The sequence below is a fragment of the Salipiger bermudensis genome (assembly GCF_017309175.1).
In the GTDB taxonomy this organism is placed as follows: Bacteria; Pseudomonadota; Alphaproteobacteria; order Rhodobacterales; family Rhodobacteraceae; genus Salipiger; species Salipiger bermudensis.
In genome coordinates this window covers 57,672-161,141 of the sequence record NZ_JAEKJV010000011.1, presented here as the reverse complement: position 1 = coordinate 161,141, position 103,470 = coordinate 57,672, and the positions used below count along the sequence as shown (strand labels likewise).

General features: G+C 67.2%; 104 protein-coding genes and 1 riboswitch (1 of these 105 cut by a window edge). Of the genes, 48 read left to right on the top strand and 56 right to left on the bottom strand.

Features of this window, described 5'->3' with window-relative positions:
- Positions 1-577: 577 nt before the first annotated feature.
- Positions 578-1,186, bottom strand: coding sequence for a protein-methionine-sulfoxide reductase heme-binding subunit MsrQ (msrQ, locus tag JF542_RS15940; RefSeq protein WP_207076561.1), 609 nt, complete (start codon positions 1,184-1,186; stop codon positions 578-580).
- Between the two features lie 104 nt (positions 1,187-1,290).
- On the opposite strand from msrQ, the gene JF542_RS15935 reads away from it, so the two are divergent.
- A complete protein-coding gene (locus JF542_RS15935; RefSeq protein WP_207076560.1) occupies positions 1,291-1,938 on the top strand; it encodes a hypothetical protein in 648 nt (215 codons plus the stop codon).
- A 15-nt stretch (positions 1,939-1,953) separates the two neighbouring features.
- Here JF542_RS15935 and msrP read toward each other — a convergent pair whose 3' ends face one another.
- Entirely contained in the window at positions 1,954-2,859 is a 906-nt protein-coding gene (gene msrP, locus JF542_RS15930) for a protein-methionine-sulfoxide reductase catalytic subunit MsrP (RefSeq protein ID WP_207076559.1), read from the bottom strand.
- Between the two features lie 275 nt (positions 2,860-3,134).
- Between msrP and JF542_RS15925 the strand changes: the two genes are divergently transcribed.
- Positions 3,135-3,752 carry a hypothetical protein gene (locus tag JF542_RS15925; RefSeq protein ID WP_007796259.1) on the top strand — a complete coding sequence of 206 codons (618 nt, stop codon included), beginning with the start codon at positions 3,135-3,137 and terminating at the stop codon, positions 3,750-3,752.
- Between the two features lie 93 nt (positions 3,753-3,845).
- Here the strand turns inward: JF542_RS15925 and JF542_RS15920 are convergent, their stop codons facing one another.
- Positions 3,846-5,354, bottom strand: a complete 1,509-nt coding sequence (locus JF542_RS15920) for an FMN-binding glutamate synthase family protein (RefSeq protein WP_207076558.1) — start codon at positions 5,352-5,354, stop codon at positions 3,846-3,848.
- Positions 5,355-5,471: 117 nt separating this feature from the next.
- Here JF542_RS15920 and JF542_RS15915 point away from each other — a divergent pair, with 117 nt between their 5' ends.
- Entirely contained in the window at positions 5,472-5,909 is a 438-nt protein-coding gene (locus JF542_RS15915; RefSeq protein WP_207076557.1) for a DUF302 domain-containing protein, read from the top strand.
- A gap of 113 nt (positions 5,910-6,022) precedes the next feature.
- Here JF542_RS15915 and JF542_RS15910 read toward each other — a convergent pair whose 3' ends face one another.
- From JF542_RS15910 to JF542_RS15885, 6 genes are all read right to left on the bottom strand, one after another.
- Positions 6,023-6,628, bottom strand: a complete 606-nt coding sequence (locus tag JF542_RS15910) for an ABC-type transport auxiliary lipoprotein family protein (RefSeq protein WP_207076556.1) — start codon at positions 6,626-6,628, stop codon at positions 6,023-6,025.
- A 13-nt stretch (positions 6,629-6,641) separates the two neighbouring features.
- Positions 6,642-8,381, bottom strand: coding sequence for an MlaD family protein (locus tag JF542_RS15905; RefSeq protein ID WP_207076555.1), 1,740 nt, complete (start codon positions 8,379-8,381; stop codon positions 6,642-6,644).
- A gap of 3 nt (positions 8,382-8,384) precedes the next feature.
- Entirely contained in the window at positions 8,385-9,176 is a 792-nt protein-coding gene (locus tag JF542_RS15900; protein WP_207076554.1) for an ABC transporter ATP-binding protein, read from the bottom strand.
- Complete coding sequence (locus JF542_RS15895) at positions 9,173-10,306, bottom strand: ABC transporter permease (RefSeq protein ID WP_207076553.1); 1,134 nt, start codon at positions 10,304-10,306, stop codon at positions 9,173-9,175. The genes JF542_RS15900 and JF542_RS15895 overlap by 4 nt, the downstream gene beginning before the upstream one ends.
- Positions 10,307-10,512: 206 nt before the next feature.
- On the bottom strand, positions 10,513-11,337 hold the full coding sequence (locus tag JF542_RS15890; RefSeq protein WP_207076552.1) for a sulfite exporter TauE/SafE family protein: 825 nt from the start codon (positions 11,335-11,337) through the stop codon (positions 10,513-10,515).
- A gap of 38 nt (positions 11,338-11,375) precedes the next feature.
- On the bottom strand, positions 11,376-12,017 hold the full coding sequence (locus JF542_RS15885; protein ID WP_207076551.1) for a GntR family transcriptional regulator: 642 nt from the start codon (positions 12,015-12,017) through the stop codon (positions 11,376-11,378).
- Positions 12,018-12,239: 222 nt separating this feature from the next.
- Here JF542_RS15885 and JF542_RS15880 point away from each other — a divergent pair, with 222 nt between their 5' ends.
- From JF542_RS15880 to JF542_RS15855, 6 genes are read left to right on the top strand one after another with little or no spacing between them, the layout of a single operon-like run.
- Positions 12,240-13,847, top strand: a complete 1,608-nt coding sequence (locus JF542_RS15880; protein ID WP_007796213.1) for an ABC transporter substrate-binding protein — start codon at positions 12,240-12,242, stop codon at positions 13,845-13,847.
- The gene (locus tag JF542_RS15875) at positions 13,847-14,797 is read left to right on the top strand and encodes an ABC transporter permease (RefSeq protein WP_207076550.1); all 951 of its coding nucleotides are present in this window, start codon (positions 13,847-13,849) and stop codon (positions 14,795-14,797) included. Before JF542_RS15880 ends, JF542_RS15875 begins: the two co-directional genes overlap by 1 nt.
- Positions 14,794-15,693, top strand: coding sequence for an ABC transporter permease (locus tag JF542_RS15870; RefSeq protein ID WP_207076549.1), 900 nt, complete (start codon positions 14,794-14,796; stop codon positions 15,691-15,693). The genes JF542_RS15875 and JF542_RS15870 overlap by 4 nt, the downstream gene beginning before the upstream one ends.
- A complete protein-coding gene (locus JF542_RS15865; RefSeq protein WP_207076548.1) occupies positions 15,690-16,664 on the top strand; it encodes an ABC transporter ATP-binding protein in 975 nt (324 codons plus the stop codon). The genes JF542_RS15870 and JF542_RS15865 overlap by 4 nt, the downstream gene beginning before the upstream one ends.
- A gap of 2 nt (positions 16,665-16,666) precedes the next feature.
- A complete protein-coding gene (locus tag JF542_RS15860) occupies positions 16,667-17,701 on the top strand; it encodes an ABC transporter ATP-binding protein (protein WP_242533786.1) in 1,035 nt (344 codons plus the stop codon).
- A 53-nt stretch (positions 17,702-17,754) separates the two neighbouring features.
- Complete coding sequence (locus JF542_RS15855; RefSeq protein WP_207076546.1) at positions 17,755-19,344, top strand: gamma-glutamyltransferase family protein; 1,590 nt, start codon at positions 17,755-17,757, stop codon at positions 19,342-19,344.
- A 117-nt stretch (positions 19,345-19,461) separates the two neighbouring features.
- Here the strand turns inward: JF542_RS15855 and JF542_RS15850 are convergent, their stop codons facing one another.
- The 6 genes from JF542_RS15850 to JF542_RS15825 all read right to left on the bottom strand — a co-directional run bounded on the left by JF542_RS15850 (position 19,462) and on the right by JF542_RS15825 (position 23,209).
- Positions 19,462-19,896, bottom strand: coding sequence for a c-type cytochrome (locus tag JF542_RS15850; RefSeq protein ID WP_007796197.1), 435 nt, complete (start codon positions 19,894-19,896; stop codon positions 19,462-19,464).
- 33 nt (positions 19,897-19,929) lie between these two features.
- Complete coding sequence (locus JF542_RS15845; protein ID WP_207076545.1) at positions 19,930-21,303, bottom strand: multicopper oxidase family protein; 1,374 nt, start codon at positions 21,301-21,303, stop codon at positions 19,930-19,932.
- A gap of 16 nt (positions 21,304-21,319) precedes the next feature.
- Positions 21,320-21,748, bottom strand: coding sequence for a c-type cytochrome (locus JF542_RS15840; RefSeq protein ID WP_207076544.1), 429 nt, complete (start codon positions 21,746-21,748; stop codon positions 21,320-21,322).
- Between the two features lie 94 nt (positions 21,749-21,842).
- Positions 21,843-22,175 carry a hypothetical protein gene (locus JF542_RS15835; RefSeq protein WP_207076543.1) on the bottom strand — a complete coding sequence of 111 codons (333 nt, stop codon included), beginning with the start codon at positions 22,173-22,175 and terminating at the stop codon, positions 21,843-21,845.
- Positions 22,176-22,244: 69 nt separating this feature from the next.
- Positions 22,245-23,006 carry a MauE/DoxX family redox-associated membrane protein gene (locus JF542_RS15830; RefSeq protein ID WP_007796189.1) on the bottom strand — a complete coding sequence of 254 codons (762 nt, stop codon included), beginning with the start codon at positions 23,004-23,006 and terminating at the stop codon, positions 22,245-22,247.
- Positions 23,007-23,008: 2 nt separating this feature from the next.
- Complete coding sequence (locus tag JF542_RS15825; RefSeq protein ID WP_207076542.1) at positions 23,009-23,209, bottom strand: hypothetical protein; 201 nt, start codon at positions 23,207-23,209, stop codon at positions 23,009-23,011.
- 429 nt (positions 23,210-23,638) lie between these two features.
- Here JF542_RS15825 and JF542_RS15820 point away from each other — a divergent pair, with 429 nt between their 5' ends.
- The 6 genes from JF542_RS15820 to JF542_RS15795 all read left to right on the top strand — a co-directional run bounded on the left by JF542_RS15820 (position 23,639) and on the right by JF542_RS15795 (position 31,301).
- Entirely contained in the window at positions 23,639-25,051 is a 1,413-nt protein-coding gene (locus JF542_RS15820) for a fused MFS/spermidine synthase (RefSeq protein WP_207076541.1), read from the top strand.
- A 307-nt stretch (positions 25,052-25,358) separates the two neighbouring features.
- Positions 25,359-26,660, top strand: coding sequence for a ComEC/Rec2 family competence protein (locus tag JF542_RS15815; RefSeq protein WP_207076540.1), 1,302 nt, complete (start codon positions 25,359-25,361; stop codon positions 26,658-26,660).
- A gap of 18 nt (positions 26,661-26,678) precedes the next feature.
- A complete protein-coding gene (locus JF542_RS15810; protein WP_207076539.1) occupies positions 26,679-27,989 on the top strand; it encodes an esterase/lipase family protein in 1,311 nt (436 codons plus the stop codon).
- Positions 27,990-27,992: 3 nt separating this feature from the next.
- Entirely contained in the window at positions 27,993-29,669 is a 1,677-nt protein-coding gene (locus JF542_RS15805; protein WP_207076538.1) for a gluzincin family metallopeptidase, read from the top strand.
- Complete coding sequence (locus JF542_RS15800; protein ID WP_207076537.1) at positions 29,666-30,868, top strand: ComEC/Rec2 family competence protein; 1,203 nt, start codon at positions 29,666-29,668, stop codon at positions 30,866-30,868. The genes JF542_RS15805 and JF542_RS15800 overlap by 4 nt, the downstream gene beginning before the upstream one ends.
- A 91-nt stretch (positions 30,869-30,959) precedes the next feature.
- Entirely contained in the window at positions 30,960-31,301 is a 342-nt protein-coding gene (locus JF542_RS15795; RefSeq protein WP_040545223.1) for a DUF2794 domain-containing protein, read from the top strand.
- A gap of 10 nt (positions 31,302-31,311) precedes the next feature.
- On the opposite strand, the gene JF542_RS15790 is transcribed toward JF542_RS15795, so the two are convergent.
- A complete protein-coding gene (locus tag JF542_RS15790) occupies positions 31,312-32,013 on the bottom strand; it encodes a DUF599 domain-containing protein (RefSeq protein ID WP_040545221.1) in 702 nt (233 codons plus the stop codon).
- Positions 32,014-32,016: 3 nt separating this feature from the next.
- Positions 32,017-32,427 carry a CopD family protein gene (locus tag JF542_RS15785; RefSeq protein WP_207076536.1) on the bottom strand — a complete coding sequence of 137 codons (411 nt, stop codon included), beginning with the start codon at positions 32,425-32,427 and terminating at the stop codon, positions 32,017-32,019.
- Between the two features lie 134 nt (positions 32,428-32,561).
- Here JF542_RS15785 and JF542_RS15780 point away from each other — a divergent pair, with 134 nt between their 5' ends.
- From JF542_RS15780 to JF542_RS15750, 7 genes are all read left to right on the top strand, one after another.
- Positions 32,562-34,004 (top strand): FAD-linked oxidase C-terminal domain-containing protein, encoded by a 1,443-nt coding sequence (locus JF542_RS15780; RefSeq protein ID WP_007796169.1) that lies wholly within the window; start codon positions 32,562-32,564, stop codon positions 34,002-34,004.
- Positions 34,005-34,072: 68 nt separating this feature from the next.
- Positions 34,073-35,185, top strand: a complete 1,113-nt coding sequence (locus tag JF542_RS15775) for an FAD-binding protein (RefSeq protein ID WP_207076535.1) — start codon at positions 34,073-34,075, stop codon at positions 35,183-35,185.
- A complete protein-coding gene (locus JF542_RS15770) occupies positions 35,182-35,523 on the top strand; it encodes a hypothetical protein (RefSeq protein ID WP_207076534.1) in 342 nt (113 codons plus the stop codon). The genes JF542_RS15775 and JF542_RS15770 overlap by 4 nt, the downstream gene beginning before the upstream one ends.
- A gap of 7 nt (positions 35,524-35,530) precedes the next feature.
- Positions 35,531-36,889, top strand: coding sequence for a glycolate oxidase subunit GlcF (gene glcF, locus JF542_RS15765; RefSeq protein WP_207076533.1), 1,359 nt, complete (start codon positions 35,531-35,533; stop codon positions 36,887-36,889).
- A 159-nt stretch (positions 36,890-37,048) separates the two neighbouring features.
- Positions 37,049-37,756 carry a trypsin-like serine peptidase gene (locus JF542_RS15760; RefSeq protein ID WP_207076532.1) on the top strand — a complete coding sequence of 236 codons (708 nt, stop codon included), beginning with the start codon at positions 37,049-37,051 and terminating at the stop codon, positions 37,754-37,756.
- Positions 37,757-37,824: 68 nt separating this feature from the next.
- The gene (locus JF542_RS15755; RefSeq protein ID WP_207076531.1) at positions 37,825-38,577 is read left to right on the top strand and encodes a trypsin-like peptidase domain-containing protein; all 753 of its coding nucleotides are present in this window, start codon (positions 37,825-37,827) and stop codon (positions 38,575-38,577) included.
- A gap of 143 nt (positions 38,578-38,720) precedes the next feature.
- Complete coding sequence (locus tag JF542_RS15750; RefSeq protein WP_007796153.1) at positions 38,721-39,197, top strand: Hsp20 family protein; 477 nt, start codon at positions 38,721-38,723, stop codon at positions 39,195-39,197.
- A 73-nt stretch (positions 39,198-39,270) separates the two neighbouring features.
- On the opposite strand, the gene JF542_RS15745 is transcribed toward JF542_RS15750, so the two are convergent.
- Positions 39,271-39,882: a peptide-binding protein gene (locus JF542_RS15745; RefSeq protein ID WP_207076530.1), complete on the bottom strand. Its 612-nt coding sequence runs from the start codon at positions 39,880-39,882 to the stop codon at positions 39,271-39,273.
- A gap of 57 nt (positions 39,883-39,939) precedes the next feature.
- Entirely contained in the window at positions 39,940-40,770 is an 831-nt protein-coding gene (locus tag JF542_RS15740) for an ABC transporter permease (RefSeq protein ID WP_207076529.1), read from the bottom strand.
- Positions 40,771-40,893: 123 nt separating this feature from the next.
- On the opposite strand from JF542_RS15740, the gene cysQ reads away from it, so the two are divergent.
- From cysQ to JF542_RS15700, 8 genes are all read left to right on the top strand, one after another.
- Positions 40,894-41,691, top strand: a complete 798-nt coding sequence (gene cysQ / locus JF542_RS15735; protein WP_207076528.1) for a 3'(2'),5'-bisphosphate nucleotidase CysQ — start codon at positions 40,894-40,896, stop codon at positions 41,689-41,691.
- Positions 41,692-41,698: 7 nt separating this feature from the next.
- The gene (locus JF542_RS15730; RefSeq protein WP_207076527.1) at positions 41,699-42,940 is read left to right on the top strand and encodes a glycosyltransferase family 2 protein; all 1,242 of its coding nucleotides are present in this window, start codon (positions 41,699-41,701) and stop codon (positions 42,938-42,940) included.
- 139 nt (positions 42,941-43,079) lie between these two features.
- Positions 43,080-43,973, top strand: coding sequence for a UTP--glucose-1-phosphate uridylyltransferase GalU (galU, locus tag JF542_RS15725; RefSeq protein ID WP_007796139.1), 894 nt, complete (start codon positions 43,080-43,082; stop codon positions 43,971-43,973).
- A gap of 18 nt (positions 43,974-43,991) precedes the next feature.
- Positions 43,992-44,975 (top strand): UDP-glucose 4-epimerase GalE, encoded by a 984-nt coding sequence (galE, locus tag JF542_RS15720; protein ID WP_207076526.1) that lies wholly within the window; start codon positions 43,992-43,994, stop codon positions 44,973-44,975.
- The gene (locus tag JF542_RS15715) at positions 44,956-46,158 is read left to right on the top strand and encodes a glycosyltransferase family 4 protein (RefSeq protein WP_207076525.1); all 1,203 of its coding nucleotides are present in this window, start codon (positions 44,956-44,958) and stop codon (positions 46,156-46,158) included. The genes galE and JF542_RS15715 overlap by 20 nt, the downstream gene beginning before the upstream one ends.
- Positions 46,159-46,207: 49 nt before the next feature.
- Positions 46,208-47,218, top strand: a complete 1,011-nt coding sequence (locus tag JF542_RS15710) for a glycosyltransferase family 2 protein (RefSeq protein ID WP_340689162.1) — start codon at positions 46,208-46,210, stop codon at positions 47,216-47,218.
- On the top strand, positions 47,215-48,915 hold the full coding sequence (locus tag JF542_RS15705; RefSeq protein WP_207076524.1) for a DUF5927 domain-containing protein: 1,701 nt from the start codon (positions 47,215-47,217) through the stop codon (positions 48,913-48,915). The genes JF542_RS15710 and JF542_RS15705 overlap by 4 nt, the downstream gene beginning before the upstream one ends.
- Positions 48,916-48,922: 7 nt before the next feature.
- On the top strand, positions 48,923-50,350 hold the full coding sequence (locus JF542_RS15700; protein WP_207076523.1) for a nodulation protein NodH: 1,428 nt from the start codon (positions 48,923-48,925) through the stop codon (positions 50,348-50,350).
- 118 nt (positions 50,351-50,468) lie between these two features.
- Here the strand turns inward: JF542_RS15700 and JF542_RS15695 are convergent, their stop codons facing one another.
- From JF542_RS15695 to JF542_RS15670, 6 genes are all read right to left on the bottom strand, one after another.
- Positions 50,469-50,933: a PTS sugar transporter subunit IIA gene (locus tag JF542_RS15695; protein WP_007796119.1), complete on the bottom strand. Its 465-nt coding sequence runs from the start codon at positions 50,931-50,933 to the stop codon at positions 50,469-50,471.
- Between the two features lie 56 nt (positions 50,934-50,989).
- Positions 50,990-51,553: a ribosome hibernation-promoting factor, HPF/YfiA family gene (gene hpf, locus JF542_RS15690; protein ID WP_007796116.1), complete on the bottom strand. Its 564-nt coding sequence runs from the start codon at positions 51,551-51,553 to the stop codon at positions 50,990-50,992.
- A 251-nt stretch (positions 51,554-51,804) separates the two neighbouring features.
- The gene (gene lptB / locus JF542_RS15685) at positions 51,805-52,563 is read right to left on the bottom strand and encodes an LPS export ABC transporter ATP-binding protein (RefSeq protein ID WP_007796114.1); all 759 of its coding nucleotides are present in this window, start codon (positions 52,561-52,563) and stop codon (positions 51,805-51,807) included.
- A 25-nt stretch (positions 52,564-52,588) separates the two neighbouring features.
- A complete protein-coding gene (locus tag JF542_RS15680; RefSeq protein ID WP_007796111.1) occupies positions 52,589-53,086 on the bottom strand; it encodes an LptA/OstA family protein in 498 nt (165 codons plus the stop codon).
- 10 nt (positions 53,087-53,096) lie between these two features.
- Positions 53,097-53,705 (bottom strand): LPS export ABC transporter periplasmic protein LptC, encoded by a 609-nt coding sequence (gene lptC, locus JF542_RS15675; protein WP_207076522.1) that lies wholly within the window; start codon positions 53,703-53,705, stop codon positions 53,097-53,099.
- Between the two features lie 4 nt (positions 53,706-53,709).
- Positions 53,710-54,324 carry a ribonuclease D gene (locus tag JF542_RS15670; protein WP_207076521.1) on the bottom strand — a complete coding sequence of 205 codons (615 nt, stop codon included), beginning with the start codon at positions 54,322-54,324 and terminating at the stop codon, positions 53,710-53,712.
- 974 nt (positions 54,325-55,298) lie between these two features.
- Here JF542_RS15670 and JF542_RS15665 point away from each other — a divergent pair.
- A complete protein-coding gene (locus JF542_RS15665; protein WP_007796101.1) occupies positions 55,299-55,988 on the top strand; it encodes a sugar transferase in 690 nt (229 codons plus the stop codon).
- Positions 55,989-56,051: 63 nt separating this feature from the next.
- Here JF542_RS15665 and JF542_RS15660 read toward each other — a convergent pair whose 3' ends face one another.
- Positions 56,052-56,849: an HTD2 family dehydratase gene (locus JF542_RS15660; protein ID WP_207076520.1), complete on the bottom strand. Its 798-nt coding sequence runs from the start codon at positions 56,847-56,849 to the stop codon at positions 56,052-56,054.
- A gap of 34 nt (positions 56,850-56,883) precedes the next feature.
- On the opposite strand from JF542_RS15660, the gene JF542_RS15655 reads away from it, so the two are divergent.
- Complete coding sequence (locus JF542_RS15655; protein ID WP_207076519.1) at positions 56,884-57,282, top strand: VOC family protein; 399 nt, start codon at positions 56,884-56,886, stop codon at positions 57,280-57,282.
- Positions 57,283-57,342: 60 nt separating this feature from the next.
- Here JF542_RS15655 and JF542_RS15650 read toward each other — a convergent pair whose 3' ends face one another.
- The 3 genes from JF542_RS15650 to JF542_RS15640 form a co-directional block, all read right to left on the bottom strand.
- Positions 57,343-58,008, bottom strand: a complete 666-nt coding sequence (locus JF542_RS15650) for a YiaD family glycine zipper/OmpA-like lipoprotein (RefSeq protein WP_207076518.1) — start codon at positions 58,006-58,008, stop codon at positions 57,343-57,345.
- A gap of 151 nt (positions 58,009-58,159) precedes the next feature.
- Positions 58,160-58,996: a methylated-DNA--[protein]-cysteine S-methyltransferase gene (locus tag JF542_RS15645; RefSeq protein ID WP_207076517.1), complete on the bottom strand. Its 837-nt coding sequence runs from the start codon at positions 58,994-58,996 to the stop codon at positions 58,160-58,162.
- 120 nt (positions 58,997-59,116) lie between these two features.
- Positions 59,117-60,232 (bottom strand): heme-binding protein, encoded by a 1,116-nt coding sequence (locus JF542_RS15640; protein ID WP_207076516.1) that lies wholly within the window; start codon positions 60,230-60,232, stop codon positions 59,117-59,119.
- A 240-nt stretch (positions 60,233-60,472) separates the two neighbouring features.
- Between JF542_RS15640 and nth the strand changes: the two genes are divergently transcribed.
- The 3 genes from nth to JF542_RS15625 all read left to right on the top strand — a co-directional run bounded on the left by nth (position 60,473) and on the right by JF542_RS15625 (position 63,454).
- Positions 60,473-61,117: an endonuclease III gene (gene nth, locus JF542_RS15635; protein ID WP_207076515.1), complete on the top strand. Its 645-nt coding sequence runs from the start codon at positions 60,473-60,475 to the stop codon at positions 61,115-61,117.
- Positions 61,114-62,127 (top strand): adenosine kinase, encoded by a 1,014-nt coding sequence (locus JF542_RS15630; RefSeq protein WP_207076514.1) that lies wholly within the window; start codon positions 61,114-61,116, stop codon positions 62,125-62,127. The genes nth and JF542_RS15630 overlap by 4 nt, the downstream gene beginning before the upstream one ends.
- A 100-nt stretch (positions 62,128-62,227) precedes the next feature.
- The gene (locus JF542_RS15625) at positions 62,228-63,454 is read left to right on the top strand and encodes a S8 family peptidase (protein ID WP_207076513.1); all 1,227 of its coding nucleotides are present in this window, start codon (positions 62,228-62,230) and stop codon (positions 63,452-63,454) included.
- 19 nt (positions 63,455-63,473) lie between these two features.
- Here JF542_RS15625 and polA read toward each other — a convergent pair whose 3' ends face one another.
- Positions 63,474-66,281: a DNA polymerase I gene (polA, locus tag JF542_RS15620; protein ID WP_207076512.1), complete on the bottom strand. Its 2,808-nt coding sequence runs from the start codon at positions 66,279-66,281 to the stop codon at positions 63,474-63,476.
- Positions 66,282-66,601: 320 nt separating this feature from the next.
- Positions 66,602-67,576: an iron exporter MbfA gene (mbfA, locus tag JF542_RS15615; protein WP_207076511.1), complete on the bottom strand. Its 975-nt coding sequence runs from the start codon at positions 67,574-67,576 to the stop codon at positions 66,602-66,604.
- Positions 67,577-67,764: 188 nt separating this feature from the next.
- Between mbfA and JF542_RS15610 the strand changes: the two genes are divergently transcribed.
- Positions 67,765-68,394 (top strand): TetR/AcrR family transcriptional regulator, encoded by a 630-nt coding sequence (locus JF542_RS15610; protein WP_207076510.1) that lies wholly within the window; start codon positions 67,765-67,767, stop codon positions 68,392-68,394.
- A gap of 67 nt (positions 68,395-68,461) precedes the next feature.
- On the opposite strand, the gene JF542_RS15605 is transcribed toward JF542_RS15610, so the two are convergent.
- From JF542_RS15605 to argH, 8 genes are all read right to left on the bottom strand, one after another.
- Entirely contained in the window at positions 68,462-69,172 is a 711-nt protein-coding gene (locus JF542_RS15605; RefSeq protein ID WP_007796061.1) for an NYN domain-containing protein, read from the bottom strand.
- Positions 69,173-69,189: 17 nt separating this feature from the next.
- Positions 69,190-69,690, bottom strand: a complete 501-nt coding sequence (locus tag JF542_RS15600) for a GNAT family N-acetyltransferase (RefSeq protein WP_207076509.1) — start codon at positions 69,688-69,690, stop codon at positions 69,190-69,192.
- Entirely contained in the window at positions 69,690-70,463 is a 774-nt protein-coding gene (locus tag JF542_RS15595; protein ID WP_007796054.1) for a potassium channel family protein, read from the bottom strand. The genes JF542_RS15600 and JF542_RS15595 overlap by 1 nt, the downstream gene beginning before the upstream one ends.
- A 120-nt stretch (positions 70,464-70,583) precedes the next feature.
- Positions 70,584-73,187 (bottom strand): TIGR02302 family protein, encoded by a 2,604-nt coding sequence (locus JF542_RS15590; protein WP_207076508.1) that lies wholly within the window; start codon positions 73,185-73,187, stop codon positions 70,584-70,586.
- 37 nt (positions 73,188-73,224) lie between these two features.
- On the bottom strand, positions 73,225-74,490 hold the full coding sequence (gene lysA / locus JF542_RS15585) for a diaminopimelate decarboxylase (protein WP_207076507.1): 1,266 nt from the start codon (positions 74,488-74,490) through the stop codon (positions 73,225-73,227).
- Positions 74,491-74,745: 255 nt separating this feature from the next.
- A complete protein-coding gene (locus JF542_RS15580; protein ID WP_207076506.1) occupies positions 74,746-75,063 on the bottom strand; it encodes a DUF2834 domain-containing protein in 318 nt (105 codons plus the stop codon).
- Positions 75,060-75,212, bottom strand: coding sequence for an argininosuccinate lyase (locus JF542_RS15575; RefSeq protein WP_207076505.1), 153 nt, complete (start codon positions 75,210-75,212; stop codon positions 75,060-75,062). Before JF542_RS15575 ends, JF542_RS15580 begins: the two co-directional genes overlap by 4 nt.
- Positions 75,209-76,600 (bottom strand): argininosuccinate lyase, encoded by a 1,392-nt coding sequence (gene argH / locus JF542_RS15570; RefSeq protein ID WP_207076504.1) that lies wholly within the window; start codon positions 76,598-76,600, stop codon positions 75,209-75,211. The genes JF542_RS15575 and argH overlap by 4 nt, the downstream gene beginning before the upstream one ends.
- Before the next feature lie 21 nt (positions 76,601-76,621).
- Between argH and JF542_RS15565 the strand changes: the two genes are divergently transcribed.
- Positions 76,622-77,182, top strand: coding sequence for a TlpA family protein disulfide reductase (locus JF542_RS15565; RefSeq protein WP_007796036.1), 561 nt, complete (start codon positions 76,622-76,624; stop codon positions 77,180-77,182).
- A 103-nt stretch (positions 77,183-77,285) separates the two neighbouring features.
- Here the strand turns inward: JF542_RS15565 and JF542_RS15560 are convergent, their stop codons facing one another.
- The 6 genes from JF542_RS15560 to pncA all read right to left on the bottom strand — a co-directional run bounded on the left by JF542_RS15560 (position 77,286) and on the right by pncA (position 83,177).
- Positions 77,286-77,828 (bottom strand): hypothetical protein, encoded by a 543-nt coding sequence (locus tag JF542_RS15560; protein ID WP_207076503.1) that lies wholly within the window; start codon positions 77,826-77,828, stop codon positions 77,286-77,288.
- A gap of 278 nt (positions 77,829-78,106) precedes the next feature.
- The gene (locus JF542_RS15555) at positions 78,107-79,036 is read right to left on the bottom strand and encodes an extensin-like domain-containing protein (RefSeq protein ID WP_207076502.1); all 930 of its coding nucleotides are present in this window, start codon (positions 79,034-79,036) and stop codon (positions 78,107-78,109) included.
- A gap of 2 nt (positions 79,037-79,038) precedes the next feature.
- A complete protein-coding gene (locus JF542_RS15550; protein ID WP_207076501.1) occupies positions 79,039-79,947 on the bottom strand; it encodes a prephenate/arogenate dehydrogenase family protein in 909 nt (302 codons plus the stop codon).
- Positions 79,944-81,029 carry a histidinol-phosphate transaminase gene (gene hisC, locus JF542_RS15545; protein WP_242533785.1) on the bottom strand — a complete coding sequence of 362 codons (1,086 nt, stop codon included), beginning with the start codon at positions 81,027-81,029 and terminating at the stop codon, positions 79,944-79,946. The genes JF542_RS15550 and hisC overlap by 4 nt, the downstream gene beginning before the upstream one ends.
- 163 nt (positions 81,030-81,192) lie before the next feature.
- The gene (gene pncB, locus JF542_RS15540; RefSeq protein WP_207076500.1) at positions 81,193-82,482 is read right to left on the bottom strand and encodes a nicotinate phosphoribosyltransferase; all 1,290 of its coding nucleotides are present in this window, start codon (positions 82,480-82,482) and stop codon (positions 81,193-81,195) included.
- A 101-nt stretch (positions 82,483-82,583) separates the two neighbouring features.
- Positions 82,584-83,177 (bottom strand): bifunctional nicotinamidase/pyrazinamidase, encoded by a 594-nt coding sequence (pncA, locus tag JF542_RS15535; protein ID WP_207076499.1) that lies wholly within the window; start codon positions 83,175-83,177, stop codon positions 82,584-82,586.
- 334 nt (positions 83,178-83,511) lie between these two features.
- On the opposite strand from pncA, the gene trhO reads away from it, so the two are divergent.
- Positions 83,512-84,441, top strand: coding sequence for an oxygen-dependent tRNA uridine(34) hydroxylase TrhO (gene trhO, locus JF542_RS15530; protein ID WP_207076498.1), 930 nt, complete (start codon positions 83,512-83,514; stop codon positions 84,439-84,441).
- A 22-nt stretch (positions 84,442-84,463) separates the two neighbouring features.
- Here trhO and fliP read toward each other — a convergent pair whose 3' ends face one another.
- From fliP to fliF, 4 genes are read right to left on the bottom strand one after another with little or no spacing between them, the layout of a single operon-like run.
- Positions 84,464-85,189: a flagellar type III secretion system pore protein FliP gene (gene fliP / locus JF542_RS15525; RefSeq protein ID WP_207076497.1), complete on the bottom strand. Its 726-nt coding sequence runs from the start codon at positions 85,187-85,189 to the stop codon at positions 84,464-84,466.
- A gap of 3 nt (positions 85,190-85,192) precedes the next feature.
- Complete coding sequence (locus JF542_RS15520) at positions 85,193-85,480, bottom strand: FliM/FliN family flagellar motor switch protein (protein ID WP_007796007.1); 288 nt, start codon at positions 85,478-85,480, stop codon at positions 85,193-85,195.
- On the bottom strand, positions 85,473-86,078 hold the full coding sequence (locus JF542_RS15515; protein WP_207076496.1) for a FliH/SctL family protein: 606 nt from the start codon (positions 86,076-86,078) through the stop codon (positions 85,473-85,475). Before JF542_RS15515 ends, JF542_RS15520 begins: the two co-directional genes overlap by 8 nt.
- A complete protein-coding gene (fliF, locus tag JF542_RS15510; RefSeq protein ID WP_242533784.1) occupies positions 86,075-87,715 on the bottom strand; it encodes a flagellar basal-body MS-ring/collar protein FliF in 1,641 nt (546 codons plus the stop codon). The genes JF542_RS15515 and fliF overlap by 4 nt, the downstream gene beginning before the upstream one ends.
- Before the next feature lie 110 nt (positions 87,716-87,825).
- Here fliF and JF542_RS15505 point away from each other — a divergent pair, with 110 nt between their 5' ends.
- From JF542_RS15505 to JF542_RS15495, 3 genes are read left to right on the top strand one after another with little or no spacing between them, the layout of a single operon-like run.
- Entirely contained in the window at positions 87,826-88,374 is a 549-nt protein-coding gene (locus JF542_RS15505) for a flagellar basal body-associated FliL family protein (RefSeq protein ID WP_207076494.1), read from the top strand.
- A 12-nt stretch (positions 88,375-88,386) separates the two neighbouring features.
- Positions 88,387-88,740, top strand: a complete 354-nt coding sequence (locus tag JF542_RS15500; RefSeq protein WP_207076493.1) for a hypothetical protein — start codon at positions 88,387-88,389, stop codon at positions 88,738-88,740.
- Positions 88,737-89,402 (top strand): MotE family protein, encoded by a 666-nt coding sequence (locus JF542_RS15495; protein ID WP_207076492.1) that lies wholly within the window; start codon positions 88,737-88,739, stop codon positions 89,400-89,402. Before JF542_RS15500 ends, JF542_RS15495 begins: the two co-directional genes overlap by 4 nt.
- A gap of 8 nt (positions 89,403-89,410) precedes the next feature.
- Here the strand turns inward: JF542_RS15495 and trxC are convergent, their stop codons facing one another.
- Positions 89,411-89,836 (bottom strand): thioredoxin TrxC, encoded by a 426-nt coding sequence (gene trxC, locus JF542_RS15490; protein ID WP_040545210.1) that lies wholly within the window; start codon positions 89,834-89,836, stop codon positions 89,411-89,413.
- Between the two features lie 143 nt (positions 89,837-89,979).
- Here trxC and JF542_RS15485 point away from each other — a divergent pair, with 143 nt between their 5' ends.
- Positions 89,980-90,540, top strand: a complete 561-nt coding sequence (locus JF542_RS15485; protein ID WP_007795989.1) for a L,D-transpeptidase — start codon at positions 89,980-89,982, stop codon at positions 90,538-90,540.
- Positions 90,541-90,737: 197 nt separating this feature from the next.
- Positions 90,738-90,941, top strand: a complete 204-nt coding sequence (locus JF542_RS15480) for a hypothetical protein (RefSeq protein WP_110740003.1) — start codon at positions 90,738-90,740, stop codon at positions 90,939-90,941.
- A 31-nt stretch (positions 90,942-90,972) separates the two neighbouring features.
- Here the strand turns inward: JF542_RS15480 and JF542_RS15475 are convergent, their stop codons facing one another.
- Positions 90,973-91,659, bottom strand: coding sequence for an arylesterase (locus JF542_RS15475; RefSeq protein WP_207076491.1), 687 nt, complete (start codon positions 91,657-91,659; stop codon positions 90,973-90,975).
- An 18-nt stretch (positions 91,660-91,677) separates the two neighbouring features.
- On the opposite strand from JF542_RS15475, the gene JF542_RS15470 reads away from it, so the two are divergent.
- The 3 genes from JF542_RS15470 (at position 91,678) to JF542_RS15460 (ending at position 95,838) form a co-directional block, all read left to right on the top strand.
- Positions 91,678-92,370: an ABC transporter ATP-binding protein gene (locus tag JF542_RS15470; RefSeq protein WP_207076490.1), complete on the top strand. Its 693-nt coding sequence runs from the start codon at positions 91,678-91,680 to the stop codon at positions 92,368-92,370.
- A complete protein-coding gene (locus JF542_RS15465; RefSeq protein ID WP_207076489.1) occupies positions 92,367-94,892 on the top strand; it encodes an ABC transporter permease in 2,526 nt (841 codons plus the stop codon). The genes JF542_RS15470 and JF542_RS15465 overlap by 4 nt, the downstream gene beginning before the upstream one ends.
- Positions 94,893-94,962: 70 nt before the next feature.
- A complete protein-coding gene (locus JF542_RS15460) occupies positions 94,963-95,838 on the top strand; it encodes an inositol monophosphatase family protein (protein ID WP_207076488.1) in 876 nt (291 codons plus the stop codon).
- Positions 95,839-96,060: 222 nt separating this feature from the next.
- On the opposite strand, the gene gcvP is transcribed toward JF542_RS15460, so the two are convergent.
- The 4 genes from gcvP to JF542_RS15440 form a co-directional block, all read right to left on the bottom strand.
- Positions 96,061-98,907, bottom strand: coding sequence for an aminomethyl-transferring glycine dehydrogenase (gcvP, locus tag JF542_RS15455; protein WP_207076487.1), 2,847 nt, complete (start codon positions 98,905-98,907; stop codon positions 96,061-96,063).
- A 167-nt stretch (positions 98,908-99,074) separates the two neighbouring features.
- Entirely contained in the window at positions 99,075-99,434 is a 360-nt protein-coding gene (gcvH, locus tag JF542_RS15450; protein WP_007795965.1) for a glycine cleavage system protein GcvH, read from the bottom strand.
- Between the two features lie 18 nt (positions 99,435-99,452).
- On the bottom strand, positions 99,453-100,580 hold the full coding sequence (gene gcvT / locus JF542_RS15445) for a glycine cleavage system aminomethyltransferase GcvT (RefSeq protein WP_207076486.1): 1,128 nt from the start codon (positions 100,578-100,580) through the stop codon (positions 99,453-99,455).
- Between the two features lie 160 nt (positions 100,581-100,740).
- Positions 100,741-100,826: riboswitch (glycine riboswitch) on the bottom strand.
- Between the two features lie 19 nt (positions 100,827-100,845).
- Positions 100,846-101,325, bottom strand: coding sequence for an RrF2 family transcriptional regulator (locus tag JF542_RS15440; protein ID WP_040544477.1), 480 nt, complete (start codon positions 101,323-101,325; stop codon positions 100,846-100,848).
- Between the two features lie 93 nt (positions 101,326-101,418).
- Between JF542_RS15440 and JF542_RS15435 the strand changes: the two genes are divergently transcribed.
- Positions 101,419-101,985: a gamma-glutamylcyclotransferase gene (locus JF542_RS15435; RefSeq protein ID WP_207076485.1), complete on the top strand. Its 567-nt coding sequence runs from the start codon at positions 101,419-101,421 to the stop codon at positions 101,983-101,985.
- Positions 101,982-103,211 (top strand): DUF2254 domain-containing protein, encoded by a 1,230-nt coding sequence (locus JF542_RS15430; RefSeq protein ID WP_242533783.1) that lies wholly within the window; start codon positions 101,982-101,984, stop codon positions 103,209-103,211. Before JF542_RS15435 ends, JF542_RS15430 begins: the two co-directional genes overlap by 4 nt.
- 3 nt (positions 103,212-103,214) lie before the next feature.
- Here the strand turns inward: JF542_RS15430 and gltX are convergent, their stop codons facing one another.
- Positions 103,215-103,470 carry the final stretch of a glutamate--tRNA ligase gene (gltX, locus tag JF542_RS15425; protein WP_207076484.1) on the bottom strand. The gene runs 1,082 nt beyond the window's last position, so 256 of the gene's 1,338 nt are visible here — the last part of the coding sequence; its start codon lies beyond the right edge, outside the window — the gene reads right to left on this strand; its stop codon occupies positions 103,215-103,217.

Below are 103,470 nucleotides of genomic sequence, written 5' to 3'. Positions count from 1 at the left end.
CCTAGAAGCGCGATATACAGACGTTTGATCCATCGAATGAACCAAGGTCGCCCACATATCTCTTCAGATACTAGCGATGTCAAACAGCGTGAGAGACAAAACCAGACCAGTGCGCCCTAGCTTCCGGCGCGCCCGCCCGTCATACCTCTCGAATGTCTTGCCGCCTCGTCTGCGTCAGCTCCGCGTCTCCGCCTCGCCGCCGCCCCGTCTGGCGCCCCGTCGTGCGCCTCAGCGCCGCCGGTGAAGGGGCTTTTACGGATAGCCCCCGACACCCGCAACCCCTTTTTTAGGAAAACGTCATGTTCTTCCAAAAGAACATCACAAATCACATGATATCAATGACTTGATGGGCAAACTTTCTCGCCCAACACCACAACGAAACACCCTGACCCAACGGCAACACCAACAGCTTCAAGCGAGTCACCGCACTAGGGGACGGGCTGCCCACAGACCTATCCACAGATCCATCCAGAATCCGGCCGAGTCAGCCCCGGACTCACCCGAGTCCCCCCCTGAATCGCAAGCGCCCCCGACTCGGACGAGTCGGGGGCGCCAAGATGAGCCGGACGGGAGACCCTCAGCTGCGCAGGGCCACGCGGCGCTGCAGAGCCGGGAGCCGCAGCGCCACCAGGACGACCGTCGCCCCCAGATAGAGGAGTGGCTCGATCTGGAAGCCTTTCGCCAGCATCACGAAGTGCAGCCCGCCTAGCAGCGCCGCCGCGTAGACCAGCCGGTGCAGCTGCCGCCAGCGCTTGCCAAGGCGCCGGATCGCCCCATTGGTCGATGTCAGCGCCAAAGGCAGCAACAGCAGGAAGCCTGCCATGCCCACGGTGATATAGGGGCGCTTGACGATATCGGCCCAGATCCGGGCCGGGTCCTGAATGTCGAGCAGCAGCCAGACCAGGAGGTGCAGCGCCACGTAGAAGAAGGCCATCAGCCCCACGGCGCGGCGGAACTTCAGCAGGTTCACCCCGGCATGACGGCGCAGCGGCGTGATGCAGAGCCCCGCGATCAGCAGTTGCAGCGCCAACTCGCCTAGTTCGTGCTCGAGCGCCTTGATCGGCTCGACGCCGAGGCCGCCTGTGGCGCCACTATAGAAGAGCCACGGCGCGGGCAGCGCCAAGAGCAGGTAGACGAGCCAGCTCGGCACCCGCCGCGCCCCCTTGTTGATCCGATCCACCAGCATGGTGCGGCCACTCCTTTGCATTGTCTTCAACTTACCCGAATTCCGCGCCACCTGGTCCATATTCCCCTGCGATCCCGGAGGCGGATCAATTGAGGATCGACCACATGATTGATGACACGCTCTTGCTTGCGGTTTGCGGCATCGGGGCCTCCGTGCTTCTGACCATCGCCTTCCGGCTCTGGAAAAAATCCAAGGGCGAGACCTCTGTCTTCGCGCAGGATGACAGCCTCGAGGATGTCGGGCTCTCGGTGCTCTCTGCCGCCTTCCCCTCGCGCGCGACGACCGAGGACTTTCGCACCGTGCTGCGCCCGCCCTGGGGGCTGCGCATCGGCGGACCGATCCTTGCGGCGCTGATGCTTATATATGTGGACCTCACGCCCCTGACGGAGTCGGTGGGCTGGGCGCTTCCGGAAGGCGCGCGAATCCTCAAGCTGGTGATCGGGGCGGGGCTGGCCTATTCGACGGCCATGCTGCTCTTCGTGCAGCGCGTCGCCTATGACCGGCGCGAGATCCGCAGCTACGGCGTCGACCCGCGCCCCCAGACCCGGCAGCTTTCGGGACTGACCGGGATCGAGATGCACCCGAACCGGCCGGCGCTGGTCTTGAGCTTTGCCGATCAGCCGCATCTCTACATCCCCAAGTACCTGAGTGGCCGCGAAACCTTCATCGCCGAGATGCGGGCCATCGCCGCGCAGAACGCCCATGCCGCGCCGGATCATCACCGGAGCCTGCGCTATCGCATGGGGCTCTGACACGAGCACTGCGCCTCAGAAGTTCCGGGCGAGGTCCATGCCTTCGTAAAGCGAAGCCACCTCGTCGGCATAGCCGTTGAACATCAGCGTGGGCTTGCGGGGCGAAAACAGCCCGCCGCCGATCTCGCGCTCGGTCGCCTGCGACCAGCGTGGGTGACTGACCTCGGGGTTCACGTTGGAATAGAAGCCGTACTCGCGCGCGTTGGCCTTGTTCCACGCGGTCGGCGGCTCGCTGTCGGTCAGGGTGATGCGCACCACCGACTTGATCGATTTGAAGCCGTATTTCCACGGCACCACCAGCCGCAGCGGCGCCCCGTTCTGTTTCGGGATGTCGCGCCCGTAGATGCCGGTGGCCATGATGGTGAGGGGATGCACCGCCTCGTCGAGCCGCAGTCCCTCGACATAGGGCCAATCGAGCACCTTGTAGGCGGTGCCGGGCATCTCGTCCGGGCGCAGCACGGTCTCGAAGGCGACATACTTCGCCGAAGGCTGCACCCCGGCCAGATCCAGAAGGTCGGCGAGCTCGAAGCCGTTCCACGGCACCACCATCGACCAGGCCTCGACACAGCGGAAGCGGTAGATGCGCTCCTCGATGGTCATCTGGGACATGATGTCGTCGAAGGCATAGTCGCCGGGCCGGTCGACCAGACCGTCGATGCGCACCGTCCAGGGGTCGATGGTGAGCTGGTCGGCATGGCGGGCGGGATCTTCCTTGCCGGTGCCGAACTCGTAGTAATTGTTGTAGCTGGTGATCTCTTCCCAGTCGTTGGGCTCGAGATCGCCCGGCGCTGCGCCCGCCCTGCCGGCGAGACCGGCCAGACCGAGCCCGGCGGCACCGGCCATCAGCTGGCGGCGGTTGAGCCAGGCGTGCTCGGGGGTGACGTCGGATGCGGTCAGCGGACTCTTGTAGCGGCCGGCCATGGGAAAACTCCTTTGCTTGCTTGGACAAAAGGTATGCGAGCGATGCGCATCTGCCAAAGCAAAGCGTCTCACGTTCACGTTCGGGCGCTGAAACATTGCCCCGCCCGATGCCTCTGCCCAATTCCGCTGCCCGCGCCGCTGCCCAGCGATGAACCTTTTCGGCGCGAGCCCGCACTTACCCGGCACAACACCGCGGCCAAGGGCAGATCATCGGCCCGCAACCGCCTCCCTCCCCTCCCGGCCCGGCTCGTGGCCGCTTATGAAAGGAAGCCCCAATGCCCTATAAAGCTGGCCTCGTGACCTACCCGACCACCATCGCCGGTATCAAGCGCGACACCGAACTGGTCCGCGCCTTCAACGAATTCCTGCGCGGCAACAAGGAATACGACGCCTATTTCAAATACGTCACCGCCGACGCGCGCCCTGCGGTGCGCTACCAGATGTTCTTTGCCAAGAACGCCAGCCACAAGATCCAGATGTCGCCGAAGATGCAGCAGATCGCCGATCTCGCCTTCGGCATCGAGGAATGGGACAACCCCGACTACAAGAAGGTGATCGATTTCATGGAGCAGCATTGCAGCAAGCTGCTCGAGGGCAAGGCGGTGCCGGCCTTCTTCAAGAGCAAGATTTTCGTCGATCATCACTGCGCGCGCCTCACCGGCTACAAGGACCCCAACAAGGCCGCGACCGAGGCCGCGAAGAAGCTGAACCTCAAGGACAAGAAGCATGTCAGCGTGGTGAAGCAGATCTTCCTCGAGGCGCTGTTCGGGCGCGAAGCCAAGATCGCCCGGCTCAACAAGGAGCTCGAGGAAACCCGCGCGAAAGGCAGCAAGGGCAAAGGCAAACGCGACGTCTTTGCCGAGATGAAAGCCGGGCGGATGATCCACGCCTGATGATCTTGGCCTGATGATCTTGGCCTGATGATCTTGGCCTGATCCCGTTGCCCTGCCGCGCTTTTCGCGGCGGGGCAACACCCGCCGCCCGGCTCAGGCGCCGTGTTGAGGCGGCGCGGTTTCGGCCTGGTAGCTCGGCCGGATCTTGTTGAACGGGATCGAGCTGCCATCGGCCTGCACGATACGCACGTGCCGCCTCCGCATCTGGCGCGGCTCCGAGACACCCACCGAGTGCGCGATGGTCTCAACCTCCTTGATGACGCCCTTGGCGTAGTTCGCCACCTTCTTGTACTTGTTCTGCACCACCAGCCCCTGCTGAAGATGCGGGTCATGGGTGGTGATGCCGGTCGGGCAGGTGTTGCGGTTGCATTTCAGCGCCTGGATGCAGCCAAGCGAGAACATGAAGCCGCGCGCCGAGGTGACGAAATCCGCGCCGAGGCAGATCGCCCAGGCCACGTCGGCCGGGTTCACCAGTTTGCCGGAGGCGATGATGCGGATGCGGTCCTTGAGACCGTAGCGGTCGCGCAGGTCGACGATGCGCGGCAGCGCCTCGCGGATCGGCATGCCAACGAGGTCGATCAGCGGCATCGGCGCCGCGCCGGTGCCGCCCTCGCCGCCGTCGATGCAGATGAAGTCGGGCGCGCTCTCGCTGCCGCGCTCATTGATCAGCTTGAAGAGATCCTCCCACGCATCCGACGAGCCGATCACCGTCTTGAAGCCCACGGGCTTGCCCGAGACCTCGCGGATATGGCCGATCATGTCGAGCAGATCGTCGAAATCGTCGATCTCGGGGTGACGGTTGGGCGAGATCCCCGCCTGCCCGACCTTGAGACCGCGGATCGCCGCGACCTCCTCGTTGACCTTCTCGCCCGGCAGAATGCCGCCCTTGCCGGGCTTGGCCCCCTGCGCCAGCTTCAGCTCGAACATCTTGACCTGCGGGTTGGCAGCCACGGCGCGCAGCTTGTCGTCGTCGACGCGGCCCTGCTCGTCGCGCAGCCCGAACTTGGCGGTGCCGATCTGGAACACCAGATCGCAAGACGCCGCCTCGTGATAAGGCGAGAGCCCGCCCTCACCGGTGTTGAGCCAGATCCCCGCCTCGCAGGCGCCCTTGCTCAGCGCCTCGACCGCAGGCTTCGAGATCGCGCCATAGCTCATGCCCGAGATGTTGTAGATCGACCGGGCCAGGTAGGGCACCCGCGCGTGCGGGCCGATCACCATCGGGTCGGTGGTGGCGAACTGGTCGTCGAGCGGCGGGAACACCGCGTTGACGAAGATCGGCGTGCCGGGGATGTTGAGGTTGCGGGTCGAGCCGAAGGCGACGGTGTTATCCTTGCCCTTCGTGGCATGATAGACCCAGTCGCGCTGCGCCCGGTTGAACGGCATCTCCTCGCGGTCCATGGCAAAGAAATACTGGCGGAAGAATTCGCCCAGCTTGGTGAACAGGCCGCGGAAGCGGCCAATCACAGGGTAGTTGCGGCGGATCGCGTCGTTCGACTGCACCGAGTCGATGACATAGAGCGCCAGCGCCACGAAGACGCCGATCCCCACCACCGCGACAAAGACCAGTGCCAGCACCTGAAGCGCATACATTGCCGCACCCATGGTCACATCCTCACGTATTCATTCATTTGCATGATAGCCGCCTCCCGCATACCCTGCGAGTCCTGACGCCACAGTGACAACGCTTGCCGGGGACGGCAACCGAAAGGGAGGAGAGAGATGATGAAATGGATGGCAGCGCTCGTGTTGAGCACCGCGCCGGCACTGGCCGCCGATGTCGTTTCCTATGACACCGACCAGAGCTTCGACGACGTGACCTTCGGGCTCGAGAACGCGATCATCGACGCTGGCCTCGTGGTCGACCATGTCAGCCACGTGGGCGAGATGCTCGAGCGCACGCGCGAGGACGTCGGCTCGGACGTGGTTCTCTACGATCAGGCGGATGTCTACAGCTTCTGCTCGGCGCAACTCTCGCGACAGGTGATGGAGGCGGATCCGATGAACATCATGTTCTGCCCCTACGACATCTTCGTCATGGTGCGCCACGACGCGCCCGAGACCACAACCATCGGCTTCCGCGCCTTCCCCGAGGGCGAGATGCAGACCATCCACGAGTTGCTCGACGGGCTGGCGCGGGCGGCAATCGGGATAGAGTAAGGCCCGTCCACCGCCGCCACAGGCAACGCCCCCGGGGCCCGGCCTCGTACCACGCCTCGGCGATCGCGCGCGGTCGAAGATTAAGGTCTCGGGGCAGTGCGCCCGCGGGCCTCTCAGCGGGCCTGCGAGACGATCCACGCCACCGCCTCGGGCAGCAGCCGCGAGGTGGCGCTGTCGAAGGCGGCAACAATGCTGTCGGGATCGGTCGCGGCGGCAAGCTCGGTGGCCTCGAAGCTTCGGGTCGCCACGACACGGGCATCGCCCTCGCGCACCACGCGAAGCACGAAACGTACCCGCACCAGCCCGGTCTCGGCCCCCTGCATCGCTTCGCCCTGAAAATCGGTCAGCTCGCCCAGCACCGCGTAATCGGCGCGCGGGCCGACGGGCCGGCGGCTGACCGAGCCCAGCGCGCCGGTCTCGCTCAGGCTGCGCACCAGCATCGTTTGGAGCATCGCCGGCGCCGGATCGGCCCAGCGCACGCCGGGCAGGTACTGCGCCTGTAGCGGCGAGGGGCGGATCATGATGCGCTCGGTCGCGAGCGAGCCACTGGCGAGCGGCTCCTCGACGATCACCTCCACGCCGCGCCGCGCACCGCTTTGCACCACCTCCGGGGTGCGCAGTTCGTAGACCTCGAGTGGGGTCGACGCCTCTTCGAGCGCGGTGAGCGCGCCACAGCCGGTGAGGGCGGCAGCGAACAAGATCGGGATCAGGCGCAGCATGGGGGTCATCTCCTTATCGCCCGTATTCCGGGGCGCGCTGGTCGAGCAGGAAGCGGCCGGGATCGCGCCCGAGCCGCTCGACCAGGTCATCGAGGTTGTTGATCAGGGTCCGCGTCTCGGCAGCCAGCCGCCCGAACTGCGGCAACGCATCGGTGGCGAAGGCGCTGACCGCCGGGGCACTCTGGCCCACCGCCGTCTCGATCTCGGCAAAGGCGGCCTGTGCCGAGCGGCTGGCGGCGCGCAGCTCCTCGGTGACGCCGGGCACTTCGCCCGCGACCTCGGCCACCGCGGTCTCGAGCTGCGCCAGCGTCGCGCGCAAGCTCTCGGCGATGCCCGCCACCTCTTCGTTCACCACCCGGTCGGCGCCCTGAAAGGCCTGTTCGGCTGCCCGCAAGGCGCGGTCGCCGGTCTCGAGCGCCACGTTGATGGCAGAGAGCGTGTCGTTGGCATTGGTAAATGTCACGCGCACACTGTCGAGCGTTTCGCCCGCGTTGCGTGCCAGATCGTCGAGTTGCCCCGAGGCCGAGGACAGGTCCTCGCCCACGCGCGACACCACGCCCGAGGCGGTGTCGGTCGCACTGCGGATATCGGCGATGATCGCGGGCAGGTCAGTCTCGGCCACCGCGCCGACCTCTTCGATGACGCGCGTCGCCTGCGCGGTGGCTTCGCGCAGCTCCGCCACCAACGCCGTTCCGTCGCCCACGATCAGCGTGTCGACGCTCTGCGCCGCGCCATCGACGCTCTCCATCGTGGCCCCGATGCTGGCGATCATCTCGTTGGTGGCCGTCAGTGTCTCGCGCGCCTCGGTCAGGCGCTGCGTCGCTGTCTCCCCGGTCTCGGTGAAGGTCTCGACCAGCCCGCCCGCGCTGTCGCTGAGCGCGGCGAAGCGGGTCTCGATATCGGCCACCGAGCGCTGCAGCTGTTCGGTCGCCGGGCCAAGCTGGTCGGTAACGTAGCGCTCGGCGGACCCGATGGCGCTGTCGGCGCGCTCCAGCGTGCCGCCGCCCTGCTCAAGCACCTCGCGCGCCTCCTCGGAGAGATCGCGCACCGAGACCACCGCCTCGCGCACATCCGCCAGCGTTGCCGAGGCGTCGCGGCTGACCGAGTCGAGCGTGTTGTTGAAGCGGTCGATCTGATCCGCGAAGGTCGCGACCGAGCCACCGACCGCCGAGAAATCATCCAGCGCCTGCGCGAAGGCAACCGATGAGTCCTCTATATTGTCGAGGATGCTCTGCACCTTGGCCTGGTTCTCGTCACCGAAGAGCTGGCGCACGTCCTGCACGGCGCGCAAGGTTTCGGAGACCAGCAGCGGCGCGTCCTCGGTAAGCGATTGCAGCACCGATTGACCGGCCTCGATATTGGGCACGTCGTCGTCCGAGACCTCGGCCAGCAGCGGCGCCTCGGGCGTGCCGGCGGAAATGCCGACATAGGACACCCCCGTCACGCCCTGCGCCTCGATGGTGGCGACGCTGTCGGCGCGCACCGGGGTGTCGGCGCCGATCTCGATCCGCACCCGCACCGTTCCGTCGCGCTCGGGCGACAGGCGCACATCGACCACCTGCCCCACCGGCAGACCGGAAAAGCGCACGTCAGAGGCATCGGACAGGCCGGAGACGGTCGGGAAGTCGATGTCGTAATAGGCGAACTGGCGGTCGAGCTGGATATTGGCGAACCACATGAAGGCCGCCAGCATCGCGAGAAAGCCCGCCAGCGTGAACGCCCCGATCAGCACATAGTTGGCGCGGGTTTCCATGCCTCAGTCCTCCGTGCCTGTCGCGGTGTCCGCAAACGCCGCCCGGGCGCGCGGTCCGTGAAAATACTCGCGCACCCACGGGTCGTCGACCTCGAGCATGTCCGCGAGGCTGCCGGTCACAAGGACGCGGCGCTCCGAGAGCACGGCGATCCGGTCGCAGATCGCGTAGAGCGTGTCGAGGTCATGTGTCACGAGAAAGACCGTGAGTCCAAGGGACTGGCTGAGGTTTCGGATCAGCGTATCGAAAGCCGCCGCGCCGATGGGGTCAAGCCCCGCCGTGGGCTCATCGAGGAAAACGATCTCGGGATCGAGCGCCAGCGCCCGCGCAAGCCCCGCCCGCTTGCGCATCCCGCCCGAGAGCTCGGACGGATAGAGGTCGCCGGCGAGATAGGGCAGCCCGACCATCGAGATCTTCAGATCCGCCAGCTCGCGCCGAATGTCGGGGGCCAGCCCCGGCACCGCCTTCATCGGCACCTCGATATTCTCGCGCACCGTGAGCGACGAGAACAGCGCGCCATCCTGGAACATCACCCCCCAGCGGTCGTCGAGGCTGTCGCGCCCGGCGCCCCGCCCCAGCACGTCGACGCCGAACACGTCGATCTCGCCCGCCGCCGGGGTCTGCAGACCGGTGATGGTGCGCAGCAGCACCGACTTCCCGGTGCCCGAGCCGCCGACCACGCCGAGGATCTCGCCGCGATAGACGTCGAGGTCGAGATGCTCGTGCACCACGTGGCTGCCAAACTGTGTCTTCAGCCCGCGCACCCGGATCACCGCGTCTCGCTCTGCCTTGCTCATATGCCCACCTTCGCGAAGAACACCGAGAACAGCGCGTCGGCAAGGATCACCGCGAAGATCGCCGCGACCACCGCGCCCGAGGTCATCCGCCCCAGCGACTCGGCGTTGCCCTTGACCTGCATCCCCGCGTGGCAGCCCACCACGCCGATGATCAGCGCAAAGGCCGGGGCCTTGACCAGCCCCACGAGAAGATGCCCGACGCCGGTGCCCTCGATCAGCCGCGTGACGAACATCGAGGGCGAGATGCCAAGCTCGAGCCACGCCATCAGCGCGCCGCCGAAGAGCCCCATGAAATCGGCGATCAGCCCGAGGATCGGCAGCATCAGCAGCAGCGCAAGAATACGCGGTACGAACAGCATCACCCCGGGATCGAGCCCGAGCGTGCGCATCGCGTCGATCTCCTCGCGCATCTTCATCGAGCCGATGGCAGCGGTGAAGGCCGAGGCTGTCCGGCCCGCCACGATGATCGCGGTGAGCAGGATGCCCAGCTCGCGCAGCACCGAGATGGCGATCAGGTCGACCACGAAGACCTCGGCGCCGAACTGGCGTAGCTGCTCGGAGCCCTGAAAGGCCAGCACCACGCCGATCAGGAACGACATCAGCGCCACGATCGGCACGGCGCGCAGACCCACATCCTCGCAATGCGCCACCAGCGCGGTGAGGCGGAACTGTGAGGGATGGCGCAGCACCCGCCCGAGCCGCGCGAGGAACAGGCCGAGAAACCCGGTCAGGTCGGCAAAGTAGCGCAGGCCGCCCACCACCGCGCGGCCGATCTGCTCGAGCAGCGCCTGAATGCCGCGCGCCGCAGCCGGACGGTCTTCACGCTCGGGACGGGCCTGGCGGACATTGTCGAGCAGCAAGGCGGTGGTGTCGCTCACGTTGCGCAGCCCGAAGCTGCCGCCGGCGGCCTGCGCCCGCGCCTCGAGATCGACCAGCAGCCACGCCCCGGCGGTGTCGATGCGCGCGACCCCGGCAAGATCGACGACCAGCGGCCGCTCGAAGCGTTGCTCGGCAAGACGCCGGCGCAATCCGCTCACGGTGCGGATCGACAGCGCACCCGAGAGACTCAGCACCGCCTCCGCGCCTGTCTCAGAAAGACCGAACTCGATCCGTTCCTGTCGCGCCGCCATCTGCCCTGCCTCTGCTCCGGCTCCACCGGGCGGCCCCTCGCGGATCGCGCGGCGGCATCACGCCGGGGTCGCTCTGCTCAGATCTGATGCCCGGCAAACCGGGCCGCACCCTCCGGGATACGGTATCCACTCTGAGGCCCGCAGCAACCGCTGTTTGCACGGCAGGGCCATGCGGCAACTCGAAGCATCGGCAGCGGCGGCGGTGCTCAGCCCATGTACGCCTTGCGCAGCATGTTGAGCGCCACGAGGATCAGGAAGGCGCCGAAGAGCTTCTTGAGCGGCGCCGGGTCCATGGCATGGGCGAGCTTGACGCCCAGGGGCGCGGTCAGCAGGGTCATGGCGATCACCACCAGAAAGCCCGGCAGGTTCACCGCGCCGATGGTGAAGGGCGGGCGAGAGCCCGGCTCGATGGTCAGCAGCAGGAAGCCCACCGCCGAGGGCACCGCGATCAGCACACCAAAGCCGGCGGCGGTCGCCACGGCGCGGTGAATCGGCACGTTGTGCAGGCTCATGAGCGGCACGCCGAAGCTGCCGCCGCCGATGCCCATCAGCACCGACAGGAAGCCCACCGCCGGGGAATAGATGTATTGCTTGCCGCCGCTCGGCATCGCCTCGGCCAGACGCCAGCTGCGCTTGCCGAAGGTCATGTAGGCACCGATCACCAGCGCCAGCACCCCGAAGATCACCTGCAGGCTGGTGGATTTCAGCGCCGAGGCGGCGAGCACGCCGATGATGGCGCCGATCACGATGCCCGGCGCCCAACCCTTGAGGATGTCCCAGTCGACCGCGCCCTTGCGGTTGTGGCTGACCACCGAACGCAGCGAGGTGACGATGATCGTCGCCAGCGAGGTGGCAAGGCAGACCTGCATGGTCTGCGGCCCGTCATAGCCCAGCGCCTGGAAGGTGAAGAAGAAAGCGGGCACCAGAACGATGCCCCCGCCGACGCCAAGAAGCCCCGCGAGCACACCCGCAAACCCTCCGATCACCACCATGAAAAGCAGCAGTTCCAGCGTCAGTGTCAGATCGGGCATTTAGGTCTCCAGAATGGCTAGGGCGGCAACGGCGCGGATCACTCCGCCCGACGGGCAAGGATGTCGGTCAATACGATGCAGGACGAGGCCACGTGGCTGCGCATCAGCCGTCGCGTGGTCTCGGCGTCCTGCGCGAGAATGGCCTCGGTGATGCCGCGATGTTCGGCCCGCGAGGTCTCGAGCCGGGAGGCATCTTCGTGGAAATTGGCGGCACGCCACGCCAGCGTGCGCAGGTTCAGCTCGTCGAGCGTGGCGGCGAGGATGGCGTTGCGCGCGCCACTCTTGATGGTGTCGTGGAAGCGGGCGTTGATCGCGCCATAGGCCTCGGGATCGTCGCAGGCGTCGCCCTCGGCGAGGATCGCCTCGAGCTTGCGGCGCTCGATCTCGCTCATGCGGTTGGCCGCCAGAGCCGCCAGCCCGCTCTCGACCTCGCCCGCCGCCTCGAACAGCTCGGCCAGATCGTCTGGCGCCATCTGGCGCACGAAAAAGGCCCGCCGCGCACCGCGCTCGGCAAGGCGCGCCTGCTCCAGCCGGTGCAATGCCTCGCGCACCGGGGTGCGGGACACGCCGAACTGCTCGGCCAGCGCCTTTTCGACCAGCGGCTCACCCGGAGGCATCCGCCCGGCAACAATGCCGTCGACCAGCGTCTCGAAAATGTTTTCTGCCGTGCGAATAGACATCTGTCGTCCGCCTTCCGCGTTTGGAACACTTTTATCTTGCATATGTATACATGTCCCAGCAAGTTGAATTCATAACAACGTCGCATGATTAGGGAGACATCGACAAAAACGCCTCGAAACCAGACCGAGGCGGGCGAGATCCGGAGCCAACCGGGCCGCGACAAAGGCACTGGCCTCTATGGAGAAAAAGGGAGGAGACCATGCCAACAGGAGAGACAAAGAATGAAGAAGGTAGATCACAAGAAGGTTCTGGCCGAGCGCCTCTCGGCGCGATTCGGTCGCCGGGCCGTGCTCAAGGGGATGGGCGCAGGCCTTCTGACCGCAGCCGCCTCGACCGGCGCGCCGGGCATCGCCCGCGCCCAGCAGAGCGGTCACCTCAGGATCGCGTCGATCAAGGTCATCGACACGCTCGACCCGCATTTCACCGGCTTCCTGTCGGCGATCCAGATCATCAACAACATCCATAACGGTCTCCTCAAGATCGCCTATGATGGCACCAACGTGACCTTCGAGCCCGATCTCGCCGAGACCTGGGACCTCGAGGACGAGAAGACCCACGTCTTCAAGCTGCGCGACGGCGTGATGTTCCATGATGGGACACCGTGTAACGCCGAAGCTGTGAAGTTCTCGCTTCTGCGCGTCAAGGAAGGCGAGCCCAAGTCGCCGCACGCCTGGAAGCTGGCGCTTCTCGACGAGGTCGAGATCGTCGACGACCTGACCTTCAAGCTGCACTTCTCGCAGCCCTACGCGTTCCTGCCCGTGGCGCTGAACGGCTCCACCGGCCGTGCCGGCACAATCGTCAGCCCCGCCGCCGTGCAGAAATACGGTGCGGACTATGGCCGCAACCCGGTCGGGACCGGCCCGTTCAAGTTCGTCTCCTGGCGCGAGAACGATGCCATCGAGCTGGAAGCCAACACCGAGTATTTCGAAGAAGGCATGCCGAAGCTCGAGCGCGTCACGTTCGTTCTGATGAACGAGGCCTCTACCGCGCTTGCCGCCCTGATGGCCGGCCAGATCGACGGCATGACCGACTGCCCGATGCAGCTGGTGGACCAGGTCGACGCCTTCCCGAACGCCACGCTCTACGGCGAGATCGAAGGCAACTACACCTATGTCGGCATGAACTGCGCCCGCGCCCCGTTCGACGACATCAACCTGCGCCGCGCCGTGGCCTGGGCCCTGGATCGCGAGACCCTCGTAAAGCAGGCCTATTTCGGTCGCGCCCAGCAGGCCTACACGCCCATCTCCCCGCCGATGACCGACTTCTTCGATCCCGACATCGCGACCTCGGGCCGCGGCCAGTGGTTCGATCTCGAGAAGGCCAAGGAATTCCGCGCCAAGGCTGCGAACCAGGGCGAGGTCGAGGTGACCTACATGATGGCCGAGCGTGGTCCGGTCGGCACCCGCGTCGCCCAGACCGTGGCGCCGATGCTGGCCCAGATCGGCATCAAGGCGAACCTCGAGCTGATCGAGCCCGCCGCCTGGGTGAAACGCCGCAACGAGGGCGATTTCGACCTCTATGATTTCGAATGGGTGGCCGACCTCGACCCCGACGAAACGCTCTACCCCGAGTTCCGCTCGGACGGCGCGTGGAACTTCGGCAAGTGGGTCAACACCGATTTCGACGACCTCTGCGCGCAGGCGCAGGTCGTGCTCGAACCGGAAGCCCGCAAGGAGCTCTACTACAAGGCAGAAGATCTGCTCATGGATGAGGCGGCGATCGCCATCATGGCGCATATGCCGATCTACAAGGTGTTCTCGAACAAGGTGCAGGGCTTCGAATACATCCCCGCCGACCTCGTGAACCTGCACACGGTGAGCCTCGCCTGATGTGGGGACAGGCACTGGGAAAGATCGCGCAGACGCTTGTCGTCCTGTTCGTCGTCTCGGTGGCCAGCTTCGGACTTCTGAAGCTGGCGCCGGGCGACCCGATCCAGATCATGCTGGGATCGGAATTCTCGCAGGAGGCGTATGACTCGCTCACCGCCGAGCTGGGGCTGGATCAGCCCTTCCTCGCGCAATATGCCGACTGGGCGGTGAGGTTCGTGCAGGGAGATTGGGGCACATCCTATGTCGCCCGGACGGATATCTTTACCTATGCCTTCAAGGAGGCGCTGCCCGTCACGCTGACGCTCGCCTCCTTCTCTCTCGCCTTCGCGATCCTGATCGGCGTGCCGCTGGGCGTGCTGTCGGCGGTCAAGAAGGATACCGCGTTCGACGCGGGCGCCGCGGTGCTGGCCCTGACCGGCACCGCCTTTCCCTCCTTCCTGCTCGGCATCCTGCTGATCTGGTTCTTCGCGGTGAAGATGCAGATCTTCCCGGTGATGGGCTACGTCTCGCCGTGGCAGGACTTCTGGGGCGGCATCTATCACATGATCCTGCCCGGGCTGACGCTGTCCACCTATTTCATCGCCATGATCACGCGCCTGACCCGCGCCACCCTCATCGAGGTGATGGAGCAGCCCTACATCGCCGCCGCCCGCGCCCGCGGCGAGCCCTCGTGGCGGGTGATCTGGGTGCATGGCGTGCGCAACATCGCCATGCCGCTGGTCACCATCCTCGGGCTTCAGCTCGGCGTGCTGCTGCAGGGCACGGTGCTGACCGAGACGGTCTTCAACCTGCCGGGCATCGGCCAGATGCTGACCTCCGCCGTGCTGGGCCGCGAATACATGGTCGTGCAGGCCGGCGTGATGATGACCGCCACCCTCTTCATCGGAGTGAACCTCCTCGTGGACCTCTCCTATCCCTTCCTCGACCCGCGGCTTAGGGCACGGAAATGAGCATCCAGACTCCCGAAGCCCCGACCACCCTGCCGCCCGCCGAGCCGCCGAAAAAGGCCAAGACCGGCCGGCGCTCGATCTTCCTGCGGCGCCCGTTCTTCACCATCGCCCTGATCGTCGCGGCCGGCTACGTCCTAGCGGCAATCTTCGCCCCCTACGTGGCGCCCTATGATCCGGTGATGCAGGACATCAACGCGATGATGCAGGCGCCGAGCGTGGCGCATCTGCTGGGCACCGACAGCTACGGCCAGGACATCCTGAGCCGGGTGATCTACGGCGCCCGCTACGCGCTGATCATCGGCATCTTCTCGGTGCTGATCGGCGCCGCCGGCGGGCTCGTCATCGGCCTTGCCGCCGGTCTCTCGGGCGGCTGGCTGGAATGGGCGCTGATGCGGCTCATCGACTCGATCCTCGCGCTTCCGTCGCTGATCCTCGCCGTGGCCTTCATCGCCATCCTCGGACAGGGCGTCGACAAGGTCGTCGTCGCCGTGGGCCTGTCGATGATCGGCCCCTTCGCCCGCACCGTGCGCGCCGACGTGATGCAGGTGCGCGTGCAACTCTTCGTCGAGGCGGCAACGCTGATGTCGATCCCCTATCTCAAGGTGATCTGGCGCCACGTGCTGCCCAACGTGATCTTTCCGCTGGCGGTGCAGGTCACCATCCGCATCTCCGAGGCGATCCTCGTCTCCTCGTCGCTCTCCTTCCTCGGCATCGGCGTCACGCCCCCCACCCCCGACTGGGGCCTGATGATCGCCGAAGGCCGCGCCTTCGTGAGCTTTGCCGCGTGGATGTCGGCGATGCCCGGCTTCGCGCTCGCCCTGCTGCTGATCGCGCTGTCGATCGTCGGCGACGGCATCCGTGAAGAATTCGACCCCAAGCTCCGGAGGGGCGCATGAAGGACATGGTCACCCAACCGATCCTCAGCCTCCGGGATCTCAGCGTGCATCGTGGCGCGGCCAAGATCCTCGATCGTGTCACGCTGTCGCTGGCCGAGGGCGAGACCCTCGCGCTCGTCGGCGAGAGCGGCGCCGGCAAGTCGACCATCGCCACGGCGCTGATGCGCCTGCTGGATGGCGCCAAGGTCGAGGGCTCGGCCGAGATGACGGGCGCCGGCGACCTGCTGGCGCTGTCTGAGCGCCAGATGGTCAAGCTGCGCGGCCGCCGGCTGTCGATGATCTTTCAGGATGCGGGCTCGGCCCTGAACCCGTCCTATACCGTGGGCCGGCAGCTGATCACCGTGCTGCGACGCAATCTCGGGCTGTCGAAGGCCGAGGCGCGCAGCCGCGCCATCGAGCTTTTCACCTCGGTCGGCATCAACGACCCCGAGGGCCGGATGAGCGCCTATCCGCACCAGCTCTCGGGCGGCATGCAGCAGCGCGTGATGGTGGCCATCGCGCTGGCCTGCAATCCCGACCTGCTGCTGGCGGACGAGCCGACCTCGGCGCTCGACGTGACCATCCAGGCGCAGATCGTGCGGCTGATCCTCGCGCAGACCAAGTCGCGCGGCGCGAGCTGCATTTTCGTGCTGCACGATCTGGCGCTGGCCAGCCAGTCCTGCGACCGCATCGTGGTGCTCTATGCCGGTCAGGTGGTCGAGGCGGGCCCGGCCCGCGACATCCTCGAACGCCACCGCCACCCCTATACCAAGCAGCTGAAGTCCTGCGTGCTCGAGATCGGCACCAAGGACATCACCGCCCCCGAGGGCACGGTGCCGCCGCATAGCGAGATGCCCGTGGGCTGCCGCTTCGCCACCCGCTGCCCGCGCGCCCTGCCGCGCTGCGCCGGGGAGGCCCCTCCGCTGCAGCCGGCGCGCGCCGGGGCCGATGGCCCGCTCGATCACCAATTTGCCTGCTGGAACCCGGAATGATCATGTCGCAGACCCAGACCAAGCGCCCCTCCACGGCGCCCACTCCGCCGGTCTTCGAGCTGATCGAGGTCGAGCAGGAATTCTCCGTGCCGAAACCGGGACGCAGTCTCTTCAGCCGCGACACCGTGGGGCTCAAGGCGCTCGACGGGGTGCGGCTGAGCATCGCGCAGGGCGCCTCGCTGGCGCTCGTGGGCGAGAGCGGCTCGGGCAAGTCGACGCTGCTGCGGGTGCTGCTGGGGCTCGACGCGCCCAGCGGTGGGCGCGCGCTCTATCGCGGCAAGCCGATCCGCGAGGCGCGCGCCCGCGGCACCGGCTTCGCCCGCGACGTGGCGATGGTCTATCAGGACGCGCGCGGCTCGCTCGACCCGCGCATGACCGTGGGCCAGCTCATCGCAGAGCCGCTGCGGCACTTCAACATCGTGAGGAAGGGCGAGGAAGCCGCCCGCGTGGCGCAGCTCATCGACCGGGTGGGCCTGCCCACCGACGCCGCCAGCCGCTACCCTTCGGGCCTGTCCGGCGGGCAGGTACGGCGCGTCGCCATCGCCCGCGCGCTGGCCTCGGAGCCCTCGGTTCTGGTGGCCGACGAGGCGGTCTCGGGGCTTGACGTCTCGACCCAGGCGCAGCTGCTGACGCTGCTGCGCAGCCTGCAGCGCGACATGGGGCTGACGCTGGTCTTCATCACCCACGACCTTGGCGTGGCGAGCTATCTCTGCGAAGAGATTGCCATCATGTATCTGGGCCGGATCGTCGAGACCGGCCCCACGGATGCGGTTCTGGACACGCCAGCGCATCCCTATTCCTCAGCCCTTCGGGCGGCGGCTCCACGGTTCTTCGAACCGATCCCCGAGCCGCTCCCGGGCGAGATCCCGAGCCCTCTGGATCTGCCCAAGGGCTGTCGTTTCTCCTCGCGCTGCCCGGCAGCGCAGGAAGATTGCCGGCTGCGTGACCCGCAGCTCGGTCAGCAAGGCGCCGGGCGGGCCGTCGCATGTCTTCACCCGCTCACTTCGACGGAAGCGCAAGCCTCCGAAACTCGCTAAGGTCCACACATCACTCACGGAACCGAAGCATCAAAAGCAGGACACAAAGACCCATGTTCGACTTCTTCTCCGCCCGGCGTCCCAGCACTCTGGCCTCAGATGCCATGATCGCCACGTCGCACCCGCTGTCGACGGCGGCCGGGCTCGAGATCCTCTCTGCCGGCGGCAATGCCGTCGACGCCGCGATCTGCGCCGTTGCGGTGCAATGCGTCGTCGACCCGCTGATGACCGGCATCGGCGGTGACTGTTTCGCGCTCTACGCCCCCAAGGGCGGCGCGGTGAAGGCGCTCAACGGCTCGGGCCGCGCCGCCAAGGCCGCCACCGTCGAGGCGCTGAAGGCCGCGGGCCTCACCGACGAGATCCCGCAGACCAGCCCGCACGCCGTGACCATCCCCGGTGCGATCTCGGCCTGGTGCCGCCTGCACGAAGATCACGGCTCCATGCCGCTCGAGCGGCTCTTCGCCCGCGCCATCCACTACGCCGAGAACGGCTATGTCGTGACCCCGCGCGTGGCGATGGACTGGGCCGAGCACGCGGCGCAGGTGGGTGCGGACGAACACGCCGCCAAGGTCTTCCTGCCGAATGGCGCCGCGCCCAAGGTCGGCGAGATGCACGCCCAGCCGCTGATCGGCGCGCGCCTGCGCGAAATTGCCGAGAAGGGGGCCGCCGGCTTCTACGAGGGCGAGACCGCCGCGAAGATGGCCGCGCATCTGCAATCGCTCGGCGGCCTTCAGACCGAGGAGGATTTCCATGCCGGCAAGGATGCCGCGATCTGGGTCGACCCGATCTCGGCCGAGTTCGGCGGCCATGACATCTACGAGTGCCCGCCCAACGGCCAGGGCCTCGCGGCGCTGCTGATCCTGCGCATCCTGTCCAAGTTCGACATGGGTCCGGACCTGTCCGAGGCCGACCGCATCCACATCCATGCGGAGGCCGCCAAGCTCGCCTATCATCACCGCGACGCGCTGATCGGCGATCCGGCCACCTGCGAGGGCGTGGTCGAGACCCTGCTCTCGGACGAGGTGGTCGACACGCTCGCCGCCCGCATCGACATGAGCAAGGCGGGCGCACCGGCGCTCTGGGACGAGCCCGAGCACAAGGACACGATCTATCTCTGCGTGGTGGATGGCGACGGCAACGCGCTGTCCTTCATCAACTCGATCTTCCACGGCTTCGGCTCGACCCGGCTCGACCCCGAAACCGGCGTGCTGTTCCACTCGCGCGGCGCCTCGTTCCGCCTGATTGAGGGCCATCCCAACGCCATCGCGCCGATGAAGCGCCCGATGCACACCATCATCCCCGGCATGGTCTGCAAGGATGGCGAGGCGGTGATGCCCTTCGGCGTGATGGGCGGCCAGTACCAGGCGGCGGGCCACGGCCAGTTCCTGTCCAACATGTTCGATCTTGGCATGGACCCGCAGGCGGCGATGGACGCGCCGCGCAGTTTCGGCTTCGGCGGCGAGTTGCAGCTTGAACCGGGCGTCTCGGCCGAGGCCCGCGCCGAGCTCGAGGCGCGCGGCCACAAGCTCGCCATCCAGACCAGCCCGATCGGCGGCAGCCAGGCGATCATGATCGACCGCAAGGCCGGCACGCTCACCGGCGGCAGCGACACCCGCAAGGACGGCATGGCGCTGGGGTTCTGATCCCCGACTGACCGCCATCCCGCGGTCATTTCCCGGGCGTCACCCCTCATGGGGTGGCGCCTTTTTCCTGCCCGCAGGCGGTGAGCGCGCATCGAGCACACGCCACCTTCGGGGGGCTTACTCTCGGTAAGTCGCGTGGCAGGCCTTGCAGGTCGCCCCGAGTTGCCCGAGCACCGGGCCGAGATCGGACGGGTCCGAGACGCTGCCGGCGAGCCGCTCGGCCACGGTCTCTGCCTCGCGCGCGTCTTCGGTGAAACGGTCCCATTGCTCCCAGATCACTGGCAGCGCTTCGGATTTCGGGTCCGTTGCCGGGGTTTCGAACATCGCGGGCACCTGCGCCGATTGCGCTGCGATCTCGATCAGCGCCGCGTTTACGGCGTCCGCGTCGAAATCCGCCTCCCCCTTGGCCATGCTGCCGATCACCTTCATCTGCTGGCCGATCGCGCTCATCACCTCCATGCGGGCCAGCACGTCCCTGTTCTTGACGCCGCCATGCGCAAGCGCCGCGCTGCCGGTCGCGATGATCGACAGGACAATTGCCGTCTTCTTCATTGCTGTTGGTCCTTCTTCTGCTGTTTGATCCGGTCAGGCGACCTCGATCCACGTGGTCATGCCGGAGGCCGCATGGGCGAGCATGTGGCAGTGAAACAGCCATTTCCCGGGGTTATCCGCCACGAAGGCGATCTCGAGCGGTTCCTGCGGCAGGCTCAGGATGGTGTCGCGCAGCGGGCCGAGGCTGCCATCGCCGCGAAGCTCGCGGAAATGCATCCCGTGCAGGTGCATGGCGTGGGGAAAGACCGTGTCGTTGCTCAGGCGCAGCCGCACCGTCTCACCCCGCGAGAGGCTGGCGAAGGGCGTGTCGCTGCGGCCCACCTGACCGGCCAGCGCCCAGAACTGTCCGCGCGACACGAGCTCGCGGAAGCCCAGACGTTCGCCCTCGAACAGCGCGCTCTCCATGCCGGCCATGGCGCCGCCCTCCATCGCCATCTCGAACTGCCGCGCCTGCGCGAGATCGGGCAGGTCGGTGCGCGGATTGGGCGGAAGCGCCGCCGGCTCGGGGCGTGCGACCCGGGCCCTGCTGCCGGAGACGGTCATGTCGGCCAGCGCCACCCAGCTGTCGTCGTCCTGCGCCATCAAGAGCCCGGCGGGGCTGCCCTCTTCGGCGGTGACATCAACGATCAGATCGACCCGCTGCGCCGGGGCGAGGACGATCTCTCCCTCGACGGCCTCCGGCGCGGGAAGAGGCATCCCGTCGAGCGCCACCGTCCAGCCGGCCATGCCCTGCAGCCGCAGCACGAAGATCCGGGCGTTGGCTGCATTGATCAGCCGCAGGCGCAGGCGCTCGTGCCTCTGGGCGGTCAGCGCGAAATCGAAGCGACCGTTCACGCCAACGAGGTTCCCGGTGCGTCCGCCATGGCTCATCATCATCGGGTGAGCGAAGGGCTCCATGAAGCCACCGGTCTCGGGATCGATCAGCCAGTCGTCCAGCATCAGCACCTCGTCGCGGTCGACATCCGGCGCCTCGGCCTCGTCGACGATCAGCGCCCCCGAGAGGCCGCGTGCCACCTGCTCCATCGAGTTGGTGTGGGCGTGATACCAGTAGGTTCCGGCATCCGGCAGCGTGAAGTCGTAGTCGAAGCTGGCCCCCGGCGCGACAGGCGACTGCGTGAGCCCCGCGACCCCATCCATGGCGTTGTCGATGCGGATGCCGTGCCAGTGCACCGAGGTCGATACGTCGAGCGCGTTCACCAGCCTGCGCTGCAGGCGGGCGCCTTGGGGCGCGCGGATCATCGGGCCGGGGATGGACCCGTCATAGCTCCAGACCTCGGTGGCCGGGTAGCCCTCGGGCGCGAGCTGGACCGAGGCCTTGCGAGCGGTCAGCTCGGTCGCGGACTTCGCGAAAGCCGGTCGGACGACTGCGGCTGCGGCGAGGCCGGCGCAGACCGCACGGCGTGTCATGGTCAATCCAGTCATCTCAGTCGATCCCGTTGGCACGCTGCAATTCACGCACATAAGTGATGATCCCGGCAACATCGGCGCGCGTCAGCCCCTGCTGCGGCGGCATGTTCCCGAACGACCAGTGATGCGCCTGCACGCCGCGCTCGACCGCCATGAAGAAGGCCATGTCCGCATGATGCGAGGGCTCGTAGATCTTGTGAACCAGCGGCGGGCCCGAGCCGTCGACGCCCGCGCCGTTGTCGCCGTGGCAGGCGGCGCAGACCGCGTCGAAGGCGCGCTCTCCGATCTGCGCCTCGGCCGAGAGGCTGTCGGGGACAGTGACCTCGGCAAGGGCGGTTCCGCCTGTCTCCGGCGGGGTTGCGGGGGCGGTCGGGTTCGATCCGACATAGGCCCAGACAGCAGCAAGGCCGAGGCCGATCGCCCCGGAGATGATGTAGGTGTTCATAATGGCTTGGATCCTCTCCGCGCACACGGGCAACAGCCCGGTGCGAAACGGTTTACAGGTGCATAGCAGTGCTCCTGTGGTGACGCTGGAAAGGTCAGCCGCGCGGAGGCGGCAAGTCTGTCGGCATCGGCGTCCCGACGATCCGCCAAGAGCCGGGCAAGCGATAGCGCGGTTGTGGCGCGCGCCTCAGCGGCAGCACGACCGCCGTTTCCATGAGCACCATCGCCGCGCAGCCGGTCAGGTGCGGGCAATCCTGCCGAGCGCCGCTTGCGGGACCGTCCGCTGCCTCGGAAACATCGGGGCACTCCGGGCATCCGGCCATGTGCACCATCTCGGCCTCGCCCGTCGCGCCATGCGCCATGGCCGCCCCTGGCAGGGCGAGCACGGCAAGACAGCCGGTCAAGAGAAGAAGGAAGAACAGACGCACGGGTTCTCCGAAGATGAGACCCCTGCAATCTGTCCCATCCGCTGCGAAGAGGTCAAGCGCACAACCCTGTCAGCCGATGAACGCCCGCGCGCCCATCCACAGGGCCATGACGACCATCATCACGTTCTCGGTCAGCGACACGAAGCCCAGCGGTACGTTCGACGACCCGCCCACGCAGGCGCATTTCAGCTCGCGCTTGTCGATATAGACCGCCTTGAACACGCTGACCGCGCCGATTGTCCCGATCACCAGCGCCACCGGCACCGAGATCCAGGTCAGAGCTCCGGCGGTCATCAGGATGCCCGCCAGTGCCTCGCCGAACGGGTAGATCTTGCCGTAGGGCACCCAGCGCCGGGCCAGCAGGTCGTAGTTGAGAAACATGGTCGAGAAGCTCTCGATGTCCTGCAGCTTCTGGATGGCGAGGATCGCCATCGACAGCGAGATGAACCACTCCACCGCGCGGAGGGTGAAGATCGTGCCGTACTGATGCCATGACAGCCCCAGCGCCAGCAGCGCCGCCACAGAGAAGATCGCGATCACCGGCTGGTAGCTGGTCTCGCTCTGCTCCTCCTTGGGCGGATCGAGCTCGAAATGCACGCGCAGATCGTCATAGCCGCCGATGCGCGCGCCATCGATGAAGGTCTGCGGCGTGGTCTTCACGTCATGTTCACGCTTGAAGGCCTCGGTCTCGTCCTTGGTGGTCAGATGATGGTCTTCAACATGATAGCCCTGACGCTCGAGCAGATCCTTGGACTTGAGGCCAAAGGGACAAAGATGGTCGGGCATGACCATGCGGTATAGGATGGCGGTCTTGGCGGTGTCCTTGGGCATTCTCAATCTCCTTCGCAGGTGTAGGGGCCACGGAAGGCGGCGGAGTAGCCCGGGCCGTCGGGGACGCTGCCCTCGCCGTGGCGTTCCAACTGAACCTGATCGCCGCCGATCTCAGTCGCGGCGGCATCGCGTCCGGCACTGACGACAGCCGGGCCGGTCTCGGCAAAGGCAAAGCGGTCGCTCGCGCCCATCAGGATGCCCATGCAGATGGGCTTTTCCGAAGAGAACTTGGCATCGGGCAGCTCCGTCGGCTTGGCCGTTTCATGCTCAACGACCTTCCACCGCTGGAGGGTTCCCGGAAAATCCGACGCGTGGTCCCCGCCCCCGGAGAGCCCCCAATCACGACGGCTGCCGGACGAGGCGCTGAGACGTCCTGCGGCGTGCGACCCCGGTTCGGGCGCGCCCCTTGAGCTTGCCTGCCCGACCGTCGGCAGCCCCGTGCGACCGGTTTCGCGGTCACAAAGCTGCGACCTCGGTGGCTGGGCGCCCGGATCGCTCTTGCAGCGTTTGAAAGAGGCGGGTTTCTGGACAATACCGCGACAGGCATTGCCGAACGGGGTCGCAGCCGACGCCCCCATATCGTTTCACAGGAGCCCGCCATTCGTTTTCCGCTTACCATCGCGCTCATTCTGGTGCTGTCCGCCGTCGGGCTCACCTACGAGATCGCCGCCGGCCGGGTGCTTGCGCCATTTTTCGGAACCTCACTTCTGACCTGGACCACCGTGATCGCGACGGTGCTTGGCGGCTTCTCTCTTGGCAGCGCCCTTGGCGGCATCGTCGCAGAACGACCGCGCGACGCCGCCCTGCGCGCCACGCGCGGCGCGCTCGTGGGAACGGCGGTGCTGATGGCCGCCTCTCCGACCCTGCTCGGCCTGCTGCACAACTGGGGCGCGCGCGGCACGCAGGGGATGATGCTCAGCGTCTTCCTCGTGTTCTTCCCGGCCTCGGTGCTGGTCACCCTGCCGTCGCCCCTGCTGGCCAAGCTCGCCATGGAGGCGCGACCGGGGCGCGAGGGCTCGTCGCTGGGCTTTGTACTTGCCGCCGGCTCGGTCGGCGCCATCGTGGGCGCGATCCTCGCGGGGTTCGTGACGCTGCCGCTGATCGGATCGACGGCGACCTTTGCCACCTGCGGCGTGCTCACGCTGCTCTGCCTGCCGTTCCTGCGCGGCGGCCCGCCCGACAATCGCGTCGTCACCCTCGCCGCGGCTGGGTTCGTTGGCTTTGCCGGTCTCGCCGGAACGCCGGCCTGCGAGTTTGAATCGGGCCTGTCCTGCCTCGACATCGCCCGCAAGGGGCCGGAGATCTTCCTGGTGTCGGACGGCACCGTGCAGGCGGCAGAGCGCAGCGCACCGCAGGAGCTCGGGCATGGCTCGGTCCCGCTCGCCCTCGGCTATACCGACTGGCTCTGGTCGCGGATGGCGCACGACCTCGGGCCGGCGCCCTCGGTGCTGTTCATCGGCGGCGGTGGCTACACGCTGCCGACAAAACTGCTTGCCGCACGGCCCGACGCGCGGGCCGTCGCGGTCGAAATCGATCCGCTGGTGACCGATGTCGTGCGCAGTCACATGCCGCGCGCCTCCGCGATGATCGATGCCGCCGGCTACGATGCCTCTGACAGCGGCAGCGCTGCCGGGCGGCTTGGCATCGTACATGACGATGGCAGGGTCTACCTGAACGAGACGGAGACGCGCTTTGACGCCGTGGTCATGGATGCGTTCTCTTCCGGGTCCGTGCCGGCGCATCTGGTCACGCGCGAGACCTTCGTGCGGCTGCGCGACATCGTCGAAGGCCCCGTCTACGTGAACCTGCTCGATGCCCCCGACGGCCCGCTGGCAAGGGGTGTTCATGCGATCCTGACCGAGCTCTACCCACATGTCGTGGTGGCGCAGGGGCCGGTGAGCGAACGGAACAGGGCCAACGTGCTTTTCGCCGCCGCGGCCCGGCCGCTCGACGCCCCGGTGGACCAGCCCGAGGGCTACGGCCCGGTCCGGATCAGCGACGCCCGGGCCTTCACCGATGATCGTGGCTGGGTCGGGCACCGCTAGCTCCGAAGCCTCGCACCGCGAAACCGGCTCACGCCCTCTCTTCATGGCCCCGCGCCCCTCCCGCAAGCCTGCCGGAGGGGGGGCGTTGCGGGTCGTCCTGGCAGGATCTGTGCCACGCAGGGCGCCTGCCCGCCGCCCCTCCCAAAGGCCCCTGCAGCGACCAGAAGACGGCGTCGCGCCCGCGGCACTGCGCTCAAACGCATCTTGGGGCCTCACCCTCTCGCAGCCGAGGCTTTGAGATCGCCCAAAGGTGTAGTACGCTGACGGCATTTCAATCTTAGAAATTCCTCTTTCTAGATCCACCGATATGCCCAACCGCTTCTTTGGACCGTCATTCGACTCTGAAACACCGTCGCGGCTCTATGCCCTGTCGATCGGCTTTTCTCCCGACACGCGCGAGCTTTTCGATGCGGTGGACGCCGATGCCCTCGACGGCGCGACCGCGCTCGGCTTCCCGGACGCCATCCGTGGCTACGGAGCCTTGGTCGAGCATCTGCCGGTCTACGCACTCGAGATCGATGCCGCGCAGTTTCCCGAGGACACGCGTCCGGCGCGCGAAGCACGGCACTGGCTGGCGACGCGGGAGGCGCGCGGCGACTGGGTCGAATTGAGGCTCCGCGCCGACCCCGACGGGGCCGGCCTGCTCTATGAGAGCATCGAGAGCGAGGGGCGACCGGTAACGATGCAGGCAGAGCCGCTGGCCGCCCCGACGCGCGACCGCCTGACCCGCGCCACGCGGCTGAACGAACACCTGGCCCAGCGCCGCACGCTTCGGTCGGTGCTGCCATCCGTTCCGATCGAAGGCGTCGTGGTTCTCGACGTCGGACAGGGCAGCGCCGCGGCGCTTGTCGATGGCAGCGGCGATGTGTGCGCCTATGTCGACCTCGGCGCGGGCGTGCTGCGCCATGCCGGAACCTACCCTTCGGCAATGCAGGATTTCTGCCTTGTGCATGGCCCGGCGGTGATCCTCAGCCACTGGCATTACGATCATTTTCACGGCGCCAACAAGACGCCGCAGGCACAGCAGCTGGTCTGGATCGCGCCGAACCAGAAGCTTGGACCGGGACCGCAGAGCGCCATGGCGCAGGCCATCCTGAGCAACGGAACGCTGCTGGTCTGGAACGGGCGCCGACCGCTGCGGCACGGCGCCCTCACGCTCGAGCGTTGCACCGGCAGCGGCCAGAACCGCTCGGGCATCGCGGTCTGGGTCGAAGGGCCGGGAGGGGCAGATGCCATCCTTCTGCCCGGCGACGCAGGCTATGCCGACATCCCTTCGCTCAATCGCGGCCGCCCGCGCCGGGTGCGCTCGCTTGTGGTCGCGCATCACGGCGGGGCCGCGCCCGGCACCCCGCCGCCCGATCCGCACCACGCCGACAGCCGCGCGGTGATCTCCTGCGGTCTCCCCAACCGCTATGGCCATCCGCTGACCCGCGCGCTGAGCGACCTTGGCGGACAGGGCTGGAGCATCGGCGCCCCCACATCCGAGATCGACGACCGCATGACCTACATGCGCAACGGCATTCTGGGCCATACCGGCCTGACATGGGGGGCACCATTGCCGCCCCAGGCCTGCAGCTGCGGCTGCACCATCCAAGCAACGAAGTCCTGACCGAAGGGAGATCGGCTGATGAAGTGCGTCGTACTGGTACCGGGAGTTCAGGGCTCCGTTCTCGAGACACCGGGAGGCGACCAGGTCTGGCCGCCGAAACCCTCCGAGGTGGTGCTTGGCTACAAGCGGCTCTCCGAGCTCATGCGCGAGGACCTGGTGTCGACCGACATCATCCGCAAGGTCAGCTGCCTCGATGTCTACAAGCCGCTGATCGATCAGCTCAACGGCATCGGCTTCACCGAGGGCAGCGCCACGCAACGGCTCGAGATCTTCCACTATGACTGGCGGCTGGATCTGGAAATCACCGCCCGGGCGCTGGCGCACCGCCTAGGTGCGCTGGCCGCAGCAGGAGCGACCGAGATCGCCATCGTGGCACATTCGATGGGCGGTCTGGTGGCGCGGCTGGTGCTCGAACCCGATACCTTCCGCGCCGAGCCGTGGTTCGACCTCGTCGATACGCTCTTCACCCTCGGCACCCCGCATCTGGGCGCGCCGATGGCGCTGGTGCGCATCCTCGGGCTCGAGGGCGATCTCGGTATCTCGGCGGCGGATTTCCGGACCTATGCCGCCGATCACCGATACCCCTCGGCCTATCAACTGCTGCCGGCGCCCGGCGAGGATGCCTGCTGGAACCTCACCGACAGCACGCTCGGGCCGCTCAATATCTACGATCTGGGCGATGCGCAGGCGGTGGGGCTCGACCCCGCGCTGGTGGCGCGCGTGGCCTGGGTGCACCAGAGCTTCGCAGAGGGCAGCCAGCCACCGGGCGTGCGATACCTGTTCTTCGGCGGCGCCGGGCACCGCACCTGCACCCGGATCAACGTGGCGCCGGGACAGGTCATCCCGACCCTGACCGACGACGCGGGCGACGGCACGGTGCCGATGTGGAGCGCCTTCGGCAAGGCCACGCAGAAGCAACTGGTGCGCGGCGAACACAGCAAGTTCTTCCGCCGCGAAGAGTTCTCGGCGGTGCTCTACCGGCTGTTCGGCCAGCGCTTCCCGACCCCGCCGGTCGCGGCGGCCGCAATGCTCGACCTGTCGGTGCAGGCGCTGGTGCTGCGCCCGGACGAGGAGGTCGAACTCCTGATCCTTGCCCCCGCCCCCACCAGCGCGATCAGCGGCGAGGTGGTTGTCGAGTTCACTGCCGACGAGACCGCCCCCTTCGCGCCGCTGGGAGAGCCGGTGGCGATCAGCTACGAAGGCGCCCCGGTGAGCCAGCTGCGGGTGCTGCTGCCGCCGCGCCCAACCCCCGGCCATTACCGGCTGAGCTTTGCTGGCACCCCGAGCTCGGGCGCCCCTGTCCTGTTCTCGGTCGTTCCGGGAGGCTGAGCCATGGCGATCCCGGTCAAGGTCGAATTCCTCGCCGCCGACCCGGCCATGTCCCTGTTGTCGCGCCCGAGGTCGGGGCTGATGCAGGGTCGGCACTTCACGCTCGAGGAAACCCTGCGCGACGGGCCGATCTCTACCCGGGTGGCGGTGCTCGACCTCGATCCGGACGACGGCACGCTCCTGCCCGGCGCGCCCTTCCTGCCGCCCGGACGCGGCCGGACACGCGGGCTGTGGCAGGTCGCCGACCGCAACGACATGGCGGCGCGGGATTTCCAGCAGGTTTCGGTGTTCGGCGCGATCCGCACCACGATGGCGATGTTCGAGGAGGAAGACGTGCTGGGCCGCCCGCTGGTCTGGGCCTTTGACGGGCCGCAGCTTCTGGTCGTGCCACGCGCCGGGCGCATGGCCAACGCCTTCTACCACCGCGCGTCGCGCAGCCTGCAGTTCTTCTATTTCGACGGTGTCATCGCCGATGAAGAGACCACGGTCTACACCTGCCTGTCGCCCGACATCGTGGCACACGAGACCGCCCATGCCATTCTCGACGGCATCGCGCCGGATCTCTACGACGCCACCTCGCCGCAATCGCTGGCGCTGCACGAGGCCATCGCCGACATCACCGCGATGCTCTTCGCGGCACAATCGAGCCGGCTGGCGACGCTGGTGCTCGAGGACAATGGCGGCGACCTGCGCAAGCCCGGCGCCTTCAACGCCATCGCCGAGCAATTCGGACGTGCCCGCAGCGGCCGTATCCAGCCGCTGCGCGACCTGATGAACGACCGCACCATGACCAGCGTGCCCAGCGCCACGCCGCACGCGCTGAGCGAGGTGCTGACCGGAACGCTCTACGCGCTGATGCTCTGGGTCTTCGACACCGAGATGGCCGAGGAACTCGCGGAGGTGCCCGAGGCAGAGCAGGCCGACGAGCGCTTCAGCCGCTCCGGCAGGGTGCTGTTCCGCGCCGCCAGCCGGCTGCGCCGCATCGCCTTCCGGGCGCTCGACTACCTGCCGCCGGGCGAGATCTCCTTTGCCGACTACGCCCGCGCGCTGATCGCCGCCGACACCGCCTCGAACCCGCAAAGCCCCGAAGAGCGCGCCGCCTTCACCGCCGAATGCCTGACCCGGCAGATCGTGGCGCAGGCCGCCGATCTCGCCCCGGTGGCACCGCGCCTGACGCTCGAACCGGGCGACGATCTCGAGGCGCTGCTCTCCGACGATGCCGCGGCGCTGGTCTTTGCCGAACGGCACCGCGCGGCGCTCTACGTGCCCGCAGGTGCCAGCCTCACCCTGCGGCCCCGGCTTGACGTGACCAAGGCCACGTGGCGCAAGGGCGGCGGCCGGGTCGACACCCGCGAGCTGATCCTCAAGGTGGCTTGGCAAGAGGACGAGTTCGTGCTGGACCGGGCCGGCATTCCCGAGCCCCTCAACGTCACCTTCGGCACCACCCTCGCCATCGGCTGGGAGAGCCGCGAGATCCGCGCCGTGGTCACCAACAGCCGCCTCGGCCCGCATGGCGGCGCGCGCGACCGGCAGGTCAGCGACCGGATGCGCCGCGGCTTCCTGAAGGCCTGCATCGCCGATGGCACCATAGACCTCGCGCGGGACGCCACCGCGCTGCCGGATGGCAGCCTACGCCTGTGCGGCCTTGGTCAGCAGCTTCACATGGCGGGCCGGTCATGACCGGGCTGACGCTGCGCCTCTACAATGTCGGTTTCGGCGACGCGGTTGTCCTGAGCCTGCCCGACACCGACGCGACCGGCGCCGATGTCACCCGTACGGTGCTGATCGACGCCGGCAACGCGCTGACCGGCACACATGGCGATGACGACACCCTGCGCGCCGTCCTGCGCGACATCCACGCCCGGCTCGCAGGGGCGCCGCTCGACCTCTACATCATGACGCACGAGCATCTCGACCATATCCAGGGACCGCTGATGGCCGCCCGAAAGGACGGGCTCGAGCTGCGCGCCCGCAGCGTCTGGATGACCGCCTCGAGCGAACCGAGCTATTACGGCGCCCATCCAGAGGCCCGCAGGAAACGGCGGCTGGCGCTCGACGCATTCGAGGACATCGCCGAGGCGGCACGCGGCATGTCCGGTGCGCTGCCCTTCGGCATGGACATCCTGCTCGGCATCAACAACCCGCGCGCCAGCGCCGATTGCGTGGACTACATCCGCGACATGAGCGCGCCCGCCGCGCCGCACTACGTCTCGCGCCAAAGCGCGCCCACGCTGCCGCAGCCGTTCCGGGACGCCTCTCTCCGCGTGCTGGCGCCCGAGCAGGATTGTTCGGTCTATTACGGCCGCCTGAAGCCCCGCGCTCTCGGCCTGCGGCTGGCCGATGGCGATGCAGGCGCCCCTGCCAGCGCCACGCTGACCGCGCCAGAGGGCGTGCGCGACAGCGACTTCGCCGATCTGCTGTCCTTCCGCGCGGCATCGAGCTTTGCCAATCTCTTCCACATCGACCGGGCAGCCAACGATTCCAGCATCGTGTTCGAGTTCGAATGGCGCGGCTGGCGGCTGCTCTTTCCCGGCGACGCCGAGGAGCGCAGCTGGGCGTTCATGGAGGCGCAACAGGCGCTGCGCCCGGCGCATTTCCTCAAGGTGAGCCATCACGGCAGCCACAACGGCACCCCCGATGCGGTTCTCTCCGAAGTGTTGCCCGAGATCCCAGCGGACGCCCGCGACCGGGTGGTCGCGGTCTCGACCGCCGACGGCGCCTATCGCGGCGTGCCGCATGACGAGACGCTGACCGCGTTGCGCCGGCGGGCGCGGTTGCTCGACACCCGGAGCCTCGCGAAGGGCGGCTGGTTCGAACTGACTTTCCCGGCAGATGGCGGCCCCATCACGGTCTCGGAGGGGGCTCCGCCGACCGGCTGAGCGGCAATTTCCGTGGCACCGCAGGCGAGATGACCGGCATTTGAGCAGCGAGACTCTTGATTTGCGCCGATATCAGGCGCAGCTTTAGGTCATGAACAGCCTTACGCCTTTTCCGGGCCCCGGCCACGCGCAGGACGTCGTGGCCTTTCACCGGACCGAGTTGAACGTCATCCTCTCGCTCTACGGGCGCATGGTCGCAGCCGGCGAATGGCGAGATTACGGCATCTCGAGCCTGCGCGACGTCGCGATCTTCTCGGTCTTTCGCCGCACCGCCGAACACCCGCTCTACCGCATCGAGAAACGCCCCAAGCTGCGCAGCAAGCAGGGGCAATACGCGGTGATCAGCATGGAAGGACAGGTGCTCAAGCGTGGCCACGACCTGCGCACCGTGCTCCGCGTCCTCGAACGCAAGCTGATCCGCGCCGTCGACTAGACGCGCCTGCTCAGCCCTCGGGTTCGCTCTGGAGCAGCACTTCGCGCGATTGCGAGGCAAACTCGCGGCGCAGGATCATCACCAGCGTGACGATGGTGGCGACAAGCAGCGCCTCCGGGCCGATCAGCCAGCCGGTCGAGGCGATGCCGAAATAGACCGCGCGCAGGCCGCGATTGTAGCTCTTGGCGGCGAAGATGTTGATCTCGGCCGCCTTGGCGGCGCGGGCATAGGCCAGATCGCTGGGCTCGTTCGGCACCGAGCCCATCATTACCGAGCAATAGCCGAAGAGCCGGTTCGACCAGACGAATTTCAGGAACGCATTGGCGGCGAATAGCAGCGGCAGCAGCAGCTTCACCTCCCAGACGAAGACCGGCGCCACGCCGTCGGTCAGGTCACCGGCCACGCCGCGCAGCTGCTCGGTATTGCCCAGGAGCGCGAAGATACCGCCGATGGCGATCATCGAGGCCGAGGCGAAGAAGGCGGTACTCTGACGCAGCGAGGCGACGATCTGCGAATCGAAGATACGCGGCTGCCGGGTGACGAACTGCACCATCCAGACGCGCCGGTAATTGGCCATCAGCCGTGACACCGAGGGCCGCCAGCTCGGCGGATGTTCGACGAACCACGAGCACAGCAGCCAGCCCGTCACCAGCAGCACAGTCCCGGCAAGGTCGAGCAGGCTGAAATAGCCAAGCTGGTCGAGCCACCCCATCGATCAGAACGGCTTGACCACGACGACCCAGAGCACGGCGATCACGCCGACCACGCTGATCTCGTTGAAGATGCGCAGAAACAGGTCGGATTCGCGGAACTCGCCGCGCTTGGCACGGATCACCAGCCTGCCGGTCCAGACGTAATGCCCGGCAAGCAGCGCCACCAGCGTCAGTTTGAGGTGGATCCACGGCGCCCAGGCCCAGAGCTGCGCCAGCACCAGCCCGGTGATCAGCGCGATCACACCCAACCCTGCCGAGAAGCGGTAGAGCCGGATGGTCAGGTCGCCCAAGGGGCCGAACTCGCCCAGCTTGGCATATTCGCGCTTCCAGTAGATCAGCGCGCGCGGCACCGCGAAGATGGAGGTCATCCAGCCCATCACGCAGAGAAGATGTATGATCTTTACCCAGTCCATGGCCCAGTAGTGCTACCGTTTCCCCGCCGATGGCAAGACGCTGCCGCGTCGCAGCAGCGCGGGCCGGAAAATGTCTGGCGCGGGCGCGGCAAATTGGTTATATCACTTTACCAATTCCAAGGGAGGACCCTCAGATGCAGATGCCCGAGCCCGACGCCAGGGTGTTGACCCGCAAGGCCGAGATCGTTGCGCGCCTGCGCGAGGTGCTGCCCGCAGACGCGGTGATCGACGACGAGGCCGAGACCCGCGCCTACGAGTGCGACGCGCTGACCGCCTATCGCTGCCCGCCGCTCTGCGCGGTGTTGCCCGCCACCACCGAAGAGGTCTCGGCGGTTCTGACCATCTGCCACGAGGAGGGCGTGCCGGTGGTGCCGCGCGGCTCCGGCACCTCGCTGGCCGGGGGCGCGCTGCCGACGGCGGACTCGGTCATCCTTGGCGTGGCGCGGATGAACGAGGTGCTCGAGACCGATTACGACAACCGCTTCATCCGGGTGCAGACCGGACGCACCAATCTCAGCGTCACCGGCGCCGTCGAGGAAGAGGATTTCTTCTACGCCCCCGACCCCTCGTCGCAGCTGGCCTGCGCCATCGCCGGCAATATCGCGATGAACTCGGGCGGGGCGCATTGCCTGAAATACGGCGTCACCACCAACAACCTGCTGGGCGTCACCATGGTGCTGATGGACGGCACGGTGATCGAACTTGGCGGCGCGCATCTCGATCCTGGCGGGCTCGACCTGCTGGGGCTCGTCTGCGGCTCGGAGGGGCAGCTTGGCGTGGTGACGGAAGCCACCCTGCGCATCCTGCGCAAGCCCGAGGGGGCGCGCCCGGTGCTAATCGCGTTCAACTCGAACGAGGTGGCGGGCGAATGCGTGTCGGACATCATCAAGGCGGGCGTGCTGCCGGTGGCGATCGAGTTCATGGACCGGCCCTGCATCGTGGCTTGCGAGGCCTTTGCCAAGGCGGGCTATCCCGATTGCGAGGCGCTTCTGATCGTCGAGGTCGAGGGCTCGGAGGCGGAGATCGCCGAGCAGCTCGGGCTGATCACCCAGATTGCCCGCCGCCACGATCCGGTGGAGCTGCGCGAGGCGCAGGACGCCGACGAGGCCGGTCGCATCTGGCTTGGCCGCAAGAGCGCCTTCGGCGCCATGGGGCAGATCAACGACTACATGTGCCTCGATGGCACGATCCCGGTCTCGGCCCTGCCGCAGGTGCTGCGCCGCATCGGTGAGCTGTCGCGCGAGGTCGGGCTCGAGGTGGCCAACGTGTTCCATGCCGGCGATGGCAACATGCACCCGCTGATCCTGTTCAACGCCAACCAGCCCGGCGAACTCGAGAAATGCGAAGCGCTGGGGGCGGAAATCCTGAAGCTCTGCGTCGAGGTCGGCGGCTGCCTGACCGGCGAGCACGGCGTGGGCATCGAGAAGCGCGACCTGATGACGGTGCAATATGCGCCCGCGGATCTCGAGGCGCAGATGGCGGTGAAGGATGTTTTCGATCCGGGCTGGCTGCTGAACCCCGCCAAGGTATTCCCGCTCGCGGTGTCCGAAGCGCGGCGCGCGGTGGCAGCCGAATAGCCGGGGGCGCTGCCCCCGTCCGCGCGCGGCGCGGACTCTCCCGAGGTATTTTTGAACCAGAGAAGACCATGAGACCTGAGACAGAGACCGAGCTGGCCGAGATGATCCGGGACGCAAGTGGCCCGCTGAGGGTGCGCGGCGGCGGCACCCGCGCGGTCGGGAGGAGCGCCGGCGAGCTGCTGGAGACCGGGGCGATGTCGGGCATCGTGCTGCACGAGCCGGGCGCGCTGACGCTGGTCGCCAAGGCCGGCACACCGCTGGCCGAGATCGAGGCTGCGCTCGAGAGCGAGGGCCAGCGGCTGGCCTTCGAGCCGATGGACCATCGCGGGTTGCTGGGCACCGAAGGCGCGCCAACCATCGGCGGCGTGGCGGCGGCGAACGTCTCGGGGCCGCGCCGGGTGCAGGCCGGGGCCTGCCGCGACTTCATGCTGGGCGTGCGCTTCGTCGACGGCGCGGGCCGCGTGGTGAGCAATGGCGGCCGGGTGATGAAGAACGTCACCGGCTATGACCTCGTCAAGCTGATGGCGGGCAGCTGGGGCACGCTGGGCGTGATGACCGAGATCTCCTTCAAGGTGCTGCCCAAACCGGCCGCCACCGCGACGCTGGTGCTGGCCGGGCTGAGCCCGGAGGAGGCGGTGCCGGTTCTGTCGCAGGCGCTTGGCTCGCCGTTTGATGTGAGCGGCGCGGCGCATCTGCCCGAGGGGCCGGAGGGCTCTCCGCTGACGCTGGTGCGGATCGAGGGCTTTGCCGAGTCGGTGGCCTATCGCGGCGGGCGGCTTTCCGAGCTCTTCGCCCGGCACCAGCCGCTGGTGGAGACTGACGAGGCGCGCGGGGCGGCGCTCTGGAAAGCGGTCCGCGACGTCGAGGCGTTCCACGGCCGGCCGGGCGATGTCTGGCGGATCTCCTGCACGCCGTCCGAGGCGCCGGCTTTGGCGGCGACGCTGGGTGCCGATGCGCTGGTCTTCGACTGGGGCGGCGGGCTGATCTGGGCGCTGCTGCCCGAGGGCACCGACGCGCGCGACAGGCTTGGCGCGGGGTTCCGCGGCCATGCCACGGCGGTGCGCGCCAGCGGCGATGTGCCGACCTTCCAGCCCGAGCCCGCGCCGGTGGCAGCGCTGAGCGCAGGTCTGCGGGCGCGTTTCGACCCCAAGGGCCTGCTCAATCCCGGACTGATGGCATGAGTTCCGCCGCCTTCATCGCCTTCGCGCTGTGCTTCGTGGCCGGTCCGCTGGCCTACGCGCTGCTGCTGCGGCTGGTCTCTGGCCTGACGGCGCGGCTTGCGCTGGCGCTGGCGGTGGTGGCGAGCGCGCTGCTGGCGCTGGTGCTGCAGCCCTCGGCGCCGGCGTCTTCGCTGGCGCTGATGTGGTTTGCCTGGGTGCTTGCAGTTGCGATGATGGCACTGACCCTGCGGCGCCACGTGACCGCCCCTGCCCCGCGCCGCGCCATCGCGATCCTCGGCCTCTGCGCCACTCCCCTTCCCTGGTTCGGGCTCGCAACCGCCCGGATGATGACCTCCTGAGAGTTCCATGCAGACCCATTTCACCGACCAGCAGCTTCAAGACCCCGGCACCGAGCGCGCCAACGAGATCCTGCGCGCCTGCGTGCATTGCGGCTTCTGCACCGCCACCTGCCCGACCTACCAGGTGCTGGGCGACGAGCTCGACAGCCCGCGGGGGCGGATCTACCTGATCAAGGACATGCTCGAGAACGAACGCGTGCCCGACGCCAAGACCGTCAAGCATATCGATCGCTGCCTGAGCTGCCTCGCCTGCATGACCACCTGCCCCTCGGGGGTGCATTACATGCACCTTGTCGACCACGCCCGCGCCTATATCGAACAGAACTACCAGCGCCCGTGGAGCGACCGCGCGCTGCGCTGGCTGCTGGCGCGCATCATCCCGCACCCGATGCGGTTCCGCGCGGCGCTGGCCGGGGCCAAGCTCGGCCGCCCCTTCGCCCGCCTGCTGCCCGATCCGCGCCTGCGCGCCATGCTCGAGATGGCCCCGAAAACCATCCCGCCGGTGAGCCGCAACGACGACCCTCAGAGCTTTGCGCCGGAGGCCCCGCGCCGCAAACGGGTGGCGCTGATGACCGGCTGCGCGCAGAAGGCGCTCAACACCGATATCAACGACGCCACCATCCGGCTGCTGACCCGGCTGGGCTGCGAGGTGGTGGTGGCCAAGGGCGCCGGCTGCTGCGGCGCGCTCACCCATCACATGGGGCGCGAGGACGAGAGCCACGGCTCGGCGGCGCGCAACATCCGCGCGTGGTGCGCCGAGATCGACGGCGACGGGCTGGATGCCATCGTCATCAACACCTCGGGCTGCGGCACCACGGTCAAGGATTACGGCCACATGTTCCGCACCGACGCGGCGCTGGCCGGCGATGCGGCGCGTGTCTCCGAGCTGGCCTGCGACATCTCCGAGCTGCTGGCCGAGCTGATGCCCGAGGCCGACGTCACGGCGCGCAACCTCGCCAAGGCCGAGATCGCCGGCACCGACATGGCCGAGCCCACCGGCGCGGAGGGCAGCGGGCCGATCCGGGTGGCCTATCACGCCGCCTGCTCGCTGCAACACGGTCAGAAGATCAAGACCCATCCCAAGGCGCTTCTGAAAGGCGCGGGCTTCGAGGTCGTGGAACCCGCCGACAGCCATCTGTGCTGCGGCAGCGCCGGCACCTACAACCTGCTGCAGCCCGAGATCTCGGGCCAGCTCAAGGCGCGCAAGGTGCGCACGCTCGAGGCCAAGCAGCCCGACATCATCGCCGCCGGCAATATCGGCTGCATGATGCAGATCGGCTCGGGCACCGGGGTGCCGGTCGTGCATACGGTCGAACTGCTCGATTGGGCCACCGGCGGACCAAAACCGCGGGCCTTGGCGGAGTAACGCCGGGGCTCCTGCCCGGCGCGGTTGCGCCCAATTTTTGACAAACACCGCCGGTACCCCTGAAGGGCGTGAGAAGGGGAAGTCTCGGTGCGTCTATTTCTGGCAGTCCTTTTGATCTGCCTGTCTGGTCCCGCATGGGCGGATGGCAGTCTGTTTTCGATGCAGAGCCGCGAAGACGGCCGCCCGTGGGAGGCCGTGGGCCGGCTCGAGTTGGCGGGAAAGGCGTTCTGCACCGGGGCGCTGATCGCCCCGGATCTGGTGCTGACCGCCGCGCATTGCCTGTTTGATGCCGAGACCGGCGCGCGCATCCCGGCCGAGAAGATCCAGTTCCTTGCCGGCTGGCGCAATGGCCGCGCCGCCGCCTATCGCCGGGTGCGCCGGGCGGTTGCGCATCCCTCCTATGATTTCACCGCGCCGAAGGACGGCCACCGCGTCAGCAGCGACGTTGCGCTGATCGAGCTGCAGCTGCCGATCCGCAACACCACCATCCGGCCCTTCGCCACCGGGCCGCACCCGGCGGTCGGCAGCGAGGTGAGCGTGGTCTCCTACGCACATGACCGCTCCGAGGCACCCTCGCGGCAGGGGCTCTGCGGTGTGCTCGACCTGCAGAGCCGCATGATGGTGCTGTCCTGCGAGGTCGATTTCGGCGCCTCCGGCTCTCCGGTTTTCTCGGGCCCCGAGGACGCGCCGGTCATCGTTTCGGTGATCTCGGCCAAGGCCGAGGCCGATGGCCTCCCGGTGGCTCTTGGCGCCGAGATCGAGGGCGCGCTGGCGCCACTGCGCGCCGCGCTGGACACCGACGCGGTCCGCCAGACACTCGACGCCGGAATGCGGCGGGAAACGGGGGCAAAATTCATAACGCCGTAAGATATCTCGCCGCTGCCGGCATCGCGCTCGCCAGCCTGTCCGCGGCTGCGTACGCGCAGAGCCGCGCCGTGTTCGACGTGATGGAAAGCCGTGGCGACATGCTCGGCTGGGAGGCGGTGGGCCGGCTCGACATGCCCCAAGGCTTCTGCACCGGCGCCCTGATCGGCCGCGATCTCGTGCTCACCGCTGCGCATTGCGTCTACGACACCGCCACGCGCCAGCCCTACCCGGCCCGTGGCATGACCTTCCGTGCCGGCTATCACCACGGCAGCGCCATCACCGAACGCCGGGTGGAGCGCTGGGCCGTGCCCGAGCGCTACGCCGCCGAGCTGGCCGCTGGCGGGTCGATGACCTCCGGCACGGCGGTCGCGACCGATGTCGCGCTGCTCAAGCTGGAACAGCCGGTCTCGAGCGCCGAGGCCGATCCCTTCCGCATCCACGAGACCCCCTCGCCGGGAACCGGCGTGAGCGTGGTCTCATACGGACGCGGCCGCGAGGAGGTGCTCTCGCGCCAGCCGGACTGCGAACTCACCGAGCGCTACCGCGATGACATCCTCGGGTTCGACTGCGACGTGACCTTCGGATCGTCGGGGGCGCCAGTCTTCGTGCGCGAGAACGCACGGCTGCGCATCCTGTCGGTGATCTCCTCGGGCAACGCTGGCGGCGAGGCCTTCGGCCCGAGCCTGCCGGCCCTGGTTTCCGAGCTGCGGCAGCGCCTCAACCGCGAGGACGCGCGCCCCAAGGTGACCTCCGGCGCACGCCGGATCACCGTCGGCGGCAGCAACCGCGACGGCATCGGCGCGCGCTTCGTGAAGCCCTGAGCCGAAGGTCTTGAAAGCCACAAATCGCCTCCCCAACTAAGAGATATCCGGAGTGCCTGAGACAGGGCTCCGGAGCGTTCAAGCCGCCTGTCCCATGCCGGGAAGGCGCATCACATATGGTATCGCTCAATGGAGGATGACCCATGCGTCACTTTGATTTCGCACCGCTTTATCGCGCAACCGTCGGCTTCGACCAGATCGCCGACCTGATGGACCGGGCGCTGACCAGCGACGTCGCCCAGCCGACCTACCCGCCCTACAACATCGAGAAGACCGCCGCCGATGCCTACCGCATCTCGATCGCCGTGGCAGGCTTCGCAGATGATGACCTGTCGGTCGAACTGAAAGAGCATCAGCTCGTAGTGTCGGCCCGCAAGGCCGAGGAAGACGAGGCCCGCAGCTACCTGCACCGCGGCATCGCCACCCGCGCCTTCGAGCGCCGCTTCACCCTCGCCGACCACGTGCGCGTGACCGGTGCGGTGCACGAGAACGGGATGCTGCACATCGACCTCAAGCGCGAGATCCCCGAGGCCCTGAAGCCGCGCCGGATCGAAATCGCCCGCGCCTCCGGCACTCCGGCGCTGGAAAAGGACGTGGTCGACAGCAAGTCGGTGAACTGATCGCGACCTGAAACCCGCCTGCAAGGCCCCGGCACCCGCCGGGGCCTTTTCGCATGGATCCGTTGGGATGTTCTCAGTTCGAGGTCAGCATACAGCAGCCGGTGACCGCGCGGCTGACCTTGCCGGTCAGCACCAGCGTGGCCCCCAGCCCATAGAGCCGGTCGGACATGCCATCGCTGCAGGCGAATTTCGGGGTCATTACGAGGATGGCCTGAAGGTCAGGCGCAGCCGCCACCGACACGAACGGGTGCAGCCCGGCATCGACGCGCCGGGTGTCGCCCGCCAGCAGGGTCACCGGATCCTCTCCCAGCTCGGACCAGCTCGCGATGCTGTCCGGGTCGACCCGGTAGCTCCAGAACGGCTCGGTGCCGAAGCAGCCCACCTCGGCGGCATCAGGCATGGCGCTGCCCGGCTGCATCTCGAGGAACGAGAGCGACGCCCAGCCGCTGCTCTCGCCGGTATTGAGCCGGCCCCAGGTTCCCTCCTCGTTGATGGCCGTGATCTCGATATTGGTGGCGTCGGGCGCGAGCGTGCCGATCTGCGCGGCCCCGGCCTCGGGCTCGGCGCGGATGTTGAGGTGATCGTCGCTCGCCACGCCGGTAACATCGTAGAGCGCGGGTGCCTCCTGCGCGGCGCTCGCGCCGGCGAGGCAGATCGCCAGGCAGAACAGTACGGATCTGAACATCGGATACCCTCCTTTGAGACTTTCGAACTCGCGGGCCGGCCCCGTGGCAGGCGGGCCTTACCGCCGCGCGCTCCAGCTCGCCGAGGCGTGCTTGCGCGTGTAGAATTCTCCCATGAGACCGATCATGATGAGAACCAGCGACAGGTAAAGCGCATATTCCCAATCGGAGTTGCGCGGGTTGTAGTCGACGAAGGCATAGCCGCGCGATTGGTCGATGGTGTGAAACAGCGGGTTCCAGTCGAACATCACCAGCATGTAGCTGGGCAGCGTGTTTGCCACGAACATCTTGCCCGAGGCGATCATGTTGGCGCGCTGATAAACCGTCGAGAGGATCTGCACCGGGGTCGGGAACCACGGCTTGGCGGCAAGGAACACCATGCCGATCGCCGCGCCCGAGAACCACGACAGCAGGATCATCGCCATGCAGCCGATGGGATCGTGGATTTCCTGCATGACGAAGGGATTGAAGGCCACATCGTAGATGAAGAGGATGAACACGAGGCTGAGGATCTGAATGTAGAGCGTGCTCAGCATCGCCGAGGCGATGGCGATGGCGGTGTTCATCGGAGCGTGCTGCATCATCGGGCTGGCCGGCCCCTCCGAGCCCACCACCGCGCTCAGCGTCTTGGTATGGGTCATGTAGAGGAACACGCCGGTCATGATGTAGATCATGAAATCGCCGCGGATCGCGGTGCTGCGCATGCCGAGGATCTGGAACATGAAGTAGAAGGCCAGCACAAAGATGATGGTCTGCAGCATGTTCATGAAGATCGCCATGAAGGCGTTGCCATGGGTCCGGCGGACAGCGCGTACCGAATTGTGGTAGATCAACTCGGAGATGTAGAGCGCGGAACCCAGCCGCGAGCGCGGCTTCGTGGTCTGAAACATGGCAAAACTGCTCCGGTGCCGGCGAGTGCGACGGGTCTTTCTTGCCCATCTTGGTTGAGGAAAGCATAAGGATTCGTGGCTGCCAACGCAAACATTGCGCCGCCGCGGTAAAGGAGAACCACTTTGAATTACGAAACTCTTGTTCGGGTCATGCGCCGCCTCGCCTTGGAAGCCGGCGACAAGATCATGGAGATTTACGAAAGCGACGATTTCGAGGTGAAGTCGAAATCCGACGCCAGCCCGGTCACCGAGGCCGACGAGGCCGCCGACGCGCTGATCTCCGCCGGCCTGCGCGAAGCCTTTCCCGACGTCGCTCTGGTCACCGAGGAACAGGCCGACAGCCACACCCAGGAGGTGATGACCTTCCTGATCGTCGATCCGCTCGACGGCACCAAGGAGTTCGTGAAGCGCCGCGGCGATTTCACCGTGAACATCGCGCTCGTCGAAGAAGGCGTGCCGACCCGCGGCGTGGTCTATGCCCCCGCCAAGGGCCGCATGTTCTACACCACCGCCACCGGCGCCTCGGTCGAAGAGACCGGCCCCTTCGACAAGGAGACGGTGGGTGAGACCAAGCCGATGAAGGTCTCGGACGCGGACAACAGCGCGCTGATGGTGGTGGCCTCCAAGTCGCACCGCGACGAGGCCACCGACGACTACATCAACAAGTATCAGGTCAGCGATTCCAAGAGCGCCGGCTCGTCGCTGAAGTTCTGCCTCGTGGCCACCGGCGAGGCGGATCTCTACCCGCGCCTCGGCCGCACCATGGAGTGGGACACCGCCGCAGGCCACGCCGTGCTCAGCGGTGCAGGCGGTCGCGTGGTGCGCTTCGACGACCACACCCCGCTGGCCTACGGCAAGCCGGAATTCGCCAACCCGTTCTTCATCGCCTACGCCCCGGGCGTGGAGCTGAAGGAAGGCTGACGCGTCGATGGGCGCGCTCCCGGTCAGCGTTGTGATCGTGAGCCGGGGCCGCCCCGGCGCATTGTCGCTTTGCCTGACCGGCGTGGCCCAGCTCGATTATCCGGCCTACGAGGTGATCGTGGTGGCCTGCCCGGAGGGCGTTGCCACGGTTGCCGCCCGCCCCGATGCGGACCGGATCAAGCGTGTCGCATTCGACGAGCCCAACATCTCGGCGGCGCGCAATCTCGGCATCGCCGAGGCCGCCGGCGAGGTGATCGCCTTCCTCGACGACGACGCGGTGCCCGAGCCGACATGGCTCGCGCATCTCTGCGCCCCCTTCGCCGATCCACAGGTGACGGCGGCGGGCGGCTATGTGCGTGGGCGCAACGGCATCGAGTACCAGTGGCGGGCGCAGGGCGTCACGGCCCGCGCGCAGGAGCGCGACCTGCCCATCGAAGGCACGGAACCGCGCATCCTGCATGGCCGCCCCGGTGTCGCGATAAAGCTGCAGGGCACCAACATGGCGCATCGGCGCAGCGTGCTGGCCGAGATGGGCGGCTTCGACCCGGCCTTCCGCTTCTTCCTAGACGAGACAGATCTCGACATGCGCCACGCCGCCGCGGGTCATGCCGTGGCCGTGGTGCCGCTGGCCGAGGTGCATCACGGCTATGCCGAGAGCCCGCGCCGCGCCGCCGACCGCAGCCCGCGCGACCTCACCGAGATCGGTGCCTCGCTCGCCGTCTTCCTCGCCAAGCACTGCCCCGAAGCCGAGCGTCGCATGGCGTGGCTGGCCCTGCGCGATGCACAGCGCCACCGGTTGCTGCGCTCTCTGCAGCGTGGCCCGCTCGGCCCGGACGACGTCGTGCGCCTGATGCGCAGCCTCGACCGTGGCTGGACCGAAGGGCTCGCAAGGCCGTTCGGCAACCTGCCGCCGATCCCCGAGGCGCGCCTGCCGTTTCTCGCCTATCCCGGCCGCGCCGGCGCGCCTCGCCGCGTGCTCTCCGGACGGGTCTGGAACCGTGCGGCCATGCGCCGAGACGCCGCCCGCTACGCCGCGGATGGTGAGATCGTCAGCGCCTACCGGTTCTCTCACACGGCCCTCTTTCACACGCTCAGGTTTCATGCGGACGGATATTGGGAGCAGATCGGCGGGCTCTGGGGCCGCAGCGAGCGCGTCGGTCCAGTGATCCAACTGCACAGTTTCGAGGATCGTCTGCGGTCGGAAGATGCCCGTGTTGCGCCCGTCCGCGACAACAAAGACCAAATATAAGGCACCGCAATCACTCAATCTACGAGGGAGTTGTCGCGAATTTGCCTAGTTTGCGCTCTAGGCCTTACATGGTACAGAATCAGACGAAGACCAGCGCGAGCGTGTCAACGTCGCGTCACGATTTTAGGAGCAGGATATTATGAGCAACAAGGTCACCAAGGCGATCTTCCCGGTGGCGGGTCTCGGAACACGTTTTCTTCCGGCCACGAAGTCGGTGCCGAAGGAGATCATGACCCTCGTCGACCGACCGCTGGTGCAATACGCCATCGACGAGGCCCGCGCCGCCGGCATCAAGGAATTCATCTTTGTCACCTCGCGCGGAAAAAGCGCGCTCGAGGACTATTTCGACCACGCACCGCAGCTCGAGCAGGAGCTTGAAGCCAAGGGCAAGGACAAGCTGCTTGGCGTTCTCAAGGACACCTACATGGACTCGGGCGAGATCGCCTATATCCGCCAGCACAAGGCGCTGGGTCTCGGCCACGCGGTGTGGTGCGCCCGCCGCCTGATCGGCGACGAGCCCTTCGCGGTGATGCTGCCCGATGACGTCATCGCAGCCGACAAGCCCTGCCTTCAGCAGATGGTCGAAGCCTATCAGGAAACCGGCGGCAACATGGTCGCTGCGATGGAAGTGCCTGCCGACAAGGCCTCGGCCTACGGCATCCTCGACGTGCAGGAAGACATGGGCTCGATGGTCTCGGTCAAGGGCATGGTCGAGAAGCCCAAGGCAGGCGAGGCACCGTCGAACCTCGCGGTGATCGGCCGCTACATCCTGTCGCCGAAGATCCTCGAGAACCTCGACGCCAAGACCACCGGCGCCGGCGGCGAGATCCAGCTCACCGATGCCATCGCCAAGGAGATCAATGGCGACGAAGGCGTCTATGGCTACCGCTTCAACGGCCAGCGCTACGATTGCGGCTCCAAGGCGGGCTTCCTGCAGGCCACCGTCGCCTTCGGCCTGTCGCGCGACGATCTGCGCGACGATCTCGAAGCCTACCTCCACGAGGTGGTTTCGGCCCGCAAGGCCGCGCAATAAGCGGGCAAAGACCGAAACATGTCCAATGTACTGGTAACCGGGGGTGCGGGCTATATCGGCTCGCACGCCTGCAAGGCGCTGAAGGCCGCCGGCTTCACGCCGGTGACCTATGACAACCTCGTCACCGGCTGGAAGGACGCCGTAAAGTTCGGCCCGTTCGAGCAGGGCGAGCTGTCGGACCGCTCCCGCCTCGACGCGGTGTTCGCGCAGTACCAACCGGTGGCGGTGATGCATTTCGCCGCCCTCAGCCAGGTCGGCGAGGCGATGTCCGAGCCGGGCCGCTACTGGCGCAACAACGTCGAGGGCTCGCTGACGCTGATCGAGGCCGCCACCGCGGCGGGCTGCCTGAGCTTCGTATTCTCCTCGACCTGCGCCACCTATGGCGAGCATGACAACGTGGTGCTCGACGAGGGCACGCCGCAGGAGCCGCTCAATGCCTATGGCGCCTCCAAGCGTGCGGTCGAAGACATCCTGCGCGATTTCGGTGCCGCCTACGGCCTGAAATCGGTGATCTTCCGCTACTTCAACGTGGCCGGTGCCGATCCCGAGGGCGAGGTGGGCGAGCATCACCGCCCCGAGACCCACCTGATCCCGGTGATGCTCGAGGCGATCGACGGCAAGCGCCCCGCACTGACCATCAACGGCACCGATTACGACACGCCCGACGGCACCTGCATCCGCGACTACGTCCACGTGATGGACCTCGTCGATGCGCATGTGCTGGGCCTGAAGTGGCTGCAGGACGGCAAGGAGAGCCGTGTGTTCAACCTTGGCACCGGCAAGGGCTTCTCGGTGCGCGAGGTGATCGACGCCTCGGGCGCGGTGACCAACCGCGAGGTGCCCTATTCCGAGGGCCCGCGCCGAGCCGGTGACGCCACCAAGCTGGTCTCGGGCTCGACCCGCGCCGCCGCCGAGCTCGGCTGGACGCCGGATCGCTCGACCATGCCGCAGATGATCGCCGACGCATGGCGCTGGCACCAGAATGGACATTACGAGGGCTGATCCGCCCCCGCGCCTTCTGGATCTGACGCGCCTCGTCTCGCGCGCCGGGCGGCCCTTCACGGGGATCGACCGGGTTGAATACGCCTATCTGAGGCAACTGCTGCGCACCGGCCCGCTCTTTGGGCTGGTGCGCAGTTCTCTGGGCTACCTGCTGCTGGACCAGCGTGGCTGCGCCGAACTGAAGCGCCGCATCGATGGCGGCGACTGGCCCGCCCCCGATCTTCTGGCACGGCTGCGCAAGCTCGATCCCGGGCGTGCCGGGGCCGAACGCGCGCTGCGCTCGGTGGCCGTGGGCCGCTGCCTGCCGCGCGAGCTCGGCGCGATGCTCCGCACGCACCTGCCCGCCGACACCCATTACCTCAACACCGGCCACACCAACCTGACCGACCGCACCGTTGCCGCGCTTCGCGACGTCCACGGCTGCCGCATCGCCGTCCTGCTGCACGACACGCTGCCGCTGGATGTGCCTGAGCACCAGCGCCCCGGCATTCCCGAGCGTTTCGCGGGCTTCCTCTCGCGGGTCGGGCGCCATGCGGATCTGGTGATCTGCAACTCGAAGCAAACCGAGCGCGACCTACGCCGACACCTGCCCGACAGCGCGGCACAAAGCGTCATCGCGCATCTCGGCGTCGACCTGCCTGTGCCGACCAGCCCCCCCGACGGGCCGTGGACCGGTCGGCCCTATTTCGTCGCGCTCGGCACCATCGAGCCGCGCAAGAACCACGCGCTTCTGCTCGACATCTGGGAGCAGGAGCAACCGGCCGCCGATCTGCTGATCTGCGGCAGCCGCGGCTGGAACAACGACGCCATCTTCGCCCGGCTCGATGCCGGCATCGCCGGCGTGCACGAACTGCCGGGCCTCGATGACGGGCAGGTCGCGGCGCTGCTGAAGGGCAGCGCCGGGCTGCTGTTCCCGAGCCTCGCCGAAGGCTACGGTCTGCCCCCGCTGGAGGCCGCAGGACTGGGGGTGCCGGTGCTTGCGAGCAACCTTTCGGTGCTGCGCGAAGGGCTTGGGGATATTCCCGTTTACGCTCCTGTGACGGAGCGGTATCTTTGGACCCAGTTGATAAGAACGATGGCCGAGGATCACCGGGCAGGACGGGGCGTGGCACCAAACGCTGCGGCGGCATTCGCCCCGCCAAGCTGGGATGCGCACTTCAAGACCGTCTTAACCCTGATCTGATAGCCGCGGGGGAACGGGGCCGGACCGTCCGGCCTGACGAGGGCGCACAGTGGGTGCATGGCAGTCATACCGGCTGAGGCTTCAGCGCAAGCGCTGGCGCATTCGCGCCCTGCGCAAGAGCCGCGAACTCATGCCGGTCACCAACCGAACCGACAAGCTCCGCTCGAGCGACCTGCTGGTGTTCTGCACCCAGCGCAACGAGGGCATCCGCCTGCCCTATTTCCTCGAATATTACCGGGACATGGGGGTGAACCACTTCTTCTTCGTCGACAATGACAGCACCGACGGCTCGCTCGACTACCTCTCCCGGCAGGAGGATGTCTCGGTCTGGAGCAGTCGGGGCAGCTACAAGCGCTCGCGCTTCGGCATGGACTGGATCAACTTCCTGCTGCGCAAGTATGCCCATGGCCACTGGGCGCTGACCGTCGATCCCGACGAGTTCTTTCTCTATCCGTTCTGCGACACCCGGCCCCTGCGCGCCCTGACCGACTGGCTCGATGCCTCGTCGATCAAGAGCTTCTCGGCCATGTTGCTCGACATGTACCCCAAGGGCCGGATCGACGCGCAGCCATACGAGCGCGGCCAGAACCCGCTCGAGATCGCGTCGTGGTTCGATGCCGGCAACTACACGATCAGCCGCAACAAGCGCTTCGGCAACCTGTGGATCCAGGGCGGGCCCCGGGCGCGGGTGTTCTTTCCCGACCGCCCAGAGCGGGCGCCGGCGCTGAACAAGATCCCGCTGGTGAAATGGGACCGACGCTACACCTATGTCAGCTCGACCCACATGCTGCTGCCGCGCGGGCTCAACGCCGTCTATGACGAGTGGGGCGGCGAGAAGGCCAGCGGCCTGCTGCTGCACACCAAGTTCCTCGACACGTTCGGCGCCAAGGCCGAGGAAGAGCTGAACCGGCGCGAGCATTACGCCGGCTCGACCGAGTATCTCGCCTACGCCGCCGGCATCCGCGACAACCCCGAGCTCTGGTGCAAGTGGTCCGAGAAATACATCAACTGGCGCCAGCTCGAGATCCTCGGCCTGATGTCCAAGGGGAACTGGGCATGAGCGTCGGCATCGTGATGCTGGTGCACACCGCGCTCGGCCGCGCCGAACAGGTCGCCCGGCACTGGACCCGTGCCGGCTGCCCGGTGGTGATCCATGTCGACAGCATGGTGCCCCGGAGGGTCTATGACGGCTTCGTGCGCAGCCTCGCCGATGAGCCCAACGTGCGGTTTTCCAAGCGTCATCGCTGCGAATGGGGCACCTGGGGGCTGGTGGCGGCGAGCCAGGATGCCTCGGAGCTGATGCTCGAGAGCTATCCGGGCGTGCGCCATGTCTACCTGACCTCCGGCTCCTGCCTGCCGCTGCGCCCGATCGAGGAGCTGATCGAGTATCTCGATGAGCGCCCGCGCACCGATTTCATCGAAAGCGCCACCACCGCCGATGTCCCCTGGACGGTCGGTGGGCTCGACCACGAGCGCTTCACCCTGTTCTTCCCGTTCTCGTGGCGCAAGAACCGCTATCTTTTCGACCGCTACGTCGAGCTGCAGCGCCGGATCGGCTTTCGCCGCCGCATTCCCAAGGGCGTCGTGCCGCATATGGGCAGCCAGTGGTGGTGCCTCACCCGGCAGACCCTCTCGGCGATCCTGCAGGACCCTGAGCGGCGCAAGTTCGACCGCTACTTCAAGCGCGTCTGGATCCCGGACGAGAGCTATTTCCAGACCCTCGCGCGGCTCTACTCCACCAGCATCGAGAGCCGCTCTCTGACGCTGTCGAAGTTCGACTTCCAGGGCAAGCCGCACATCTTCTACGACGATCACCTGCAGCTGCTCCGCCGCTCGGACTGCTTCGTGGCGCGCAAGATCTGGCCCCATGCAGAGCGGCTCTACGACGCGTTCCTGGACCACCCAGAAGCGGCGCAGAACCGGCAGGAGCCCAACCCCGGCAAGATCGACCGCATCTTCGCCAAGGCCGTGGACCGCCGGACCCGGGGCCGCACCGGGCTCTACATGCAGTCGCGCTTTCCCAATTACGGCTGGGAAAACGGGCTGACCGCGGGCAAGTATTCCGTCTTTCAGGGTTTCTCGGACCTGTTCAAGGAGTTCGAAAGCTGGCTCGCCCGCGCCACCGGCGCGCAGGTCCACGGCCATCTCTTCGGCCCCGAGCGGGCCGAGTTCGCCGGCGGGCAATGCGTTCTGAACGGCGCGCTGTCGGACAATGCCGCGCTGCGAGATGCTAATCCCAAGGCGTTTCTCACCAACCTGCTGTGGAACACGCGCGGCGAGCGGCAGTGCTTTCAATACGGGCCCCATGACAACCCCAAGATCATCTGGGACATGGCCCGCGATCCCAATGCCCAGATCAACGTGATCTCGGGCGCCTGGGCGGTGCCGCTGTTCAAGTCGAACGCCAATTTCGCCGACCTGCGCGCCGAGGCCGCGCTGCTGCAGAAGGTCGAGCACAAGATGCTCGACCAGCTGCGCTCGCCCGAGGCCAAGGCGCGGATCCGGATCTGGACCATGGCCGAGTTCATCGAGGCCCCGATGGAGCCGCTGCAGATCGTCATCGACGAGATCGGCCAGAAGCCGCATCGCCGCCTTGCCGAGGCGCCGGTGATGGAGGATCTCAGCGGCTTCGGCCGGTTCCTGCAGAACCTCAAGAACCAGGGGATGCACCCCTACCTGATGGGTGATTTCCCTGTGGAACACGCCCCGCGCAATTCGCGCCGCGCCGCGCGCAAACCGTATCTCGTGAAGAAATAGGCCCGCCATGTCCGACCGTTTCGATAGTTTCGTGGTCTTCGCCGAGATGCGGACCGGCTCGAATTTCCTCGAGGCCAACCTCAATGCCTTCGACGGGTTGAGCTGCCTTGGCGAGGTCTTCAATCCGCATTTCATCGGCTACCCGAATTCCCAGGACGTGCTCGGCATCACCCAGGCTGAACGCGACCGCGACCCCGCGAGGCTCCTGAAAGAGATTCGCAGCCACGAGGACGGGCTCGCCGGGTTCCGCTTCTTCCACGATCACGACCCGCGCATCCTGCCCCCGATCCTCGAGGACGAGCGCTGCGCCAAGATCATTCTCACCCGCAACCCTGTCGACAGCTATGTCAGCTGGAAGATCGCGCAGGCCACGGGGCAGTGGAAGCTGACCAACGTCAAGAAGCGCAAGGATGCCAAGGCGCAGTTCGACGCCGCCGAGTTCGAGGCTCATCTCGAAGCGTTGCAGGCATTTCAGGTGACGCTGATGAACGCGCTTCAGACCACGGGGCAAACGGCATTCTACGTCGCCTACGAAGACCTGCAGGACGTCGCGGTGATGAACGGGCTGGCCCGCTGGCTGGGCGCGACCTCGCGGCTCGACAGCCTCAACACCGCCCTGAAGCGGCAGAACCCCGAGCCGATCTCGCAGAAGGTCGAGAACTTTGCCGAGATGGAGCAGGCTCTGGCGCGGCTCGACCGGTTCAACCTGACGCGGACCCCGAACTTCGAGCCCCGGCGCGGGCCGGCGGTGCCGGGCTACGTGGGCGGGGCACGGACGCCGCTGCTCTACATGCCGCTCAAGTCCGGCCCCGAGGCGACGGTGCTCAACTGGATGTGCGCGCTCGACGGGGTTCCGGAGGAGGCTCTGGTGCGCGACTTCAACCAGCAGAGCCTGCGGCAATGGAAACGCGAGCGCCCGGCCCACCGCAGCTTCACCGTGCTGCGCCACCCGCTGGCGCGCGCGCATGATTCCTTCTGCTCGAAGATCCTGAGCACCGGCAAGGGCAGCTACAAGGGCATTCGCAAGACCCTGCGCCGTGCCCACAATCTGCCGATCCCCGAAGGCGAGCCCGGCAGCGACTACACGCTCGAGGCACATCGCGAGGCTTTCACCGCCTTCCTGCACTTCCTCAAGGCCAACCTCGCCGGACAGACCGCGGTGCGGATCGACGGCCACTGGGCCAGCCAGACGCAGGCGCTCCAGGGTATGGCCGAGCTGACCCTACCCGACATGCTGGTGCGCGAGGACGAAATGACAAGCTACCTGCCGGCGCTGGCCATGCAGGTCGGCCATGCCGCGCCGCCGGATCCGGTCGCCGTGCCGACGCAGGCGCCCTACGCGCTGGCGCAGATCTACGACGACCAGCTCGAAAGCGCGGCGCGCGAGGCCTATCAGCGCGACTACCTTATGTTCGGCTTCGGCGACTGGGGCTGAACGCTCCGGGCACCGACAGCACCAAAGGCGCGGCGACCCCCGGTCGTGCCGCGCGCAGGGCTGACGATGTCGAAGAGGAGGTCATACTGACCGGGCGCACCCGGTCGATGACCGGAGCTCAGGCCGCCTGCGACGAGCGATCCTCGGTGAGGATGGCGTGCAGGGTGGCGGCGTCGGGGTTGGCGCGCAGCTTGTTGCACAGCGCCGCGTCGCGCAGCGTGCGCGAGACCAGCGCCAGCGCCTTGAGATGCTCGACCCCGGCATCGGCGGGGGCGAAGAGCGACAGCACCACGTCGACCGGCTGACGATCGACGGATTCGAACTCCACCGGTTTCTCGAGAAGAATGAAGACGCCCTTCACTTCATCGAGCCCGTGCAGGCGAGCGTGGGGAAGGGCGACGCCATGGCCCACACCGGTGGGGCCAAGGCTTTCGCGTTCCATCAGCGCCTCGACGACGGAGGGGGCCGAGAGCGCGTAAGCGCTTTCGGCCAGATCCGCGATGTCATGCATCAGGCGCTTCTTGCTGCTGGCCGCAGCAACGACCTTCACCGCTTGCGGTTTCAGAAGTTCCAAGAAGGTCATAGACCGCCTTTCACTGTCTGCTCTGGGGCGTTTCAGGCCGCGACATGGACGATCTCTTACGGATCGATCCAGCCGATGTTGCCGTCGTCGCGGCGATACACGACGTTCACCCCATCCTTTTTCTCATTGCGGAAGACCAGGACGGGGGCCCCGGCCAGCTCCATCTGCATAACGGCTTCGCCAACCGTCAGCGATGGAATCTGGGTCTCCATCTCAGCGACAATGATCGGCTGCAGCGAGTCCGGTTCGTCGTCATGCGACTCGGCTTCGCCGGCGAGGATATACGAGGCTGCTCCGAAGAGTTCAACGGGCTCGGCGCGATCCTTGTGGTGGTCTTTCAGGCGGCGCTTGTAGCGACGCAGTTGCTTGTCCACCTTCTCGGATACACCGTCGAAGGCTGCGTAGATCTCGGTTGCCTTGTCCTTGGCCGAAGAGGTCAGGCCGGTGGACAGGTGTACCGTGACTTCGCAGATATACTCATGTGCGCTCTTGGAAAAGGTGATGGTCGCGTCCGTGGGCCGGAAGGCGTATTTCTCCAGGACGGTGCCCAACTCGTTCTTGACGTGAGTCTGAAGGGCTTCGCCGATATCGATCTGCTTTCCCGTGATCTGATAGCGCATGTCTGTTTCCTTCTCTTCTTTGGACCCGACTACAGTTCCCGCCTTACTGGCAGGTTAGATCTGGTGTCGGATCATGGGAGACGCAAGGCAACTGCAGCAAAGACCCCTTCTTCCCTCTCCTCGGGGCGCTTCGTTCAGGCATGCAAAACTGCGCTGCGTCATGGGTATATTTGACGTGAAACGGGGTCGTTCTGTCAATGATCTGTCGCAAACCCTCGTCAAATCGCGCAGCCATCTGGGAACAATCCGATTTATCCGATCCGGAAGTTCTCACCGAGGTAGACCCGGCGGACATTCTCGTTCTGCACCACCTCGGCGGGGGTGCCGGACATCAGCACCTTGCCATCATGCAGGATATAGGCCCGGTCGACGATCTCCAGCGTCTCGCGCACGTTGTGGTCGGTGATCAGCACGCCGATGCCGCGCGTCTTGAGGTCCGAGACCAGCATGCGGATATCGTTGACGCTGATCGGGTCGACCCCGGCGAATGGCTCGTCGAGCAGCAGGTACTTGGGGCTGGCCGCAAGGCAGCGGGCGATCTCGACGCGCCGCCGCTCGCCGCCCGAAAGCGCCAACGCCGGGGCGCGGCGAAGGTGTTCGATCGAGAACTCGCCCAGCAACTCCTCGAGCCGCTCGCGGCGGCGGTGCCGGTCGCTCTCGGCGATGTCGAGCACGGCGGTGATGTTGTCCTCGACCGAGAGGCCACGGAAGATCGACATCTCCTGCGGCAGGTAGCCGATGCCGAGACGCGCGCGGCGATACATCGGCATCCACGTGGCATCCCGCCCGTCGATGGTGACCTTGCCGCCCTCGGGGTTCACCAGACCGGCCACCGCGTAGAAGGTCGTGGTCTTGCCCGAGCCGTTGGGCCCGAGCAGCGCCACCACCTCGCCCCGGTCGAGATCGAGGGTGACGTCGCGGATCACGACACGCTTCTTGTAGCTCTTGCGCAGGTTCCGCACGCGAAGGCCGCTGTCACCTTCGGTCACGGTCAGATCAGGACGGGCCATCGAAATGTCGTTACTCTTCTGGAAATTACTGTTGTTGCTCGTCCGCACCCTGCGAGATCACCGTGCGCACGCGCCCCGTCATCTGCGCGGTGCCGCCCTCGAGATTCACGACCATGCGCTCCGAGGTCAGGGCGTTCGGCCCCTGCGTGAGCAGCACATTGCCCGTCATCACGACGGTGCCTTCGTCGATATCGTAATCGGCGCGCTCGGACTCGGCGGCTTCCTCGCCGCTGACCAGCGTGACCCCGCCGGTCGCCTCGAGCCGCGCGATGCGGTTGCCGGCCTCGTCGAACACCACAAGGACCCGCGGCGCCGCGAGCCGCATCTCGCCCTGCCCGATCACCACGTTGCCGGTGTAGAGCGCGGTGCCGTCCGACTGGTTGACCTGAAGCTGGTCGGCGCTGACCTCGACCGGCGCACTGGTATCCTGCTGCATGCCCCCGAAGGCGACCTGGGCGCCCTGTGCCAGAGCCGGCCCCGAGAGGGCGAAGAGCATGGCGGCAATGGTCAGAAATCGGAACATACTGGAACCCCTATGGATCTTTCGGATCATATATCAGGTTTACGCCTTGCGTGAAAAGCAGTTGCACGTCCTCGCCGGTTTCGGTCGGCGCGATGGTCAGCTTTCCGGCCGTGAACGTGCCGGCAGGCCCCTCTCCCGAGACCGGTGCGAGGGTTTCGGCCTCGATCCGGTCCATCGCCGCGCGCAGACGCTCGGTGTCGATCCGGTAGCCCGTGCTGGTCTCGATCCGCACCGCCCCCTCAAGATCGGCGCTCTGCTCGCCTTCGCTGACCACCGCGCGGTCGGAGCGCAGGGTGATGCGGCTGCCGTCGGACATGTCGATGCTGGCATCAAGCTGATGCGCAAGAACCTCGTCCATGCCGTCGGCCAAAGGCTCGGCACTGTCAGCGGTGAGGATCAGCTGATCGCCGCGTGCGGTCAGCCCGGCATAGCGCGGCGCCACGATCTGCTGCCGCGCAGGTCCGTCCGAGCCTTCGGGATCGGCGAAGGGAATGTTCACAGTCGGCTCGCTGCTACGCCCGACGAGGAAGAGGGTCGAGAGCAGCGCAAGCGCCACCAGCGGCAGCAGGATCTTCAGCCAGCCGATCACATAGGAATAGGTGTCCCCCCGACGCGCCATCGGATCAGGAATGCGCGAAGATATCGGTGCCCGGCCAGCCCTCGAGATCGAGGAGCGCCCGGGTCGGCAGGAAGTCGAAGCAGCTCTGCGCCAGCGCGCTGCGGCCCTCGCGGGCGAGCATGCCGTCGAGCGCCTCGCGCAGCTTGTGCAGGTGCAGGACGTCCGAGGCGGCATAGTCGCGCTGCGCCTCGGTCAGGGTCTCGGCCCCCCAGTCGCTCGATTGCTGCTGCTTCGAGATATCGACCGACAGCAACTCCTGGGTCAGCGTCTTGAGCCCGTGCCGGTCGGTGTAGGTGCGCACCATGCGGCTGGCGATCTTGGTGCAATAGACCGGCGCCGCCAGCGCCCCGAAGGCATTGTACATGGCGGCGATGTCGAAGCGGCCGTAGTGGAACAGCTTGAGCACGCTCTCGTCGCGCAGCAGGCGGCAGAGGTTCGGCGCCTCGGTCTGGCCCTTCGCCACCTGCACGAGATGGGCGTTGCCGTCCCCGCCCGAGAGCTGCACCACGCAGAGCCGGTCGCGATGCGGCTCGAGCCCCATGGTCTCGCAGTCGATCGCCACGACCGGGCCAAGATCAAGCCCGTCGGGGAGATCGCCTTTGTAGAGGTGGTTCGCCATGACGGGCCCTTTCCGATACAGATACCGACCGGCCCGAAATAGGCCTGCGCCCCTTGGCTTGCAACTGAAGCTTGAGGGTCGCGCTCGCCTCATTTCGCCGAATGTGGCTGAGAATGTGGCGCGATTCGGACCAAGTTTGACGATTTGAGGGCCGCAAACCGCCGCGATTCGGGCCGCCGCTCACCTGAAAAGCGGCATTTGTAACATTCCGTGAATATCGACACTCCCCCTTAGCGTGTTGCTCTCTGCCCTCCTCGGAAAGCCTCTCCGCGCCGGCAAGCGAGTGAGCCCCGCGTCGCACTCCCGGCGCCGCAGTGGCGATCGAGAGACGAAAACCCGCAGCACCTCCCCACAATCATTGTTTCCGAATGCGACCCAGAAGACAGCCGCAGAGACAGGGCGCGAATTACCCCAACCCTTCGCAGCGAGTTTCACGCGACGATGCATTCATTTTCGAGCATTTGTTTACATTTTCGAAACCGGCTCGCCGAAAACGGGGATTGAACTGTTTCCGAGGGTGCTGTTGCCGCAGCTGCTCCCTCTCCTCCCTCGCACGGCCACTGCCAAAGCTCGCATAGCGGCGCCGCCACCGGCATTCTCCGGTCTGCCGGACGCCCGAATTTGTGGCCAATGCGCCGGTTCGAGAGCAGGTCATCTAAAGGTTGGCTCAACTTTTAATTGTGGCAAAAACATGGAGTTGACCGCACTTAAGGCGCAATGCATAACCATTTGTGTCGAGAGTAAGAACATAGTTTCGTCACACTACGGCACTTGGGGGTTGGTGCTTCCACTTGGGAGTTATGGTGAGTTTGCTTCGGTCTTGTTAGGACCAGAAAATCTTCTGAAAGCCTGATGCGCCTCGAGCGTTCCCAGCCTTCGCATGATCGCGAAGGACCGGATCGCTGCGGCTTGCGACCGGCCGAAAGCACATCCTTGCCTGCGTTTCCGTCAATACATGCCTCGAGGAGGTCAAATTGACTATTCACATTCGCCAGCCGCTGCCGAGCCCCGGTATAGAAACCCTGATCGACGATGCCCTCTTTGCGGCACCGACCGGCGCCTCCTATGACCGCCTTGCCAAGCGCATTCTGGACATCACCATCGTCCTGCTGGGCGCGCTGCCGGTGCTGCTCGTGACGATGGTCCTCGCCGCGATCATCGCGCTGGACGGCAAGTCGCCCTTCTATCTCCAGAAGCGCGTTGGCCGGAATGGCCGCGTCTTCTACATGTACAAGCTGCGCTCGATGGTGGTCGATGCCGACTCCCGCCTCGAGGCCTATCTCGCCAGCAATCCCGAGGCCCGCGCCGAGTGGAACCACGCCCAGAAGCTGCGCCGCGATCCGCGCATCACTGCGGTCGGCCGGCTGATCCGCAAGACCTCGCTCGACGAGCTGCCGCAGCTGCTCAACGTGCTGCGCGGGGACATGTCGCTGGTCGGTCCGCGCCCAATGATGGTCGAACAGCAGGACCTCTATCCCGGCACTGCCTATTACGCGCTGCGCCCGGGCATCACCGGCTTCTGGCAGACCTCGGTGCGCAACGAGTCGAGCTTCGCCGAGCGGGCCGGGTTCGACACCGACTACCTGCGCCAGCTGTCCTTCGGCACCGATCTCAAGATCCTCGCCCGCACCGTGCGCGTCGTTCTGAACGGCACCGGCTGCTAAGCCCGGAGCAAAACACTTCTTGAAAAGGCCCTCGCCATCGGCGGGGGCTTTTTCGTTCCGGGCTCAGAAGCCAAGCTTGGCGGCCATGCACTGTCGCCCGTCCGCACCCCGCACCCAAGCGCTTTCGGTGTCGCGACAAAGCGTGACCTCCTCGCCCAGCGTCACCGGCGCGGTGGCGCGGAAGCGGAAGTCCTTCAGCGGCGCCTGCTCCTCGGCCATCAGGATCAGAAGCTGCGCCAGCAGCGGTCCGTGGACCACAAGATCGGCATAACCCTCGACCTCGCGGGCATAGTCGACATCGTAGTGGATGCGGTGTCCGTTGAAGGTCAGCGCCGAGTACCGGAACAACAGCGTGCTGTCGAAGCAAGCGACCCGCGCCTCGGTCTCGTCGCGGCGCGCCTCCGGCGGCACCGGGCGCGGCGCGTCGGGAGAAGGATCTTCGCGATAGACGAGATCCTGCCGTTCCTCGACGCACAGCGCCCCGCCCTGCCGGATCTCGTGGCGCAGGGTGACGAAGGCCAACGGCCCGGTGCGGCCGGTCTTCTGCACCACCTTTTCCCGCACGCTGCGCTTCTCGGCCTCCTGCCCGACCCTCAGAGGCGCAAGGAAGCGCAGCGCGCCACCGGCCCACATCCGGCGCGGCAGGCCGAGATCGGGGATCAGACCGCCGGTGCGCGGGTGGCCGTCCCGGCCCAGGGCCTCGGGGGGCTGCGCCTCCCAGAAATGGATCTGGTGGAAGAACGGCGGCAGCGCATCGCCTTCGGCAAGCCGTTCGGGGCGGCCCAGCGCGGCCAGAAGCGCGTTGGCCCGGGCCGGATCGAGCCTGTCGGTCTGCCGTGTCTCGGCTGTAAGGTCAGTCATAAGCACCTCCCTGCGGAAAGGATCTAGACCACCCATGACGCCCACCGTCCAGTCTCTCGACCATCTGGTCCTCACTGTCGCCGATCTCAACGTCACGCTGGCGTTCTACACCGAGGTGCTCGGCATGCGGGCCGAGCGCTTCACCCCGGCCGACGGCTCGCGACGCTGGGCGCTGCGCTTCGGCAGCCAGAAGATCAACCTCCACCAAGCCGGGGCCGAGTTCCTGCCCAAGGCCGCACGCCCGACAACGGGCTCGGCCGATCTCTGCTTTCTCAGCGACACCCCCTTGGCCGACTGGCAAGCGCACCTCGATGCATTGAAGATCAGCCCCGAGGAAGGCCCGGTGCGACGCAGCGGCGCCGAGGGGCCGATCCTGTCGCTCTATCTCCGCGACCCGGACGGCACCCTGATCGAGCTCTCGAACCGGCTCTGAAACGAAAAACGCGCCGCGGGAGACCCCGCGACGCGCCGATGTCAGCCAAAGCGTGCCGGATCAGGCGTTCGGCAGGATGACGATTTCCACCCGGCGGTTCTGCGCCTTGCCCTCGGGCGTCAGGTTCGACGCGACGGGAGCCGCTTCGCCCCGACCGATGACCGAAATGCGGCTCGAGGGCACACCGCTCGAGACCAGCACGTTCGCGACGGACTGCGCGCGACGCTGCGACAGGCCCTGGTTGTAGCCGGCATCGCCGTCGCTATCGGTGTGGCCGACGACCTGAACGCTGGTGTTCGGGTACTGGAGCAGCGAACTGCCCACGGTGCGGATGTCGGCCTGCAGGTCGGTGCGCAGCGTGTCGCTGTCGAAGCCGAACAGGATGTCCTGCGGCATGGTCACGATCAGTCGATCGCCGGTGTTGCGAATGCCGACATCGTTGCCGAGCTGCTGGCGCAGTTCCGCTTCCTGCTTGTCGAGCTGGTTGCCGATGACGCCGCCGGCGATGGCGCCCGCTGCAGCACCGGCCAGGGTGTTCTTGACGGCATCGTCGTTGTTGCCACCGATCAGGCGACCTGCCGCAGCGCCGCCAAGCGCGCCGAGAATGACGCCCTGGTTGGTGTTCCGGTTGGGGTTGTTCTCGTCGAACATCTGGCCGTCGGAACAGGCGCTCAGCCCCATCACTGCGGCAAGGGAAAGAAGAATGGACGTCTTGGCCCGGATCATGGTGTGCCTCTTGATCGTTATGGCCCCCGCATCGCGGGGGCGCTCCTCCTGAATTATAGATCGACCATGCAACGGACCAACAGCGCTGTCACGGGGGTGTCGGCGGGTCTTTGCCCATTCCGCGCCTCACTTCACGGTGATGCAACCTGGCTCAGGCCTCGAGACGCGCCGCCTCCCAGGCGAGGATGGCGCGCTTGACCGGCAGGCCCCAGTGATACCCGCCGAGCCCCCCGGACTTGCGCAGAGCCCGGTGACAGGGGATCAGCAGCGAGATCGGGTTGCGCCCGACCGCCGTGCCCACGGCGCGCACCGCCTTGGGACTGCCCACCGCCTGCGCGATCTCGGAATAGGTGGTGACATGGCCCGAGGGCACCCGCATCAGCGCCTCCCAGACCTTGATCTGGAACGGCGCACCGATCAGCAGCAGCGGCACCTCGCCGCCCGCCTGCCCGAACGCCGCCTGCGCCCAGCCTTCCAGCGCCTCCCGGTCCTCGACATACTCGGCCCCGGGCCAGCGGCTGCGCAGGTCCGCCATGGTGGCATCGTCCCCGGCCTCGGAGGCAAACCCGATGCCGCAGATCCCGGTCTCGGTCCCCATCACCAGCGCGCGGCCGAAGGGGCTGTCGAACCAGCCCCAGCGGATCGTCAGCCCCTCGCCGCCGCGCCCGTAAGCGCCGGGGCTCATCGCCTCCCAGCGCAGGAACAGGTCGTGCAGCCGCCCGCCGCCCGAAAGCCCGGTGGCATGCGCGGTCTCGAGCGTGGTGAAACGCTCGGAGAGCAGCGCCTTGGCGTGGCCGAGCGTCAGGTATTGCTGGAAGCGCTTCGGAGACACCCCGGCCCAACGCGAAAACAGGCGCTGGAAATGCGCCGGGCTCATGCCCATGCCCGCGGCCAGTTCCTCGAGCGTGGCCTGCGGCCCGGCGGCGTCGACCATCTCGATGGCGCGGCGCATGACCTCGTAGTGATACCCTTGCGACGTCTCAGGCATGGTCCGGCTCCCGTGTTTCCGGCCCAGACTATGCGGCGTGACGAGCGCGTGCGACCCGGTTCCTGCGCTTTCAGGGCACCGGGCCGCGACCGGGCCGGATGGCCCCGGTCTGCTCGCGTGTCAGTACTCGTCGGAGGTCAGTACCTCGGCGTCATCGCCGACATTGGCCACCTTCTCGAGCGTGTTGATCGAGACATGCGGCCAGCCAATGAGGCCGGGGATGCCGTCGCGGCGCGGAAAGAAGTCGAGCATCACCACCTGAAGATACTGCATCACCAGCTTCGGCTCGTCGCCGACGCCCGGCTCATCGAGCTCCATGATCCAGAAGGTCGACTTCATCGAGGTGGCGTTGGCATGCTTGACGATGAACGGGATGTTCAGGATCCCCGCCGCCTCCGTGGCGCTGGTCGTCATGTCGAGCCGGGTGGTCTTCTTCACCTTCTCTGGCGCCGGCTGCGCACCGCGCAGCAGCTCCTCGGGGTGCACCGGGTTGAAGCCGGGAAAGCCCGGCGTCCCTGCGGGGACGGTGCCAAAGAACGGGTTGTCGTGGAAATGCTTGTAGGGCCCCATGTAAAGGCTCTCGAGCGGCTTCAGCAGGTCGTCAGGCCCTCCGGCGGTATCGTCGCGCGGGACGAGGACCCCCTCGGGAAAGCCATTCACGGCAGGAATATCGGGCGGACCGTCGAAGATGTCGGCCGCGGCGTCGAAACGCCCCATCGCCAGCAGCGAGTCGCCATGCGGCACGGTCCCGAGCCGGGCGATGTTGATGCCGTCGGTGGTGTGGTTGGTCATGAACAGGAACAGACCGGGCTCGTGGTGAATCGCCGCGCCGGGATCGGCCAGCTTATCCGTGGCAAGGTCCGGGCCGCTCTTGGGAAACTCGTCGACCGCCACCTGCTCCACGAGCTGCTGGTAGTCCAGCGCCACGACGAACTGGTCGAGATCGCTCGGACCGCCGGCGCCGCGCTCGATGCCACGGTTGGGCGCCCCCTTGTCAGCGGTGAAGAACTGCAGGGTCTCCCGGTAGTGGTTGACCATCAGCCGGTAGTTGAACCCGGCGGGCGGCGGATCGGTGACAAAGGGAAGGGCGATGCAGTTCCAGCCGAACGGAACATCGGCATTGGTGTTCTTCCAGATCCCCGGCAAGAGTTTCAGTGGTCCGAGTTCATCGTCAAAGGGCTTGGCGATCTCGATATGGCGAGTCTTGGCACGGCTCACGGCCTCTGCGTTCAACATGGCTTCGATCCTCAAATGAATTGCAACGTCGGAAATAAGCGGCAGGCGGAGAGAAAACCGGCACCGCCGCCATGCATGTTCGTATCACAAAAATACAATTTTAGATAGATATCGCTAAACTTTGAAGTGTGTCAGGCCGCCTCCTTCGCGTCGAACCTCGTCGCGCAGGCCATCCCCATCGCAGCGTCCGAGAGCGCAAACGGGTTGCCGCAGCGGGAAAAGCGTTTCATATCCGGGGGCATGGCCAAGCAGCTCGACTATCATACCCTGCGCGAGATCTTCACTCGCTTCCACGAGGCCGAGCCCGAGCCCAAGGGCGAGCTCGACCACGTCAACGCCTATACGCTGGTGGTGGCCGTCGCGCTCTCGGCGCAGGCCACCGATGCCGGCGTCAACAAGGCAACGCGCGAGCTGTTCAAGATCGCAGACACGCCCGAGAAGATGCTCGCGCTCGGCGAAGAGGGCGTGATCGAGCACATCAAGACCATCGGCCTCTACCGCAACAAGGCCAAGAACGTCATCAAGCTGTCGAAGATCCTGCACGAGCAGTATGGCGGCGAAGTGCCGTGCTCACGGGCCGCTCTCGAGAGCCTGCCCGGCGTCGGGCGCAAGACCGCCAACGTGGTGTTGAACATGTGGTGGCATTACCCGGCGCAGGCGGTGGACACCCACATCTTCCGCGTCGGCAACCGCTCGGGCATCTGCCCCGGCAAGGACGTGGTCGCCACCGAGCGTGCCATCGAAGACAACATTCCCGTGGATTTCCAGCAGCACGCGCATCACTGGCTGATCCTGCACGGGCGTTACACCTGTGTCGCGCGCAAGCCCAAGTGCCAGGCCTGCCTGATCCGCGACCTCTGCCAGTTCGAGGACAAGACCGTATGACCCTGACCCCGCAGCATCCGACCAAGAAGTACCAGGTTCTTGGCATCGGCAACGCCATCGTCGACGTGCTGACCCGCTCCGATGACAGTTTCCTCGAGATGATGGGGATCGAGAAGGGCATCATGCAGCTGGTCGAGCGCGAGCGCGCCGAGCAGCTCTACGGCGCCATGGAGAACCGCGTTCAGGCGGCCGGCGGCTCGGTGGCCAACACGCTGGCGGGGCTTGGCAATCTCGGACTGCGCACGGGCTTTTTCGGGCGCGTGCGCGACGATGCTCTGGGGAGGTTCTACGCGGATGCGATGGAGAAGGGCGGCACCGATTTCGTCAACCCGCCGGTCACGGGCGGTGAGCTGCCGACCTCGCGCTCGATGATCTTCGTCTCGCCGGACGGCGAGCGCTCGATGAACACCTATCTCGGCATCTCGGCCGAGCTTGGCCCCGAGGACGTGGCCGAAGAGATCGCCGGACAGGCCGACATCATCTTCCTCGAGGGCTATCTTTACGACAAGCTCAAGGGCAAGGAGGCGTTCCTGCGCGCCGCCCGCACCTGCCGCAAGGCCGGCGGCCTTGCCGGGATCGCGATCTCGGACCCGTTCTGCGTCGAACGCCACCGCGACGACTTCCTGCGCCTGATCGCCAACGAGATGGATTACGTCATCGGCAACGAGGCCGAGATCCGCTCGCTCTACCAGGACGACCATCTCGACAAGGATCTGGCGCGGGTCGCAGAGGTCTGCCCGCTGGTGGTCTGTACCCGCTCGGGCGACGGGGTAAGCATCATCAAGGATGGCGTGCGCACCGACGTCCCGGTGACGAAGGTGGTCCCGGTCGACGCCACCGGCGCGGGCGACCAGTTCGCCGCCGGTTTCCTCTACGGTCTCGCCACCGGCGCCGACATGGAAACCGCCGGCCGCATGGGCACCGTGGCCGCCTCCGAGGTCATCAGCCACATGGGACCGCGCCCGGAGGCCGATCTCAAGGCCCTGTTTCGCAAGAACAATCTGATCTGAGGAGCGATTTCACGACGGGTTCACGCTGAGATCCTTCGCTGAATCAACCTCTGGGTGTATCATCGCGCTATTGGAAAAACCCTTTAGAGCGAGATTTGCCATGTTCGTAATTCTGCGCGACGAGAACGCCCCGCTTCGCAACCGTGCCCCGCGCCCCGCGGCACCGCCGGGCGCGCCCGGCTTCGGGACCGGCAGCTTCGATGCGCCGATGGCGAACCCGATCCCTCCGGCACCCAAGCTCGAATCCGCCGAGCTGAGCGCCAAGGACCTCCGCGACGTGACCCGCGACCCGGCGGTGACCGCGGTGGCGCGCGAGATGCCGACCCGTCTGATCGAGCCGCAGCCGCTCGACGAGGTGCGCACAGAGGATGCCGAGCCTGCATGGGGCATCGCGGCGGTTGGCGCCGACACCTCCGCCTTCACCGGCGCCGGGGTGCGCGTGGCGGTGCTCGACACCGGCATCGACACCAATCACCCGGCCTTTGCAGGTGTCGCGCTCAACACCCGCGACTTTGCCGGCTCGGGCATCGAGGATGCCAATGGCCACGGCACCCATTGCGCCGGCACGGTGTTCGGACGCGATGTCGACGGCAGCCGCATCGGCGTGGCGCGTGGCGTCACCGACGCGCTGATCGGCAAGGTGCTGGGCGACGATGGCAGCGGTTCGTCGGACATGCTGTTCCGGGCGATCAAGTGGGCCTCCGATGAACAGGCGCAGGTGATCTCCATGTCGCTCGGCTTCGACTTTCCGGGCCTCGTCGAGAGCCTCGTAGATCAGGGCTGGCCGACGCTGCTGGCGGGCTCCGCCGCGCTCGAGGCCTATCGCCAGAACCTGCGCATGTTCGACGCGCTGATGGACATGCTGCGCGCGCAGGCGGCGTTCTCGGGCGGGACGGTGGTCTGCGCCGCCGCGGGCAACGAGAGCCGCCGCAACATCGACCCGACGTTCGAGGTCTCGGCGTCGCTGCCGGCTGCCGCCTTCGGCGTGGTCTCGGTGGGGGCGCTGGGACAGGGGCCGGGCGGGCTCAATATCGCCTCGTTTTCGAACACCAACCCGACCGTGTCGGGCCCCGGGGTCAACGTGATCTCGGCGGCAACCGGCGGGGGGCTGCGGCCGCTCAACGGCACCTCGATGGCCTGCCCGCACGTGGCGGGCATCGCGGCGCTCTGGTGGGAGGCGCAGCGCGCCTCTGGCAGCCCGGCCTTCGCCGGTGCGGTGCAGGCGCGGCTGATGGCCACCTGCACCAGCGCGCCGATCGACCCGGCGACCGACGCGCTGGATCGCGGACAGGGGCTGGTGCAGGCCCCCGCCATGGCCATCGGCTAAGAGCGGGACCGCCGGCGCCTCAGTGCGCCTCGGCCCAGCTTTTGCCCTGACCGGCATCGACCACCAGCGGCACGTCGAGCTTCACCACCGGCTCGGCGGCGCCCTCCATGACCGTGCGGGCAGCAGAGATGAGATCCTCCTCGGCGCCCTGCTCGACCTCGAAGATCAGTTCGTCATGCACCTGCAGAAGCATGGTGGCCGGCAGTTTCTCGATGGCGTCGGGCATGCGGATCATCGCGCGCCGAATGATATCGGCCGCGGTGCCCTGGATCGGTGCGTTGATCGCGGCGCGCTTGGCAAAGCCCGCGCGCGGCCCCTTGGCGGCGATCTCGGGTGTGTGGATCACCCGGCCAAACAGCGTCTCGACGCGCTTGTGTTCCTTGGCGAAGGCCACCGTATCGTCCATGTAGGTGCGGATGCCCGGGAAGCGCTCGAAATAGCGGTCGATGAAGCCCTGCGCCTCGCTGCGCGGGATGCGCAGGTTGCGGGCGAGGCCGAAGCCCGAGATGCCGTAGATGACGCCGAAGTTGATCGCCTTGGCCTGCCGGCGGATCTCGGAGGTCATCTCCTCCATCGGCACGTTGAACATCTCGGACGCGGTCATGGCGTGGATGTCCTGCCCGTCGCGGAAGGCCTGCTTGAGGGCGTCGATCTCGGCCATGTGGGCGAGGATGCGCAGCTCGATCTGCGAGTAGTCGAGCGCCACGATGGTCTTGCCCTCGGGCGCGACGAAGGCCTCGCGGATGCGCCGCCCCTCTTCCGAGCGCACCGGGATGTTCTGCAGGTTCGGGTCGGTCGAGGACAGCCGGCCGGTGTTGGCCCCGGAGATCACGTAGGAGGTGTGAACCCGGCCCGTCTCCTTGTTGATGTGCTCCTGCAGCGCGTCGGTATAGGTCGACTTGAGCTTCGAGAGCTGGCGCCAGTCGAGCACCCGCGCCGGCAACTCGTGCTCGGTCGCGAGATCCTCGAGCACGTCGGCGCCGGTGGCATAGGCGCCGGTCTTGCCCTTCTTGCCGCCCTCGAGCCCCATCTTGTCGAACAGGATCTCGCCAAGCTGCTTGGGCGAGCCCACGTTGAAGCTCTCGCCCGCCAGCTCGTGGATCTCGGCCTCGAGCGCCGCCATCTTCTGGCTGAAGGCGTTCGACATGCGCGAGAGCGTGTCGCGATCGACCTGCACGCCGGCCATCTCCATCTCGGCCAGCACCGGCACCAGCGGGCGCTCCATGGTCTCGTAGACCCGGGTGACGTGGTTGCGGTGCAACTGCGGCTTCAGCAGGGTCCAGAGCCGCAGGGTGATGTCGGCATCCTCGGCGGCGTATTTCACCGCGTCTTCGATCGGCACCTGGTCGAAGGTCTTCATCTTCTTGCCGGAGCCCAGCAGCTCCTTGATCGGGATCGGCGTGTGCGACAGGTAGCGCTCGGACAATGCGTCCATGCCATGGCCATGCAGACCGGCATTCATCGCGTAGGACATCAGCATGGTGTCATCGATCGGCGCGATCCGCACGCCGTAGCGGGCAAAGATCTTGGCGTCGTATTTCATGTTCTGCCCGATCTTCATCACCGCCGGATCCTCGAGCAGCGGCTTCAGCAGGTCGAGCGCCTCCTGCATCGGCATCTGCCCCTCGGCCAGATCGCCATCCCCGAACAGGCCGCCATCGCTGTCGGCGCGGTGCGCCAGCGGGATGTAGCAGGCCGCGCCCGGCTCGATGCAGAGCGAGATCCCGACGAGGTCGCAGGCCATCTCGTTGAGCCCGGTGGTCTCGGTGTCGACCGCGACCCAGCCGCGCTGGTGGGCGGCGTCGATGAACGGTGCGAGATCCTCGGCGGTCTTCACCCAGATGTACGTGTCCGGCTCGATCGCCGGCATCTCGGGCGTGCCCTCTTCCGGAGGATTGGCCCCTTCGGGGGTGGTGTCGGGGATCACCGGCGCCTCGGCATCGAGCTGATCGGCAATGCGCTTGGTCAGGCTGCGGAACTCCATCTCGGCGAGGAAGCCCAGCAGCACCTCGGGATCGGGATCCCTGACCTCGAGATCGTCGAGGCCGAACTCCAGCGGCGTCTCCTCGTCGAGCTGCACCAGCCGCTTCGACAGTTCGATCTGCTCGCGCTTCTCGATCAGGGTCTGGCGGCGCTTGGGCTGCTTGATCTCCTCGGCCCGGTCGAGCAGATCCTCGAGCGAGCCGTACTCGTTGATCAGCAGCGCGGCAGTCTTGATGCCGATGCCCGGGGCGCCCGGCACGTTGTCGACCGAGTCGCCGGCCAGCGCCTGCACGTCGACCACGCGGTCGGGAAAGACGCCGAACTTCTCGAACACGCCGTCGCGGTCGATGCGACGGTTCTTCATGGCGTCGAGCATCTCGACCCCGTCGCCCACCAGCTGCATCAGGTCCTTGTCGGAGCTGATGATCGTCACCCGCCCGCCGGCCTCGCGCGCCTGCCGCGCCAGCGTGGCGATGATGTCGTCGGCCTCATAGCCCTCGAGCTCCTTGCAGGCGATGTTGAATGCCTCGGTGGCGCGCCGGGTAAGCGGGATCTGCGGCCGCAGATCCTCGGGCATCGCCTCGCGGTTGGCCTTGTAGAGATCGTAGAGATCGTTGCGGAAGGTGTGGCTGCCCTTGTCGAAGATCACCGCAACATGGGTCGGCGCGTCGGGGCCGGCGTTGTCCTCGACATATTTCTGCAGCATGTTGCAGAAGCCCGAGACCGCGCCGATGGGCAGCCCGTCGGATTTGCGCGTGAGCGGCGGCAGGGCATGATAGGCCCGGAAGATGAAAGCCGATCCGTCGATCAGATGCAGGTGGCAGCCCTTGCCGAACTGGGTCATGGTCGCGTCTCCCTTGGCCGTGCGCCCGCTTGGTTTGCCACGGGCGCGGCCCGGCTTCCAGCGATTATGCGGCTTAGCGAGGGGGTGAGGGGCGAGGGGATGACGGCGCAGCCCCTGTCTCATCTGAGATGCACTGTCCGGAGAGCGGGAGGGGGCCAGCCCCCTCTTGGCGCTGTGCGCCAATTCACCCCCGAGGTATTTTTGAACCAAAGAAGCCAGGAGCGCTGCGCCCCCGGCTTCTCTTCGTCAAAAATACTCCCGCCGGAGGCTTGCCGACACGATCCGCCAGCGCTCCCTGGGGCAAGAGCGCGGCACCAGCGTCAGCCGCTGCCAATCAGCACGCCGGCCGCCAGCACCAGCGCGCCGCCGAGGACCACCTGCATCGAGGCGCGCAGAAACGGCGTCTCCATATACCTGTTCTGGATCCAAGCGATCGCCCAGAGTTCGATGAAGACGATGATCCAGGCGATGCTCGTGGCGGTCCAGAAATGCGGGATCAGGTAGGGCAGCGCGTGGCCCAGCCCGCCCACCGTGGTCATCACGCCCGATGCGATGCCACGTTTCATCGGCGAGCCGCGCCCGGACAGCTCGCCATCGTCCGACGCTGCCTCGGTGAACCCCATCGAGATCCCCGCCCCCACCGAGGCCGCGAGCCCGACGAGAAACGTCGTCCAGGTGTCCTGCGTGGCAAAGGCCGTCGCGAAGATCGGCGCAAGCGTCGAGACCGAGCCATCCATCAGCCCGGCCAGCCCCGGCTGCACCCAGGTCAGCACGAATTGCCGATGCGCCAGCCGGTCCTCGTCGCTGCGGCTGTCGGGATCGAGATGCTCTGCCGTCAGCTCTGCGGCGCGGGTCTCGTGGCCCGCCTCGGCAGCGGCGAGATCGCCCAGCAGCTTGCGCGTCCCGGCATCGGTGCTGCGCTTCGCGGCCTCGAGATAGAACCGGCCCGCGTCACGCTCCATGATCTCGGCCTCCTCGCGGATGCGCTCGAGACCGAGGTTCTGCATCAGCCAGACCGGGCGGCGCGCGTAGAACCCCGCCACGTGCTCGCGCCGGATCAGCGGAATCACCTCGCCAAAGCGCATCCGGTGCGCCGAGATCAGCGCCTGACGGTGGCCGTCCTCCTCGAGGGCCATGCCGTCGAACACCTGCGCGGTGTCAGGGTAATCGGCGCGCAGCATCTCGGCATAGCTACGGTAGATCCGCGCGTCGTCCTCTTCCGAGGAAATTGCCAGCGCGAGCACTTCCTGCTCGCTGAGATCCTTGAACTGGCGGCGCTGGGTAAAGAAACGCATGGGGAAGCCTCACTTTGGAATCATTCTAAACTACTGCAAAGGAGGCCGGATGCAACGCCCTTCGGCCTGCCCGCCGCCGCGCCAATTGCCGCAGCGTCGCGACAGGGGCGGGCCCGCGGCAGATCGCGCCACGCTTGCCGGAACTGAACCGCCCGGTCTATGATCCAGATCACCAGAGGAGACAGTGAATGCCGGGCAATACGGCAAGCGTCCGGCGCGGGCGGAAATACGACCAGGTCCTGAAGGGCGCGCGCGAGATCTTCCTGCGCGACGGTTTCGAGGGGGCCAGCGTCGACGAAATCGCCAGAACCGCCGGGGTGTCGAAGGCCACGCTCTACAGCTACTTTCCCGACAAGCGCCTGCTGTTCATGGAGATGGCGACCGCACAGTGCCAGGCGCAAGCAGACGAGGTTCTGGTCGCCCTCGACAAGAGCAAGCCGCCGCGGGTCGTGCTGCCCTATATCGGCCGCAGCGTTCTCGACTTCCTGCTGTCGGACATGGGCCAGAGGGTGTTCCGCATCTGCGTCGCCGAAGCCGACCGCTTCCCGGAGCTCGGCGCGCAGTTCTACGAGTGCGGCCCAGTGCTCGTCCGCAGCGAACTGCAATCCTACCTCGCCGCCGCGATGGCGCGGGGCGACGTCGAGATCGACAATCTCGGCCTTGCCGCCGACCAGTTCATCGAGCTCTGCAAGGCCGACCTGTGGATCAAGCGGCTGTTCGGCATCCACGACGTCTTCTCCGAAGACGACATCACCCGCGTGATCGACGCCGCGGTCGAGACCTTCATGGCGCGGTTCGGGCCATCCTCCTCAGCCTGAACGGCCCTGAGGCCGGCCCATTCCGCGAACTGTCGCGACGATCCGGATCAGCGCCGCAGATGCGGGATCAGTCGAGCCGACGCACCAGAAGCTGGTTGCCCGGCCCGCGTTTGGTTTCGAAGACCTTCAGTTCGGAAACGAGATCAGAAAGCTTGCGCTTGCCATAGCTGCGGGTGTCGAAATCCGGGTTCGCCGCGGTGATGAACTGGCCGAGCTGGCCCAGCGTGTACCAGTCATCCTCCTGCTCGATGGCGTCCATCGCGGTGAAGATGAGGTTGCGCGCCTCCTCGAGCTTGCCGGTGGCGCGCGGCGCGCGGTCGCCGGTCTTCTGCTCCGGTGCGCCATCCAGGTTCTCGAGGAAGATGAACCGCTTGCACGCCTTGCGGAAGGCATCCGGCGTCTTCTGCATGCCCATGCCGTAGACGTCGAGCCCCTGCTCGCGGATGCGGCTGGCGAGCCGGGTGAAATCGCTGTCGGAGCTGACCACCACGAAGCCGTCGAAGCGACCGGTGTGCATCAGGTCCATGGCGTCGATCACCAGCGAGATGTCGGAGGAATTCTTGCCCACGGTGTTGGCCGGCGAGTGGTGCGGGACCAGACCGAACTCGGCCGAGATCTTCGACCAGCCCGAGATCTGCTGGCTGGCGAAATCGCCGTAGACGCGCCGCACGCTGGCCTCGCCCAGCGAGGCGATCTCGTCGAAGATCGCCTTGGCGTATTTCGGAGAGGTGTTGTCGGCGTCGATCAGGACGGCGAGGAGGCGGGTGTCTTCGGCCACGGGAATTGCTCCTGAAATCAGTCCGTTTCGAGGGCCTTATACATGACCAGCGCGTCGACATAACCCTTTTCGGGGTGATGAAAGGCATCGGGCAGCCGACCGACGATATCGAACCCAGCGCGCTCCCAGATCGCCACTGCGCGGGTGTTGGAGGACACCACGAAGTTGAACTGCATGGCACGGAAGCCGAGGCTGCGGGCGGTGTCGAGCGCATGGGCCAGCATGGCCCGGGCCACGCCCTTGCCGGTCTGGCCTGGGTCGGTGGCGAAGCCGCAGTTACAGACATGGCTGCCGCCGCCCTTCTGGTTGCGCACGATGTAGTAGCTGCCCGCCACCACGCCATCGGCCAGCGCCGAGAACACGCGGCGTTCGGGGCCGCACCAGTAGGCCAGTGCGTCGTCTCGCGAAATGTCGCTGTCGATGGCATAGGTCTCGCCGGCCCGGAACACCGGCTCGAGAATGCGCCAAAGCGCCGCGTCGTCCCCGGGGAGATGCGGGCGGATCGCCACGTCGGTCATCAGTAGTCGCCTTCGGTCTCGATATGGATGGTCGCGCCGCAATGCTTGCAATGCACCGCGTCGGCATCGTGCAGCGACAGGCCGCATTTGCGGCAGGTCTCGCGCACCTTGACGGGCCGGAACAGCACCTGCGCCAGCCGCAGGAACAGGGTCACGCCGCAGATCATCACCACCACCGAGATCATCCGCCCCAGCGACCCGGTCAGGGTGATGTCCCCGAAGCCGGTGGTGGTCAGCGCGGTCACGGTGAAATAGAGCGCGTCGGCATAGTTCTCGATTTGCGGGTTGGTGCGGTACTGGGTGGCATAGACCAGCCCGGTCATCACGAAGATGAACACCAGCAGGTTCAGCGTCGCGCTGAACACGTCCTGATAGCGACGGAAGAACGGGAAGTCCTCGCGCAGCCGCCGGAACAGCTGGTAGGTGTGCAGGAAGCGCAGCGTCCGCACCACGCGCAGGAAACCAAGGCCCTCGCCGGCAAGCGGCGCGAGGAACGAGACAATCGACACGATGTCGGCCAGCGTGACCGGGCGGATCAGGAAGCGCAGCTTCTGCGGCTCGATCGAGAGCCTCGCGAGGAAATCCGCGAGAAAGACCACGCCGAAGAGCATGTCGAGCATCTCGACCACGCGACCATGATTGCTGAAGGACGTGGCGACCACGTAGAGGATCGTGCCGACGTCGAACGCCAGAAGCCCGTAGCGAAAGCGGTGCGCCCGGTCGCTGTTGCCCTCGTAGAGCTCTCGCAATGTGTCGAGCGCCGCCTTGGCCATGCCGTTCAGATCCCTACCGCCTTTCTCCGCTATACCCATGCGAGCAGGCGCGGGGCAAGGCGCGTAATGGGAGATCGCGACCCGCGCGCATCACGCGCGGGCGGCATGTCTGTCGGGCGGTCAGAACCGTTCGAGCAGGCGCTCGAGGTAGTCGAGCTCTTCCTGCGGGCGCTCGCCCTCGCCGGAGCGGCGGCGAATCTCGTCGAGCAGCTCGCGGGCGCGGCGGTAGACATCTTCGTCCTGCACCATGTTCTCGTCGGTGCCGATATTGCCGTTGGCCCCGGCATTGCGGCCCAGCGGGTCGCGCTGCTGGCCGGGCTCTCCGCCCTGCTGCTGGCCCTGCTGGCCCGGGTTCTGCTGCTGTTGCTGCGCCATCGCCTCGCCAAGGCTGCGCATGCCCTCGCGCAGCGCCTCCATCGCCTGGCTCTGCTGGTCGATGGCCCCGGCAAGATCATCTCCGCGCAACGCCTCTTCGGCCCCGTCCATGGCCTCCTCGGCCCGGCGCAGCGCATCGCGTGCGGCCTCGCCCGGCTCGGTTCCGGCGCCGGGCAGGTTCTGGCGCTGGCGGTTCAGCTCGTCGCGCAGCTGCTGCTGGCGGTTGGCGAGGCTGTCCTCGAGCGACTGCTCGCCGCCCTGCCCCTGCTGACCTTGCTGAGAGCCCTGGCCCTGGCCTTGCATCTGGCCCTGACCGTCACGGCCTTCCTCGCCCTGGCGCCCCTGACCCTGCTGTCCCTGCTGCTGGCCCTGTTGACCCTGCTGGCCACGCTGCCCTTCAGGCCCCTGCTGACCGGGGTTGAACTGCTCCTGCAGCTCGCGGAAGGCCTCGTCCGACAGGCCCTGCTGTTCGCGCAGCGTCTCGCCCAGACCTTCCATCGCCTGCTCGCCCGGCGACTGGCCCTGCTGGCCCTGGGTCACCTGCATGTTCTCCATCAGCTCCTGAAGCTGACGCAGCGCTTCCTGCGCCTCGGCCATGCGGCCCTCTTCCATCAGCTCCTGGATCCGGTCCATCATGCGCTGCAGGTCGTTCTGGCTCATCTCCATGCTGTCCTGGGACTGCGCCATCTCGGGGTTCTGCTCGGCCTGCTGCTGCGCCTGCCGCGACAGCTGCCGGAGGTAATCATCCGTCGCCTCGCGCAGCTCTTGCATCAACTCGGCGATCTCCTGCTCCGAGGCACCGTTCTTCATCGCCTCCGAGAGCCGCTCCTGCGCGCGCTGAAGTCGCTCCAGAGCGGAGGCCAGATCGCCCTCCTCGAGGATGATCGCGAGATCCCACATCGCCTTGGCGATCTCGGCCTGCTGGTCGTCGCCCATCGACGGCCCCGCGGCCTCGAGCTGGCGCAGGATGGTGCGCAGCCGCAGGTAGGGCACCGCCGAGCGGAAGACGTCGTCGGGCAGGTGGCTGACGGCGCGGATGATGCGGCTGATCTCGGGGATGTTGTCGCGGGTCCAGAGCAGCGCCCGGCGTTGCTCTATCACCGTCGCGGCCATCGGGTCGAAGAAGCGCCGGCCCGGCAGGGTAATGGTCTCGACCTCGGCCTGCCCGGTCTGGCCGGCCTCGTCCTCGACGCTGATCGTCAGGCTGACCGGCAGGTTGGCCCAGGGATGCTCCGAGAAGTTCTCGACCAGCGTCTCGGTGAACTCGGCCCGGTCGCCGGCGATGGGCATCGGCAGAGGCACCTCGATGGCAGGGCGCGATTCAGGCTCGGCGGCGAGCAGGTAGTCGCGCTCGACCGCGTCCAGCGCCAGCTCGATCCGCGCGCGACCCGCGACCACGCCGTAATCATCGCTGGCGGCGAAGGGGATCTGTGCATCGCCCTCGTAGCTCGATTCGATCTCGCCCTCGCGGCGCACGCTGGGGGCGGCGTCGGCGGTGACGCTCACGTCCCAGGCCCGGCCCCCGGGGCCGTCGATGGCCAGCCGGCCCGATTGCAGCACCGCGAAATCCTGTGCGGTCTCCTGCGCCGCCTCGGGCGACACGGCACGGCCCGAGACGCTTTCATCGACCGACAGCGCGCCCACCTCGCCATACATGCGCAGGGTGATCTGCGCGCCCTCGGGCACGCTGAGCCCCGGCGCAGTGATGTCGTTGAGATAGACCGAGGGCAGACGGGTGTAGCCCGGCGGCTCCATCCACCCCTCCCACGCGGGCCCCGCGGCGAGATCGACGCCGCTCGGCCCCATCGCCGTCACCGACGACACCCGCAGGAAGGAGCCGAAGACCAGCGCCGCGGCGAAGGCCAGAAGCGCCACGTAGCGCAGTGCGAAGGGGTCGGCCTTGGCGACCCGCAGGTCGGGCTCCACCGCCTTGGCCTCGGCCAACCGTGCGCGCATCCGCGCCTGGTGCGCCTGCCAGACCGCCTGCGAGCCCATGTCCGCCGCCCCGATCGCCTGGTCGTCAAGCGCCGCCTGGATCGGGTTGCCGCGCAACGTGCCGTCGAGCCGCGCCATTGCCTCGATGCGCGTCGGCCAGACCAGCATCCGCGCCCCGCGCCAGATCGCCCAGCCCAGCGCCGCCACGAAGACCGCGCCCGCGATCCAGACCCATTCCACCGACACGAGGTCCTGCACGCCCAGCATCAACAGCCCCAACGCCGCGATCAGCAGCGACCAGAGCGGCCAGAAAGCACGCGTGATGCGCTCCGCGGTCATGCCCCAGAGGGTCAGACGCAGCGGCCACTTGATGGGTTTCAGGATGTCCGGCGGCGGTGTTCCCGTCTCGGGCATGAAGGTCTCCTGCGGTCCCGGCCGCAGGAGGAATGCCCTACAGCCACTCGGGAAGGCTATCGCGGTTTATGATTTCCTCAAAGCTCGGTCTCCGGCGGATGACAGCGAATTGATCGCCCATCACCAGAACTTCGGGGATCAGTGCCCGCGTATTGTACTCGGAAGACATCACCGCGCCGTAAGCGCCGGCAGAGCGGAAGGCGACGAGATCGCCCGCCCCCAGCGCCGGCATCATCCGGCCCTTGGCAAAGGTGTCGCCGGATTCGCAGACCGGCCCCACGATGTCGAACGGGCTCTGCTCGAGTCCCGCTTCCGGTTCGATGACCGGCACGATGTCGTGATGCGCCTCGTACATGGCCGGGCGGATCAGGTCGTTCATCGCGGCGTCGAGAATCAGGAAGTTCCGCCCCTCGCCCTCCTTGAGGTAAATCACCTCCGAGACCAGGATGCCGGCATTGCCGGCGATCAGCCGGCCCGGCTCGATCTCGATCTCGCAGCCCAGATGGCCGAGCTCGCGCTCGATCATGGCGCCGTATTCCACCGGCAGGGGCGGTGCCTCGTTGCTGCGGGTGTAGGGGATGCCCAGCCCGCCGCCAAGGTCCAGTCGGGTGATCTCGTGCCCGTCGCCGCGCAGCGCCTCGGTCAGCTCCGCGACCTTGCGATAGGCCATGGCGAAGGGCTCGAGTTCGGTGAGCTGCGAGCCGATATGCACGTCGATGCCCACGACCTTGAGCCCCGGCAGCGCCGCCGCCTCGGCATAGACCTCGCGCGCCCGGGCGATCGGGATGCCGAACTTGTTCTCGCTCTTGCCGGTGGCGATCTTGGCATGGGTCTTGGCGTCCACGTCCGGGTTGACCCGCACGGTGACCGGCGCCACCACGCCCAGCTCCGAGGCCACCTCCGAGATCGCCCGCATCTCGGGCTCGCTCTCGATGTTGAACTGGCGGATGCCACCCTCGAGCGCGGTGCGGATCTCCTCGCGGGTCTTGCCGACGCCGGAGAACACGATGCGCTCGCCCGGCACGCCGGCGGCCTTGGCCCGGGCGTACTCGCCGCCCGAGACCACGTCCATCCCGGCACCGGCCTCGGCCAGCGTCTTCAGGATGGCCTGGTTCGAGGCCGCCTTCATGGCATAGCAGACAAGGTGCGGCCCCCAGGCCAGCGCCTCGTCGAAGAGCCGGAAATGCCGCAACAGCGTGGCGGTGGAATAGACATAGACCGGCGTGCCGACCGCGGCGGCGATCTCGGCCACCGGCACGTCCTCGGCATAAAGCTGCCCGTCACGATAGAGAAAATGGTCCATACCGGCCTCCTGCGCTACAGGCGCCGCCATAGCGCAGCCCGCCCGCTTTCACCAGCCCCAGCCAACCCTCGCGCGCGGTCTCCGGCCCCGCGCCGCGCCCCTGGCTTCTCTACGTTCCAAATACTCCAAATCCCACCGCCACCGCGAGGCCCCGCCCAAGGCAGAGGCGTCACGCCGACCACGGCCTCCGCGCCGGTGGCCGAAGGCCGCCGGCAAGACGACCAGCGCGCGCCCCGCAGGGCGCGCTCCGCTTCGTCAGACAGGCCGGGAGCGGAGCCAGAGATAGAGCGGCAACCCGCAGCTCACGCCGATCAGGAACGTTGCGGGAACAGCCCACAGCGCCTCCCAGTTGCGCCGCACCGCGACCTCGGCCAGCACCCAGAGCGTCAGCGCCACGGCGCTGATCATCAGGTCCCAGGTCAGACCGGTGGTGGCCGCGTTGGCGAACCAGGCGTCGATCAAGCTGCCAAGGGACCAGCCGTTCCGCGCCAGCCAGCCCACGAAATACACCATCGGGTGCACTGCGCCCCAGAGCGCCAGCGCCAGCCAGAGATGGCGCAGCCGCAGGCTCACCGGCTGGAAATGCCGACCGAAGCCGTGCCCGAGATCGACAGGCCCGGCGGCGGGGTCTCCGGTTCGGGCTCGGGCGCGACCGGCGCGCCGTCGGCGCCGCAGGCGGCAAGCAGGGCGACCAGACCGAGGCTCAGGACGACACGGATCATGCGAGGATCTCCTTCCAGCGGGCCACCTGCTCGCGCACGCGGGCAGGCGCGGTGCCGCCGTGACTCAGGCGGCTCGCCACCGAGTTATGCACACCCAGCACATCATAGATACCCTCGGTGATCGCACCGCTCACCGATTGCATCTCCTCGAGCGACAGGTCCGGCAGGTCGCAGCCCTTGCCCTCGGCCATCGCCACCAGCGATCCGGTGACGTGATGCGCGTCGCGGAACGGCAGACCGGTCTCGCGCACCAGCCAGTCGGCGAGGTCGGTCGCGGTCGAAAAGCCGGCCGAGGCCGCGGCCTCGAGGTTGTCGACATTGGCCGACATGTCCTTGACCATGCCTTCCATGGCGGCCAGTGCCAGCATCAGGTTGTCGGCGGCGTCGAAGACCTGTTCCTTGTCTTCCTGCATGTCCTTGGAATAGGCCAGCGGCAGCCCCTTCATCACCGTCATCAGCGCCACGTTGGCGCCGAAGATGCGGCCGATCTTGGCGCGGATCAGCTCGGCGGCATCGGGGTTCTTCTTCTGCGGCATGATCGAGGAGCCGGTGGAGAACCGGTCCGACAGCGCCACGAAGCGGAACTGGGCCGAGGACCAGATCACCAGTTCCTCGGCGAAGCGCGACAGGTGCATGGCGCAGATGCTGGCGGTGCTCAGGAACTCGAGCGCGAAATCGCGGTCCGAGACCGCGTCGAGCGAATTCTCGGTGGGACGGTCGAAGCCCAGCGCCTCTGCGGTCATGTGGCGGTCGATGGCAAAGCCGGTGCCGGCCAGCGCCGCCGAGCCCAGCGGGCATTCGTTCATCCGCTTGCGCGCGTCGCGGACCCGGCTCAGGTCGCGGGCGAACATCTCGACATAGGCCAGCATGTGGTGGCCCCAGGTCACCGGCTGCGCGGTCTGCAGGTGGGTGAAGCCCGGCATCACCCACGCGGCGCCCGCCTCGGCCTGGTCGACCAGCGCCCGGATCAGCGCCAGCAGGCCCTGCTCGAAGGCGTCGAACTGGTCGCGGGTCCAGAGTTTGAAATCGGTCGCGACCTGGTCGTTGCGCGAGCGCGCCGTGTGCAGGCGGCCCGCCGGCTCGCCGACGATCTCCTTGAGACGGGCTTCCACGTTCATGTGGATATCCTCGAGCGCGGTGGAGAATTCGAACCGGCCCTCCTCGATCTCTGACAGTACCGTGAGCAGACCTTCCCGAATGGTCTCGGCATCGCTATCACTGATGATGCCCGTGGCGGCCAGCATGGCGGCATGGGCACGAGATCCGGCGATATCCTGCGCCGCGAGCCGCTTGTCGAACCCGATCGAGGCGTTGATCGCCTCCATGATCGCGTCTGGACCAGCGGCAAAGCGGCCGCCCCACATCTGGTTCGAGGACTTGTCGGACATGGCATCACTCCGGGAGGGATCATGAGAAAACTGGCGCTTGCGCTCCTCTATACCGCCACCGCGGCGCTTGCAAATCCGGCGCTCGCCGATACCGGCGCCGCCGAGGCGCTGCGCGACGGCGACATGAAGAAGCTGAACTTCCATTCCGAGGCCAAGCCCGCCGGGACCGCAGCCTTCGAGACCTTCGAGGGCGAGCCGCTGGCGCTCTCGGACTGGCAGGGCAAATGGGTGCTGGTGAACTTCTGGGCCACCTGGTGCGCGCCCTGCCGCAAGGAAATGCCGGCGCTGGCGGCGCTGCAGGACGCGCTCGGCGGCGACAGTTTCGAGGTCGTCACCATTGCCACCGGGCGCAACCCGCCGCCGGCCATGCAGGAGTTCTTCGAGGAGATCGGCGTCGACAGCCTGCCGCTGCACCGCGATCCCGGTTCGGTGCTGGCGCGCGAGATGGGCGTGCTCGGCCTGCCGATCACGGTGATCCTGAACCCCGAGGGCGAGGAGGTCGCGCGGTTGCGCGGCGACGCGGAATGGGATTCTGAGAGCGCCCGTGCCGTGATTGGCGCACTGATCGGCCCTGAAAGCTGATCACCCACGCGGACATTGCGGGGCAGGCCCTTGCCCGCCCCGCACCTCTCGATACCTGGACGCCCCCTCGCGGGGACGTCCGGACTGTCACGGCGCCACGCGTCTAGCGCAGCGTCATCAGGATCCGTCGCGACAACGTGCTGCGGCCGCTCCGGTGATCCCTCTGCCATCCCGTCCTGGCGACGCCGAGCCCATCGAGCTCGAGCGCGCCGCTGGAGACCAGCCCGTCGAGCCCCCATTCCGTCCAGGCCAGGCCCAGAACCGTCTCGCGGGTCACCCGTCTGCGGGTTTCCCGAAAGCCGTCGGAATGGAGGATCACGAAGCTGCATGTCCCCAGCGTGCGGGCACAGCGGTGCGGTTCGTACTCGGTGACCTGCCCTTCGACTGTCACGCTGCGCACCACCTCGCCCCGGTCATTGGTGTAGTAGCTGCCATGATAGACCGGCGCGGTGCCCTTGCCCTCGTAGGTATCGAACCGGAACAGCCCGCCATCTCGGCCCTGCGCCACATGGGACAGGACCGGCCCACCCTGCTCTGCCATCACCATCACCGACCCCGGCGCCATGCGCCCGGTCTGCCAGGCGATATCCCCCGACAGCGGTGTGGCGGCCAGTACGACCGCGATGGACAGGACGAAGGCTCGCATTGGCCGTACGACTCCGGTTCAGCGGCCCCCACCGCAGCTCCGAGAATTTGACGAAAATCAGGCTCTTGGCAAGTGAGTGCCACTTTTTCGCCTCAAATTATCAACTTGCCGGAACAATCCCCGCCCCGCCCGCAGCATCGTTTCTGAGCCGCCGGAAATCTCTCGCGGTGAGGGAGCCCGGAGGGCCTGCGACGGAGCGGTTCGTCATCTCGTGCAGCTCGACGATCGTACCGTTCGGGTCCGGCCTGTGCGCGGACTTGAGGGAAGGCCAAGCCGCGTCAGCGGCAGTAGGAGCCGCTGCGGTGGCGCGCGGTGTCGAAATGCAGGTGGTCGCGGTGATAACCGTCCGAGCCCGGCCCGAGCACCGTGCCGAAGGGCCCGCAGGCGGTGCGATGCATCTGCCGCAGCGCGCGCCCCTTGGCGCCACCGCCCCAGTCGCGCAGCACGCTGATCTCGGATCCATCGCGCAACATCACGCCCGAGATGTCGATGGCGCGGCCCTTGCCGTGCTCGCTGATCTTGCCGCCGGGGCGATTGTTGCGGGTCCGGCAGGCGTAATGCGCGGCCACCCGGAGCCCCGCGACGCCGCCCCCCTGGCTGCCGACGGCGGGCTTCAGACCCTGCTCGATCCAGCGTTTCAGGGTCTTGGCGGTGGTGCAGTCCATCAGCGCCTGCTGGCTCAACGTGACCCCTGCCACCGAGCGCAGCTTTACCGCCTTCTCGATGCCGCAGGCAGGAATGCGCCCCGGCACGAACCCCACCTGCTGCCCCTGGATCGCAAGGTCGCCGCAGACCGCGCCGCGGGCGCGCTGCTGGCGCCGCGCCATGGCCTTCTCGACCATCGCCTTCGGTCGCAGCAGCGGCCGCAGCGACAGCGCGATGGCCTGCGGCGAGCGCGCGGCAAAGGCCTTGGCCCGGGCGATTCCGGCAGCGGCCTCCTCGGGCACGAAACCCGGCACACCCGCGGCGCGCAGATCCTGCGCCAACGCGTCGCGGAACACGTCGGCCATTTCGGAGGGGCGCGCCTCGGGCCGGCGGCGCGACAGCGTACCGTCGGGAGCAGCGCCGACGATGACGGCGGGCTGTGGCGCCGGGACCGCCTGAGCGACGGCCTCGCGTGCCAGCGGGCGCAGCGAGCGGTCGGGAGCGGAGGCAGGGGCCTGCGACGCAAGTGTCAGAAGACAGATCAGCGCCCAGAGCCCCCGCATGCTCATTCCTTCCGGATCCGGCCGAAGTCCGGCGCGTCGGTGTCCTGCCCGGCCTGCAGGATGCCGCGCCGGATCTCGCGCGTGTGGGTGAAGTAGTCGAACAGCGTGTCACCGTCGCCGGTGCGGATCGCCCGTTGCAGGGCGAAGAGCTCCTCGGTGAAGCGACCGAGGATCTCGAGCGAGGCTTCCTTGTTGGTCAGGAAGACATCGCGCCACATGGTCGGGTCCGAGGCCGCGATGCGGGTGAAATCCCGGAACCCGGCGGCAGAGAATTTGATCACCTCCTGGTCAGAGACCCGGCGCAGATCGTCGGCGACGCCCACCATGGTGTAGGCGATGAGGTGCGGCACGTGGCTCACCACGGCGCAGACCAGATCATGGTGCGAGGGCTCCATGCGCTGGGTGTTGGCGCCCAGCGCCTGCCAGTAGGTCTCGAGCGCCGCGGTCGCCTCTTCCGAAGCGCCATGCGGCACGATCAGGCACCAGCGGTTGTCGTAGAGCGAGGCAAAGCCCGACTCGGGGCCGGAGTGCTCGGTGCCCGCCATCGGGTGGGCGGGAACGAAGTTCACGCCCTCGGGGATGTGCGGGCCGACCTCGTCGATCACCGCCTTCTTGACCGAGCCCACGTCGGTCACGGTGGCGCCGGGCTTCAGATGCGGCGCGATGGCCTCGGCGACGCGGCCCATGGCACCCACCGGCACCGCCAGAACGATCAGGTCGGCATCCTTCACCGCCTCTTCGGCGCTGTCGCAGACCGTGTCGCACAGACCGATGCGGCGTGCGGTCTCACGGGTCTCGCTGCTGCGGGCGTAGCCGGACACATGCGCCGCCATGCCGGCCCGTTTCATCGCCCAGTACATCGAGGACGCGATCAGGCCGAGACCGATCAGGGCGACCTTGTCGTAGCTCATCGGGCGCCTGCCTTGAACAGTCCGATGCAATGCGCCACGCGGCGGCACGAGGCCTCGTCACCCACGGTGATGCGCAGCGCCGCCGGCAGCTTGTAGCCGGTGACCCGGCGCACGATGATGCCCTGGCTCTGCAGGTAGGTGTCGCAGGCCCCTGCTTCGTCGGGGCTGGTGAAGCGCGCCAGCACGAAATTCGCGGTCGAGGCATCGGAGGGCACGCCATGCTCGGCCAGCGCCTCGGCGAGCCATGCGCGCAGGCGGGAGTTGTCCTCGCGGCTTTTTTCCACATGCGCCGTGTCGCGGATCGCCGCCTCGGCGGCCACAAGGGCCACGTTCGACAGGTTGAAAGGCTGGCGGATGCGGGCCAGCACGTCGATGATCTCTTTCGGGCCGTAGCCCCAGCCGACACGCATGCCGCCCAGCCCGTAGAGCTTGGAGAAGGTGCGGGTCATCACCACGTTGCCGCGCGATTCGACCAGCTGCGCGCCGCCGTCGTAGCCTTCGACATATTCGGCATAGGCGCCGTCGAGCACGAGGATTGCCTGCGGCGGCAGGTTCTCGGCCAGCCGCTCGATCTCGGCCAACCCGATCATCGTGCCGGTCGGATTGTTGGGGTTGGCGATGAACACCAGCTTGGTGCGGTCATTGCAGGCAGCGAGGATGTTGTCGACCGAGACCACGCGCTCGGTCTCGGCCACCTCGATCGGCGTCGCACCGACCGCGTGGGCGAGGATCTTGTACATCGCAAAGCCGTGCTCGGTGTGGATCACCTCGTCGCCCTCGCCGGCATAGGCGTGGCACAGGAACTGCAACACCTCGTCGGAGCCCACGCCGCAGATGATGCGCGCGGCATCGAGCCCGTGCACCTCGGCGATGGCGGCGCGCAGCTCGGCATGATCGGTGGAGGGGTAGCGATGCATCTCGTGGACGACCCGCTTCACCGCCTCCTGTGCGGCGGGAGACGGGCCGAACGGGTTCTCGTTCGAGCTCAGCTTGACGACGTTCGACACGCCCGCGACGCTGGATTTCCCGCCCTCGTAGAGCGCGATTTCCATGATCCCGGGCTGCGGTTCGATACCAGCCATGATGCCACCTTACAGATAATGCCGCGCCCTTCTAGCCCGCACCTTGCGCCATGGCCAGCCTAGACCAAGGCTGCGGTGCGGTGCGGCAAAATCTTTAGCTAAAGATTTTGAGCTCACCGATGGGCTCGAAGAATTTTCGTACGAAAATTCTTGCGCGCGGGGATCAGACCACGACGTCGCGCCGCTCCTGCTCGCCGACCTCGAAGACCCGCTTGTAGCGCGCGATCTCGCTCTCGGGGCCCATCGCCTTGTTGGGATTGTCCGACAGTTTCACCGTGGACCTGCCATTGGCGCTCACCGCCTTGCACACGAGGCTGAACGGCGCCAGCCGGTCATCGGGCGTGAGGCCGCGGAAATCGTTGGTCAGCAGCGTCCCCCAACCGAAGGAGACCCGGACCCGGCCAGCGAACTTGCGGGAGAGCTCGAGGATCTTCTCCTCGTCGAGCCCGTCGGAAAAGATCACCAGCTTCTGGGTCGGATCCTCGCCGCGCGTCTTCCACCAGTCGATCGCCGTTTCCGCACCACGCTCGGGGTCACCACTGTCGATGCGGATGCCGGTCCACCCCGCCAGCCAGTCCGGCGCGCGCTCGAGGAACCCCTCGGTGCCGTAGGTGTCGGGCAGGATGATGCGCAGGTTGCCCTCGTGTTCCTCGTGCCAGTCGGCCAGCACGTCATAGGGCGCACGGGCCAGCGCCGCGTCGTCTTCGGCCAACGCCGCATAGACCATCGGCAGCTCATGCGCGTTGGTGCCGATGGCCTCGAGATCGCGGTTCTTGGCGATCAGGCAGTTCGAGGTGCCGGTGAAGCGATCGCCCAGCCCCTCGCTCATCGCCTGCACGCACCAGTCCTGCCAGAGGAAGCTGTGCCGGCGGCGGGTGCCGAAATCGGCGATCTTCAGGCCGGGCTGGTCGCGCAGGCGCTCGATCTTCTCCCAGAGCTTGGCGGTGGCGCGGGCGTAGAGCACCTGAAGCTCGAACTTCTTCATGTCGTCGAGTACGGCGCGGCTGCGCAGCTCCATCAGCACCGCCAGCGCCGGGATCTCCCACAGCATGACCTCGGGCCAGGAGCCCTCGAAGGTCAGCTCGTACTGATCGCCGACGCGCTCGAGGAAATAGGGCGGCAGGCGCAGGTTCTCGAACCACTCCATGAAGTCGGGGCGGAACATCTGGCGCTTGCCATAGAACGTGTTGCCCCGGAGCCAGGTGCTTTCGCCGCGGGTCAGCGACAGCGAGCGGATGTGGTCGAGCTGCTCGCGCAGCTCGCCCTCGTCGATCAGCTTGGCGAGCGGCACGTGATGTGAGCGGTTGATCAGGCTGAAGGTCACCTGCACGTCGGGGCGGTTGTGGAACACCGACTGACACATCAGCAGCTTGTAGAAATCGGTGTCGATCAACGAGCGGACGATCGGGTCGATCTTCCACTTGTGGTTCCAGACTCGGGTGGCGATTTCCACGGGCGTTTCCTCGTTCGCAACGTCGACGCCCCTGATACGCCATCCTTGCCGAGGGGTCCAAGCGCTTTCTCGGACGGGATTTTCCGCCGCCGGATGTCAGATCAGGCCAGCGTGACGCCGGCCTCCTGCATCCCCGCCCGTGCCGCCGCGAGCGAACCACCGAGGTCAATGCCGCGGCAGGCCGCCTCGCGCACCGTCACCTCGAAGCCGAGCGTCGCGGCATCCACGGCCGAGAAATTGACACAGAAATCCGTCGCCAGCCCGACCAGTGTCAGCCGGTCGATGCCGCGCGTGCGCAGATACCCCTCAAGCCCGGTCGGGGTCTCGTGGTCATTCTCGAAGAAGGCCGAGTAGCTGTCGATCCCGGGGCGGAAGCCCTTGCGGATGATCAGCTCGGCGCGGTCGGTGGCGAGCCGCGGATGGAAAGCCGCGCCCAGCGAGCCCTGCACGCAATGATCGGGCCAGAGCACCTGCGGCCCGTAGGGCATCTCGGTCATCTCGAGCGGCGCCTTTCCCGGATGCTGGCTGGCAAAGGAGGAATGCCCCGCCGGGTGCCAGTCCTGCGTCAGGATTACCGCGTCGAACTCTGCCATCATGGCGTTGATCGGGGCGACGATCTCGTCTCCCCCGGTCACGGCGAGCGCGCCTCCGGGACAGAAATCGTTCTGGACGTCGATCACGACAAGCGCGTGCATGGCGGAGCCTCCTTGTGTCTTCGCGCAGACCCTGACCCCGCCCGGAGGCAGGGTCAAGGCGAGGCGATGCGCTCACTCCGCCACCGTAGGCGACGGCGCGCTTGGCCCAACGAAGGTCGTTGCCACCGCACCCCACGCGATCTTGGCGCCGCCCACTCCGGCCCAGCCTGCCCGGGTCGCGCGCGAAATCGCGTCACCTCGCACGTGAAAGGTGCCCGGATCGCCTCGATTTTCCCCGCAAATAACCGCCGTTTGTCCGGACCCGCGCGCGCGGACCGGGGCGCGCCATCCTGTCCGCTTGCGCGCAGCGCGGGCTTGGGCCTATGTCTCGCCCATGTTTACGGTCTGCGCCCTCTATCACTTCACCCGCTTCGACGATCCGGACGCGCTGCGCGCGCCGCTGCTCGAGCTCTGTCACGCCCGGCAGGTCACCGGCACGCTGCTACTGGCCGGCGAAGGCATCAACGGCACCATCGCCGGGCCGCGCGACGGCATCGACGCGGTGCTGGCGCATCTCCGCGCCCTGCCCGGCTGCGACGGGCTCGAGTGGAAGCTCTCGACGGCGCAGGAGCGGCCCTTCGCCCGGATGAAGGTCCGGCTGAAGCGCGAGATCGTCACCATGGGCCAGCCCGATGTCGATCCCCGCGCCAGGGTCGGCCATTATGTCGAGCCCGCCGACTGGAACGCACTGATCCGCTCGCCCGACGTGGCGGTGATCGACACGCGCAACGATTACGAGGTCGCCATCGGCACCTTCGAAGGCGCCGTGGACCCGCAGACCGAGAGCTTCCGCGATTTTCCAGCCTGGTGGGAGGAGAACAAGGAGCGCTTCCACAACAAGCGCATCGCGATGTTCTGCACCGGCGGCATCCGCTGCGAGAAATCCACCAACTGGCTGATGAGCCAGGGGGTCGAGGAGGTCTATCACCTCAAGGGCGGGATCCTGAAATACCTCGAGGAGGTGCCGGCGGAGGACAGCAGCTGGCAGGGCAGCTGCTTTGTCTTCGACGGCCGCGTCTCGGTCGAGCACGGGCTACGCGAGGGGCCGCACCTGCTGTGCCACGCCTGCCGCCGTCCGATCCTGCCCGGGGATCGCGACCGCCCCGAATACGAGCACGGTGTTTCCTGCCATCTCTGCATCGACGAGACCTCCGACGAGGACAAGGCCCGCTTCCGCGAGCGCCAGAAGCAGATCGCGCTGGCCCGCGCCCGCGGCGAGCGCCACCTGCACGCGGACGTGCCCGACGACGCCCCCGAGCTCTGAGTTTGCGCCTCCACCTGCGCCTCTAGAAGTAGCTGCGCACCAGCGCACCGGCGAGCAGTGACCAGCCGTCGGCGATGACGAAGAAGGCCAGCTTGAACGGCAGCGACACGATCGCTGGCGGCACCATCATCATGCCCATCGACATCAGGATCGCGGCGACCACGAGGTCGATGATCAGGAAGGGCAGGAAGATCAGGAAACCGACCTGGAACGCCCGCGCGATCTCGGACAGCATGAAGCTGGGGATCAGCAGCGACAGCGGCGCCTCGGGCCGAAGCGTCTCTCCCGAGGCATCGGGGCGCAGGTCCGCCATGCTGGAGAACGTGTTGGCGTCGGTGCGCCCGGCCATGAAGCCACGGAACGGCACCAGCGTGCGCTCCACCCCCTCCTCGACGCTGATCTCCTCGTCGATGAGCGGCCTGAGCCCGTCCTGCCAGGCTGCGGTGAAGGTCGGCTCCATGACGAAATAGGTGAGGAACAGCGCCAGGCTGACGATCAGCATGTTGGGCGGCGACTGTTGCAGCCCCACCGCTTGCCGCAAGATCGCGAGCACGGTGACAAGGAACGGAAAGCAGGTCACCATGATGGCGATGCCCGGCGCGAGGCTGAGCAGGGTGATCAGCGCGATAAGCTGTAGCGAGGTCGCGGTGAGCGAGCCGCCTTCGCCGAGGTCGAGCCGCAGTTCCTGCGCCGTGGCCGCCGTGGACAGGGCAATGAGGATCAGCGCCGGAAGGGCCGCGCGCCACATCCTTCAGGTCGGGCTCCGGAAATCCACGACCTCGGTCAGCCGCACCGCGAGCTGCCCGTTCTCGCCGCCATCGACCACCTCGAGCGCGCCGATGCCGATCAGCCGGTCGCCGACATAGAGCTCGACCGGATCCTCGAGCCGCTTGTCCAGCGTCAGCACCGAACCGGCCCCCAGCTTCAAAAGGTCTCGCACCAGCGGTCTGGCCCGTCCGACCGAGACGGTGATTTCGATCGGCACGGCGGTGAAGGGCGTTGCGCCCTCCGGGCGTGCGGTTTCGCTCTGCTCAGCCATGCGCGGCCTTCCTCCGATTGTCCTGCACGAATCCCTGTACGGCTTCGGCGACTTCGCGGGCGAGGCCACCGAGATCGACCTGCGTCTCGCTCTCGCCGAAGCGGATGTCGGCCTGACCCTCGGCGAGGGTCGGATCCTCGACGAGGCTCAGCGGGAACCCGAAATCCGCTTCGATCAGCGGCGCCACCGCCTCTCCCCCGCCCGGAGCCACCGCGATGACCACGTCGAGCCGGCCGATGTCGGCCGCCATGGCGCGAAGCTGTTCGGCCAGATGCAGCCCGAGCGTCTGATGCAGCGCGGCGGGCAGCAGCTTGACGACGACCTCTTCCAGCAGCGGCGAGATGGCGTTTAGAACCTGGTTGCAGGCCTCGTGGTAGGTGAAGGAGAGATCCTGCAGGTTCTGCGCGAAATCGCTCGAGATGCGCGACTGGTCGTCGCTCTGCGCCTTGATCGCATCGTCCCAGCCGGCACGATACCCGCCGTCGAAGCCTTCGAGCTTGGCGGCCTCCAGCGCGCCTTCGTCCGGCACCGCGACGGACGGGGCGCCGCCGGCTTGCGCGGCCCCGAAATCTTCCAGAAACGCCGCCAGGCCAGTCATTGCACCTCCTCCGTCCGGTCCTCGCCGTCATCGAGCCAGCTGCGCAGGATCTCGACCGTCTCGCTCTTGCGCTCTTCGATCAGGCCGCGCAGGCGATCGACCGGGTCTTCCTCGACCGGGCTGTCGAAATCAACCATGCCCATGCCGCCGAAATCGCCGCCACCGCCCAGCGCTGGCAAGCCGGCGAAATCGCCATCGTCGATCTCGCCGTCGAGTGCAGCCCCGCCCGGCTCGGCCCCACCTCCGGGCAACGCCAGCGCGCCATCGGTTGCGCCGGGCAGCGCCGCCTGTGCCGGAGCGGTGAGGATCGGGCGCACCACGAACAGCCCGAGGATCAGCGCCACCACAGCGAGCACCCCGATCTGGATCAGCGTCATCGGGTCGAGCGGCATGCTGAACCAACCGGGCTCCACCGGGCCGGTGCCCAGCCCCTCGGGGCGTTCGAACGGCATCGAGCGAATGGTGATCGCGTCGCCGCGCGCCTCTTCGAAACCCACGGCCGAGGCAACCAGATCGCGCAGCGCCGCAAGCTCTTCCTCGGGCAATGGCACGAACTGCTCCGCCCCGTCGGCGCCGGCGGCCAGCGTGCCGTTCACCAGCACCGCCACGGTCAGCCGCTTGATGGCGCCGGGCACGCGGGTGACCTCGCGCATGGTCTCGGAGACCTCGTAATTCACCCGCTCGCGGGTTTCGCTGCTCTGGCTTTGCGAGCTGTCTCCGCCCCCGGCCTCGCCATCCGGCAGGTTGGAGGCGACACTCACGTCGCCGCCACCGCTGTCCTGCGAACTGCTGCTCTCTTCCTCGGTATCGGTCGAGATCACCACCCGGCCCTCGGGATCGAACTGTCTTTGGCGGATTGTCTCGCTTTCGGTGACGGTGTCGACGCTGACCTCGACCACCGCGTTGCCGAGCCCGACCCGTGCCTCGACCAGGCGCTGCACCCGGTCGCGCAGCAGCGCGGCGCGATCCTCTGCCGTCGGCCCGGCGCCGCTGTCATCCTCGGCGCCGATGAGGCCGCCCTTGCCGTCGATCACTGCCACATCCTCGGGCATCAGCCCCGGTACCGCGGACGCCACGAGGTATTTCAGCGCCCGCGCCTGCACCGGCGACAGGACGTCACCATTCGTCGTGACCGAGATCGAGGCCGAGGGCGAGACATCCCGCTGGAAGGGATTCGCGGTAGAATTGGCGATATGGACCCGCGCGGTGGCAATGTAGGGGCTGGCGACGATGGTGCGCGCAAGCTCCCCTTCCTTGGCGCGCCAGTAGGCGGCATCGAACATTTGCGACGTCGTGCCGAAGCCCGAAAGCCCGTCGAGCAGTTCGTAGCCTTGGTTGGAATTGGCCGGCAGCCCCTCGCTCGCCAGGGTCATGCGCAGCGAATCGCGCTGCATATCGGGCACAAGGATCGCACCGCCGCGCACCTCATAGGGGATACCGCGCGCCTCCAGCGCCGCGACGACCTCGCCGGCGGCGCCCTGTTCGAGGCCAGCATAAAGCAATGCCATAGACGGCTGAGACGCCATGCGTCCCATGGCCAGAACCGCGGCGATCGTCGCCAGCGTCGCGGCGATCACCAGCACCCGCCGGCGCCCCCCAAGAGACCCCCAGATTGTCGCCAGCTGCTGCAAGACCATCCTCCGTTCCGACCGTTCTGCCCGGTGCGCCCATCTTTGGGGCATCAGACTTAACAATCGGTTAGTTCCTGTGCGGCTATAACCACGGCGGATTGAACGAGAGGTCCGCCATGACCGATGCCACGGCCGACGCCCCCGCCGAGGACGAGGGCACGCCGAAAAAGAAGGGATCGAAGCTGCCGATGCTGATCGGGCTGGTGCTGGCGCTCGCCGGCGGCGGCGGCGGCTTCTACGCGGCCTGGTCCGGGCTGTTGCCGTTCGGTGGCGGCCACACCCCGGCGGAGGAGGCCCATGGCGAGGGCGGTCAAGGTGCAGCCGACGGTCATGGCGGCGACCCCGCCCCGCCGCTGCCCGACACCAATGTCGCCTTCGTCGAGCTGGAGCCGCTGGTCATCTCGATGGGAACGATCGCCGAGCTTCACCACCTGCGGTTCCGCGCCAGCCTCGAGGTGCCGCCGCAATACGTGGCCGAGGTCGAGACCCTGACACCGCGGGTGATCGACGTGCTCAACAGCTATCTGCGGGCCTTGCGCCCCTCGGATATCGAGGCGCCGGGCGCGCTGATCCGCCTACGCTCGCAGATGCTGCGGCGAATCCAGATGGTCGCCGGCGAGGATCGCATTCGCGACCTGCTGGTGATGGAATTCGTGCTGAACTGAAGGGGGACCGGAATGAACTTGATCGCCGATATCCTGCTTGCCGCCGGTGCGCTCGGCGCCGGCTTCTACTGCTTCGTCCTGTCGCGCCGCCTGTCGCGCTTCACCGATCTCGAGAACGGCGTCGGCGGCGCCGTCGCGGTGCTGTCTGCGCAGGTCGACGATCTCACCCGCACGCTCGGGGCGGCGCAGAGCACGGCGGGCGAATCGACCGCCCGGCTCGAAACGCTCACCGCGCGCGCAGAGGATGCCGCCAAGCGGCTCGAACTCATGCTCGCCTCGTTGCATGACCTGCCGGAACAGCCGCCTCCGCCCTCGCGGGAGGAGGCCGAGCCGAGGTTTGTCCGGCATACCGGAGGGTCGCGATGAAGTTCGCCCGGAAAAGAACCACACCCCCCAGAACCCGCCGCAGCATCGGCGTGCTCGCGGTGATCGGCGGGCTGCTGATCGCCTCGGCGCTGGCGCGCATCGGGATGCAGGCGGGCGCTGCGCTGGCGCTTGAAACAAGCGAGTCGGAGCCCCGTACCGAAGCCCCGTCCAACGAGTCCGCGATGCAGGAGCCCGGCGGACAAGCTGCTCCGGCGCAGAGCGCGGAGGCCGCGTCTGCCGGCTGCCCGGTTGCCTCGGATATCGGGCCCATCCTCGACGCGCTGAAGACCCGGGAAGAGCGGGTCAGCAAACGCGAATCGGATCTTCGGGCCCGCATGCAGGCCCTGTCGGTCGCGGAGGCCGAGATCGATCGCCGGATGACCGCCATGGAAGAGGCCGAGCGTCGCCTGCGCGAGACGCTGGCCGTTGCCAAGACCGCCGCCGAAGATGACGTGGCGCAACTGACGCAGGTCTATGCCACGATGAAGCCCAAGCAGGCCGCGGCCCTGTTCGAGGAAATGGAGCCGGATTTCGCCGCCGGCTTCCTAGGACGGATGCGCCCCGATGCGGCGGCGGCGATCATGGCCGGGCTCAGCCCGCAGAAGGCCTACACGATCAGCGTCATGCTCGCCGGCCGCAACGCCGGGGCGCCACGCGAATGAGCCGGTCGTCAGCCGGCGCCGATCGCAAAGGCCTCGATCTGCGCTGCCGGCAAAGCGCCGGACTGGCGCGCTGCCTCGCGGCCAGAGCGGAACGCGATCAGCGTTGGAATTCCCCTTATGCCAAAGGCACTTGCCGCCGCGGGATGGGCCTCGGTGTTGACCTTCACCAGCCGCGCGCGCCCTGTCATCGCCTTCGCCGCCTTGGAAAACTCGGGCGCCATCATCCGGCATGGGCCGCACCAGGGCGCCCAGAAGTCCACCACCAGGGTCATGCCGTCATTGCGGATCGCCTTGGAGAGCGTCTCTGCATCGATCTCGCGGGCCTTGCCTTCGACAAGCGCCGCACCGCAAGTGCCGCATTTCGGGCCAGCCGAAAGGCGGTCTTCGGGAACGCGGTTTGTCTGACCGCACTCGAAACACACAAGTTTGACCATGGCTCGCTCCCACATTACATTCATCATGTGCTATATGTGCTCCCCACGCCATTGTGACAATCCCCCGTGGAAACACATCATTGCTTTCACGTTGGAGGTGATGAGAATGAGACCGCTGTCCAAATGAGATCCGAGTATTGCCAATGATCACCCGTCGCAAATTCGTCGCCAGCGCCGCGGCCGGCACCGCTCTCGCCGCCGCAGCGCCCGCCCTCGCTTTCGAGGTCGATCCGAAATTCCGGCCCCAGCAGGTCGGTATCAAGAACACCCTGTCCGCGGGACAGATCCTGATCCTTCCGCGCGCGCACTTCCTGTACTACGTCACCGCGCCCGGCCAAGCGATCCGCTACGGGGTCGGTGTCGGTCGTGCCGGGCTCGAATTCACTGGCGATGCGATCATCCAGGTCAAGAAGGAATGGCCCACTTGGCGCCCGACCAACGAGATGATCGAACGCGAGCCGCAGAGCTACAGCAAGTTCATCGACAACGACTATGTCCAGCCCGGCGGTCCGAGCAACCCTCTGGGCGCCCGCGCGCTCTACCTGTTCCAGAACGGGCGTGACACGTATTTCCGGATCCACGGCACGACCGCGCCGGAATCGATCGGCCGCTCGGTGTCGAACGGGTGCATTCGCATGCTGAACGAGCACGTGATCGACCTCTACAACCGCGTGCCCGTCGGAACACCGGTGACGGTTCTTTAACGCCCTGAGATCCTGTCACGATCCTGCCTCAAGCGGCGCGCCATCTGGCGCGCCGCTTTACGTTGGAACACCTTAAGGTTGTGCAGTCATCGGAAATTGGTCTGTTATGGCCGTGGCCCGGCCACATTCCCGCCGGATTCGGAGCGCTACATACCCCCACGACAAGGTAATCAGGACCGACTTTTAAGGAGTGTCAGATGGCGGTAATTGCAATTCTCATGGGCAGCGTTCTTGGCCTGATCGGAGCTCTCACCAGCTGGCTCGCCTTCGATGTCTCCTTCGGCTCGGCCGTCCTGCTCTACTTTGCGACCGCCCTCAGCTTCGGCCTGCTGCCGGTGATCTCGGCCGCCCTGCGCGGCAATGATGACAGCCGCGCACTCGCTCCGACGCCGGCGCAGTAAGCCCCGGCCCGACACGCGCAACCAGCGGCGCTCAGTCGCCGCTCTGGATGCGCGAGATAAGCTCTTCGACCGAGGGCCCCATCGCCTCGACGATCAGAGCCACCCCGTCGGCATTCGGATGAATGCCGTCCCCCTGCATCATCCCCGCCGCGTCCTGCGGCGTGCCGCCTTCGGGCAGAATGCCCCGGAAGAAATTCGGAAAATACAGCGTGTCGTATTCCTCGGCGAGCTCGGGATAGATCGCGTCGAACCCCGCCTTGTAGTCGGGGCCGTAATTGCCCGGCGCCGTCATCCCCACCAGCAAGACCTCGATCTCCTGTGCCTCGGCAACCTCGAGAATCCCCTCGAGATTGGCGCGCGACGTCTCGGGCGGCAGCCCGCGCAGCAGGTCGTTGCCGCCAAGCGCCACGATCATGCCCTCAATCTCCGGGGTCAGAGACCACTCCACCCGAGACAGACCACCCGCCGTCGTGTCTCCCGACACGCCGCCGTTGACCAGCCGCACATCATGGCCGCGCTCGGCCAGCCACGCCCGCATCTGAGGCACGAAGCCTTCATCCTCGATCAGCCCGTAGCCCTGCGTCAGGCTATCGCCGAGCGCCAGGAGATGCACCGTTTCAGCCCGCACAGGCAGCGCCACGGTTGCGCATAGCATCAACGTGACGGCCAGCGTCTTGCTGCGCCATGCACGCAGCCCATATGTAAGCGAACGCATCATTTTCCCGGACGCCCCTTCATGCCTGATCGAGTCATTGCCCTGAAAGATGTCACACTCAGCCTGCGCGGCAATGCCGGAATGGTGGAAATCCTCCATGGCATCACGCTCGAGGTGGAAAAGGGCGAGACGCTGGCGCTGATCGGGCCGTCGGGCAGCGGCAAGTCCTCACTGCTGATGGTGATGGGCGGGCTCGAGAGCGCAAGCTCGGGCACGGTCTCGGTTCTGGGCAGCGACCTGACCGCGATGGACGAGGACCGCTTGGCGCGCTTCCGCCGCGATCACATGGGCGTGGTGTTCCAGAGCTTCAACCTGATCCCCACCATGACCGCGCTGGAAAACGTCGCGACGCCGCTGGAGCTGGCCGGCGACCGGGAGGCTTTCGCCAAGGCCGAGGCCGAGCTCGAGGCGGTGGGGCTGGGCCACCGCGCCGACCATTACCCGGCGCAGATGTCGGGCGGCGAGCAGCAGCGCGTGGCGCTGGCCCGCGCCTCGGCACCGCGCCCCGACATCCTGCTGGCCGACGAGCCGACCGGCAATCTCGACGGCAAGAACGGCGACGCGATCATGGACCTGCTCTTTGGTCTGCGCGACCGGCACGGCGCCACGCTGGTGCTCGTCACCCACTCCAACACCCTCGCGCAGCGCTGCGACCGGGTGGTGCGGCTGACCGACGGCACCGTCGCCGGCGAGGTGGCGAGGGCCGCCGAATGAGCCTTGCCATCTCGGCCCGCTTCGCCCGCCGCGAGCTGCGCGGCGGCTTGCGCGGCTTCCGCATCTTCCTCGCCTGCCTGACCCTTGGCGTGGCCGCCATCGCCGGCGTCGGCTCGGTGCGCTCGGCGATCCAGGCCGGGCTGGCCGATCAGGGTGCCATCCTGCTGGGCGGCGACGCGCAGGCGGAATTCACCTACCGCTTCGCCTCGGAAGAAGAGCTGGCCTGGCTCGAGGGCATCTCGACGGCGCAGTCGGAGATCACCGATTTCCGCTCCATGGCGGTGGTCGACACCGAGGCCGGCTCGGAACGCGGGCTCACGCAGATCAAATCCGTCGACGACGCCTATCCCCTGCTGGGCGAGATGGTGCTCGATCCGCCGATGCCGCTGGCGCAGGCGCTCGACGGGGCCGAGCATCCGGGCGCAGTGATGGCGCCGGTGCTGGCCGATCGGCTGGGCCTCGCCCCCGGTGACAGCTTCCGCCTCGGCACGCAGGACTTCATCCTCAGCGCCACCATCGTCACCGAACCCGACGATGCCGGCGACGGCTTCGGCCTCGGTCCGCGCACGCTGGTGCGCACCTCCGCCCTCGATGGCTCCGGCCTGCTTGCTCCTGGCTCGCTCTACGAGACCGAGTACCGCATGCTGCTGCCCGAAGGTGCCGATCTCGACGCGCTGAAGGCGCAGGCCGAGGACCGCTTCCGCGACACCGGCATCCGCTGGCGCGACGCCCGCAATGGCGCGCCGGGCGTGGCGCGGTTCGTCGACCGGCTGGGCAGCTTTCTCGTGCTGGTCGGGCTCTCGGGCCTCGCGGTGGGGGGCATTGGCGTCTCGGCGGCGGTGCGCTCCTACCTCGCGCGCAAGACGCCGGTGATCGCCACCCTGCGCACGCTCGGTGCCAGCCGTGGCGTGATCTTCCAGACCTATTTCCTTCAGATCGGCGCGCTGAGCCTGCTTGGCATCGCGTTCGGCCTGATCCTCGGCGCCGGGGTGCCGCTGATCTTCGCCCCGCTCATCACCCAGTCGCTGCCGATCCCGGTGCTCTTCACGCTCTACCCGGGCCCCTTGGCCGAGGCGGCGATCTACGGCGTGCTGACAGCGTTGCTCTTCACGCTCTGGCCCCTCGCCCGCACCGAGGAGGTGCGCGCCGCCGCCCTCTTTCGAGACGCGCTCGACAGCGCCCGCGCCCTGCCCGCCACGCGCTACCTGATCGCCACCGCGCTGCTGATCGCGCTGCTCGTCGGCGTGGCGATGCTGTTCTCCGGCGATCCCCGCATCACGCTCTGGACCGCCGGCGGCATCCTCGGCGCGCTGCTGATCCTCGCGGTGGCCGCCACCGGCATCCGCGCGCTCGCCCGCCGTGCCACCGGTGCCGCCCGCGGCCGCCCGGTCTGGCGCTGGGCGCTCGGTGCCATCGGCGGCCCGCGCGAGACCGCGGCCTCGGTGGTGCTGTCGCTGGGGCTGGGGCTGTCGGTGCTCGCCGCCATCGGCCAGATCGACGGCAACCTGCGCGCCGCGATCAACCGCGACCTGCCCGAGATCGCGCCGTCCTACTTCTTCGTCGACATCCAGCCCGGCCAGATCGACGGCTATCTCGCACGGCTCGAGAGCGACGAGGCGGTGAGCCGGGTCGACACCGCCCCGATGCTGCGCGGCGTGATCACCGAGATCAACGGCGTCGACGCGCAGCAGGTGGCGGGCGATCACTGGGTGGTGCGCGGCGATCGTGGCATCACCTATGCCGCGCAACCGGACGCGCGCACCATCATCACCGAAGGCGAATGGTGGCCCGAGAATTACGACGGCCCGCCGCAGATCAGCTTTGCCCGCGAGGAGGCCGAGGAGATCGGCCTCGCTCTGGGCGACGAGATCACCTTCAACGTGCTCGGCCGTGACATCACCGCCACCATCACCAGCTTCCGCGACGTGGATTTCTCCACCGCCGGCATCGGCTTCGTGATGACGCTCAACCCTGCCGCCCTGCAGGGCGCGCCGCACACCTTCATCTCCACCGTCTATGCCGAGCCCGAGGCCGAGGCGCAGATCCTGCGCGATCTCGCGTCCAGCTATCCCAACATCACCGCGATCCGCGTCAAGGACGCCATCGACCGGGTGGCCGAACTGCTCGAGGGGGTCGGCAGCGCCATCCGCTGGGGCGCCGCGGCCACCCTGCTCACCGGCTTTTTGGTGCTGATCGGCGCGGCGGCGGCGGGCGAGGGCGCGCGCACCTACGAGGCGGCGGTGCTCAAGACGCTGGGCGCCAGCCGCGCCCGCATCCTGCAGAGCTTCGCCCTGCGTTCGGCGCTGCTCGGCGCAGGCGCCGGGGTGGTGGCGCTCGGCGCGGGCATCCTCGGCGGCTGGGCGATCAGCCGCTTCATCATGGAGACCGATTTCGCAGTGATGTGGCCCTCGGCGCTCGGCATCATCGCCGGCGGCGTGATCGCCACGCTGCTGGCCGGGCTCGGCTTCGCCTGGCGGCCACTTTCCGCCCGTCCGGCGCGGGTTCTGCGGGCGCGCGAATAGGCCGCCTTGCACCCCCGCGCCGCGGCTGGCACAGCCTTGCGCAACTTCTGGCTGACAAAGGACCCGACCGATGAGCGACACCCTCCCGATGCCGGTCTCGACCCTGAGCAAGGCGCAGCGCAGCTCGATCCTAAACCTCGTGCGCCGCGCCGCCCGCGCCGAGATCCTGCCCCGCTTCCGCAATCTCGAGAGCGGCGAGATCGATCAGAAGAAAAGCCACCAGGACCTGGTGACCGAGGCCGACCGCGCCGCCGAGCGGATGATCGCCCGCGGCCTGCTGGCACTGTTCCCCAACGCGCTGATCATCGGCGAAGAGAACGTGGCCGACCACCCCGAGGTGCTCGACAAGGTCGCCGATGCCGAGCTTGCCTTCACCATCGACCCGGTCGACGGCACGTGGAACTACGCCCACGGGCTCGCCACCTTCGGCGTCATCGTCTCGGCGCTGCGCTTCGGCACCCCGGTCTTCGGCCTGATCTACGATCCCGTCATGGACGACGTGGTGCTGGGCGAGACCGGTGGCCCGGCCGAGCTGGTCATGCCGAAACGCCGCAAGCGCCGCACGCTATCGGTCTCCGCCGGCGGCCCGGTCGAGAACCTGCAGGGCTACCTGCCGCTCTACATGCTGCCCGCCGACAAGCAGGCCGAGATGGCCGCGCTGCTGCCCCGCTTCGAGCGCGTGCTGTCGCTGCGCTGCTCGGCGCACGAGATGCGCATGCTGGCGCAGGGCCACGTGGATTTCGTGCTCTCCGCCGGGCTCACGCCCTGGGATCACGCCGCTGGCGCCCTGCTCTGCCAATGCGCCGGCGGTCATGTCGCCATGCTCGACGGCTCCGAGTACAACGCCGCCAAGCGCGAGGGCTACCTGCTCTGCGCCTCCGACCCCGCCACCTGGGGCCGAATCCGCGACGCCTTCGCCTTCCTGCTCGACCTGCCCGAGACCTGACCCCGCCCCACCATCAAAGACCGGCGCCCTTGCTTCTTCTGGCCGAAAATATCCCGGGGAGCGCGAGGGGCTGGCCCCTCGCTCCGGCGCCAGCCACCCCGCGTGACGCCCGACACAAAAGGCCCCGCCCTCCGAACCGAAGAGCGCGGCCCCTGTTTCTTCTGGCCGAAAGTATCCCGGGGCGTGTGAGGGGCTGGCCCCTCACTCCCGGTCTCTCACAGCCTACTCCGCCGCGTCGGCATAGTCGCTCATCGGCGGGCAGGTGCACACGAGGTGCCGGTCACCATAGGCATTGTCGACGCGGTTGACCGGCGGCCAGTACTTGTCGACCCGGAACGCCCCCGGCGGGAAGCAGCCCTGCTCGCGCGAATAGGGACGATCCCAGTCGCGCACGAGGTCTTCCATCGTGTGCGGCGCGTGTTTGAGCGGGTTGGCCGCGGCATCGATGCGGCCCTCCTCGATATCGCGGATCTCCTCGCGGATCGCCAGCATGGCGTCGCAGAACCGGTCGAGCTCTGCCTTGGTCTCGGATTCCGTCGGCTCCACCATCAGCGTGCCAGCCACCGGCCAGCTCATGGTCGGCGCATGGAAGCCGCAATCGACGAGGCGCTTGGCGATGTCCTCCACCGTGACCCCGGCGGATTTCTCGAACGGGCGCACGTCGATGATGCACTCATGCGCCACCCGGCCCTGCGGCCCGGTATAAAGGATCTCGTAGGCCCCTTGGAGCCGCGCGGCGATGTAGTTGGCGCTCAGGATCGCCGCCCGCGTCGCCTGCGTCAGCCCCTCGCCGCCCATCATCAGGATGTAGCCCCACGAGATCGGCAGCAGCGAGGGCGAGCCGAAGGCCGCGGCCGAGACAGGCCCCGCGACGCCGCCCTTGAGCGGATCCGACGGCAGGTGCGGCACCAGGTGTTCCTTGACGCCGATCGGCCCCATGCCCGGGCCGCCGCCGCCATGCGGGATGCAGAAGGTCTTGTGCAGGTTGAGATGGCTCACGTCACCGCCAAGATCGCCCGGCCGCGACAACCCGACCATGGCGTTCATGTTGGCGCCATCGATATAGACCTGCCCGCCATGCTCGTGGGTGATGGCGCAGACCTCCTTCACCGTCTCCTCGAAGACCCCGTGGGTCGAGGGGTAGGTGATCATGCAGGCCGCCAGCGTGTCGCTGTGCTTTTCCGCCTTCTCGCGGAAATCGGCGAGGTCGATCGAGCCCAGATCGTCGCATTTCACCGGCACCACCTTCCAGCCGACCATCTGCGCCGAGGCCGGGTTGGTGCCATGGGCGTTGACCGGGATCAGGCAGACATTGCGCTGTCCCTCGCCGCGCGCCCTCTGCCACGAGGCGATGGTCAGAAGACCGGCATATTCCCCCTGCGCGCCCGAGTTCGGCTGCATCGAGAAATCGTCATAGCCGGTGATGGCGCAGAGCTTCGAGGACAGGTCCGCGATCATCTCCGCATAGCCCTTGGCCTGATCGGCCGGGGCGTAGGGGTGCAGCTCGGCGAACTCGCGCCAGCTCACCGGCATCATCTCGGCGGCGGCGTTGAGCTTCATGGTGCACGAGCCCAGCGGGATCATCGCCCGGTCGAGCGCCAGGTCGCGGTCGGCGAGACGGCGCATGTAGCGCATCATCTCGGTCTCGGCGCGGTTCATGTGGAACACCTCGTGGGTGAGGTAGTCGCTCTGGCGCAGCAGCGCGTCGGGCAGGCGATATTCGGCCCGGCCCTCGTCCTTGCGCACCAGGCCGAAGGCGCGCCATACCGCCTCGATCTGCGCCGGGCGGGTGGCCTCGTCCAGGGTGATGCCGATCTTGGTCTTGCCGACGCGGCGCAGGTTGATGCCCTCCTTCACCGCCGCCTGCAGGATGCCTGTCTGCAGCAGCCCGACCTCGACGGTCAGCGTGTCGAAGAACGCCTCCGGCTGCACCTCGTAGCCCGCATCCTCGAGCCCCTTGGCCAGCCGCGCGGTCTTGAGGTGGATGCGCTGCGCGATGGCCTTGAGGCCGCTCGGCCCGTGGAACACGGCGTAGAAGCCCGCCATCACCGCCAGCAACGCCTGCGCGGTGCAGACATTCGAGGTCGCCTTCTCGCGGCGGATATGCTGCTCGCGGGTCTGCAGCGCGAGGCGGTAGGCGCGGTTGCCCAGCGCGTCGACCGAGACCCCGACGATGCGGCCCGGCATGGCGCGCTTGTAGGCGTCCTTGGTGGCCATGTAGGCGGCGTGCGGGCCGCCATAGCCCAGCGGCACGCCGAAGCGCTGGGTCGAACCCACCGCGATATCGGCGCCCATCGCACCGGGCTCCTTCACCAGGCACAGCGCCATGATGTCGGCGGCGACGATGCCGATGGCGCGGGCCTCGTGCAGCGCCTCCATCTCGGACGTCAGATCGCGCAGCGCACCATTGGTGCCGGGATACTGGAAGATAGCGGCAAAGACCTTGTCGGCCTCGAGGTCTTCCGGCGCGCCGACGATCACCTCGATGCCCAGCGGCGCGGCGCGGGTCTGGATCACCGCGATGTTCTGCGGGTGGCAGTTCTCATCGACGAAGAACGCATTGGCCTTCGACTTGGCGACGCGCTTGGCCATGGTCATCGCCTCCGCGCAAGCGGTGGCCTCGTCGAGCAGCGAGGCATTGGCGATCTCCAGCCCGGTCAGATCCGAGACCATGGTCTGGTAGTTCAGCAGCGCCTCGAGCCGGCCCTGCGAGATCTCGGGCTGGTAGGGCGTGTAGGCGGTGTACCAGGCCGGGTTCTCGAAGATGTTGCGCTGGATCGCCGGCGGGGTGACCGTGTTGTGATAGCCCTGCCCGATCAGCGAGGTCAGCACCTTGTTCTTCTCGGCCACCTCCTGCAGGCGCCAGAGCATCTCGCGCTCCGACAGCGGCGCGCCGAAATCGAGCGGCTCGGCCTGGCGGATGCCCTCCGGCACTGTCTGCGCGATCAGCGCGTCAAGATCCGCCACCCCCAGCGCCGCAAACATCTCGTCCATCTCGGCGGGCGACGGGCCGATATGGCGGCGGTTGGCAAAGTCATAGGGCTGGTAGTCTGTGGGCGTGAAGGCCATCTCTCACCTCTTGCAACGCGGCGGACGGGGCGCACCGCTGTGCTTCTCTACGTTTCAAATACTCAAAATCCGACCACGCCCGTCCCGCGCAGAGGCCGGGACGGGGGAAGGATCTCGTCTTTCGGGCAGCCGTGCCAGCCGTCGCCAGGGACGACCGGCGCGCGGCATCAGCCGACGAACTTCTTGTAGGCGGCTTCGTCCATCAGCTCGTCGAGCACCGAGAGATCCTCGATCTTGAGCTTGAAGAACCAGGCGTCGCCCTCGGGGTCCTCGTTGACCTTGCCGGGATCGTCGACCAGCGCCTCGTTGACCTCGGCGATCTCGCCATCGACCGGGGCGAGGATGTCCGAGGCGGCCTTGACCGACTCGATCACCACCACCTCGTCATCCTTGCTGACCGTGGTGCCGGCCTCGGGCAGTTCGACGAAGACCACGTCGCCAAGCTGCTCGGCGGCGTGGCTGGTGATCCCCACCACGACCAGATCGTCCTCGACGCGCAGCCATTCATGTTCTTCGGTGAATTTCATATCGCTGGTTCCCTTTTGTCAGCGCTTGTAGCTTTGTTTCACGTGCGGCAGCGTCACCACCTCGACCGGCAGACGCTTGCCGCGCACTTCTCCGTAAAGACGCGTGCCCGGCGTGGCCTGTTCCGCGGGAACATACCCCATCGCCACCGGTCCGCCCACCGTCGGGCCGAATCCGCCCGAGGTGATACGCCCGACAGGCCCGCCGCCGGTTTCGCTTTCGTAAAGATCGATCCCCTCGCGCATCGGTGCGCGGCCCTCGGGCTTCAGCCCGACCCGAACGCTCGGCGCGCCGCTGGCGATTTCGGGGAGGATGATGTCGGCGCCCGGGAAGCCCCCGGCACGCTCGCCATCGGCGCGGCGCACCTTCTGGATCGCCCAGAGCAGGTTGCCCGCCGCCGGCGTGGTGGTGGTGTCGATGTCGTGGCCGTAGAGACATAGCCCGGCCTCGAGCCGCAGCGAATCCCGCGCGCCCAGCCCGATCGGCTCGACCGTGTCCTGCGCCAGAAGCGCCTCGGCCAGCGCCACCGTGGCGCTCTCCGGCACCGAGATCTCGTAGCCGTCCTCGCCGGTATAGCCCGAGCGCGAGACCCAGGCCTCGACGCCCGCGAGCTCGACTGTGGCCACGTCCATGAAGCGCATCTCGGCCACCGCCGGGTTCAGTGCCGCCAGCGCCGCCTCGGCGCCCGGCCCCTGCAGCGCCAGCAGCGCCCGGTCTTCGATATAGTCGACCGAGACACCCTTGGGCTCGAGCCCGGCGCGCAGCCGCGCGACATCGGCCTCCTTGCAGGCGGCGTTGACCACGAGGAACAGGTGATCGCCACGGTTGGCGATCATCAGGTCATCCTCGATGCCGCCCTGCTCGTTGGTGAAGAGCCCGTAGCGCTGCCGGCCCTCGGCCAGCCCCGCCACCGAGACCGGCACCAGAGTCTCGAGCGCCAGCGCAACCGCCTTCGGGTCGTCGCCGCGCAGGATCACCTGTCCCATGTGGCTCACGTCGAAGAGCCCCGCCGCGGCCCGCGTGTGCAGGTGCTCTTTCATCACACCAAGTTTGTACTGAACCGGCATGTCGTAGCCGGCAAACGGCACCATCTTCGCGCCAAGCGCGAGGTGCAGGTCATGTAGTGGCGTGCGTTTCAGCTCGTCCATGCGGTCTCACATCCCTCTGGCCCGGATGTGGCGCGTGGCGCAGCCCCGGACATTTCCTGGCGCAGGACGACCCTGCGCACGAAATGCCCCCTCTGTCCGTCAGCCTGAGATCGTTATCCCTTCGGCGGGCGCGCTGTCACGCGCCACTCTCCAGAGTTCTGCGTCCGCAAAGGTCCGTGGGCCTGAGAGTTTCCGGGGCGGTTGCTCCTTCGGCACCGGCAAAGCCGGTTCTCCCTCTGCGATGGGTCTCAGAGTACGATGTTTGTCACTGGGCCGCAAGGACCGGCTCGACCTTGGCCATCGCGCAGCGCCCCTGTGGCGCGAGAATGTCCATGAGCGGAGCATTGTCGCAGATCAGCGTGTCGAGCGTGATCGGATCGAGCGTTGCGTAGAAGGCATTGGCCGCGTCGCTGAGCGCAATCTTCAGCCGGCACGCCTCGGTCAGCGGGCAGGTGTTGTCGACATCGGCAAAGCATTCCGCCAGCGGCACCGGCGCCTCGAGCGCGCGGAACACGTCTCCGATACGGATCTGCTCGGCCGGGCGCGACAGTTCGAGCCCGCCGTTGCGACCGCGCTGGGTGTGCAGGTAGCCCAGCTGGGCCAGCTGGTTGATCACCTGTGCGAGGTGGTTTTCGGAGGCGTTGCATCGCTTGGCGATCTCGGATTTGGTCACCAGGCGACCGGTGTTGGCCGCGCAATGCATCAGGACCCGAATGGCGATATTGGTTCTTTTTGTGACGCGCACGGCCCGCCCTCCATTTTCAAAGGATGCAGGCGTTATACATGATTGGAGAAATATCGATTTGACATACATCAATCCGGGACTCGCAAAACTGGTATGAGCAGCGCTTTCTTCTTCGGTTACGGGTCCCTCGTGAACCGCCTCACCCATGGTTTCAGCCCCGCCCACATTGCCCGGGCCCGCGGCTGGCGGCGCGCGTGGCGCTGGACCGAGGCCCGCGACGTGGCCTTTCTCACCGCGATTCCCGACCCCCATTGCGAGATCGAGGGGCTGATTGCGCCGGTGCCGCCGGATGGCTGGGCGGCGCTCGACCTGCGCGAACATGCCTATGACCGGCTCGATGCGCTGCACAGCGTCAGCCACGACGCGCCCAGCGTCGCGCAACTGGCGATCTATGCCATCCCGCCCGAGCGCATCTTCGCACCCGACGCCCATCACCCGGTTCTGCTGAGCTATCTCGACGTGGTGGTGCAGGGGTATCTCACCGAGTTCGGACCCGAAGGCGCCGACCGGTTCTTCGCCACCACCACCGGCTGGGACGCCCCGATCCTCGACGACCGTGAGGCCCCCCGCTACCCGCGTGCCCAGCGCCTGAGCGACGACGAGCGACGCTTCGTCGACGACCGCCTCGCCGGGCTCGGCGCCCGCAAGGTGGCGGCATGATGATCTCGAAGACCCTGCTGCTGCTGCGCCGCGTGGCGCGCAACCTCGTGGCGCGGGTGGTGTTCGGCGCAGTGCTGGCCTTTGCCATGGCGTTCCTGTCGCCGCTCTTCGAGCCGCTGCTGCCGGATGAATGGGAGATCAAGATCGGTCCGGACGCGGTGATCCCGATCCTCAACATCCTCGCCACGACGATGCTGACGGTGACCACCTTCTCGCTGTCGGTGATGGTGCAGGCCTACCAGGCCGCCGCCAGCCAGGCCACACCACGCGCCTACCGGCTGCACCTCTCGGACACCACGACCCACACGGTTCTGGCGGTGTTCACCGGGGCATTCCTGTATTCGCTGACCGCGCTGGTGATGTTCCGCGCCGGGCTCTACCCGGACAATGCCGCGGTGATGATCCTCGGGGTGACGGTGCTGGTGATCGTGGCGATCATCGTCTCGATCCTGCGCTGGATCGAGCATCTGAGCACGCTGGGCAGCATGGACGACACGCTCCAGATGGTCGACCGGCAGGCCCGAGAGCCACTCTACAACGCGCTGAGGCGCCCCGCCCTCGGCGGGTTGCCCGTTGCGCCGGACGCCGAGATCCCCGAGGCCGCCTGGCCCCTGCCCGCCCCCTCGAGCGGCTACCTGCAATTCGTCAACATGGAAGCGCTGCACGACGCGCTGGCCAAGGCCGACGCCTCGATCACGCTCATCGTCTCTCCGGGTGCGCATGTCCTGAAGGGCGCCCCCCTCGGCTGGGTGCTCGGCGACATCGAGGAGCGCACGGCGCTGAGCAACTGCTTCACCTTCGGCGAGATCCGAACCGCCGAGCAGGACGCACGCTTCGGCGTCGTGGTGCTGAACGAGACCGCGGTGCGGGCGCTGTCGCCGGGGATCAACGATCCGGGCACCGCCGTCGACGTGGTGCACCGGCTGGCGCGGCTGTTCTCCGAGGCCGAGCCGCCCAAGGCGCAGCCGCCGCAATTCCCCCGCATCGAGGCCCCGGCGCTGACCGCGACCCAGCTGATGGAAGACGGGTTCGAGCCGCTGATCCGCGCCGGTGCCGGCCATCCGGAGGTGATCGGCACGGTGCTGGACACCCTGGCCAAGCTCGAACATGCCGAATGGCGAGATCTGGCGCAGGCGGCGCGGCGCACCCGCGCCTACGCGCTGCATCACGCACAGGAAAGCATCGAGGTGAAGGAGGATCGCGACGCGCTGGCGCGTCGCGTCTGAGGCTCAGCCCTTGGCGAGCTTGCGCGCCGGGATGGTCTGCAAGAGCGGCAGCACGTCAGCCATCTCGGGCCCGCGCTCGCGCCCCGTCAGCGCCTTGCGGAGCGGCATGAACAGGCCCTTGCCCTTGCGTCCGGTCTGCTCTTTCACCGCCTTGGTCCAGTCGCCCCAGCTGTCCTGGGTGAGCGGCCCCTCGGGCAGGATCGCCATCGCCTCGGCGATGAAGTCGCGGTCCTCGTCGGCGATCACCGGCTCGGCGCCG

Excerpts from the sequence above, each read along its gene's own strand:
- JF542_RS15645 (WP_207076517.1), bottom strand. The coding sequence starts at position 58,996 with ATGCCTGAGACGTCGCAAGGGTATCACTACGAGGTCATGCGCCGCGCC.
- JF542_RS15890 (WP_207076552.1), bottom strand. The coding sequence starts at position 11,337 with ATGCCCGATCTGACACTGACGCTGGAACTGCTGCTTTTCATGGTGGTG.
- JF542_RS15900 (WP_207076554.1), bottom strand. The coding sequence starts at position 9,176 with ATGAGCAAGGCAGAGCGAGACGCGGTGATCCGGGTGCGCGGGCTGAAG.
- JF542_RS15555 (WP_207076502.1), bottom strand. The coding sequence starts at position 79,036 with ATGCGGGGGCTCTGGGCGCTGATCTGTCTTCTGACACTTGCGTCGCAG.
- hisC (WP_242533785.1), bottom strand. The coding sequence starts at position 81,029 with ATGGCTGGTATCGAACCGCAGCCCGGGATCATGGAAATCGCGCTCTAC.
- JF542_RS15760 (WP_207076532.1), top strand. The coding sequence starts at position 37,049 with ATGCAGAGCCGCGAAGACGGCCGCCCGTGGGAGGCCGTGGGCCGGCTC.
- JF542_RS15515 (WP_207076496.1), bottom strand. The coding sequence starts at position 86,078 with ATGACTGGCCTGGCGGCGTTTCTGGAAGATTTCGGGGCCGCGCAAGCC.
- JF542_RS15485 (WP_007795989.1), top strand. The coding sequence starts at position 89,980 with ATGATCACCCGTCGCAAATTCGTCGCCAGCGCCGCGGCCGGCACCGCT.
- galU (WP_007796139.1), top strand. The coding sequence starts at position 43,080 with ATGAGCAACAAGGTCACCAAGGCGATCTTCCCGGTGGCGGGTCTCGGA.
- JF542_RS15705 (WP_207076524.1), top strand. The coding sequence starts at position 47,215 with ATGAGCGTCGGCATCGTGATGCTGGTGCACACCGCGCTCGGCCGCGCC.
- JF542_RS15520 (WP_007796007.1), bottom strand. The coding sequence starts at position 85,480 with ATGGCTGAGCAGAGCGAAACCGCACGCCCGGAGGGCGCAACGCCCTTC.
- JF542_RS15830 (WP_007796189.1), bottom strand. The coding sequence starts at position 23,006 with ATGCCCAAGGACACCGCCAAGACCGCCATCCTATACCGCATGGTCATG.
- JF542_RS15850 (WP_007796197.1), bottom strand. The coding sequence starts at position 19,896 with ATGAAGAAGACGGCAATTGTCCTGTCGATCATCGCGACCGGCAGCGCG.
- pncA (WP_207076499.1), bottom strand. The coding sequence starts at position 83,177 with ATGCACGCGCTTGTCGTGATCGACGTCCAGAACGATTTCTGTCCCGGA.
- JF542_RS15610 (WP_207076510.1), top strand. The coding sequence starts at position 67,765 with ATGCCGGGCAATACGGCAAGCGTCCGGCGCGGGCGGAAATACGACCAG.
- JF542_RS15650 (WP_207076518.1), bottom strand. The coding sequence starts at position 58,008 with ATGATCCGGGCCAAGACGTCCATTCTTCTTTCCCTTGCCGCAGTGATG.
- JF542_RS15785 (WP_207076536.1), bottom strand. The coding sequence starts at position 32,427 with ATGGACTGGGTAAAGATCATACATCTTCTCTGCGTGATGGGCTGGATG.
- JF542_RS15475 (WP_207076491.1), bottom strand. The coding sequence starts at position 91,659 with ATGATGCGTTCGCTTACATATGGGCTGCGTGCATGGCGCAGCAAGACG.
- JF542_RS15640 (WP_207076516.1), bottom strand. The coding sequence starts at position 60,232 with ATGTTGAACGCAGAGGCCGTGAGCCGTGCCAAGACTCGCCATATCGAG.
- JF542_RS15895 (WP_207076553.1), bottom strand. The coding sequence starts at position 10,306 with ATGGCGGCGCGACAGGAACGGATCGAGTTCGGTCTTTCTGAGACAGGC.
- JF542_RS15910 (WP_207076556.1), bottom strand. The coding sequence starts at position 6,628 with ATGCTGCGCCTGATCCCGATCTTGTTCGCTGCCGCCCTCACCGGCTGT.
- JF542_RS15470 (WP_207076490.1), top strand. The coding sequence starts at position 91,678 with ATGCCTGATCGAGTCATTGCCCTGAAAGATGTCACACTCAGCCTGCGC.
- JF542_RS15565 (WP_007796036.1), top strand. The coding sequence starts at position 76,622 with ATGAGAAAACTGGCGCTTGCGCTCCTCTATACCGCCACCGCGGCGCTT.
- JF542_RS15670 (WP_207076521.1), bottom strand. The coding sequence starts at position 54,324 with ATGGCGAACCACCTCTACAAAGGCGATCTCCCCGACGGGCTTGATCTT.
- JF542_RS15600 (WP_207076509.1), bottom strand. The coding sequence starts at position 69,690 with ATGACCGACGTGGCGATCCGCCCGCATCTCCCCGGGGACGACGCGGCG.
- hpf (WP_007796116.1), bottom strand. The coding sequence starts at position 51,553 with ATGCGCTATCAGATCACGGGAAAGCAGATCGATATCGGCGAAGCCCTT.
- JF542_RS15560 (WP_207076503.1), bottom strand. The coding sequence starts at position 77,828 with ATGCGAGCCTTCGTCCTGTCCATCGCGGTCGTACTGGCCGCCACACCG.
- JF542_RS15750 (WP_007796153.1), top strand. The coding sequence starts at position 38,721 with ATGCGTCACTTTGATTTCGCACCGCTTTATCGCGCAACCGTCGGCTTC.
- JF542_RS15875 (WP_207076550.1), top strand. The coding sequence starts at position 13,847 with ATGTGGGGACAGGCACTGGGAAAGATCGCGCAGACGCTTGTCGTCCTG.
- galE (WP_207076526.1), top strand. The coding sequence starts at position 43,992 with ATGTCCAATGTACTGGTAACCGGGGGTGCGGGCTATATCGGCTCGCAC.
- fliP (WP_207076497.1), bottom strand. The coding sequence starts at position 85,189 with ATGTGGCGCGCGGCCCTTCCGGCGCTGATCCTCATTGCCCTGTCCACG.
- nth (WP_207076515.1), top strand. The coding sequence starts at position 60,473 with ATGGCCAAGCAGCTCGACTATCATACCCTGCGCGAGATCTTCACTCGC.
- msrQ (WP_207076561.1), bottom strand. The coding sequence starts at position 1,186 with ATGCTGGTGGATCGGATCAACAAGGGGGCGCGGCGGGTGCCGAGCTGG.
- JF542_RS15430 (WP_242533783.1), top strand. The coding sequence starts at position 101,982 with ATGATGATCTCGAAGACCCTGCTGCTGCTGCGCCGCGTGGCGCGCAAC.
- JF542_RS15625 (WP_207076513.1), top strand. The coding sequence starts at position 62,228 with ATGTTCGTAATTCTGCGCGACGAGAACGCCCCGCTTCGCAACCGTGCC.
- glcF (WP_207076533.1), top strand. The coding sequence starts at position 35,531 with ATGCAGACCCATTTCACCGACCAGCAGCTTCAAGACCCCGGCACCGAG.
- JF542_RS15925 (WP_007796259.1), top strand. The coding sequence starts at position 3,135 with ATGCCCTATAAAGCTGGCCTCGTGACCTACCCGACCACCATCGCCGGT.
- gcvH (WP_007795965.1), bottom strand. The coding sequence starts at position 99,434 with ATGAAATTCACCGAAGAACATGAATGGCTGCGCGTCGAGGACGATCTG.
- gcvP (WP_207076487.1), bottom strand. The coding sequence starts at position 98,907 with ATGGCCTTCACGCCCACAGACTACCAGCCCTATGACTTTGCCAACCGC.
- JF542_RS15655 (WP_207076519.1), top strand. The coding sequence starts at position 56,884 with ATGACGCCCACCGTCCAGTCTCTCGACCATCTGGTCCTCACTGTCGCC.
- JF542_RS15780 (WP_007796169.1), top strand. The coding sequence starts at position 32,562 with ATGCAGATGCCCGAGCCCGACGCCAGGGTGTTGACCCGCAAGGCCGAG.
- JF542_RS15870 (WP_207076549.1), top strand. The coding sequence starts at position 14,794 with ATGAGCATCCAGACTCCCGAAGCCCCGACCACCCTGCCGCCCGCCGAG.
- JF542_RS15465 (WP_207076489.1), top strand. The coding sequence starts at position 92,367 with ATGAGCCTTGCCATCTCGGCCCGCTTCGCCCGCCGCGAGCTGCGCGGC.
- JF542_RS15630 (WP_207076514.1), top strand. The coding sequence starts at position 61,114 with ATGACCCTGACCCCGCAGCATCCGACCAAGAAGTACCAGGTTCTTGGC.
- trxC (WP_040545210.1), bottom strand. The coding sequence starts at position 89,836 with ATGGTCAAACTTGTGTGTTTCGAGTGCGGTCAGACAAACCGCGTTCCC.
- JF542_RS15575 (WP_207076505.1), bottom strand. The coding sequence starts at position 75,212 with ATGATCCGTGTCGTCCTGAGCCTCGGTCTGGTCGCCCTGCTTGCCGCC.
- JF542_RS15800 (WP_207076537.1), top strand. The coding sequence starts at position 29,666 with ATGACCGGGCTGACGCTGCGCCTCTACAATGTCGGTTTCGGCGACGCG.
- JF542_RS15500 (WP_207076493.1), top strand. The coding sequence starts at position 88,387 with ATGAACTTGATCGCCGATATCCTGCTTGCCGCCGGTGCGCTCGGCGCC.
- JF542_RS15880 (WP_007796213.1), top strand. The coding sequence starts at position 12,240 with ATGAAGAAGGTAGATCACAAGAAGGTTCTGGCCGAGCGCCTCTCGGCG.
- JF542_RS15745 (WP_207076530.1), bottom strand. The coding sequence starts at position 39,882 with ATGTTCAGATCCGTACTGTTCTGCCTGGCGATCTGCCTCGCCGGCGCG.
- JF542_RS15795 (WP_040545223.1), top strand. The coding sequence starts at position 30,960 with ATGAACAGCCTTACGCCTTTTCCGGGCCCCGGCCACGCGCAGGACGTC.
- lysA (WP_207076507.1), bottom strand. The coding sequence starts at position 74,490 with ATGGACCATTTTCTCTATCGTGACGGGCAGCTTTATGCCGAGGACGTG.
- lptB (WP_007796114.1), bottom strand. The coding sequence starts at position 52,563 with ATGGCCCGTCCTGATCTGACCGTGACCGAAGGTGACAGCGGCCTTCGC.
- JF542_RS15935 (WP_207076560.1), top strand. The coding sequence starts at position 1,291 with ATGATTGATGACACGCTCTTGCTTGCGGTTTGCGGCATCGGGGCCTCC.
- JF542_RS15775 (WP_207076535.1), top strand. The coding sequence starts at position 34,073 with ATGAGACCTGAGACAGAGACCGAGCTGGCCGAGATGATCCGGGACGCA.
- JF542_RS15680 (WP_007796111.1), bottom strand. The coding sequence starts at position 53,086 with ATGTTCCGATTTCTGACCATTGCCGCCATGCTCTTCGCCCTCTCGGGG.
- trhO (WP_207076498.1), top strand. The coding sequence starts at position 83,512 with ATGTTTACGGTCTGCGCCCTCTATCACTTCACCCGCTTCGACGATCCG.
- mbfA (WP_207076511.1), bottom strand. The coding sequence starts at position 67,576 with ATGCGTTTCTTTACCCAGCGCCGCCAGTTCAAGGATCTCAGCGAGCAG.
- JF542_RS15595 (WP_007796054.1), bottom strand. The coding sequence starts at position 70,463 with ATGGCCAAGGCGGCGCTCGACACATTGCGAGAGCTCTACGAGGGCAAC.
- JF542_RS15435 (WP_207076485.1), top strand. The coding sequence starts at position 101,419 with ATGAGCAGCGCTTTCTTCTTCGGTTACGGGTCCCTCGTGAACCGCCTC.
- JF542_RS15730 (WP_207076527.1), top strand. The coding sequence starts at position 41,699 with ATGGGCGCGCTCCCGGTCAGCGTTGTGATCGTGAGCCGGGGCCGCCCC.
- fliF (WP_242533784.1), bottom strand. The coding sequence starts at position 87,715 with ATGGTCTTGCAGCAGCTGGCGACAATCTGGGGGTCTCTTGGGGGGCGC.
- JF542_RS15810 (WP_207076539.1), top strand. The coding sequence starts at position 26,679 with ATGAAGTGCGTCGTACTGGTACCGGGAGTTCAGGGCTCCGTTCTCGAG.
- JF542_RS15845 (WP_207076545.1), bottom strand. The coding sequence starts at position 21,303 with ATGACACGCCGTGCGGTCTGCGCCGGCCTCGCCGCAGCCGCAGTCGTC.
- lptC (WP_207076522.1), bottom strand. The coding sequence starts at position 53,705 with ATGGCGCGTCGGGGGGACACCTATTCCTATGTGATCGGCTGGCTGAAG.
- JF542_RS15550 (WP_207076501.1), bottom strand. The coding sequence starts at position 79,947 with ATGAGCTACGACAAGGTCGCCCTGATCGGTCTCGGCCTGATCGCGTCC.
- JF542_RS15790 (WP_040545221.1), bottom strand. The coding sequence starts at position 32,013 with ATGGGGTGGCTCGACCAGCTTGGCTATTTCAGCCTGCTCGACCTTGCC.
- JF542_RS15700 (WP_207076523.1), top strand. The coding sequence starts at position 48,923 with ATGTCCGACCGTTTCGATAGTTTCGTGGTCTTCGCCGAGATGCGGACC.
- JF542_RS15805 (WP_207076538.1), top strand. The coding sequence starts at position 27,993 with ATGGCGATCCCGGTCAAGGTCGAATTCCTCGCCGCCGACCCGGCCATG.
- JF542_RS15920 (WP_207076558.1), bottom strand. The coding sequence starts at position 5,354 with ATGGGTGCGGCAATGTATGCGCTTCAGGTGCTGGCACTGGTCTTTGTC.
- polA (WP_207076512.1), bottom strand. The coding sequence starts at position 66,281 with ATGACCCAGTTCGGCAAGGGCTGCCACCTGCATCTGATCGACGGATCG.
- JF542_RS15770 (WP_207076534.1), top strand. The coding sequence starts at position 35,182 with ATGAGTTCCGCCGCCTTCATCGCCTTCGCGCTGTGCTTCGTGGCCGGT.
- JF542_RS15885 (WP_207076551.1), bottom strand. The coding sequence starts at position 12,017 with ATGTCTATTCGCACGGCAGAAAACATTTTCGAGACGCTGGTCGACGGC.
- JF542_RS15825 (WP_207076542.1), bottom strand. The coding sequence starts at position 23,209 with ATGGGCATCCTGATGGGCGCGAGCGACCGCTTTGCCTTTGCCGAGACC.
- argH (WP_207076504.1), bottom strand. The coding sequence starts at position 76,600 with ATGTCCGACAAGTCCTCGAACCAGATGTGGGGCGGCCGCTTTGCCGCT.
- JF542_RS15695 (WP_007796119.1), bottom strand. The coding sequence starts at position 50,933 with ATGACCTTCTTGGAACTTCTGAAACCGCAAGCGGTGAAGGTCGTTGCT.
- JF542_RS15505 (WP_207076494.1), top strand. The coding sequence starts at position 87,826 with ATGACCGATGCCACGGCCGACGCCCCCGCCGAGGACGAGGGCACGCCG.
- JF542_RS15905 (WP_207076555.1), bottom strand. The coding sequence starts at position 8,381 with ATGGAAACCCGCGCCAACTATGTGCTGATCGGGGCGTTCACGCTGGCG.
- JF542_RS15840 (WP_207076544.1), bottom strand. The coding sequence starts at position 21,748 with ATGAACACCTACATCATCTCCGGGGCGATCGGCCTCGGCCTTGCTGCT.
- JF542_RS15590 (WP_207076508.1), bottom strand. The coding sequence starts at position 73,187 with ATGCCCGAGACGGGAACACCGCCGCCGGACATCCTGAAACCCATCAAG.
- JF542_RS15815 (WP_207076540.1), top strand. The coding sequence starts at position 25,359 with ATGCCCAACCGCTTCTTTGGACCGTCATTCGACTCTGAAACACCGTCG.
- JF542_RS15660 (WP_207076520.1), bottom strand. The coding sequence starts at position 56,849 with ATGACTGACCTTACAGCCGAGACACGGCAGACCGACAGGCTCGATCCG.
- JF542_RS15865 (WP_207076548.1), top strand. The coding sequence starts at position 15,690 with ATGAAGGACATGGTCACCCAACCGATCCTCAGCCTCCGGGATCTCAGC.
- JF542_RS15915 (WP_207076557.1), top strand. The coding sequence starts at position 5,472 with ATGATGAAATGGATGGCAGCGCTCGTGTTGAGCACCGCGCCGGCACTG.
- JF542_RS15855 (WP_207076546.1), top strand. The coding sequence starts at position 17,755 with ATGTTCGACTTCTTCTCCGCCCGGCGTCCCAGCACTCTGGCCTCAGAT.
- JF542_RS15495 (WP_207076492.1), top strand. The coding sequence starts at position 88,737 with ATGAAGTTCGCCCGGAAAAGAACCACACCCCCCAGAACCCGCCGCAGC.
- JF542_RS15460 (WP_207076488.1), top strand. The coding sequence starts at position 94,963 with ATGAGCGACACCCTCCCGATGCCGGTCTCGACCCTGAGCAAGGCGCAG.
- JF542_RS15480 (WP_110740003.1), top strand. The coding sequence starts at position 90,738 with ATGGCGGTAATTGCAATTCTCATGGGCAGCGTTCTTGGCCTGATCGGA.
- msrP (WP_207076559.1), bottom strand. The coding sequence starts at position 2,859 with ATGGCCGGCCGCTACAAGAGTCCGCTGACCGCATCCGACGTCACCCCC.
- JF542_RS15740 (WP_207076529.1), bottom strand. The coding sequence starts at position 40,770 with ATGTTTCAGACCACGAAGCCGCGCTCGCGGCTGGGTTCCGCGCTCTAC.
- JF542_RS15715 (WP_207076525.1), top strand. The coding sequence starts at position 44,956 with ATGGACATTACGAGGGCTGATCCGCCCCCGCGCCTTCTGGATCTGACG.
- gcvT (WP_207076486.1), bottom strand. The coding sequence starts at position 100,580 with ATGGACGAGCTGAAACGCACGCCACTACATGACCTGCACCTCGCGCTT.
- JF542_RS15860 (WP_242533786.1), top strand. The coding sequence starts at position 16,667 with ATGTCGCAGACCCAGACCAAGCGCCCCTCCACGGCGCCCACTCCGCCG.